General features: G+C 56.1%; 105 protein-coding genes, 1 tRNA gene and 1 pseudogene (2 of these 107 cut by a window edge). 44 read left to right on the forward strand and 63 right to left on the reverse strand.

Annotated features, from left to right (window positions below):
- The 6 genes from cdiA to ACEPLT_RS00285 all read left to right on the forward strand — a co-directional run.
- Positions 1-5,526, forward strand: partial view of a contact-dependent inhibition toxin CdiA gene (gene cdiA, locus ACEPLT_RS00260; protein WP_232929122.1) — the 3' portion only. The gene continues 6,903 nt to the left of window position 1, outside the view; the window shows 5,526 of its 12,429 coding nt (coding positions 6,904-12,429); the start codon falls outside the window, past its left edge; the stop codon is at positions 5,524-5,526.
- Entirely contained in the window at positions 5,519-5,896 is a 378-nt protein-coding gene (locus tag ACEPLT_RS00265) for a DUF6911 family protein (protein WP_021242388.1), read from the forward strand. The genes cdiA and ACEPLT_RS00265 overlap by 8 nt, the downstream gene beginning before the upstream one ends.
- 198 nt (positions 5,897-6,094) lie before the next feature.
- The gene (locus ACEPLT_RS00270; RefSeq protein ID WP_074168312.1) at positions 6,095-6,778 is read left to right on the forward strand and encodes a hypothetical protein; all 684 of its coding nucleotides are present in this window, start codon (positions 6,095-6,097) and stop codon (positions 6,776-6,778) included.
- The gene (locus ACEPLT_RS00275; protein ID WP_032654403.1) at positions 6,775-7,008 is read left to right on the forward strand and encodes a hypothetical protein; all 234 of its coding nucleotides are present in this window, start codon (positions 6,775-6,777) and stop codon (positions 7,006-7,008) included. The genes ACEPLT_RS00270 and ACEPLT_RS00275 overlap by 4 nt, the downstream gene beginning before the upstream one ends.
- 345 nt (positions 7,009-7,353) lie before the next feature.
- Entirely contained in the window at positions 7,354-7,722 is a 369-nt protein-coding gene (locus ACEPLT_RS00280; RefSeq protein WP_032654406.1) for a CDI toxin immunity protein, read from the forward strand.
- Between the two features lie 74 nt (positions 7,723-7,796).
- A complete protein-coding gene (locus tag ACEPLT_RS00285) occupies positions 7,797-8,252 on the forward strand; it encodes a hypothetical protein (protein WP_021242392.1) in 456 nt (151 codons plus the stop codon).
- 38 nt (positions 8,253-8,290) lie between these two features.
- Here the strand turns inward: ACEPLT_RS00285 and ACEPLT_RS00290 are convergent, their stop codons facing one another.
- The 4 genes from ACEPLT_RS00290 to ACEPLT_RS00305 all read right to left on the reverse strand — a co-directional run bounded on the left by ACEPLT_RS00290 (position 8,291) and on the right by ACEPLT_RS00305 (position 11,822).
- Entirely contained in the window at positions 8,291-9,379 is a 1,089-nt protein-coding gene (locus ACEPLT_RS00290) for an AAA family ATPase (RefSeq protein ID WP_032654408.1), read from the reverse strand.
- Positions 9,380-9,524: 145 nt separating this feature from the next.
- Complete coding sequence (locus ACEPLT_RS00295) at positions 9,525-10,484, reverse strand: YbgA family protein (RefSeq protein ID WP_008500118.1); 960 nt, start codon at positions 10,482-10,484, stop codon at positions 9,525-9,527.
- A 102-nt stretch (positions 10,485-10,586) separates the two neighbouring features.
- Entirely contained in the window at positions 10,587-10,997 is a 411-nt protein-coding gene (gene uraH, locus ACEPLT_RS00300) for a hydroxyisourate hydrolase (RefSeq protein WP_008500117.1), read from the reverse strand.
- 99 nt (positions 10,998-11,096) lie between these two features.
- Positions 11,097-11,822 (reverse strand): MerR family transcriptional regulator, encoded by a 726-nt coding sequence (locus tag ACEPLT_RS00305; protein ID WP_163341000.1) that lies wholly within the window; start codon positions 11,820-11,822, stop codon positions 11,097-11,099.
- Between the two features lie 117 nt (positions 11,823-11,939).
- Between ACEPLT_RS00305 and ACEPLT_RS00310 the strand changes: the two genes are divergently transcribed.
- The 3 genes from ACEPLT_RS00310 to ACEPLT_RS00320 all read left to right on the forward strand — a co-directional run bounded on the left by ACEPLT_RS00310 (position 11,940) and on the right by ACEPLT_RS00320 (position 14,110).
- Positions 11,940-12,464, forward strand: coding sequence for a lipocalin family protein (locus ACEPLT_RS00310; RefSeq protein ID WP_008500115.1), 525 nt, complete (start codon positions 11,940-11,942; stop codon positions 12,462-12,464).
- Between the two features lie 78 nt (positions 12,465-12,542).
- Positions 12,543-13,589, forward strand: a complete 1,047-nt coding sequence (locus ACEPLT_RS00315) for a class I SAM-dependent methyltransferase (RefSeq protein ID WP_232929124.1) — start codon at positions 12,543-12,545, stop codon at positions 13,587-13,589.
- 65 nt (positions 13,590-13,654) lie between these two features.
- A complete protein-coding gene (locus ACEPLT_RS00320) occupies positions 13,655-14,110 on the forward strand; it encodes an acetyltransferase (RefSeq protein WP_232929126.1) in 456 nt (151 codons plus the stop codon).
- Here the strand turns inward: ACEPLT_RS00320 and ACEPLT_RS00325 are convergent.
- Positions 14,100-14,267 (reverse strand): annotated as a pseudogene (locus tag ACEPLT_RS00325) (hydroxyacid dehydrogenase); the annotation flags it as partial. The gene ACEPLT_RS00320 and the pseudogene ACEPLT_RS00325 overlap by 11 nt on opposite strands.
- A gap of 278 nt (positions 14,268-14,545) precedes the next feature.
- A tRNA-Sec gene (locus ACEPLT_RS00330) sits at positions 14,546-14,640 on the reverse strand.
- A 289-nt stretch (positions 14,641-14,929) separates the two neighbouring features.
- Here ACEPLT_RS00330 and ACEPLT_RS00335 point away from each other — a divergent pair.
- Together ACEPLT_RS00335 and yicI are read left to right on the forward strand one after the other, a co-directional pair.
- Positions 14,930-16,321: a glycoside-pentoside-hexuronide family transporter gene (locus tag ACEPLT_RS00335; protein ID WP_032675714.1), complete on the forward strand. Its 1,392-nt coding sequence runs from the start codon at positions 14,930-14,932 to the stop codon at positions 16,319-16,321.
- A 12-nt stretch (positions 16,322-16,333) separates the two neighbouring features.
- Entirely contained in the window at positions 16,334-18,652 is a 2,319-nt protein-coding gene (gene yicI, locus ACEPLT_RS00340) for an alpha-xylosidase (protein WP_232929128.1), read from the forward strand.
- Between the two features lie 118 nt (positions 18,653-18,770).
- Here the strand turns inward: yicI and ACEPLT_RS00345 are convergent, their stop codons facing one another.
- Entirely contained in the window at positions 18,771-20,465 is a 1,695-nt protein-coding gene (locus ACEPLT_RS00345; protein WP_032675717.1) for an AsmA family protein, read from the reverse strand.
- 119 nt (positions 20,466-20,584) lie between these two features.
- Positions 20,585-21,976: a xanthine/proton symporter XanP gene (gene xanP / locus ACEPLT_RS00350; RefSeq protein ID WP_023326426.1), complete on the reverse strand. Its 1,392-nt coding sequence runs from the start codon at positions 21,974-21,976 to the stop codon at positions 20,585-20,587.
- Between the two features lie 225 nt (positions 21,977-22,201).
- Here xanP and gltS point away from each other — a divergent pair, with 225 nt between their 5' ends.
- Positions 22,202-23,404, forward strand: coding sequence for a sodium/glutamate symporter (gene gltS / locus ACEPLT_RS00355; RefSeq protein WP_032675719.1), 1,203 nt, complete (start codon positions 22,202-22,204; stop codon positions 23,402-23,404).
- Positions 23,405-23,406: 2 nt separating this feature from the next.
- On the opposite strand, the gene recG is transcribed toward gltS, so the two are convergent.
- From recG to gmk, 5 genes are read right to left on the reverse strand one after another with little or no spacing between them, the layout of a single operon-like run.
- Positions 23,407-25,488: an ATP-dependent DNA helicase RecG gene (recG, locus tag ACEPLT_RS00360; protein WP_021242409.1), complete on the reverse strand. Its 2,082-nt coding sequence runs from the start codon at positions 25,486-25,488 to the stop codon at positions 23,407-23,409.
- Positions 25,489-25,491: 3 nt separating this feature from the next.
- Positions 25,492-26,181, reverse strand: coding sequence for a tRNA (guanosine(18)-2'-O)-methyltransferase TrmH (gene trmH, locus ACEPLT_RS00365; protein WP_021242410.1), 690 nt, complete (start codon positions 26,179-26,181; stop codon positions 25,492-25,494).
- 4 nt (positions 26,182-26,185) lie between these two features.
- Entirely contained in the window at positions 26,186-28,300 is a 2,115-nt protein-coding gene (gene spoT / locus ACEPLT_RS00370; protein WP_008502673.1) for a bifunctional GTP diphosphokinase/guanosine-3',5'-bis pyrophosphate 3'-pyrophosphohydrolase, read from the reverse strand.
- Positions 28,301-28,319: 19 nt separating this feature from the next.
- On the reverse strand, positions 28,320-28,595 hold the full coding sequence (gene rpoZ, locus ACEPLT_RS00375; RefSeq protein WP_000135058.1) for a DNA-directed RNA polymerase subunit omega: 276 nt from the start codon (positions 28,593-28,595) through the stop codon (positions 28,320-28,322).
- 54 nt (positions 28,596-28,649) lie between these two features.
- Positions 28,650-29,273 carry a guanylate kinase gene (gene gmk / locus ACEPLT_RS00380; protein ID WP_010426438.1) on the reverse strand — a complete coding sequence of 208 codons (624 nt, stop codon included), beginning with the start codon at positions 29,271-29,273 and terminating at the stop codon, positions 28,650-28,652.
- 251 nt (positions 29,274-29,524) lie between these two features.
- Between gmk and ligB the strand changes: the two genes are divergently transcribed.
- Complete coding sequence (gene ligB, locus ACEPLT_RS00385) at positions 29,525-31,195, forward strand: NAD-dependent DNA ligase LigB (protein ID WP_032675721.1); 1,671 nt, start codon at positions 29,525-29,527, stop codon at positions 31,193-31,195.
- Here ligB and ACEPLT_RS00390 read toward each other — a convergent pair.
- From ACEPLT_RS00390 to ACEPLT_RS00400, 3 genes are all read right to left on the reverse strand, one after another.
- Positions 31,192-32,844, reverse strand: coding sequence for a phosphoethanolamine transferase (locus ACEPLT_RS00390; protein WP_008502676.1), 1,653 nt, complete (start codon positions 32,842-32,844; stop codon positions 31,192-31,194). The genes ligB and ACEPLT_RS00390 overlap by 4 nt on opposite strands.
- Positions 32,845-32,957: 113 nt before the next feature.
- Positions 32,958-33,575 carry a trimeric intracellular cation channel family protein gene (locus ACEPLT_RS00395; protein ID WP_008502677.1) on the reverse strand — a complete coding sequence of 206 codons (618 nt, stop codon included), beginning with the start codon at positions 33,573-33,575 and terminating at the stop codon, positions 32,958-32,960.
- Positions 33,576-33,781: 206 nt separating this feature from the next.
- Positions 33,782-34,645 (reverse strand): YicC/YloC family endoribonuclease, encoded by an 864-nt coding sequence (locus tag ACEPLT_RS00400; RefSeq protein ID WP_008502687.1) that lies wholly within the window; start codon positions 34,643-34,645, stop codon positions 33,782-33,784.
- Positions 34,646-34,770: 125 nt separating this feature from the next.
- Here ACEPLT_RS00400 and rph point away from each other — a divergent pair, with 125 nt between their 5' ends.
- Together rph and pyrE are read left to right on the forward strand one after the other, a co-directional pair.
- Positions 34,771-35,487 carry a ribonuclease PH gene (gene rph / locus ACEPLT_RS00405; protein WP_006812424.1) on the forward strand — a complete coding sequence of 239 codons (717 nt, stop codon included), beginning with the start codon at positions 34,771-34,773 and terminating at the stop codon, positions 35,485-35,487.
- A 67-nt stretch (positions 35,488-35,554) separates the two neighbouring features.
- Positions 35,555-36,196, forward strand: coding sequence for an orotate phosphoribosyltransferase (gene pyrE / locus ACEPLT_RS00410; protein ID WP_025910619.1), 642 nt, complete (start codon positions 35,555-35,557; stop codon positions 36,194-36,196).
- 82 nt (positions 36,197-36,278) lie between these two features.
- Here pyrE and slmA read toward each other — a convergent pair whose 3' ends face one another.
- The 3 genes from slmA to coaBC all read right to left on the reverse strand — a co-directional run bounded on the left by slmA (position 36,279) and on the right by coaBC (position 38,643).
- Complete coding sequence (gene slmA / locus ACEPLT_RS00415; protein ID WP_008502690.1) at positions 36,279-36,875, reverse strand: nucleoid occlusion factor SlmA; 597 nt, start codon at positions 36,873-36,875, stop codon at positions 36,279-36,281.
- Between the two features lie 120 nt (positions 36,876-36,995).
- The gene (gene dut, locus ACEPLT_RS00420) at positions 36,996-37,454 is read right to left on the reverse strand and encodes a dUTP diphosphatase (RefSeq protein WP_008502691.1); all 459 of its coding nucleotides are present in this window, start codon (positions 37,452-37,454) and stop codon (positions 36,996-36,998) included.
- Positions 37,432-38,643, reverse strand: coding sequence for a bifunctional phosphopantothenoylcysteine decarboxylase/phosphopantothenate--cysteine ligase CoaBC (gene coaBC, locus ACEPLT_RS00425; RefSeq protein ID WP_031275237.1), 1,212 nt, complete (start codon positions 38,641-38,643; stop codon positions 37,432-37,434). The genes dut and coaBC overlap by 23 nt, the downstream gene beginning before the upstream one ends.
- Positions 38,644-38,815: 172 nt before the next feature.
- On the opposite strand from coaBC, the gene radC reads away from it, so the two are divergent.
- The 4 genes from radC to mutM all read left to right on the forward strand — a co-directional run bounded on the left by radC (position 38,816) and on the right by mutM (position 41,011).
- A complete protein-coding gene (gene radC / locus ACEPLT_RS00430) occupies positions 38,816-39,484 on the forward strand; it encodes a RadC family protein (protein ID WP_008502693.1) in 669 nt (222 codons plus the stop codon).
- 218 nt (positions 39,485-39,702) lie between these two features.
- Entirely contained in the window at positions 39,703-39,939 is a 237-nt protein-coding gene (gene rpmB, locus ACEPLT_RS00435; RefSeq protein ID WP_002436699.1) for a 50S ribosomal protein L28, read from the forward strand.
- A gap of 22 nt (positions 39,940-39,961) precedes the next feature.
- Complete coding sequence (gene rpmG, locus ACEPLT_RS00440) at positions 39,962-40,129, forward strand: 50S ribosomal protein L33 (RefSeq protein WP_003024094.1); 168 nt, start codon at positions 39,962-39,964, stop codon at positions 40,127-40,129.
- Between the two features lie 72 nt (positions 40,130-40,201).
- The gene (gene mutM / locus ACEPLT_RS00445; protein WP_008502694.1) at positions 40,202-41,011 is read left to right on the forward strand and encodes a bifunctional DNA-formamidopyrimidine glycosylase/DNA-(apurinic or apyrimidinic site) lyase; all 810 of its coding nucleotides are present in this window, start codon (positions 40,202-40,204) and stop codon (positions 41,009-41,011) included.
- 2 nt (positions 41,012-41,013) lie between these two features.
- On the opposite strand, the gene coaD is transcribed toward mutM, so the two are convergent.
- The 7 genes from coaD to ACEPLT_RS00480 all read right to left on the reverse strand — a co-directional run bounded on the left by coaD (position 41,014) and on the right by ACEPLT_RS00480 (position 48,830).
- A complete protein-coding gene (gene coaD, locus ACEPLT_RS00450; protein WP_008502695.1) occupies positions 41,014-41,493 on the reverse strand; it encodes a pantetheine-phosphate adenylyltransferase in 480 nt (159 codons plus the stop codon).
- 3 nt (positions 41,494-41,496) lie between these two features.
- Positions 41,497-42,267 carry a glycosyltransferase family 2 protein gene (locus tag ACEPLT_RS00455; RefSeq protein WP_232929132.1) on the reverse strand — a complete coding sequence of 257 codons (771 nt, stop codon included), beginning with the start codon at positions 42,265-42,267 and terminating at the stop codon, positions 41,497-41,499.
- Positions 42,267-43,541: a lipid IV(A) 3-deoxy-D-manno-octulosonic acid transferase gene (waaA, locus tag ACEPLT_RS00460; RefSeq protein WP_126288179.1), complete on the reverse strand. Its 1,275-nt coding sequence runs from the start codon at positions 43,539-43,541 to the stop codon at positions 42,267-42,269. Before waaA ends, ACEPLT_RS00455 begins: the two co-directional genes overlap by 1 nt.
- Before the next feature lie 156 nt (positions 43,542-43,697).
- Positions 43,698-45,332, reverse strand: coding sequence for a sulfatase-like hydrolase/transferase (locus ACEPLT_RS00465; RefSeq protein ID WP_008502698.1), 1,635 nt, complete (start codon positions 45,330-45,332; stop codon positions 43,698-43,700).
- Between the two features lie 18 nt (positions 45,333-45,350).
- Positions 45,351-46,322 carry a glycosyltransferase gene (locus ACEPLT_RS00470; protein ID WP_063618643.1) on the reverse strand — a complete coding sequence of 324 codons (972 nt, stop codon included), beginning with the start codon at positions 46,320-46,322 and terminating at the stop codon, positions 45,351-45,353.
- An 8-nt stretch (positions 46,323-46,330) separates the two neighbouring features.
- On the reverse strand, positions 46,331-47,314 hold the full coding sequence (locus ACEPLT_RS00475) for a glycosyltransferase (protein ID WP_047748122.1): 984 nt from the start codon (positions 47,312-47,314) through the stop codon (positions 46,331-46,333).
- 145 nt (positions 47,315-47,459) lie between these two features.
- Positions 47,460-48,830, reverse strand: a complete 1,371-nt coding sequence (locus tag ACEPLT_RS00480) for an O-antigen ligase family protein (protein WP_032654461.1) — start codon at positions 48,828-48,830, stop codon at positions 47,460-47,462.
- A gap of 230 nt (positions 48,831-49,060) precedes the next feature.
- Here ACEPLT_RS00480 and ACEPLT_RS00485 point away from each other — a divergent pair, with 230 nt between their 5' ends.
- Positions 49,061-50,164: a glycosyltransferase family 4 protein gene (locus ACEPLT_RS00485; RefSeq protein ID WP_232929134.1), complete on the forward strand. Its 1,104-nt coding sequence runs from the start codon at positions 49,061-49,063 to the stop codon at positions 50,162-50,164.
- Here the strand turns inward: ACEPLT_RS00485 and ACEPLT_RS00490 are convergent.
- The 5 genes from ACEPLT_RS00490 to rfaD are packed head-to-tail and all read right to left on the reverse strand — an operon-like array spanning position 50,143 to position 55,322.
- Positions 50,143-51,252, reverse strand: coding sequence for a glycosyltransferase family 4 protein (locus ACEPLT_RS00490; protein ID WP_023294804.1), 1,110 nt, complete (start codon positions 51,250-51,252; stop codon positions 50,143-50,145). The two genes, ACEPLT_RS00485 and ACEPLT_RS00490, sit on opposite strands and share 22 nt — an antisense overlap.
- The gene (rfaQ, locus tag ACEPLT_RS00495; RefSeq protein ID WP_232929136.1) at positions 51,249-52,358 is read right to left on the reverse strand and encodes a putative lipopolysaccharide heptosyltransferase III; all 1,110 of its coding nucleotides are present in this window, start codon (positions 52,356-52,358) and stop codon (positions 51,249-51,251) included. The genes ACEPLT_RS00490 and rfaQ overlap by 4 nt, the downstream gene beginning before the upstream one ends.
- The gene (rfaC, locus tag ACEPLT_RS00500; protein ID WP_232929138.1) at positions 52,351-53,337 is read right to left on the reverse strand and encodes a lipopolysaccharide heptosyltransferase RfaC; all 987 of its coding nucleotides are present in this window, start codon (positions 53,335-53,337) and stop codon (positions 52,351-52,353) included. Before rfaC ends, rfaQ begins: the two co-directional genes overlap by 8 nt.
- A gap of 3 nt (positions 53,338-53,340) precedes the next feature.
- Positions 53,341-54,387 (reverse strand): ADP-heptose--LPS heptosyltransferase RfaF, encoded by a 1,047-nt coding sequence (gene rfaF / locus ACEPLT_RS00505; protein ID WP_063436038.1) that lies wholly within the window; start codon positions 54,385-54,387, stop codon positions 53,341-53,343.
- A 2-nt stretch (positions 54,388-54,389) separates the two neighbouring features.
- A complete protein-coding gene (rfaD, locus tag ACEPLT_RS00510) occupies positions 54,390-55,322 on the reverse strand; it encodes an ADP-glyceromanno-heptose 6-epimerase (RefSeq protein ID WP_008502707.1) in 933 nt (310 codons plus the stop codon).
- A 215-nt stretch (positions 55,323-55,537) separates the two neighbouring features.
- Here rfaD and kbl point away from each other — a divergent pair, with 215 nt between their 5' ends.
- From kbl to ACEPLT_RS00525, 3 genes are all read left to right on the forward strand, one after another.
- Complete coding sequence (kbl, locus tag ACEPLT_RS00515; RefSeq protein ID WP_023294809.1) at positions 55,538-56,734, forward strand: glycine C-acetyltransferase; 1,197 nt, start codon at positions 55,538-55,540, stop codon at positions 56,732-56,734.
- Between the two features lie 9 nt (positions 56,735-56,743).
- Positions 56,744-57,769, forward strand: coding sequence for an L-threonine 3-dehydrogenase (gene tdh / locus ACEPLT_RS00520; protein WP_126288173.1), 1,026 nt, complete (start codon positions 56,744-56,746; stop codon positions 57,767-57,769).
- Between the two features lie 141 nt (positions 57,770-57,910).
- Entirely contained in the window at positions 57,911-58,711 is an 801-nt protein-coding gene (locus tag ACEPLT_RS00525) for a glycosyltransferase family 2 protein (RefSeq protein ID WP_008502710.1), read from the forward strand.
- Positions 58,712-58,714: 3 nt separating this feature from the next.
- Here ACEPLT_RS00525 and ACEPLT_RS00530 read toward each other — a convergent pair whose 3' ends face one another.
- Genes ACEPLT_RS00530 through gpmM form a run of 3 tightly spaced genes read right to left on the reverse strand, consistent with a single transcriptional unit; the run spans position 58,715 to position 62,488 of the window.
- Positions 58,715-59,647, reverse strand: a complete 933-nt coding sequence (locus ACEPLT_RS00530; RefSeq protein WP_045907903.1) for a divergent polysaccharide deacetylase family protein — start codon at positions 59,645-59,647, stop codon at positions 58,715-58,717.
- Between the two features lie 3 nt (positions 59,648-59,650).
- Entirely contained in the window at positions 59,651-60,910 is a 1,260-nt protein-coding gene (gene envC, locus ACEPLT_RS00535; protein ID WP_025910576.1) for a murein hydrolase activator EnvC, read from the reverse strand.
- A 33-nt stretch (positions 60,911-60,943) separates the two neighbouring features.
- Positions 60,944-62,488: a 2,3-bisphosphoglycerate-independent phosphoglycerate mutase gene (gene gpmM / locus ACEPLT_RS00540; protein ID WP_023294812.1), complete on the reverse strand. Its 1,545-nt coding sequence runs from the start codon at positions 62,486-62,488 to the stop codon at positions 60,944-60,946.
- A 247-nt stretch (positions 62,489-62,735) separates the two neighbouring features.
- Between gpmM and ACEPLT_RS00545 the strand changes: the two genes are divergently transcribed.
- From ACEPLT_RS00545 to cysE, 5 genes are all read left to right on the forward strand, one after another.
- Entirely contained in the window at positions 62,736-63,167 is a 432-nt protein-coding gene (locus tag ACEPLT_RS00545; protein ID WP_008502714.1) for a rhodanese-like domain-containing protein, read from the forward strand.
- 11 nt (positions 63,168-63,178) lie between these two features.
- Positions 63,179-63,430, forward strand: coding sequence for a glutaredoxin 3 (gene grxC, locus ACEPLT_RS00550; RefSeq protein WP_008502715.1), 252 nt, complete (start codon positions 63,179-63,181; stop codon positions 63,428-63,430).
- A 32-nt stretch (positions 63,431-63,462) separates the two neighbouring features.
- Positions 63,463-63,930: a protein-export chaperone SecB gene (secB, locus tag ACEPLT_RS00555; RefSeq protein WP_008502716.1), complete on the forward strand. Its 468-nt coding sequence runs from the start codon at positions 63,463-63,465 to the stop codon at positions 63,928-63,930.
- Entirely contained in the window at positions 63,930-64,949 is a 1,020-nt protein-coding gene (gene gpsA, locus ACEPLT_RS00560; RefSeq protein ID WP_232929140.1) for an NAD(P)H-dependent glycerol-3-phosphate dehydrogenase, read from the forward strand. Before secB ends, gpsA begins: the two co-directional genes overlap by 1 nt.
- Positions 64,950-65,023: 74 nt before the next feature.
- A complete protein-coding gene (gene cysE / locus ACEPLT_RS00565; RefSeq protein WP_008502718.1) occupies positions 65,024-65,845 on the forward strand; it encodes a serine O-acetyltransferase in 822 nt (273 codons plus the stop codon).
- Here cysE and trmL read toward each other — a convergent pair.
- The 9 genes from trmL to ACEPLT_RS00610 form a co-directional block, all read right to left on the reverse strand.
- Positions 65,842-66,315: a tRNA (uridine(34)/cytosine(34)/5-carboxymethylaminomethyluridine(34)-2'-O)-methyltransferase TrmL gene (gene trmL, locus ACEPLT_RS00570; protein WP_021242431.1), complete on the reverse strand. Its 474-nt coding sequence runs from the start codon at positions 66,313-66,315 to the stop codon at positions 65,842-65,844. The genes cysE and trmL overlap by 4 nt on opposite strands.
- Before the next feature lie 45 nt (positions 66,316-66,360).
- A complete protein-coding gene (locus ACEPLT_RS00575; RefSeq protein ID WP_032675733.1) occupies positions 66,361-67,701 on the reverse strand; it encodes an MFS transporter in 1,341 nt (446 codons plus the stop codon).
- Between the two features lie 181 nt (positions 67,702-67,882).
- Positions 67,883-69,070 carry a quinone-dependent L-lactate dehydrogenase gene (gene lldD / locus ACEPLT_RS00580; RefSeq protein WP_008502721.1) on the reverse strand — a complete coding sequence of 396 codons (1,188 nt, stop codon included), beginning with the start codon at positions 69,068-69,070 and terminating at the stop codon, positions 67,883-67,885.
- Positions 69,067-69,840 (reverse strand): transcriptional regulator LldR, encoded by a 774-nt coding sequence (lldR, locus tag ACEPLT_RS00585; protein ID WP_023294814.1) that lies wholly within the window; start codon positions 69,838-69,840, stop codon positions 69,067-69,069. Before lldR ends, lldD begins: the two co-directional genes overlap by 4 nt.
- Entirely contained in the window at positions 69,837-71,492 is a 1,656-nt protein-coding gene (lldP, locus tag ACEPLT_RS00590; RefSeq protein ID WP_023294815.1) for an L-lactate permease, read from the reverse strand. Before lldP ends, lldR begins: the two co-directional genes overlap by 4 nt.
- A 271-nt stretch (positions 71,493-71,763) precedes the next feature.
- Complete coding sequence (locus ACEPLT_RS00595; RefSeq protein WP_008502724.1) at positions 71,764-72,126, reverse strand: YibL family ribosome-associated protein; 363 nt, start codon at positions 72,124-72,126, stop codon at positions 71,764-71,766.
- Positions 72,127-72,184: 58 nt separating this feature from the next.
- Positions 72,185-72,775, reverse strand: a complete 591-nt coding sequence (gene mtlR / locus ACEPLT_RS00600; protein WP_008502725.1) for a mannitol operon repressor MtlR — start codon at positions 72,773-72,775, stop codon at positions 72,185-72,187.
- On the reverse strand, positions 72,772-73,920 hold the full coding sequence (gene mtlD, locus ACEPLT_RS00605) for a mannitol-1-phosphate 5-dehydrogenase (RefSeq protein ID WP_032675735.1): 1,149 nt from the start codon (positions 73,918-73,920) through the stop codon (positions 72,772-72,774). The genes mtlR and mtlD overlap by 4 nt, the downstream gene beginning before the upstream one ends.
- Before the next feature lie 100 nt (positions 73,921-74,020).
- Positions 74,021-75,928: a PTS mannitol transporter subunit IICBA gene (locus tag ACEPLT_RS00610; protein WP_232929142.1), complete on the reverse strand. Its 1,908-nt coding sequence runs from the start codon at positions 75,926-75,928 to the stop codon at positions 74,021-74,023.
- Between the two features lie 658 nt (positions 75,929-76,586).
- Here ACEPLT_RS00610 and ACEPLT_RS00615 point away from each other — a divergent pair.
- The 6 genes from ACEPLT_RS00615 (at position 76,587) to aldB (ending at position 83,739) form a co-directional block, all read left to right on the forward strand.
- On the forward strand, positions 76,587-76,943 hold the full coding sequence (locus ACEPLT_RS00615) for a DUF3302 domain-containing protein (RefSeq protein ID WP_008502729.1): 357 nt from the start codon (positions 76,587-76,589) through the stop codon (positions 76,941-76,943).
- Positions 76,944-76,945: 2 nt separating this feature from the next.
- A complete protein-coding gene (locus ACEPLT_RS00620) occupies positions 76,946-78,082 on the forward strand; it encodes an HlyD family secretion protein (RefSeq protein ID WP_023345215.1) in 1,137 nt (378 codons plus the stop codon).
- Between the two features lie 90 nt (positions 78,083-78,172).
- Positions 78,173-78,781: a glutathione S-transferase gene (locus tag ACEPLT_RS00625; RefSeq protein WP_008502731.1), complete on the forward strand. Its 609-nt coding sequence runs from the start codon at positions 78,173-78,175 to the stop codon at positions 78,779-78,781.
- A 103-nt stretch (positions 78,782-78,884) separates the two neighbouring features.
- Positions 78,885-80,270: an L-seryl-tRNA(Sec) selenium transferase gene (selA, locus tag ACEPLT_RS00630; protein ID WP_232929144.1), complete on the forward strand. Its 1,386-nt coding sequence runs from the start codon at positions 78,885-78,887 to the stop codon at positions 80,268-80,270.
- Positions 80,267-82,114 carry a selenocysteine-specific translation elongation factor gene (gene selB / locus ACEPLT_RS00635; protein WP_032675739.1) on the forward strand — a complete coding sequence of 616 codons (1,848 nt, stop codon included), beginning with the start codon at positions 80,267-80,269 and terminating at the stop codon, positions 82,112-82,114. Before selA ends, selB begins: the two co-directional genes overlap by 4 nt.
- An 86-nt stretch (positions 82,115-82,200) precedes the next feature.
- A complete protein-coding gene (gene aldB, locus ACEPLT_RS00640; protein ID WP_032675740.1) occupies positions 82,201-83,739 on the forward strand; it encodes an aldehyde dehydrogenase AldB in 1,539 nt (512 codons plus the stop codon).
- Here the strand turns inward: aldB and ACEPLT_RS00645 are convergent.
- Positions 83,736-84,701 (reverse strand): LysR family transcriptional regulator, encoded by a 966-nt coding sequence (locus tag ACEPLT_RS00645; RefSeq protein WP_063435980.1) that lies wholly within the window; start codon positions 84,699-84,701, stop codon positions 83,736-83,738. The genes aldB and ACEPLT_RS00645 overlap by 4 nt on opposite strands.
- 117 nt (positions 84,702-84,818) lie before the next feature.
- Between ACEPLT_RS00645 and ACEPLT_RS00650 the strand changes: the two genes are divergently transcribed.
- The 3 genes from ACEPLT_RS00650 (at position 84,819) to ACEPLT_RS00660 (ending at position 86,376) form a co-directional block, all read left to right on the forward strand.
- The gene (locus ACEPLT_RS00650; RefSeq protein ID WP_021242443.1) at positions 84,819-85,559 is read left to right on the forward strand and encodes a MipA/OmpV family protein; all 741 of its coding nucleotides are present in this window, start codon (positions 84,819-84,821) and stop codon (positions 85,557-85,559) included.
- A 209-nt stretch (positions 85,560-85,768) separates the two neighbouring features.
- Positions 85,769-85,954, forward strand: a complete 186-nt coding sequence (locus ACEPLT_RS00655) for a type II toxin-antitoxin system HicA family toxin (protein WP_071993467.1) — start codon at positions 85,769-85,771, stop codon at positions 85,952-85,954.
- Positions 85,955-85,968: 14 nt separating this feature from the next.
- Positions 85,969-86,376 carry a type II toxin-antitoxin system HicB family antitoxin gene (locus ACEPLT_RS00660; protein ID WP_032675741.1) on the forward strand — a complete coding sequence of 136 codons (408 nt, stop codon included), beginning with the start codon at positions 85,969-85,971 and terminating at the stop codon, positions 86,374-86,376.
- Between the two features lie 3 nt (positions 86,377-86,379).
- Here ACEPLT_RS00660 and ACEPLT_RS00665 read toward each other — a convergent pair whose 3' ends face one another.
- The 9 genes from ACEPLT_RS00665 to yiaK all read right to left on the reverse strand — a co-directional run bounded on the left by ACEPLT_RS00665 (position 86,380) and on the right by yiaK (position 95,397).
- Entirely contained in the window at positions 86,380-87,456 is a 1,077-nt protein-coding gene (locus ACEPLT_RS00665) for a type I restriction endonuclease (RefSeq protein WP_032654523.1), read from the reverse strand.
- A gap of 345 nt (positions 87,457-87,801) precedes the next feature.
- Complete coding sequence (araD, locus tag ACEPLT_RS00670) at positions 87,802-88,497, reverse strand: L-ribulose-5-phosphate 4-epimerase (protein ID WP_032675742.1); 696 nt, start codon at positions 88,495-88,497, stop codon at positions 87,802-87,804.
- The gene (locus ACEPLT_RS00675) at positions 88,491-89,351 is read right to left on the reverse strand and encodes an L-ribulose-5-phosphate 3-epimerase (protein WP_032675743.1); all 861 of its coding nucleotides are present in this window, start codon (positions 89,349-89,351) and stop codon (positions 88,491-88,493) included. The genes araD and ACEPLT_RS00675 overlap by 7 nt, the downstream gene beginning before the upstream one ends.
- Before the next feature lie 2 nt (positions 89,352-89,353).
- Positions 89,354-90,007: a 3-keto-L-gulonate-6-phosphate decarboxylase UlaD gene (gene ulaD, locus ACEPLT_RS00680; RefSeq protein WP_032654530.1), complete on the reverse strand. Its 654-nt coding sequence runs from the start codon at positions 90,005-90,007 to the stop codon at positions 89,354-89,356.
- Entirely contained in the window at positions 90,004-91,509 is a 1,506-nt protein-coding gene (locus tag ACEPLT_RS00685) for an FGGY-family carbohydrate kinase (RefSeq protein WP_032676066.1), read from the reverse strand. Before ACEPLT_RS00685 ends, ulaD begins: the two co-directional genes overlap by 4 nt.
- 95 nt (positions 91,510-91,604) lie before the next feature.
- Positions 91,605-92,924 carry an MFS transporter gene (locus tag ACEPLT_RS00690; RefSeq protein WP_023294826.1) on the reverse strand — a complete coding sequence of 440 codons (1,320 nt, stop codon included), beginning with the start codon at positions 92,922-92,924 and terminating at the stop codon, positions 91,605-91,607.
- A gap of 43 nt (positions 92,925-92,967) precedes the next feature.
- Entirely contained in the window at positions 92,968-93,894 is a 927-nt protein-coding gene (locus ACEPLT_RS00695; protein WP_032675744.1) for a DUF4862 family protein, read from the reverse strand.
- Between the two features lie 26 nt (positions 93,895-93,920).
- Entirely contained in the window at positions 93,921-94,388 is a 468-nt protein-coding gene (locus ACEPLT_RS00700) for a YhcH/YjgK/YiaL family protein (protein ID WP_023294828.1), read from the reverse strand.
- Between the two features lie 10 nt (positions 94,389-94,398).
- Positions 94,399-95,397: a 3-dehydro-L-gulonate 2-dehydrogenase gene (yiaK, locus tag ACEPLT_RS00705; RefSeq protein WP_021242451.1), complete on the reverse strand. Its 999-nt coding sequence runs from the start codon at positions 95,395-95,397 to the stop codon at positions 94,399-94,401.
- 224 nt (positions 95,398-95,621) lie between these two features.
- On the opposite strand from yiaK, the gene yiaJ reads away from it, so the two are divergent.
- Together yiaJ and ACEPLT_RS00715 are read left to right on the forward strand one after the other, a co-directional pair.
- Positions 95,622-96,440 carry an IclR family transcriptional regulator YiaJ gene (yiaJ, locus tag ACEPLT_RS00710; protein ID WP_021242452.1) on the forward strand — a complete coding sequence of 273 codons (819 nt, stop codon included), beginning with the start codon at positions 95,622-95,624 and terminating at the stop codon, positions 96,438-96,440.
- Positions 96,441-96,443: 3 nt separating this feature from the next.
- Entirely contained in the window at positions 96,444-96,899 is a 456-nt protein-coding gene (locus ACEPLT_RS00715; RefSeq protein ID WP_232929145.1) for a 4Fe-4S dicluster domain-containing protein, read from the forward strand.
- Here ACEPLT_RS00715 and ACEPLT_RS00720 read toward each other — a convergent pair.
- The 5 genes from ACEPLT_RS00720 to ACEPLT_RS00740 all read right to left on the reverse strand — a co-directional run bounded on the left by ACEPLT_RS00720 (position 96,883) and on the right by ACEPLT_RS00740 (position 103,666).
- A complete protein-coding gene (locus ACEPLT_RS00720) occupies positions 96,883-98,601 on the reverse strand; it encodes a ShlB/FhaC/HecB family hemolysin secretion/activation protein (protein ID WP_070533366.1) in 1,719 nt (572 codons plus the stop codon). The two genes, ACEPLT_RS00715 and ACEPLT_RS00720, sit on opposite strands and share 17 nt — an antisense overlap.
- Positions 98,602-98,691: 90 nt before the next feature.
- Positions 98,692-99,528 carry a collagen-like triple helix repeat-containing protein gene (locus ACEPLT_RS00725; RefSeq protein WP_232929147.1) on the reverse strand — a complete coding sequence of 279 codons (837 nt, stop codon included), beginning with the start codon at positions 99,526-99,528 and terminating at the stop codon, positions 98,692-98,694.
- Between the two features lie 29 nt (positions 99,529-99,557).
- Positions 99,558-99,878 (reverse strand): hypothetical protein, encoded by a 321-nt coding sequence (locus ACEPLT_RS00730; protein WP_050009966.1) that lies wholly within the window; start codon positions 99,876-99,878, stop codon positions 99,558-99,560.
- Positions 99,879-100,195: 317 nt separating this feature from the next.
- The gene (gene avtA / locus ACEPLT_RS00735) at positions 100,196-101,452 is read right to left on the reverse strand and encodes a valine--pyruvate transaminase (protein ID WP_023294831.1); all 1,257 of its coding nucleotides are present in this window, start codon (positions 101,450-101,452) and stop codon (positions 100,196-100,198) included.
- Between the two features lie 183 nt (positions 101,453-101,635).
- A complete protein-coding gene (locus ACEPLT_RS00740; protein ID WP_232929149.1) occupies positions 101,636-103,666 on the reverse strand; it encodes an alpha-amylase in 2,031 nt (676 codons plus the stop codon).
- A gap of 314 nt (positions 103,667-103,980) precedes the next feature.
- Here ACEPLT_RS00740 and ACEPLT_RS00745 point away from each other — a divergent pair, with 314 nt between their 5' ends.
- Positions 103,981-104,805, forward strand: a complete 825-nt coding sequence (locus ACEPLT_RS00745; protein WP_021242459.1) for a protein bax — start codon at positions 103,981-103,983, stop codon at positions 104,803-104,805.
- 38 nt (positions 104,806-104,843) lie between these two features.
- Here the strand turns inward: ACEPLT_RS00745 and xylR are convergent, their stop codons facing one another.
- The 4 genes from xylR to xylF all read right to left on the reverse strand — a co-directional run bounded on the left by xylR (position 104,844) and on the right by xylF (position 109,821).
- Positions 104,844-106,022, reverse strand: a complete 1,179-nt coding sequence (gene xylR, locus ACEPLT_RS00750) for a D-xylose utilization transcriptional activator XylR (RefSeq protein WP_021242460.1) — start codon at positions 106,020-106,022, stop codon at positions 104,844-104,846.
- A 33-nt stretch (positions 106,023-106,055) separates the two neighbouring features.
- Positions 106,056-107,237: a xylose ABC transporter permease XylH gene (xylH, locus tag ACEPLT_RS00755; RefSeq protein WP_232929151.1), complete on the reverse strand. Its 1,182-nt coding sequence runs from the start codon at positions 107,235-107,237 to the stop codon at positions 106,056-106,058.
- The gene (locus tag ACEPLT_RS00760; protein ID WP_232929153.1) at positions 107,215-108,756 is read right to left on the reverse strand and encodes a xylose ABC transporter ATP-binding protein; all 1,542 of its coding nucleotides are present in this window, start codon (positions 108,754-108,756) and stop codon (positions 107,215-107,217) included. The genes xylH and ACEPLT_RS00760 overlap by 23 nt, the downstream gene beginning before the upstream one ends.
- A 72-nt stretch (positions 108,757-108,828) precedes the next feature.
- On the reverse strand, positions 108,829-109,821 hold the full coding sequence (gene xylF / locus ACEPLT_RS00765; protein WP_008502746.1) for a D-xylose ABC transporter substrate-binding protein: 993 nt from the start codon (positions 109,819-109,821) through the stop codon (positions 108,829-108,831).
- A gap of 371 nt (positions 109,822-110,192) precedes the next feature.
- On the opposite strand from xylF, the gene xylA reads away from it, so the two are divergent.
- The 4 genes from xylA to ACEPLT_RS00785 all read left to right on the forward strand — a co-directional run bounded on the left by xylA (position 110,193) and on the right by ACEPLT_RS00785 (position 114,594).
- Entirely contained in the window at positions 110,193-111,515 is a 1,323-nt protein-coding gene (gene xylA / locus ACEPLT_RS00770; RefSeq protein ID WP_086374966.1) for a xylose isomerase, read from the forward strand.
- Between the two features lie 61 nt (positions 111,516-111,576).
- Positions 111,577-113,031 (forward strand): xylulokinase, encoded by a 1,455-nt coding sequence (gene xylB, locus ACEPLT_RS00775; RefSeq protein ID WP_232929155.1) that lies wholly within the window; start codon positions 111,577-111,579, stop codon positions 113,029-113,031.
- A 103-nt stretch (positions 113,032-113,134) separates the two neighbouring features.
- Entirely contained in the window at positions 113,135-113,674 is a 540-nt protein-coding gene (locus ACEPLT_RS00780) for an isochorismatase family protein (protein WP_023326455.1), read from the forward strand.
- Positions 113,674-114,594 carry a GlxA family transcriptional regulator gene (locus tag ACEPLT_RS00785; protein ID WP_032654548.1) on the forward strand — a complete coding sequence of 307 codons (921 nt, stop codon included), beginning with the start codon at positions 113,674-113,676 and terminating at the stop codon, positions 114,592-114,594. Before ACEPLT_RS00780 ends, ACEPLT_RS00785 begins: the two co-directional genes overlap by 1 nt.
- On the opposite strand, the gene ACEPLT_RS00790 is transcribed toward ACEPLT_RS00785, so the two are convergent.
- Positions 114,587-115,343, reverse strand: the 3' portion of a protein-coding gene (locus ACEPLT_RS00790) for an acyltransferase (RefSeq protein WP_008502751.1). 239 nt of this gene lie beyond the right edge of the window; only the last 757 of its 996 coding nucleotides appear in the window; its start codon lies beyond the right edge, outside the window; it ends in the stop codon at positions 114,587-114,589. The two genes, ACEPLT_RS00785 and ACEPLT_RS00790, sit on opposite strands and share 8 nt — an antisense overlap.

The raw sequence follows: 115,343 nt of genomic DNA on the forward strand, positions 1-115,343 counted from the left end.
GGGAAAACAGGCAAGGTATCCAGCCTAAAAGGAAGTCCCGCCTCCGGCAACGATAACAACCGTCGTGTGACTTATACGCTGGATGGCGCACCTCAGTATGAAACCCATACCACCGATCAAGCCCTCCGTGCGGTGATTCAGGCCGGCGGTCAGGTCACGGCGAATTTTACCAGTAATATCAGCAACACGGCGACGACCTCGAATGGCGGTGGAATAAGCCATTCAATTCCTGCGCCGTCGCTGAACACCCTCAGCAACCAAACTGTCGGCAGCGGCGTGCAAAAACAGGGGCTGAACGCTACCGGCACCGTGGCGGTGAACTCGCCGCAGTGGAACGATCAGCTCCAGGGTGCGCTGCAGCAGCTTAACGGCGGCGGCGCGCTGGAAAACGGCGGCGCGTCCGGCACGCCTCTCAGCAACATTGGCACCAGGCAGAAAGGCAACGCGAACCTCGGCCAGCTGGGCGCACTGGCGAACGCCGGGGTCACCACCGCCGATCTCCGAACCGCTCAGGGCGGCGCCGTCGGGCATTATCAGGGCCAGCGCGTCGATACCAGCGCTTACCCGCTTCCCTCGGGCAACAACGGCTATTTCGTCTTCTCCGATAACCCGAAAAGCCCGTACCTGATCAGCATCAACCCGAAACTGAACGGTCTCGGACAGCTTGATCCCGCCCTGTTTGCCGACCTGAACGCAATGCTCGGGGTCAAACCGTCGTCCACGGCGCCGCAGGAGACGCGGCTGGCGTTTACCGACGAGAAGCAGTTCCTCGGCTCGTCTTACATGCTCGGCCGTCTCAACCTGAACCCGGATTACGATTACCGCTTCCTCGGTGATGCGGCGTTCGATACCCGCTATGTCTCCAACGTGGTGCTCAACCAGACCGGTAACCGCTACCTGAACGGCATCGGTTCCGATCTGGATCAAATGCGCTATCTGATGGATAACGCGGCGGCGGCGCAGCAGTCGCTGGGCCTGCAGTTTGGCGTCTCGTTGACCGCCGATCAGATTGCCGCGCTCGACCACAGCCTGCTGTGGTGGGAGAAAGCCACCGTCAACGGTGAAGCCGTGATGGTGCCGAAACTCTACCTGTCGCCGAAGGACGTCACCGTCAATAACGGCAGCGTAATCGCGGGCAACAACGTCACCCTGAAGGGCGGCGACATCACCAACAGCGGCAGCTCGCTGCTGGCGAAAAACAGCCTGACGCTCGACAGCCAGAACAGCATCAGCAACCTCAACAACGGCCTGATGAAAGCGGGCGGCGACCTGAACCTGAGCGCCATCGGCGATATCAATAACATCAGCTCCACCATCAGCGGCAAAACGGTCGCGCTGGAGAGCCTGGACGGCAGCATCAACAACCTGACCCAGGTTGAGCAGATTGATATCAACGCCGGCGGGAAGTACGGCAAGATCGGCCTGAAAGACACCCTGCTGGGCAACACGGCGTCTATTACCGCACAGGATGGCCTGTCGCTTGAGGCGGGGAAAAACATCACCGTCACCGGGGCGAACCTGGCCTCCGGCGGCGATATGCTGCTGAACGCGTGGGGCGATATTGCCGTCAACGCGAATCAGATCAACGACGCATTCAGCTCCAGCCGGGCGAAAACCAGCCGTTCGTCCGTCACGTATCAGGGCAGTAACGTCACCGCGGGCGGCAACCTGCTGGTGAACGCCGGGCACAACCTTGACGTGACCGCCAGCGACCTGAAGGCGGGCGGCAGCGCGGGGCTGAGCGCGGGCAACGATCTCAATCTGAACGCGGCACAGACCAGCGAAAGCAGCCGTAAAGGGAAAAGCGAGTCCCACAGCACCGGGCTCGACCGCACCACGATTTCCGCAGGCGATAACCTGGTGCTGAAGGCCGGGCAGGATATCAACGCTCAGGCCGCCGCGCTGGCGGCGGAGAAAAGCGTCGGGCTGCAGGCGGGTCGCGACGTGAATCTGGCTGCTGCAGAGACCACACAGGGCGATAGCTATAAGTCAGGCAAGAAAACCGTCATCAACGAATCGGTACGCCAGCAGGGAACCGAGATCGCCAGCGGGGCGAATACCCAGATCCTCGCCGGGCGCGATGTCACCACCGAAGCCGCGCAGGTAACGGCGAAGGGCGATATCGGCGTGGCGGCGGGCCGCGACGTCAATCTCAATACCGCAACCGAAAGCGATTATCACTACAAAGAGCAGACCAAAACCAAAAAAGGGTTCCTGAGCAAGAAAACCACCCACACCATCGAGGAGAACAGCGCGACGCGTGAATCCGGCTCATTGTTGAGCGGCGATAACGTGCAGGTGGTGGCGGGCAATAACCTGCTGGTGAACGGTTCCGCCGTGGCGGGCGATGGCGACGTGAAGCTTAAGGCGGGCAACAACGTCGATATCGTGGCGGCCACGAACAGCGATACCTCCTGGCGCTTTAAGGAGGAGAAAAAATCCGGCCTGATGGGCTCGGGCGGGATTGGTTTCACCATCGGCAGCAGCAAAAGCACGCACGATCTCCGTGAGAAAGGCACCACCCAGAGTCAGAGCTTCAGTACGGTGGGCTCGACGGGGGGTAACGTCGCGATTTCTGCAGGAAACCAGGCCCACATCGGCGGCGCGGATCTTATCGCCGGGAAAGATTTAAGCCTCAGCGGCGACAGCGTCATCATCGAGCCGGGGCACGACAAGCGCACCCGGGATGAAACCTTCGAGCAGAAGAAAAGCGGACTCACCGTGGCGCTCTCCGGCACCGTCGGTAGCGCTATTAACAATGCCGTGAGCGCGGCGCAGGAGACCAAAGAGCAAAGTGATGGCCGTCTGAAAGCCCTTCAGGCCACCAAAACGGTGCTGTCCGGCGTGCAGGCCGGGCAGGCAGCGGATATGGCGGCAACCACCGGTGACCCGAACGCAATGGGTGTGAGCCTCTCGCTGACGACCCAGAAGTCGAAATCACAGCAGCATGCTGAGAGTGATGCGGTGGCAGGCAGCACGCTGAACGCAGGCAACAATCTTGCCATCACCGCGAACGGTAAAAACAAAGGCGCGAACAGCGGCGACATCGTGATTGCGGGCAGCCAGCTGAAAGCCGGGGGCGACACCACGCTGGATGCACAGAACGACATTCTGCTGTCCGGCGCGGCGAATACCCAAAAAACCAGCGGCAAGAACAGCAGCAGCGGTGGAGGCATTGGCGTGAGCATCGGTGCCGGCGGCAACGGTGCGGGTATCAGCGTGTTTGCCAACGTCAACGCCGCGCATGGCAAGGATAAAGGCAACGGTACCGACTGGACCGAAACCACCATCGACAGCGGCAAAAACGTCATCCTAAAAAGCGGGCACGACACCGTGCTTGATGGCGCTCAGGTTAACGGCAATAAAATCGTGGCAGATGTTGGTCACGACCTGCTGATGCGCAGCCAGCAGAACAACAGCGACTACGACAGCAAGCAGACCAGCGTTGCTGCGGGGGGCAGCTTCACCTTCGGCACCATGTCCGGTTCAGGCTATATCAACGCCAGCCAGGACAAGATGAAGAGCCGCTTTGATTCCGTGGCCGAACAAACCGGGCTGTATGCCGGGGACGGCGGCTTCGATATCACCGTGGGGCATCACACCCAGCTTGTTGGCGCGGTTATCGCCTCTACCGCCACACCGGACAAAAACAGCCTCGATACCGGGACGCTGGGCTTCAGCGATATCCACAACGAAGCGGACTTTAAAACCTCGCACTCCGGTATCAGCCTGAGCGGCGGCGGCAGCTTCGGGGATAAATTCCAGGGCAACCTGCCGGGCGGCATGATCTCCGCTGCGGGTAATAAAGGCCATAAGGAGGGCACCACGCAGGCCGCTGTGGCGGAGGGCTCCCTCACCATCCGCGACAAGGCAAACCAGAAGCAGGACGTGGCCGATCTGAGCCGCGACACCGAGCATGCCAACGACAGCATCAGCCCGATCTTCGACAAGGAGAAAGAGCAGAACCGTCTGAACGCAGTTGGGATGATCAGCGATATTGGCAGTCAGGTGGCGGATATTGCCAGGACGCAGGGTGATCTTAACGGGCTGAAGGCGGCCCAGAAAGAAACCGGCGCAACACTCCCCGCAAATGCGACAGAAAAAGAGCGCCAGAACTATCTTGCGAAACTGCGTGATACCCAGGCATACAAAAACGTGATGGTGACCTACGGAACCGGCAGCGCCATGCAGCGCGGCATCCAGGCGGCCACAGCAGCACTGCAGGGACTGGCGGGCGGCAATATCGGAGGGGCGCTGGCGGGCGCGTCAGCACCGGAGCTGGCGAACATCATCGGCCATCATGCAGGCATTGATGACGATACGGCGGCAAAAGCGATTGCCCATGCCATCCTCGGCGGCGTAACCGCAGCCCTTCAGGGCAACAGTGCCGCAGCGGGCGCTGTGGGAGCCGCATCCGGCGAACTGATTGCGACAGCTATCGCCAGACAGTTCTATCCGGACACAGACCCGTCGAAGCTGACGGAAGAGCAGAAGCAGACCGTGAGTACGCTGGCATCTGTTTCAGCGGGCATAGCTGGCGGGATTGCCGGGGGAAATACGGCTGGTGCGGCGACTGGGGCCAGTGCAGGGAAGAATGCGGTGGAGAATAACTATCTTAGCGTGTCTGAAAAGACAGAGCTTGAGATAGCAAAACAGACGCTTAAAAACAGTAAAGATCCGGCAGAGCGCGAAAAGGCGCAGCAGAAATATGATGCGTTGATTGAAAAAGATATTTCCAGCGATAAAGACGTTATTGATGCCTGCGGTAATGGTAATGCGGGTAGCTCAGCGTGTGCAGGTGCAAGACTAAAAGTCATTGCGACAAAAGAGGGATATGAAGATGGCCCTTATAACTCGAAATATAGCCAACAGTACGCTGATGCGTATGGGCAGATAGTCAATCTCCTTGATATCACTAGTGTTGATGCACAGAATCAGCAGCAGGTGAAAGATGCCATGATTAACTATTTCATGGTCACCAAAGGGGTTGATCGTCAGACCGCAGAAAGCTACACCGAAACGAAGCAGGGTCTGGAGATCATTGCGGCTTCGGTAACACCAATTTTGGGTTCTGCTGCGGCAAAACAATTAAGTAAAGTTGTTGATGCCAATCTAAAAGTCGTAGCCAGGGGAAATGTGGATGGAGTGAAGTTTTCTGACACCAACCAAGGTATAAGACCTTCACAGTTAGCTGATTTCAATAAACCGACGCTTATCAATGATGTTGTGCAGGCCAAGATAGACAAGCGGCCGGATAAAAACCTTCCCAATGGGAATATGGGAACAGCTCATGCAGAGGTAGGTGTAATTCAGCAAGCTTATGAAAAAGGAATGACTAACGGCAAAGATATGCTTATGTCGGTAAGTGGGGAGAAAGTTTGCTCATACTGTCTTAGCGATATAAAAATTATGGCTGAAAGATCAGGGCTTAAGTCGTTAACATTATTTGAAGAAACTACTGGTAGGACCTTATATTGGCAGTCAGGAACAAAGGGCTTCCGCGTAAAAGGAGCTAATGATGAATAGGTTGCTTGTTTCATGGTCGATATCACAAAAAGGTGGTACGAAGAAGCCTGATTGCTGGGAAGATATTGTTAACTTATTAGCCAAAGTTCGTTTATTTAGTGGTTGTGTAACCGTCGACAGATTAGACTGCGAAGGTTATTTAATCTCAGAAGTACAAGTAAGAATGGAAAAAGGTTTCTATCTGGTTACGTTTTTGAACGAAGATGATGAGGTTATGTCAATTACTGATTTAACACAACCAGATGAAAAAGTGTTAATTTTCGGAGATTACTGGCCAGCAAGTCAGCTTACAAAAAATTATGATCTTGTTGTCAGGATCTTTAGGGAGTTCTTCGATACTGGCAATGTATCAAAGGAACTTCTTAATTGAAATATAAATCCAAGATTTCGGCGTCCGCAGTGATGCTGTAGTTTGCTTATATGATGGTGGCGCGATAGACCTTGTGTCACGGCAGGGCGGTAGCGTCTGTGGCCCCAAAAACGCTTAACAGCGCAAAAATCCTGGGCATAAAATACAACAGGGATAAGAAGCTGTAACTAACTGAAAGAAAAGGGAAAAGTGGTTGCGGTGGCTGAGTTCGCACCGGAAAGAGTTGTTGTTGAGAATAACAACCTTGCCAGCGTTCTGGCAGCTGCAAATGCTGTAAAATCGGGAACGACAGAAAAATGGCAGGCAGAGCAGCAGGCCGCGATTAAAGAAGCCGGCAGCGGAGGCACACCGGTATCCTGCCAGATGGCGATGGCGGCTATGGGAACAGTGTTGTACGGAGGCATTCTTCCTGAAGCAATAGTGATTTCTGGTGTAATCAGCGCCGGAGCTGTGTGTGGTGTTGATTATGTGATGAATGGTTCCGTTGATCCTAAAAACGTTATTGCTGCCTACTGGAGCGGTGCTTTAACCCGTTATACTGGATTTGAATCAACAGTTCTTATCAATGCTGGTAGCAGCGCCATCGTAAGCTACCTGGATGGAAAAAATCCATTCCTTTACGGAACTATCGGTGGTTTGGGTGGAGCAATTGGTTATGGAGTAGGTAATAAATTAATAGAACCGATATTGGGTGAGGTTGTTAACCCCATGTGGAAATCTTTACAGTGGGAGGATATTGGATATGGTATATCTCAGCCTTATCGATTGAGTCCAGTGCCTGGGATTGTTGGAGCTGCAGGCGGCGGCGTTGCAGGTGAAGTATTTAATGTGGTGGTAGACCCATCTACTCCTGCTAATAACAAGAATGGAGCAGCAAAATGAACGAAAAAAGATGGCTAATATCTTTTATTTTGATTTTGTTGACGCTGATCTTAACAATGGATATTATTGCTTTGCTAACTTATTTTTTTGCAAAGGCCTATCTCTATTTCATTCGTAATATCCCTGTTGAGATAAGTCTTTTTGAGTTAGTGAGGATTATTAAGGGCGCATCGTTGGGTGGGGTTATTGTTGGTGTAGGTTGCTGGTATATTTCTTTTAAAAAATATTAGTTGTTGCTGAGAGTAAGTTTTTAAGCTGAAATGAGAAAAAACTTTCGATAAAGAAATGGCAGTCTGTCTTGAATCTGGCGAGGGATAGTCGCGGTATCCAGTGCTTATAATCGGCTAAAATTACATATTAATGTTAGCGCGAATCTTCTGAAGAACTCTGTCCGAGAAATATAATTGGAATATTTTCGGTGGGCTCAGCGCGGCGAGTCGATTATGATCCTGTAAAAGGTATCCATATGAATAATAGAGATTATACAAAGGGGCAGGAAATGGTGTTAAGCAAGTAATACTATTTGAGGTAATGGAAAAACCATTAAGGCTTAAATAAATGAACAGGTAGATCTCATGAGTTTATTCGAAGAGTGTAAACAGGCTCTTAGTGCTGATTTCACTATCATTGATAAAGAAGAAGAGCGAGTAACTACTATTCTGGAAGGGTATCCCTTTGTTAGCGGAAACATATCTTGGTCTGAAATAAGCTTTAGAGACTTTGAAACAAGTGATGAGTTACTCTGTCAATCCTGGCTAAAAAATGAAAATGTTTATGTCATTGCAGATGATGCAAATATACCTATATTCAGAACAAATTTGAGATTAGTGCTTGAAAATATTTATGATGTCGCGGCATTGTCACCAAAAATATTCATTTTTAATGAAGGCATGATTCTACAACCATTATTTCCATCCGATGCACTACGGCTCGGGGCGAGATAGCGGCGTGGTACCTAAACCTAACGGCTCTAACAGTCCCGACCTCATATCCAGGCCCTTCAAAAAGGACTAATTAAATGATTTATCTGCTATTAGGAGTTGCGCTTTTCGCATTTTTCATCGGAACTGTCGTGTTTGTCCGTTTTAGTAAAATGACGGGAAGAAGCGTTCAGTCACCTCTTACCACGATGTTTTTCTTTGATGCGCTTTTTTTTGGTCTGGGTAGTAAGCGAGACATGAACATCGCAGCATCTTCATTTATCGTCTTTCTAGTCAGTATCTGGGGATTAACCTATTTAAAATTAAGCCCCCATTTTTGGGGAAGTCGCGAAAGTTATATTGGTTTTGCGATCGCCGGAATTTTATTTCTGATTATGCATTGCCGCTATTGTGCAAAAAATGTCGTTATCAAAAATGATGGCCTGGCCCCCATGAGAGAGTTGATTAATATCCGGCGCTCCGGCCTTACCAGCCCCTTTATATGGTTAAGCAGGGCCGGGTATCTGGGGTTCTTTATTGGCATGCTTCACTGAAGCGAGATGCGAAAAAACAGCCTCCGTGCCCATTGAGACTACCCCAGCCTCTCCACCCGCGTCTCCCCCTCCGTCATCGACAGCTGATACAGCGAAAACGATCGCTGCTTCTCAATCAACGTCGCCAGCTCCGGCGAGTGGCTGGTGAGCCAGATCTGCGAGTAGCGGCTGGCCTCGGCGATTAAGCTCGCCAGGGCGGGCAGCATCTGCGGGTGCAGGCTGTTTTCCGGTTCGTTCAACGCGATAAACGCCGGTGGGCGCGGGCTGAGCAGCGCTACCGCAAGGCACAGAAAGCGCAGGGTGCCGTCGGAGAACTCCGCCGGTTCCAGCGGTCTGTTCAGCCCCTCGCGCTGCATCATCATGCGAAAACGTCCGCCGGTGTTGTCGCTGTAAAACACGCAGCCGGGGAAGGCCTGGTCAAGGATGCGCATCAGCAGCAGCTCGTCACCAATCTCGACGATGGTCTGAAACGCGGCCGCCAGGTTGGCGCCGTCGCTGGCCAGCACCGGGGAGCGAAAACCGACCTGCGGGGCGCGCATCGCCGAGCCGATTGATACAGAAAACTCATGATAAAAGCGCCAGTTACGCAGGGACTCGCGCATCTGCGACACTTCCGGGTAAAGGTGCGGTTCGCCGAGCTGGCCGAATACCGATTCGTTCTCGTACAGCGTGCCGCTGTGGGTCACTTTCTCGTGATGCACGTTATTCAGAAACACCGCCTGATTCCTGCGCTTCATCAGCTGTGACGAAGGTCGACGGTGCTGGCCGCTCAGCCAGAGAGACTCTTCTTTGATCACCGGGTCGAGCTGAAACTGCGAGGGATAGGGCAGCTTCTCCACAAACCCGACCTGCAGCTCGTATTCGTAGCTCTCTGTTTCTACCGCCAGATTCATCCGCCGCAGCTGGTCGCTACGGGTTTTACCTGCCCAGAACACCTTCAGAATGCCGCCCTCGTTCGCCAGCGCCTGGGAAAACTGCCCCTGCGCGGCGCTGTGCATCAGGTGTATCGCCTTGTAGATATTCGATTTCCCGGTGCCGTTCGGCCCAAAGACGATGTTGAGCTGCTCCAGCTCCAGCGACATCTCGCGGATGGATCGGTAGTTTTGGATGTGCAGGGTGTGGATCACAGGCAGGCCCCTTTCGCAGAATAAGCCTGTATATAATCACAGTCTTTGAGATGAAATGCAAAAAAGAGACGACAGTGAGGATGTCGTCTAAACGGGGTACTGCTTTGGGCCTCTACGGGTCAATGGGGCCTTCGCATTTTTTTCATCACTTGACTGCCAGACGCAGACCCAAATCATCAGGATAGGGATCAAAGTAGTTTTGCGTCATCAGATACCGGTCGGGGTATTCGGCCAGGTAGTGCTTCAGCAGCGTGATCGGGGCGAGGATAGGCAACTGTCCGTTGCGATAATGCAGGATCACGTCGCGCAGTTCGCCGCGCTGGCGGGTGTTCAGCTGGTTACGAAAATACCCCTGAATATGCATCAGCACGTTGGTGTGATTCTTCCGCGAAGCGGGTTTTTTCAGGATGGTCATCAGCTTTTCCCGGTACGCCACAAAGAAGGCGTCCAGGTCTTCCCACTCGTGCAGCGAGGCAACGAACGGGCCGATTTCACGGTAACCCGCCTGATGGTGCGCCAGCAGCTGGAGTTTGTAACGGCTGTGGAAGTCCAGCAGCGCGCGGCGCGTGAGGCCATTTTTACGCAGCGTGTTCAGTTCGTGCAGGGCAAAAACACGTTCGACAAAGTTTTCACGCAGCACCGGATCGTGCAAGCGTCCATCCTCTTCCACGGGCAGCCACGGCCAGGTTTCAAGGAGGGCGGCGGTGAACAGCCCGACCCCCTCCTTGCGGCCCCGGTTGCCGTTTTCATCATACAGCCGCACGCGTTCCATGCCGCAGCTTGGGGATTTAGCGCAGACGATAAACCCGGCGAGATCGCCGATTTTCGGCAAAAAATCTGCCGTAAAGTCCGCCATTTTCTGCGTAACGTCTTCGTGAGGCGCGTGGCTAAAGCGCATCTGCGTTTCACCGCTGGTGGTCATAATCAAACGCAGCGCAGGGCGAGGCGTCGGCAGGCCGATGGCCATTTCCGGACAGACGGGCCTGAAGTTCACCCACTGGGCCAGCTCATCCATGACGAAGCTCATACGCTTGTGTCCGCCGTCAAAGCGAACGGCGGATCCGGTCAAACATCCGCTAATACCGAGCACAGGTTTCGTTGTCATGGTGTGGTCCTCCCGTTCATATAATTAAAACTTACACAACATGACTAATTTGTCCAAGTATTCGCGGAACTATTTTTTTAATTCCTTTAAAATCAATACGTCTTAGCTGCCCTTGTAAGTCGAGTAACCGTACTGGCTCAGCAGAAGCGGGATGTGCAGCTTCTCGTTGGTGCGGGTCACGGTAAACAGCACCGGGATCTCCGGGAAGAAGGAGTCCAGCTTTTTGCCGTGGAAGTACTCTGCGGTTTTGAAGGTCACTTTATACACGCCAGGCTGCATGTCCTGATCCTGCGGATAAAGCGATTTGATGCGTCCGTCATGGTCGGTTTTACCGCTGGCAATCGGGGTCCATTTGTCCTGCTGCTGCTTCTCCAGCGTAACGCTCACGTCTGATGGCGGCATCCCGGTTTGCTGGTCGAGAATGTGGACGCTCAGCGTACCGGCAGGGGCGCTAAAGGCGGCGGGGGCAAAGGCCATTGAGGCCAGGATCAGCAGAGGGGCAGTTTTTTTCATGGTGTTTTCCTGTGGAGTTATTCGTCACAGGAAAACGTTAGCATTTGCGGCGCGGGAAAATATTCAACTTTTCGTGAAGATTCCCGCAGAAGAAAATGATCAGAGGATAATCACTACAAGCGATACCTGCTGCTGCCACTGCTCCACCTGCTTTTTCCGCCCGGCGGTGAGTTTACCGCTGGTGACCAGCAGCCATTTTCGCTCCGGGAAAATGTCCGGAGCCAGGGCGTCTGGCGGAACTGGCAGAATGTCAATGCGGTGGCCCTGCCCGGTGCGCGTTAGGGCTTCGAGCCAGATCTCACACGGGTCGTTCAGGTGCCAGCCGCTAAGCAGAATGTTATCGCCAGGCGCTTTTTTATCGCCTTCGAGGCAAAACGAGGTATAGGCGATGATGATGCCGTCGAGGATCGCGCGCAGGGTCATGGCGGCGGCCACGTTAGCCGAGACCTGGCGGCGCAGCGGGCGCAGCACGTTCGCGACCAGCTCCGGCCTTGGGTATTCGCGCCCGGCGTCGTAAATCATCTGGCGCAGGGACTCGACTTTGCCGTCCTGCAGGCGTTGCAGCATGTTCTGCTGCAGGGTTTGCCAGTTGTTGGTTCGGCCCGGCGTCGGGCGTTCCAGCAGCGGTTTGACCTGGCCGATCGGGACGCCTTTTTTTACCCAGTCGAGGATTTTGAGCGCCTGCTGGACGTCCTCATCGCTGTACTGGCGATGGCCGCCTTCCGTGCGCTGTGGCTTGAGTAAACCGTAGCGACGCTGCCACGCCCGCAGGGTGGTGGCGGTGATGCCGCTGAGTCTGGCGAATTCGCCGATGGAGTAAGCCATGTCCGTGTCCAGAGTGGAGGAATACTCTCAATATACTACGAATTTTCCCGAACGGGATGAAGCGCCGAAACGGTGCACTACACTTAACATCCAACCGTGCAAATGAAAGGAATTCTCATGAAGCTATGGCCTGTTGTGACCGGTGTTGCGATTGCTTTGACGCTGGTCGCCTGTAAATCCCCCACGCCGCCGAAAGGCGTGCAGCCTATTACCAACTTCGAAGCCAGCCGCTATCTCGGCAAATGGTACGAAGTCGCCCGTCTGGAAAACCGCTTCGAACGCGGCCTGGAGCAGGTGACGGCGACCTACGGCAAGCGCAGCGACGGCGGTATTAGCGTGCTCAACCGGGGCTACGATCCGGTGAAGAACAAGTGGAATGAGAGCGAAGGCAAAGCGTACTTTACCGGCGAGCCGACCACGGCCGCGCTGAAGGTCTCCTTCTTCGGCCCGTTCTACGGCGGGTATAACGTGATCAGGCTGGACGATAAGTACCAGTACGCGCTGGTAAGCGGCCCGAACCGCGACTATCTGTGGATCCTGTCGCGTACGCCGACCATCCCGGATGCGGTGAAGCAGGATTACCTGAACACCGCGCGCAGCCTGGGCTTCCGGGTTGACCAGCTGGTGTGGGTGAAACAATAAAAATCGTGCTTTCTTCCTGGGGCATTACTGGCACGCCTGGATAGACTTCCGTTAAAAGCCTAACGGAGGGAAGACGACATGAACTGGCAGCCTTTTCGCGGCGATGCACCGGAAAATATGACGATTTTCAGCGCGTCATTTCCCGACGTCAGCGACCAGTGGCCGATGAAAGACGATGCTGCCCGTGAGATCGCCTCCCTTGACCGCGCCTTGAAAGCGGAGCCGGCGCTTCGGCCGCCGCGGGTGGAATACGACGAAGGGGGGCTGGCCGTGCTTGTTCCGCAGAACCGCTATTCCGAACAGGCCTTCCGCAACCGTCCGGCGCTCACCGCGTGGCGCACCCGGCTGGTCCCCTCCGCGCTGGCGCTGTTTGTGGTGCAAAACCCGCTGGAGGACCGCCTGCCCGACGGCACAAAAATGGACAGCGACAGCCGCCAGTGGTTTATCCACGCTAACGATGCGATTGGCGTGCGCTCCCGCGCCCGGGTGCTGGCCGCGCTGGTGGATCAGTACATTCATAATGAAAGCGAGAACAACTGGGTCAGCCTGGCGAGCGGCGCCGCCATTCCGGTGCTGGAGGCGCTGCGCGAAGCAAAGCTCGACGGTCAGCAGGTGTATCTCATCCTGGTGGACAAAGACCCGGTTGCGCTGAGCTGGGCGGAAACCATGGCGGCGCAGGAAGGCATTGTGGTGGGCGAACAGCTGACGCTGCTCAGGCGCAACCTGCTCCATACGCTGGTGCGTAACGAGGACCTGCTGCTGGAGCTGGGCGAGCACCAGGCCGAACTGGTCGACGCGCTGGGGATTTTCGAATACTTCAACGATACTGACGCGGTGATTTTTCTCCAGCGCGCGCTGCGGCTGGTCAAGCCCGGCGGCGCGGTGATTGTGTCGAACATGCTCACCAGCAGCCCGCAGATTGACTTTGTGCTGCGGGGCATCGGCTGGGAGGATATTCACCCGAGGTCGTTACAGCAGCTGCAGGACATCCACCTCGCGGCGGGCGTGCCGGTGGAAAACGTCACCGTGGTGGTGCCGAAGGACGGGGTGTATGCGGTGATGGAGATTAGGGTAGGGGATGAAAAACCGCACGGTCAGTTCCCTCTCCCTGTGGGAGAGGGCTAGGGTGAGGGGGAACAGGCCGCATAGAGTGATTTGCATTAGTAGGATTTTCCAATCATGATCCCCCCATGAAAATTGAAACCGCACTCCCCACACACTTCGAGCGTCTGGTCGCGATCTGGGAATCCTCCGTCCGCGCCACCCATCACTTTTTACAGGAAAGCGATATTGCGGCGCTGCGCCCGCTATTGCTCAACGCCTATCTGCCAAATCTCAAGGTTGTGATTGCTCGCGATGACGCAGGCGTTATTCACGGCTTTTTAGGCGTGGATGAAAACCGCATTGAAATGCTGTTTGTTGACGATGCGAGCCGGGGGAAGGGCGTCGGGAAATTGCTGTTGAAATACGCCATCGCAGCGTTCGGCGCGAACGAAGTGGACGTGAACGAGCAGAACCCGCAGGGCGTCGCGTTTTATCGCCATATGGGGTTTGAGCAGGTCGGACGCTCGGAACTGGACGGGCAGGGGAATCCGTTTCCGTTGTTGCATATGAAGCTGAGCAGGAATACCGGGATTAGCGCTTAGCCTGCTTATCCCATTTTAATAAGCCGATGATATCTTTCTCACCTTCGGCTTCTTTCAGCAGGCGCTGCTTTTTTTCAAACTCAATGTATTCTGAGCACGCCTTTTCATCAGCCGCTTTCTTGCTGATTTTGCCTGCTCCTTTTAAAACGCCCCGATCTGTTTGTTATTTTATTTTGTCAGCCAAAAGGTGTGGGGTCAAATGTGTTTACAATACTTCCTCTAACTACAGAGATGAAAAATGGAATAATATCATTCACATATTGTATTATAGGTAGCAGTATTGTTTATTTATTGCTAGTGCTTAAGACGTTTATATTTAATATATACGCAATTATAATGAACTCGATAAGATGGGAATATCATATTAAGGCTCAAGATATAGCGAAGAAACGTAAAGTAGCAGCTGAGCAACATGGGGATGAATAAAACAACTTTTGGCGGAAGATCACAGGAGTCGAACCTGCCCGGGAACGCTGGCGTCCCCAACTGGATTTGAAGTCCAGCCACCTCACCGGAGATGACGATCTTCCGCGCCTGCATTGCTACATGGAGGCGGGGCGCATTATAGCTACTTTCAGGCATTTACCACATACCCCACACCACTTTTTTCACCTCTCTTTTGACCTGTACCCCCCTGTTTCAGTTAATTCTTAAGAAAATCCTCAGGTTAGCCTTTCGTGCTCTCCAGTATTTACCGCGATCACAAAAAACAAGAAACGTAATCTGCTAATCAGAAAACGCAATACCCGCTCCTGAAACAATGGTTTAAAACTCTGTAACCGGTCTCAGCGCCCCCTACAGCGTGAAGGATAAAAAAAGATGAGCGAAGTATTGTCAGTAAAAGAGAAGATTGGCTACGGCATGGGTGACGCCGCCAGCCACATCATTTTTGATAACGTCATGTTGTACATGATGTTTTTCTACACCGATATTTTCGGCATTCCCGCCGGGTTTGTCGGCACCATGTTCCTGCTGGCGCGCGCGCTGGATGCGATCTCCGACCCGTGTATGGGGCTGATCGCCGACCGCACCCGCAGCCGCTGGGGCAAGTTCCGTCCGTGGATTTTGTTTGGTGCCATCCCGTTCGGCATCGTCTGCGTGCTGGCCTACACCACGCCGGACCTCAGCCTCAACGGCAAAATGGTTTATGCCGCCGTGACCTACACGCTGCTGACCCTGCTCTATACCGTGGTCAACATTCCTTACTGCGCGCTGGGCGGCGTGATCACCAGTGACCCGACGCAGCGTATCTCCCTTCAGTCCTGGCGCTTTGTGCTGGCGACGGCGGGCGGCATGCTCTCTACGGTGCTGATGATGCCGCTGGTGAAGCTGATTGGCGGCGACGATAAGGCGTTCGGCTTCCAGGGCGGGATTGCCGTGCTGTCGGTGGTCGCATTCCTGATGCTGGCGTTCTGCTTCTTCACCACCAAAGAGCGCATCCAGGTGCCGCCGAGCACCACCTCCATGCGGGAAGACCTGCGCGACATCTGGCACAACGACCAGTGGCGCATCGTCGGCGTGCTGACCATCCTCAACATCCTCGCCGTCTGCGTGCGCGGCGGCGCGATGATGTACTACTGCACCTGGATCATGGGCTCGCCGGAAGTGTTCGTCGCGTTCCTGACCACCTACTGCGTCGGCAACTTGATTGGCTCCGCGCTGGCAAAACCGCTCACCGACTGGAAGTGCAAGGTCAGCATCTTTTGGTGGACTAACGCCGCGCTGGCGGTGGTCAGCGTGGCGATGTTCTTCGTGCCGATGCACGCCACCGTGGTGATGTTCGCCTTTATCTTCGTCATTGGCGTGCTGCACCAGCTGGTGACGCCGATCCAGTGGGTCATGATGTCCGATACCGTCGACTACGGTGAATGGACCAACGGCAAGCGCCTGACCGGCATCAGCTTTGCAGGCACGCTGTTCGTGCTGAAGCTCGGTCTGGCGCTGGGCGGGGCGATGATCGGCTGGATGCTGGCTGGCGGCGGCTACGACGCGGCGGCCAAAACTCAGAACAGCGCGACCATCAGCATCATTATCGGCCTGTTTACCCTGGCCCCGGCGGTCTGCTATGTGCTGAGCGCCATCATCGCCAAACGCTACTACACGCTGAAAACCCCCTTCCTGACCAAAATCCTGGGCGAGCTGGCGCGGGGCGCACGCCGCAATCAGCAGGAGTTTGAAAACCTGTCGGTCAGCAAAGAATTGCAGAACTAAGAGGACGAAAGCATGAAAATCAGTGATGGAAACTGGCTTATTCAACCGGGCCTGAACGTGACCTATCCGGTTCAGGTGTTCGACGTGGAGCAGCAGGGGAATGACCTGGTGGTGTTTGTTGCGCCGCGTGACGTGCGTGAACGCACCTGGCAGCTCGACACGTTGATGTTCACGGTGCGCCTGTTTGCCCCGCAGGAAGGGATTGTCGGGGTGCGCATTGAGCACTTCCAGGGCGCGCTGAATAACGGCCCGCACTATCCGCTGAACGTTCTGAAAGACGTGAAGGTAGAGATTGAAAACAACGCCGATTTTGCCGAGTTGAAAAGCGGCAGCGTCAGCGTGCGCGTCACCAAAGGCGAGTTCTGGGCGCTGGATTTCCTGCGCAACGGCCAGCGCATTACCGGCAGCCAGCTGAAAAACAACGGCTACGTGCAGGACAGCAATACCCACCGCAATTACGTTTTTGAGCGACTGGATCTGGGCGTGGGGGAAACGGTCTACGGTCTGGGCGAGCGCTTTACCGCCCTGGTGCGCAACGGCCAGACGGTCGAGACCTGGAACCGCGACGGCGGCACCAGCACCGAGCAGTCCTATAAAAATATCCCGTTCTACCTGACCAACCGCGGCTACGGCGTGCTGGTGAATCACCCGGAAAATGTCTCGTTCGAAGTGGGATCTGAGAAAGTCTCTAAGGTGCAGTTCAGCGTTGAAGGCGAATATCTCGAGTACTTCGTGATCGACGGCCCGACGCCGAAAGAAGTGCTGAACCGCTATACCCGCTTCACCGGGCGTCCGGCGCTGCCGCCTGCCTGGTCGTTCGGCCTGTGGCTCACCACCTCGTTCACCACCAACTACGACGAAGCGACGGTCAACAGCTTTATCGACGGCATGGCCGAACGGGACCTGCCGCTGCACGTGTTCCACTTTGACTGCTTCTGGATGAAGGCCTTCCAGTGGTGCGATTTCGAGTGGGATCCGGTGACCTTCCCGGACCCTGAAGGCATGATCCGCCGCCTGAAGGAGAAAGGGCTGAAGGTCTGCGTGTGGATCAACCCGTACATCGGCCAGAAATCCCCGATCTTCCGGGAGCTGAAAGCGAGGGGCTACTTGCTCAAGCGCCCGGACGGCTCCCTGTGGCAGTGGGACAAATGGCAGCCGGGGCTGGCGATTTACGACTTCACCAACCCGGATGCGTGCCGGTGGTATGCCGACAAGCTGAAAGGGCTGGTGGACATCGGCGTCGACTGCTTTAAGACCGATTTCGGCGAGCGCATCCCGACCGACGTCCAGTGGTTCGACGGTTCCGATCCGCAGAAGATGCACAACCATTACGCCTACATCTACAACGAGCTGGTGTGGAACGTGCTGAAAGAGACGGTGGGTGAAGAAGAGGCGGTGCTGTTTGCCCGCTCGGCATCCGTCGGGGCGCAACAGTTCCCGGTTCACTGGGGCGGCGACTGCTACGCCAACTATGAGTCGATGGCCGAAAGCCTGCGCGGTGGGCTGTCGATTGGCCTGTCCGGCTTCGGGTTCTGGAGCCACGATATCGGCGGGTTCGAAAACACCGCCCCGGCGCACGTCTACAAGCGCTGGTGCGCGTTCGGGCTGTTCTCCAGCCACAGCCGCCTGCACGGCAGCAAATCCTACCGCGTGCCGTGGGCGTACGATGATGAGTCCTGCGACGTGGTGCGCCACTTCACCCAGCTGAAGTGTCAGCTGATGCCGTACCTGTACCGTCAGGCGGCGCTGGCCCGCGAGTTCGGCACGCCGATGCTGCGGGCGATGATGCTGGAATTTCCGGACGATCCGGCGTGTGATTATCTCGACCGTCAGTACATGCTGGGGGATTCGTTAATGGTGGCACCGGTATTCTCCGAGGCGGGTGACGTGCAGTTCTACCTGCCGGAAGGGCGCTGGACGCACCTGTGGCACAACGACGAAATTCAGGGCAGCCGCTGGCATAAGCAGCAGCACGATTTCATGAGCCTGCCGGTCTACGTGCGCGACAACACGCTGCTGGCGCTGGGTAACAATAACCAGAAGCCGAACTACGCGTGGCACGAGGGGGCGGCCTTCCAGCTGTTTAACCTGGACGATGGCGCAACGGCGGTAAGCGAAGTGCCTGCGGCGGACGGTTCTGTGGTGTTTACGCTTAAGGCGTCACGTCAGGGCGACGTCGTGACCTTTAGCGGCGCGGGAGACGCGCAAAACTGGTCGGTATGCTTGCGCAACGTGCAGAAAGTGAGTGGCGTGAAGGGCGGCTCGCACGCGGGTAGCGAGTGGGGCGTGGTGGTGAAAGCCGAGGGGGATGAGGTGGTGGTTCAGCTCTGAGGTGGAAAATGCCCGGTGGCGCTGCGCTTACCGGGCCTACGGTAATTATGCGGTCACCCACAGGGAGAGGGAACCAAAACCTCGTAGGCCGGGTAAGGCGAAGCCGCCACCCGGCTTTTTACTGTGCCGGCGCCATCGCCGACACCACGCCGCCCGTCATCGTCTGCTCTACCTGCTGCTTATCCATATTCACCGCGCTCAGCTTCCCATTCACCGTTGGCTTCAGCGGCGCACTGGCCTGCACGCTGCCGCTGGCGGTGAGCTGAATATTGCCGTCACCTGCAATCGGCAGCGCAGGCCAGCCCCACTGCTGCAGCACGCTGAGCGGAACGCCGCGCCCGTTGAGGCTCACCGTGGTCTGCCGCTGCGGCAGTTGGGAAACGGTCGCCGTGGCTTCCAGAATACCTTTCTCGGTAAATGCGCTCAGGTCGGTAATGTTCACCGTCGCGGCGTTAGCATTCAGCGCCAGCGACGGACGGCGCACGTCCACGCGGTTAAAGGTCGCCGCCGCGCCGTTCAGGGTTGCGCTGCCGCCCCAGACGCCCCACTGGCGATCTTTCACCAGCTGCAGGCTTGCGCCATAACCGTCCAGAGAGGTGATCTGCCACGGGAAGGTGGGATCGATGTCGATCACCAGGTTGCGGCTCAGGCCAAATTTTTGCAGCGTGACGCTGTTCAGCCATTCCGGCAGAGGCGCCATCCACAGCGTTTTCCAGTTCTGCGGCAGGGTATACTCCAGCCCGGCAATGGCGACATCGTCCAGCACCAGCGCTTTACCGTCGCGCAGCCAGTTACCGGACGTGCGCACCATGCCGCCTTCCCAGCGGGAGGTGAACTGGCGCAGCGCCATGCCCTGCGGGGAAAACTCCGCATTCAGGATCGGATCAAAAAGATGCAGCGAGCCGTAGATAAACTCGCTGGCGTTCATCGACAGGCGGCCTTCCTGGCTCTGCCAGTCACCTTTGCTCAGCGTCAGGTTGCGCAGGCTTAAATCGAGGTCGGTCACCGCCCAGTCCGGGCCCTGAAGCCGGGCGTCGGTCACGTCCAGACGACCAATCTGCAGAGAGGGGATAGTGGCCAGCGGTGCGAAGAACGCCGTCAGCGTTTTATCGCTCTGCAGGCGGATCTCGTTCAGGCGCATCGTGTCGATAATCCAGCTCCCGTCGGCGTTGCGCAGGGCCGAGCCGGTGAGCGAGCCCCGGGCCATATCGGCACCAATCGTGTTCAGCACCACTTCCTTGCCGTTAAGCTGGCCCTCGATCAGCACGTTGGTGGCCGGTACGCCGTTGAGGGTCAGCGAGCCTGCGCTCATCTGGATCTGCGCGTGATTACCCAGCACGTTGCCCGCTTCTGGCTGCCATGGGCTGACGCCGCCCGTCACCTTCTGCGCGCTCAGATCCCATTCGGTATTCGGGCTGTTAAAGGCCATATTGTTCAGCTGCAGGCGATCCGCCTGGAAGGGCAGCGGCGCGGTCTGCGGGGAGAGATTCAGCGTGCCGTCGAACAGGGTGATGGTGTCCACGTGCAGCGGATCGGTTATCTGGCGGCTGCTGAGGCCGATATCCACTTTTTTGGCCACCAGCGTGGCGGGTTTACCGTCCCTGCCGAAGGTGACGTTTTCCAGAATGATGTGGGATGGTGACGAAAAGCGGTGGTTCATCTTGTCGAAGCTGAGCTCGTAGTCGGTATTCACCGTTACCCAGCTGCTGACCTGAGTCGCGCCCCAGCGGGTCTGGAGCAGAATATAGAGCGCCAGTATCACAATGAGCAGGGCTACCAGAAGATAGACGAGTAGCTTTCCAATAAATTTCATGGTCTTCCATCCCGCAAAACGCACATAAGGGAGTTATGCACGATTTATGCGCAATCCTCAAGGCGGGAATGGTGTAAATAGATGTCACGGCAGACATTGACTGCCTGCCGTGAAGGGGATCAGTTCTTTTCAGGCGGGAAAACGAGGTTCAGCACGATAGCGGTGATACCGCCCGCAGCAATGCCGGAAGAGAGCAGGTTTTTCACCCAGTCCGGGGCAAACTGCAGGATCAGCGGCTGCTGAGAAACGCCCAGACCGACGGCCAGCGACAGCGCAATAATCATGATTGCGCGGCGGTTCAGCGGCTCGCGGGAGACGATACGCACGCCGGAGGCCGCGATCGTCCCGAACATCACCAGCGTTGCGCCGCCCAGCACCGGCTCAGGGATGTGCTGCACAAAGCCGCTCACCGCCGGGAACAGGCCGAGGACGATCAGCATCAGCGCCACCACGAAGCCGACATAGCGGCTGGCCACGCCGGTCAGCTGGATCACGCCGTTGTTCTGACCGAAGCAGGAGTTCGGGAAGGTATTGAAGACCGCAGAGACAAACGAATTCAGACCGTTCGCCAGCACGCCGCCTTTCAGGCGCTTCATGTACAGCGGGCCGGAAACGGGCTGCTCGGAGACGTCGGAGGTGGCGGTGATATCTCCAATGGTCTCCAGAGAGGTGATCATAAAGACCAGCATCAGCGGCAGGAGCAGGCCCCAGTCAATGCCCAGACCGTAATACAGCGGCGTAGGGACAGCGATCAGCGCGCTGTTGGCTGGCGCGGTGTTCTCCGGCAGCATGCCCAGCGCCCACGCCAGCAGGTAGCCTGCCGCCATGGCGATCACCAGCGAGGCGACGCGCAGGTAGGGGTTACGCTGGCGGTTAAGCAGAATAATGATGGCCAGCACGACGCCCGCCAGCAGCAGGTTTTTTGGCGCGCCGAAGGTGTGGTCGCTCATGGCGGCATAGCCGCCGCCGATGGAGGTGAGGCCCACCTGAATCAGCGACAGGCCGATAATCATCACGACGACGCCGGAAACCAGCGGGGTGATGACGCGGCGAGCCAGGTGCAGAACGCGGGAGATCACCATCTCCGTACAGCTGGCCAGCATCAGGGTGCCGAACAGCGCCGCCATCATGGTTGGAACATCCGCGCCGCCGGTTTTCAGGGCCGTACCGCCCATGATCAGCGGCGCCACAAAGTTAAAGCTGGTGCCCTGAATAGACAGTAAACCCGACCCCACCGGACCCCACGCTTTAATCTGGATAATCGAGGCCACGCCGGAGGCGAAGAGAGACATGCTGATAATGTGCTGCGTGTCCTGCGCCGGTAAACCGAGTGCCTGACAGATCAGCAGCGCCGGGGTGATCACCGCAACAAACATCGCCAGAAGATGCTGGCAGGCGGCGAAAAGCGTCTGCGGCAGCGGCGGGCGGTCTTCAAGGCGGTAAATCAGTTCGCTATTTTGCTTCTGCGCAATCGGTTGCGCATCAGGCGACTCTATGGTGTTAACGGACATCGGCGGCAATCCCACGGTGGAAAAGCGGGCATTTTATCTGACCATTTGGTAAAAGCAAACGATTGCCAGCAAAAAAAGACAAGAAAATCTGCCGCTGTGAGCAGGTTTTCTACATCCGATGAGGAAAAAAAATTACACTTTTTGCGCCGGAAGCTCATGAAGAGCGCAAACCGGCCCAGGATAACGCCGCGTGTGTATGGAACACGCGCAAAAAAGGAGCCTTCTATGATTCATCTCGATACGTTGTCGACCCTTGTTGCCGCAACGCTGGTGTTACTGCTTGGCCGTAAGCTGGTACATAGCGTTTCCCTTCTGAAAAAATACACCATTCCTGAACCTGTCGCTGGCGGCCTGCTGGTGGCGCTGGCCCTGCTGGTGCTCAAAAAAAGCATGGGCTGGGAGATCGATTTTGACATGTCCCTGAAAGACCCGCTGATGCTGGCCTTCTTTGCCACCATCGGCCTGAACGCCAACCTGGCAAGCCTGCGGGCGGGCGGTAAGGTGCTCGGCGTATTTTTGATTGTGGTGGTGGGGCTGCTGCTGATGCAAAACGCCATTGGCATCGGCATGGCGACCTTGCTGGGGCTGGATCCGCTGATGGGGCTGCTGGCGGGGTCGATTACGCTGTCAGGCGGTCACGGTACCGGGGCGGCGTGGAGTAAATTGTTCGTCGAGCGCTACGGTTTTGAAAATGCAACGGAAGTGGCGATGGCCTGTGCCACCTTTGGCCTGGTGCTGGGTGGCCTGATTGGCGGCCCGGTGGCGCGCTATCTGGTGAAGCACTCCACCACGCCGGACGGCAGGCCGGACGACGAGCTGGTACCGACCGCCTTTGAAAAGCCTGAAGTTGGGCGCAGTATTACCTCGCTGGTGCTGATTGAAACCATCGCGATGATCGCCATCTGCCTGACCGTGGGCAAAGTGGTTGCGCAATGGCTGGCGGGCTCAGCGTTTGAGCTGCCAACGTTTGTCTGCGTGCTGTTTATCGGGGTGATCCTGAGCAACGGTCTGGCGCTGATGGGCTTCTACCGCGTGTTTGAACGGGCGGTGTCGGTGCTCGGCAACGTCTGCCTGTCGCTGTTCCTGGCGATGGCGCTAATGAGCCTCAAGCTGTGGGAGCTGGCCTCGCTGGCGCTGCCGATGGTGGCGATTCTGGCGGTGCAAACCCTGTTTATGGCGCTGTACGCCATGTTTGTCACCTGGCGGATGATGGGCAAAAACTATGATGCGGCGGTGCTGGCGGCGGGTCACTGCGGGTTTGGTCTGGGGGCCACCCCAACGGCTATCGCCAACATGCAGGCGATCACCGAACGCTTCGGGCCATCGCACATGGCGTTTCTGGTGGTGCCGATGGTCGGGGCGTTCTTTATTGATATCGTCAACGCGCTGGTGATTAAGCTGTACCTGATGCTGCCGATGTTCGCCTGAAATCAGGCGTTGGAATAGCGTTCGGTTTCCGGCATCCAGCGCTCAATTAACGCTGCCGCCTGCTCGGGGTAGCGTTCATGAATGTGGCGGGCGAGGCGCTGAACCTCGGGGATCATGGCCTGATCGCGCAGCAAATCCGCGACTTTGAATTCCGCATTCCCCGTCTGACGCGTGCCCAGCAGTTCACCGGGGCCGCGGATCTCCAGGTCTTTTTGCGCAATCACAAAACCGTCGTTGCTGTCGCGCAGCACCTGCAACCGCATCTGGGCGGTTTTCGAGAGCGGCGCTTTGTAGAGCAGGACGCAGTGGGACGCTACCGCGCCACGGCCGACGCGCCCGCGAAGCTGGTGGAGCTGGGCAAGGCCCAGGCGCTCCGGGTTTTCGATAATCATCAGGCTGGAGTTCGGGACGTCCACGCCCACTTCAATCACCGTCGTGGCGACCAGCAAATGCAGCTCGCCCTGTTTAAACGACTGCATCACCGCCTGCTTTTCGGCAGGCTTCATGCGTCCGTGAACCAAGCCCACGTTCAGCTCCGGCAGCGCCAGCTTAAGCTCTTCCCACGTGGCTTCGGCAGCCTGCGCTTCCAGCAGTTCCGACTCTTCAATCAGCGTACAGACCCAGTAGGCCTGACGCCCTTCGTGGGTGCAGGCGTTGCGCACGCGATCGATGATATCGCTGCGACGCGTGTCAGGAATGGCAACCGTCGTCACCGGCGTTCGGCCGGGAGGGAGTTCGTCGATGGTGGAGGTATCCAGATCGGCGTAAGCCGTCATCGCCAGGGTGCGCGGGATCGGCGTGGCGGTCATGATCAGCTGATGCGGATGGAAGCCCTGCTGCAGTCCCTTTTCCCACAGCGCCAGACGCTGATGCACGCCGAAGCGGTGCTGTTCATCGATAATCACCAGCGCAAGGCCGTTGAACTGCACCTGCTCCTGGAAGATAGCGTGCGTGCCGACAATCATCTGCACCTGCCCGCTGGCGATGGCTTCCTGCTGCGCAAGGCGCGCTTTGCCCTTTTGTTTTCCTGCCAGCCAGCCTACTTCAATCCCCAGCGGCGCGAACCAGGCGCGGAAGTTGTTGGCGTGTTGTTCCGCCAGCAGCTCGGTCGGCGCCATTAACGCGACCTGTTTACCGTGGGCAATGGCGCGCAGGGCTGCAAGGGCGGCAACCAGCGTTTTACCGGAGCCTACATCGCCCTGTACCAGGCGCATCATCGGCACGTCGAGCGCCATATCGCGTTCAATCTCGGCGGTGACGCGCGCCTGCGCACCGGTGGGTTTAAACGGCAGAGAGGCCAGCAGCTTATCTTTGAGCGCATCATTCTGGCTTAACGGCTGAGCGTGGAAACGCTGCGCGCCAGCGCGAAGCGCCAGCATGCTCAGGTTATGGGCCAGCAATTCCTCAAGGATAAGACGCCGTTGGGCGGGGTGTTTCCCGCTTTCTAAGTCGCTAAGCTGCAGCGTGGGTGGCGGACGGTGCAGGGTTCGCAGCGCTTCGGGCAGGCTCATCATGCCCTGCGCCAGCTCGGGTGGCAGCAGCTCGGTAATGGCGCAGGTGTCCAGCAGCTCCAGCGCCTGATCGGTAAGCTTACGCAGCGTCGCCTGCTTGATGCCTTCGGTCGTCGGGTAAACCGGGGTAAGTGTCTCCTGCAGTTCCGGCGTGCTGAGATCGCCCTGCACGCGGTACTCGGGGTGGATCATCTCTGCGCCGTACTTCCCGCGTTTGGCTTCGCCATAGGCCAGCACCCTGCGGCCTGTCGCCAGGCTGTTTTTCATCGCCGCGCTGAAGTTGAAGAAACGCATGGTGAGAATGCCGGTGCCGTCGCTGATCTGGCAGGTCATCATCCGGCGTCCGCCGAAGGTGATGTTGCAGTTCAGGACTTCGCCTTCAACGGTGGCGTAAATGGCGGGAAGGAGATCGCCAATCTTATAAAGCTGGGTGCGGTCTTCATAACGCAGGGGGAGGTGAAGCAGGAGATCCTGCACGGTGTGCAGGCCAATTTTGGCCAACTTACTGCTTTGCGCCGCGCCCACGCCCGTCAGGCTGTTGAGCGGGATAGCATCCAGCAGGCGGCCTTTCATCGCTTACCCGGCGTACTGCATGGTGGCCCACCACTCGGCATCGGCTTCAATTTCGCCCTGCGCGTTGACGTGGGGGTAAGGCAATTTTTTCTGCTTCGCAACGCGAGCCAGCACCGGATAACCACCTTCAAACAGCAGGCGCTGCTGTTCATCTTCCGGCAGCATGCTGTTGCTACGCTCGTACATGCCGGCGTTCTGACGCTGGCGCTGCGCTTCATACAGAATGAGCGCGGACGCCACGGAGACATTGAGAGACTGGACCATGCCGATCATTGGAATGATGATGTCCCGATCTGCCAGATCCAGCGCTTCCTGTGAGATCCCGGTTTTCTCCTGACCCATCAAAATGCAGGTCGGGCGAGTGTAGTCGATCTCGCGAAAATCCACGGCTTTAGCGGACAGGTTAGTGGCAAGGATTTGCATCCCGCGCCCTTTCAGGTGCGAAACGGCATCGCCAATTGTCTGGTGAGATTTGACGGAAACCCAGCTGTTACTGCCTGCCGCCGCCGAGACCATGGTGCGCATCCGGTGACCCGGCCAGACGGCGTGCACTTCATGCACACCGACGGCATCGGCGGTACGGACGATAGCAGAGACGTTATGCGGTTTATGGACCTGCTCCATGCAGACCGTCAGGTCAGGCTGACGCCTGGCGAGCATTTCGCATATCCGCGCGTAACGTTGTGAATTCATACCACTAGTTTCGGTTACGGGTGACTTTAATCACGTCCGGCATGACGCGGATCTTGCGCATGATATTCGCCAGATGCACGCGGTCGCGGGCGGTCAGACGAATAAAGGCGCTGTACACGCGGCCATCTTTTTCTTCCGTATTCAGGCTTTGAATATTGGAAGAGGCCGTGTTGATCGCTGCCGTCAGGTTCGCCAGGGCACCCTGATGGTTGAACATATCCACCTTAATCTCGGTGATAAATTCCTGCGCCGTCTCTTTATCCCACTCGACCGCCATAAACTTCTCGGCTTCTTTCTGGTAGCCGCGAATGTTACGACAGGATTCGTGGTGGATAACCAGCCCTTTACCTGGGCTGACGTGCGCAATAATCGGGTCGCCTGGAATTGGACGGCAACATTTTGCGAAGGTGATCAGCACCCCGTCCGCGCCTTTGATTGGCAGATGAGCATGGCCGGATGCGCCTGGCGCAGAAGGTATTGCTTCGCCCTGCTGCAGGTTTTTCGCCACCACGACGCTCATGGCGTTGCCCAGACCAATTTCCGCCAGCAGATCGTCAAGAGACGTGAGCTTCATACGGTCGAGCTCGCGCTGGATATGCTCCGGTGGGATCTCAGCCAGTTTACGGCTGCCGCCCAACGCGTGGTTGAGCAGACGACGCCCCAGGCTGACGGAATCATCACGCTTGAGGTTTTTCAGCAGCTGGCGGATTTTAGCGCGCGCTTTGGAGCTCACGACAAAGTTCAGCCAGGCCGCGTTCGGACGTGCGCCCGGCGCGGTAATAATTTCCACCGTCTGGCCGCTGGCGAGCGGCTGAGACAGCGGGTAAGGTTGTCTGTCGACGCGCGCGCCCACGCAGGCATGGCCGATATCGGTATGCACGGCGTAAGCGAAGTCGACCGGCGTTGCGCCCGCAGGCAGTTCGACAATGCGACCTTCGGGGGTGAAAACGTAAATCTCATCCGGGAAGAGATCGGATTTCACGCTCTCGATAAATTCAAACGAGCTGCCCGCACTCTGCTGAAGTTCCAGCAGGCTCTGCATCCAGCGCTGGGCGCGGATTTGTGCGGTCGTGCTGCTTTCGCCACCGTGCTCTTTATAGGCCCAGTGCGCGGCAACACCCATCTCTGCCATCTGGTCCATGTCTTCGGTGCGAATTTGCACCTCAACAGGCACGCCGTGCGGCCCGATCATCGAGGTGTGCAAAGATTGATAGCCGTTCGCTTTTGGAATGGCGATGTAATCTTTCATGCGCCCCGGACGCGGCTTGTAGAGGCTGTGCATCTGCCCCAGCACCCGATAGCAGGTGTCCGAGTCGTGGACAATCACGCGGAAGGCGTAGATATCCATGATCGAGTGAAAACGCTGCTCTTTGAGCACCATTTTGCAGTAGATGGAGTACAGGTGTTTCTCGCGACCGCTGACGCGGCACGGAATTCCCGCTTCCTGCAAGCGCCCTTCGATTTCAGAGAGGATCTTTTGAATCATCTCCTTACGGTTGCCGCGTGCGGCTTTCACCACCTCTTTAATCACGCGATAGCGGTTCGGGTACAACGCTTCAAAACCCAGCTCTTCCAGCTCGGTTTTAATGTGGTGAATACCTAAACGGTGCGCCAGCGGACTGTAGATTTCGAGGGTTTCACGGGCAATGCGGCGACGTTTATCCGGGCGAAGCGAGCCCAGCGTGCGCATGTTGTGGGTGCGGTCAGCGAGTTTGATGAGAATGACGCGGATATCCTGCACCATCGCCATAATCATCTTGCGGAAGTTTTCGGCTTGCGCCTCTTTCTTGTCGCGGAAATTCAGCTTATCAAGCTTAGAGACCCCTTCCACCAGTTCGGCAACGCTTTTGCCAAACAGCTGTTCCATGTCCTGGTAAGTGGCAGGGGTATCTTCAATCACGTCGTGCAGCAGCGCGGCCATCAGCGTTTCGTAGTCGAGTTTCATCTCGGCCAGAATACAGGCCACCGCTACCGGGTGCGTGATGTAGGGTTCACCGCTTGAACGTGTCTGGCCCTCGTGAGCGTCACGTGCAACGAGATACGCCTGCTGAAGACGCTTAATCTGGTCTTCAGGCAGGTAGATTTGAATCAGTTGATTCAGGCTTTCAAACAGATACAAGGGCGACCCGCAGGTTTAATTAACGACGACCTTCAGCAATAGCGGTTACGGCCTGCAGTTCTGCGGCTTCCTGCTCTTGCTGCTCCTGGCGCTCACGCACGTCGAGGATCTGGTTGTTGATCAGACCTTCTTCGATTTCGCGAAGTGCAATAACGGTGGTTTTATCGTTTTCTTCCGGTACCAGCGGATCTTTACCGCCTACCTGCATCTGACGAGCGCGACGCGCGGCGACCAGCACCAGGTCAAAACGGTTACCAATTTTCTCTACAGCGTCCTGAACAGTTACGCGTGCCATACTTAAAATGCTCCACAGGTGAAGAAATGACTGGGCATGATACTGAAAGTGGGTTCAGTCTGCCAACAGTTTGGTGATTAATGCGTCATGTCGCTGCTTCTGGCGGCTCATACGCAGACGTTCTGCACGAAGAATGGTTTTGAGATCGCTCAGTGCGGCATCAAAATCATCATTCACAATAAGGTAATCATATTCCGCGTAATGGCTCATTTCTGCAACAGCCTGTTCCATACGCTTTGCGATGACTTCTTCGCTGTCCTGACCGCGGCCACGCAGGCGGCGATCCAGCTCATCTTTCGATGGCGGTAAAATAAAGATACTGCGCGAGTCAGGCATTTTCTTGCGAATTTGCTGTGCACCCTGCCAGTCGATATCCAGGAACACATTCACGCCCGTGGCCAGAACCTGCTCAATGGTTTCACGCGAGGTACCGTAGTAATTACCGAATACTTCCGCGTGTTCAAGAAACGCGTCTCTGCCGATCATCGCTCTGAACTCGTCGTGATCCACAAAGAAATAGTGTTCACCGTGCACTTCACCCGGACGCGGCGCTCGCGTGGTGTGAGAAACAGAAACCTGTGTGTCGTACAACGGTTGGGTTTTTAACAGTGCCTGAATAAGGCTGGATTTACCCGCGCCACTAGGGGCAGAAACAATATACAGCGTGCCTTGAGCCATGAGAGTCTTTTGTATGTGTTAACGAAGAAGTCCTACATACGGGCTTATTATACACGTCACCGCCGTGTGACGTAGCCTTTGTCACACTTTTTCCCCTGGATTATTGAATTTTGCGTGCCGTTTTCAGGTTTTATCTGGGGTTTTCAGCAACCCAAAGTAATACCGGATAGCGTCTCGCATTGTGAGTCGTTGCCGTTAGCGTTGTTTCAGGCATCGGGATATACCTCCTGCAACACAAAGGAGGAGTAGCAATGTGGCGATGGATAAGCGGGTTAATGCTCTTGTGGAGTGGCTATGGCGCGGCGGTGTGCCCGGTGTGGTCGCAGGCAAAAGCTGAGAAAGAGATGGCGTCGTTAAGCGCGCAAATCAAACGCTGGGATGACGCTTACTGGAAGCAGGGCGTGAGCGAGGTCAACGACGAAGTTTACGACCAGCTTAACGGGCGCTTAATGCAGTGGCAGCACTGTTTTGGCAGTGAGCCTTCAGAGGAGAAACTCCCTGCGCTGGTGGGAAGCGTAAAACATCCTGTTGCCCATACGGGCGTACATAAAGTGGCCAGCAAAGAGGAGTTGAGACAGTGGATGCGTGCGCGGCAGCATCTGTGGATGCAGCCCAAAGTTGACGGTGTGGCGGTAACGCTGGTCTATCGTGACGGAATGTTAACCCAGGCCATCAGTCGTGGTGATGGCCTGAAAGGGGAAGACTGGACCGGGAAGGTGCGTTTGATCCCGACTATTCCGCAAAAGCTCACCGGCAAGCTCGCGAACAGCGTCTTACAGGGCGAGCTTTTCTGGTTAAGCGACAATCACATTCAGCGGCAGATGGGCGGGATGAACGCTCGCGCAAAGGTGGCGGGGGCGATGATGCGGCAAAAGGATAACTCAGTTTTGAGCAAGATCGGCGTGTTCATCTGGGCCTGGCCGGATGGGCCGAAAGATATGCAGACATCTTTAGCTGAGCTGTCTCAGGCCGGTTTTACGCTGTCGGCACGGTATACGCTACCCGCCGAATCTGTTGATGCCGTCGAGAAACAGCGCGCCGCCTGGCACGTAACCGGATTACCCTTTGCCACGGATGGCATTGTGGTGCGTTCGGAGGATGCGCCCGCAGGGGAAGGCTGGTTACCGGGCGAAGGCAACTGGCTGGTTGCGTGGAAATATGCGCCTGCAGCCCAGGTGACCGAGGTGAGTGATATTCATTTTTCCGTGGGGCGAACGGGCAAAATGTCCGTTGTAGCCGCACTGGAACCTGTGCAACTGGACGATAAACAGGTACGGCGGGTGAGTTTGGGCTCGGTGGAGCGCTGGCAGAGGCTGGATATTGCCTCAGGGGATCAGATCCAGGTCAGCCTGGCCGGGCAGGGTATTCCCCGGTTTGATAAGGTGGTCTGGCGCGGGACGGACAGACATAAACCCGAGCCTCCAGCCTCGCGTTATCATGCGCTGAGCTGTTTCTATGCTTCTCCGGAATGTATGGAACAGTTCTTTGCCCGACTGACCTGGCTCAGCTCAAAGCAGGTACTTGATATTGAAGGATTAGGCGAGTCAGGCTGGCGCACCCTCTGGCAGGCACATCATTTTGAACACCTCTTTTCGTGGCTGTTATTAACGCAGGCGCAAATGCAGGCTACGCCTGGGTTTTCCTCCGCGCGCGGGCTGGCGCTCTGGCATCGATTTAATCTGGTGCGCGAGAAGCCATTTATTCGCTGGCTCATGGCATTGGGTGTTCCGCTGACACAGGCTTCGCTGAAGGCGATGGGGAACGTAACGTGGCAGACGTTGAGCGAACGTAACGCAAAGGACTGGCAAAGCCTGCCGGGAACGGGAGAGAGGAAGGCGCGACAAATTGTTGCCTTCATCCACGACCCTGGCGTTGCCGGGCTGGCATCCTGGTTAGGCAAGCAGGGCCTGCCTGGATTTTAGAGCGAGCTTGCTTTAGCTTTGCGCCAGGGGGTATGTCTGTCTGGTGAACTGAAGGTTTCGCGGAGCTGATCGTAGTCATAGATGTGGCGGCCGCCATCAATTACCGGGATAAGTGTGGGAGCCTGATAGCACGCCGCAAGCACCGAGCTGCATTGATCAACACCCGTTGTGATTCCAAGCCACGTCAACATCAACTCATAATTGCTTGCTGTGGGCCACGCTTCATGCACCCACCCCACCGATCTTTTTTGAGCATTCAGGGCTTGCTGGCTATACCAGATAAACTGGGGGACCTGGTAAGCCTCTTTGCTTGGGTTGCGTGAGCCATGCATATAGATGGAGTTCAGCTGCGGGTTTTTTTCCAGCCCATGGTCTGAAAAATAGAGCAGAGAGGATGCGCTGCCCTGCAGACGTTTAGCTACTTCGCCAATGAAGTAGTCGGTAAACAGAATCGCATTATTGTAGCAATCTTCATACTTGTTGCCGGTATGCAGAATATTTGCGGATGGCGGATACCGATCGCAGGCCATCTCATGACTGCCGTTGATATGCAGGAAAATTAACTTCCTGCCGGGGGCTTTAAGCGCCTCATCCAGGGCAGGTAAAAGCTCGGTGTCATAACGGGTGTCAATCCACTGGGCTTTATGGCTAATAGAAGCAATCGCCACAATATAGTTATTGCTCTTGCCTGTATTACCCTGGGCGCTAATCCATTCGGTGTGATAGCCCGTTTTTTTAGCGACGCTAACGATATTGTCAGCAAGCTTATCGGTGGTGAAGTGGTCTGGATCAGCTTTACTTAATATCATCGGCACGGAAAGCACGGTGGCTGACGCAGGGGCAATAGCATTGCTAAAAATGAGGGAGTCCTTCGCCAGCAAGGATTCCACTGGCGTGGTATCCTGGTGAAAACCGTAGAGCTTCATATTGCTGCGACGTGCGGATTCACCCACGATAACAACATAGTTTTCGATGCCCGTTTCATGATACTGCAACGCAGGATAATTGACGCTGTGCTGGCTAATTTTCTCCGCCAGCGCGTTATCGCGATGGGCAATAATGAACTCTGCGCCGGTGTAAAATGGCGTATTGGTTAAAATCCGGGAGCTTAGCGGATAATAAACTTCAAGGTCGTGGCGTTTTTTTAGCCAATTTGCCGTCGAATACCAGCCAAAATAAACGGCAAGCAGAACGAAGCCGATAGTTTTGACGCGGGAAGAAACATGCTCGCTAGCTGCTTTGATTGCGAACCAGGTGACAATAAAGTAAGCAAACGCGGCTGGTAAACAGTGCAGGTATAAACCTGACATGCTTTTCGCTTCGGCTACGTGAGTGCCGAGAATACTCATCGCGAATACCGTGTTAAATTCGCTCTGGTAGACGCTCCAGGTACTGTAAGCAATCGCAAAATTTAACGTGAGCAGGGCGGTTAAAAAAAATGCGAGGATCTTGCCGGGAAGCGAGCGAAAGATTGCTGCGGCGCAAACCAGTAAAAGCGCATTACAAATCGCAATGCGCACTGCGAATCGTGCAGGTTGCGTTAAAAATACTGGCCATAACTGAATCAGCACGGAAACGAGCAGCAAAATTAAAAAATGGCTGCTGAGTTTTTTATTAATAATCAGGGCTGACGTTTTGGCAAAGGACATTGTTTTAACGCAAGTTTATGGGGACAAAGATGCGACAGTTTATCGCGTTTGGCCCGGTTATATGAGATAACAAAAAGTGCTTTTTACTACTTTGTTGTGGTTTTGTTGAGAATTCAATGGGTGTCCTGCGTGTAATGAAAAACAGGCAATCCCAGCTTTAAGCGCAGTGCCAGCAAGCGAGCCGTAAAGCCAAATAATAACGTGGCAATGACCACAACATCATGGCTCGAAACATAATGTTGTAAAGCAATATACAGAACGGCAGACGCAAAGGATATTCCGGCGTAAAGCTCTTTCTGGAAAACCAGTGGAATGCGCTTGCAGAACATATCGCGCAGCACACCGCCGAATACGCCCGTGACCACGGCGGCAATGGTAGCGATAACAGGTCCTTCCCCCATATCGAGCGCGATTTGTGCTCCGATAATCGAGAAAACCACCAGACCTAAAGCGTCAAGGACTAAAAACAGGCGGCGAAGATGGGGCATGACGGGCGCCACTATGGTGGTTAACACGGCAGCTGTCGCCACGATAATGACGTACTCGGGGTGTTTGACCCAGCCAAGCGGATAATGTCCCAGCAGAATATCGCGTACCGAGCCGCCGCCCAGCGCGGTCGCTGTAGCAATAATGATCACGCCGAAGGTGTCCATACGGCGACGTCCGGCAGCAAGTGCGCCGGTCATGGCTTCTGCGGTGATGCCAATGAGATAAAGGATGTGAAGCAGCATATTTCCTCCGGTGTGAACGCGGGGGAGGTTAGCGATTTGTGCGCAAGATCACGATTGAGTTTTTCTAAGGCGACTGCGTTTGCCCTATAAATTTTTATCAATTTATGTTGAATAAGCTTGATGAAAGGCGGTGACGCGCAAAATCAGGTGCCGGAATGGATTAGAAATAATAATGGGTGGTGCCGTCGACACCACCCGATAAGGCATTACTCAATATTCTGGATCTGCTCGCGCATTTGCTCAATCAGCACTTTCAACTCAATCGCTGAATTCGTCACTTCTGCATTGATCGACTTAGACGCAAGAGTGTTCGACTCGCGGTTGAACTCCTGCATCATAAAGTCCAGACGGCGGCCTACCGCTTCTTTTTTCTTAAGAATGTTGTAGGTCTCTTTAACGTGCGCTTCCAGACGGTCCAGCTCTTCAGCGACATCAATACGTTGCGCCATCAGCACCAGCTCTTGTTCCAGACGGGTGTTTTCCAGCTGAACTTCTGCCTCTTCCAGTTTGGCGACCAGGCGCTCGCGCTGCCACTGCAGCACTTCCGGCATATGGGTGCGAACCTTAGCCACTTCCGCACTCACGCCTTCAAGGCGCTGCTCAATCATCGCTTTCAGCGCCTGACCTTCGGTTTCGCGGGCAACGATAAAGTCATCCAGCGTGCCGTCGAGGGCGGCCAGAATTTCAGCGGCAATCGCGTCCAGATCCTGCTCGCCGGCGGCCATGACGCCAGGCCAGCGCAGAATATCAACCGGGTTGATTTCGCCTTCATCGCTCTGCATTTTGACCCAGTTCGCCGCATTCACGAGCTGTTTCGCCAGTTTTTCGTTGAGGATCAGCTCGCCCTGTGCGCTGGCATCAGGCTCAAAGCGCAGGTTACATTCCACTTTACCGCGCGTCAGACGCGTACGGATACGCTCGCGAACAACAGGCTCAAGGCTGCGGAACTGCTCCGGCATACGGAAATACGTTTCCAGGTAACGCTGGTTTACCGAGCGCATTTCCCATGTAGCGCTACCCCAGCTACCCTTGATTTCACGCCGGGCGTAGGCGGTCATACTGCGGATCATAGACATTCCCGTTTTTAAAGGAGAGATGGGGGGATTATAGCTTTCGGGGGCTTCTCAGGATAGGAATAAGCGTCCTTTATCCGTATAATGCGCAGCCACATTCGTTTCAAGCCGGAGAATCCATCATGCGTCCATCAGGTCGTAGCGCCAATCAGGTGCGTCCCGTCACCCTGACCCGTAACTATACAAAACACGCTGAAGGCTCCGTGCTGGTTGAGTTTGGTGACACCAAAGTGCTGTGTACCGCATCCATCGAAGAAGGCGTTCCGCGCTTCCTGAAAGGTCAGGGCCAGGGCTGGATCACCGCCGAGTACGGCATGCTGCCGCGCGCGACCCATACCCGTAACGCCCGTGAAGCGGCGAAGGGTAAGCAGGGCGGTCGTACCATGGAAATTCAGCGTCTGATCGCGCGTGCGCTGCGCGCCGCCGTTGATCTGAAAACCCTCGGCGAATTCACGATTACCCTGGACTGCGACGTGATTCAGGCCGATGGTGGCACGCGTACGGCCTCTATTACCGGCGCCTGTGTAGCGCTGGCAGATGCTCTGAACAAGCTGGTTGCTGCCGGTAAGCTGAAAACCAATCCAATGAAAGGCATGGTTGCGGCGGTCTCCGTAGGCATCGTTAACGGTGAAGCGCTTTGCGATCTGGAATACGTTGAAGATTCCGCTGCAGAGACAGACATGAACGTGGTGATGACCGAAGACGGTCGCATCATTGAGGTGCAGGGCACGGCAGAAGGCGAGCCGTTCACCCACGAAGAGCTTCTCTCCCTGCTGGCGTTGGCCCGAGGGGGAATCGAATCCATTGTCACGACGCAGAAAGCGGCGTTAGAAAATTGATTTTAAAGGCGACCAATGAGTCGCCTTTTTTTTGCCTGTAAGACAGAAAAACCAAAGGAGCTAATCCATGAAATCGTATCAGCGCCAGTTTATTGAGTTTGCGCTTAACAAGCAGGTACTTAAGTTTGGCGAATTTACGCTGAAATCCGGGCGTAAAAGTCCTTATTTCTTCAACGCCGGGCTGTTTAATACCGGGCGCGATCTGGCACTGTTAGGCCGTTTCTATGCCGAAGCGCTGGTGGATTCCGGGATTGATTTTGACCTGCTGTTTGGCCCGGCCTATAAGGGCATTCCGATTGCGACCACTACCGCGGTGGCGCTGGCGGAACATCATGATCGCGACGTGCCGTACTGCTTTAACCGCAAAGAAGCCAAAACCCACGGTGAAGGCGGGAATCTGGTCGGCAGCGCGCTGCAGGGCCGCGTCATGCTGGTGGACGATGTGATCACCGCGGGCACGGCGATCCGCGAATCAATGGAGATTATCCAGGCCAACGGTGCAACGCTGGCTGGCGTGTTGATTTCGCTGGATCGTCAGGAGCGTGGTCGCGGAGAAATTTCCGCCATTCAGGAAGTGGAGCGGGATTACAACTGCACTGTGACGTCAATAATCACCCTGAAAGATCTGATTGCGTATCTGGAAGAGAAGCCTGAGATGGCGGACCATCTGGCAGCGGTAAAAGCGTATCGCGAAGAATTCGGGGTTTAAGTGCATTGCCCGGTGGCGTTGTGCTTACCGGGCCTACCCGTTCGTAGGCCGGATAAGGCGAAGCCGCCATCCGGCGATGGCGTTACTGTAATTGTGCTGCGACTAACGGCCAGCGGGCGTCAAAATCGTCCGTTGGGCGGTATTTGAACTCGCTGCGCACGAAGCGGGAAAGCATCCCTTCACAAAACGCCAGAATCTGGCTCGCCAGCAGCGTTTCATCAATGCTGTATCCTTCACCCTCACGCATTTTCTTCTCGCGCAGAACCTGGCGCAGCTGCGCTTCAATGCGTTCGAAAAGCTGGTTAATGCGGCCCTGGAGTCTGTCCTGCTCAAACATCAGCGCGTGGCCGGTCAGGATACGGGTTAAGCCCGGATTGCGTTCACCGAAGCCCAGGATTAACAGCACTATCAGACGCAGACGCGCGGTAGTGTCTTTTTCGTCTTTCAGAATCAGGTTGATGCGCGTGATCAGGCTGTCTTCAATAAACTCGATCAGACTGTCGAACATCCGGGTCTTGCTCGGAAAATGACGGTACAGCGCCGCCTCAGACACGCCTACGGAGGCGGCCAGTTTAGCGGTGGTGATGCGTTGACTGCCATCGCTGGATTCAAGCATCAGAGCCAGAGATTGAAGTATTTCTTCGCGACGATTCCTTTTCGCGGTTTGTTTTTCTGCCATGTTACAAAATACCCCTGAAAATAAGCACTTGCCAGGCTGGCATCCACACAGCGACCGCAAACGGACGTTTGCGGTTTGTTATTGCATTATGACGCTGTGAGATACGTGTTTGTCGGGCCGTTACTTGCGCCCGGAATGGCCGAAGCCGCCTTCGCCACGGTCGGTGGCGTCAAAGTCTGCCACCAGGTTAAATTCTGCCTGTACCACCGGTACAAAGACCATCTGTGCGATACGCTCACCCGGTTCAATGGTGAAGCTGTCCTGACCACGGTTCCAGACGGAGACCATCAGTTGACCCTGATAGTCGGAGTCGATCAGGCCCACCAGGTTACCCAGCACAACGCCGTGCTTATGGCCCAGGCCAGAACGCGGCAGGATAACCGCTGCCAGCGACGGGTCAGCAATGTGAATCGCCAGGCCAGTCGGAACCAGGGTCGTGGCACCCGGAGCCAGTTCTACGGCGTCATCGAGACAGGCGCGCAGGTCAAGACCGGCAGAGCCGGAGGTGGCATAGGTTGGCAGCGGGAATTGCTCGCCAACACGCGGGTCCAGAATCTTAACGTCGATTTTTTTCATCATAACGGGTAACGATCTCGTCGAGTAAATGTTGGCCCAGGAGTTCCTTGCGCTCAAGCGGTAAGACTTTATCTCCATCCTGCCAGAAAAGATGCAGTGCGTTGCTGTCGCTGTTAAATCCTTGTGTGGCCAGCGATACGTCGTTCGCGCAAATCAAATCGAGGTTTTTGCGGGTACGTTTTTGCCGGGCATATTCTTCCACATTATTCGTTTCTGCGGCAAACCCAACGACGTATGGACGGTGGCTTTTTAGTGCGGCGACACCGGCAACAATGTCCGGGTTTTTCACCATTTTTAGTGTTAATTCATCGCCTTGCTTTTTAATTTTAGCCTCGGCGATCGTCTCAGCACGATAGTCTGCAACGGCCGCACAGCCGATAAAAATCTGCTGGCTTTGCGCATGTGCCTGCACGGCGGCTTCCATCTCCAGCGCGGTGGTAACGTCAATTCGCTTCACACACGCAGGGGTAGGCAGAGAGACCGGGCCGCTCACCAGCGTGACGTTCGCACCACGCTTCGCGGCGGCGGCGGCAATCGCAAAGCCCATTTTGCCGGAACTGTGGTTGGTGATGTAGCGCACCGGATCCAGCGGCTCGCGCGTGGGGCCCGCGGTTATCATGATGTTGAGATGTTGCAGATCGTTGACAGGCGAAAAGTGGGCCGCGGCCATATCAACAATCGTCAGCGGATCAAGCATGCGGCCCGGGCCAACATCGCCGCAGGCCTGGCTACCGCTGTCCGGACCCCAGATAAGCAGGCCGCGTGAGGCCAGGGTCTCAAGATTGTGCTGCGTAGCCGCGTTACGGTACATCTGCTGGTTCATGGCAGGCACGATGGCAACAGGCGCAGGTGTGGCCAGACAAATGGTGGAGACCAGGTCGTTTGCCATACCGGCCGCTACCCGGGCGATTAAATCAGCCGTGGCGGGCGCGAGGATAACCAGGTCTGCCCATTTCCCAAGCTCAATATGGCCCATCGCGGCTTCGGCGGCCGGATCGAGCAGGCTGTCAGATACCGGGTATCCTGAAACGGCCTGCAGGCTCAGAGGAGTGATAAAGGCTTTACCGCCTTCGGTTATCGCGACCCGTACATCTGCCCCGCGCTCGCGCAGACGACGCACCAGCTCCGGCGCTTTGTAGGCAGCAATACCGCCGCTCACGCCAAGAACGATTTTTTTACCGGCCAGGCTCATCATGATTCTTTCCTGTTGGGGTTCACCAGAGAGCGGGCATTTTATCACAATCCCCAAAACGGGGTGATTTTGTCCTTCGACCACTTTGCGAGGCGCTACGCAAGAACGCAACGTGGTCGTCGAGTGCCTGACTGGCCTGTGGCAGCATGCGGTTAAAAAAGGGAGAAAGAGCATGGAAGAAGAGGATGAGCCGCTGCTGCCGCGCGAAAAACTGCTGCGCTATGACGTCACCCTGTTAAAAGATGATGAACTGCTGGCGCTCTTTTTACGTACCGGAACGCCCGGTAAAACGGTATTTACGCTGGCAAAAGAGCTGATCGTACATTTCGGTTCTCTGCACGGTTTGCTGACCGCCGAACTGGCGCAGTTTAAGCACGTAGAAGGGATCGGTGTGGCGAAATATGCCCAGTTGCGGGCCATTGCTGAACTTGCCCGCCGTTTTTACAATGTCCGCATGGAGAAGGACGATCCGATCCTGACGCCAGCGATGACGCGTGAATATCTGCAAAGCCAGTTAACCGATATCGAGCGCGAGATCTTTATGGTGATCTTTGTCGATAACAGAAACCGGGTACTGAAACATAGCTGCCTCTTTGCCGGCACGTTAAGCCACGTTGAGGTGCATCCGCGAGAAATTGTGCGGGAAGCGATAAAAGTGAATGCAGCGGGCGTGATCCTCGCGCATAATCACCCCTCAGGCTGTGCAGAACCGAGCAGAGCGGACAAAGAAATCACCGAGCGCATTATCAAATGCTGTCAATTCATGGACATTCGTGTGCTGGACCATCTGATAATTGGCCGCGGAGAGTACATTTCTTTTGCAGAACATGGCTGGATTTAGGCTATTTCTCGCGATCCATCGGGATCTTTGTCTGTTCGGGACTTGAGCACACCGCCGAGTCAGCGTATACTACGCCACCTTTGAGAATCTCGGGTTTGGCATTTGGGCCTGGCAATCGAGAGTTCACTTAGAACTATGCGATGACCGGGCTGTAAAGCCTGACGAGGCGCCGATACCCCATACGAAGCTCGAGCTAATTTGATTTTTGGAGAATAGACATGTCCCGAGTCTGCCAAGTTACTGGCAAGCGTCCGGTGACCGGTAACAACCGTTCCCACGCACTGAACGCGACTAAACGCCGTTTCCTGCCGAACCTGCACTCTCACCGTTTCTGGGTTGAGAGCGAGAAGCGTTTTGTCACCCTGCGCGTATCTGCTAAAGGTATGCGTGTAATCGATAAGAAAGGCATCGATACAGTTCTGTCTGAACTGCGTGCCCGTGGCGAAAAGTACTAAGTACTTAAAGAGGAAATAAATCATGGCTAAAGGTATTCGCGAGAAAATCAAGCTGGTTTCTTCTGCTGGTACAGGTCACTTCTACACCACCACGAAGAACAAACGTACTAAGCCGGAAAAACTGGAACTGAAAAAATTCGATCCAGTTGTACGCCAGCACGTACTGTACAAAGAAGCTAAAATCAAATAATTTTAGTCTCCTTGTATCGAAAAACCCCGCAACTGCGGGGTTTTTTGCATTCTGTATCTCAACGGAGGAACCATGCCTGAATTACCTGAGGTAGAAACCAGCCGTCGCGGCATTGAGCCCCATCTGGTCGGCGCGACGATTCTTCACGCGGTTGTCCGTAACGGGCGTCTGCGCTGGCCGGTGTCCGATGAGATCCATGCCCTGAGCGATAAACCCGTCCTTAGCGTGCAGCGCCGCGCGAAATACCTGCTGCTGGAGCTGCCCGACGGCTGGATCATTATCCACCTGGGGATGTCCGGGAGCCTGCGCGTTCTTACCGAAGAACTGCCTGCGGAAAAGCACGACCACGTCGATCTGGTGATGAGCAACGGCAAAGTGCTGCGTTACACCGATCCACGGCGCTTTGGCGCGTGGCTGTGGACGAAGGAGCTGGAAGGGCATAACGTGCTGGCGCATCTGGGCCCGGAGCCGCTCTCAGACGCGTTTAACGCGGAATACCTCAAGGCGAAGTGCGCGAAGAAGAAAAGCCCGATTAAGCCCTGGCTGATGGATAACAAGCTGGTGGTCGGCGTGGGGAATATCTACGCCAGCGAATCGCTGTTTGCGGCCGGGATCCACCCCGATCGGCTGGCCTCGTCGCTGTCGGCGCAGGAGTGCGAGCTGCTGGTTCGGGTGATTAAAGCCGTATTGCTGCGCTCAATTGAGCAGGGGGGGACAACGCTGAAGGACTTCCTGCAAAGTGACGGCAAGCCGGGCTATTTTGCCCAGGAGCTGCAGGTGTATGGCCGTAAGGGCGAACCGTGCAGAGTCTGCGGCACGCCCATTATTGCCACGAAGCACGCCCAGCGCGCCACGTTCTACTGCCGTCAGTGCCAGAAATAGGGCTACTTGAGCTTTTCCATCAACGCCTGGTGGACGTTAACCGGCAGGAAATGGGTAACGTCCCCGTGATGTCGCGCCACCTCTTTCACCAGCGTGGACGAGATAAACGACCACTCTTTGGAGGGCATCAGGAATACGCTCTCCAGTTCCGGCATCAGGTGGCGGTTCATGTGCGCCAGCTGCATCTCATATTCGAAGTCTGCCACCGCGCGTAAACCGCGGATCAGAATGTTCGCCTGCTGGGCGCGGGCGAAGTTAGCCATCAGGTCGCTGAATCCGACCACCTCAACATTCGGCAGGTGCGAAATGGCATCGGTGGCGAGCTGCACGCGCTCGTGGAGGTCAAACATCGGCTTTTTGCTGGGGCTGGCGGCAATGGCCAGGATCACCTTGTCAAACATGCACGCCGCACGGGTGATGATATCAAGATGACCGTTGGTGATCGGATCGAAGGTACCCGGATAAATCGCTTTTGTGCTCATGGCTCACGTTTTCTCTGAGTAGCCGCGGCAGAGCGCCCACAGCTCGGTGTATTTGTTGAAAGTATACTGGGCATTGACTACCGCAAGTAACCAGCCCTGCTTACCGTCCAGCACGCCACCACGCAGCAGGAGCGTTTTCAGGAACGCGCCCAGCGTGTGGGTAAAGATACCGGTCAGTGAGGCCTTCTTGCCGCGCTGGTGACGCTCCTGCGCCCAAGCCGTGGCATAGTTGAGCTGTTTACGCTGGAAGCTCGCGAAATCGCGGCAGGTCAGGTGCAGCAAATCGCCCGTCAGGGAGATGATCTGGGCGTTGTCGCAGGCCAGGGATTCATGCACCAGATTGTCGTTGTACTGATACCGCTCGCGCTCGTAGAGGCGCGTCACGCGGTCAGGATACCAGCCGCTGTGGCGCATAAAACGGCCAAGGAAGTAGTTGCGGCGGGCAATGCTGTATACAGCACCAGGTTGAGGTGAGGAAAGCACCGCCTGAATGGCCTGCTGAAGCTCCGGCGTGATGCGCTCGTCAGTATCGAGCATCAGGACATAATCTCCGGTGGCAAACCCCTGCGCGCGCTGGCGCTGGAGGCCATAGCCTTGCCAGTCAGTATCGATAAAGACTTTTGCGCCCGCTGCCCGGGCAACGTCCACCGTGTTGTCCTTACTTCCGGAATCAAGAACGACTATCTCGTCAGCCCAGGCAACCGACGCCAGGCAGTCCGGAAGCAGGTCGGCGGCGTTTTTGGCGATCATCACGACCGACAGACGCGTTGACATCAGTGGCTCCGCTGGGGCAGGTAAGGTTGCAGAAGCTGCAGCAGACGGGTCAGGGCACCCTGGTTCTGGTGCAGCACTTCGACTGCATGTCGCCCGTACCACAGGCGATAATCTTCGTCAGTCAGAAGGGTTGAGACCTCTTTGACTACCGAATCCGCATCGGTCACGGTAATTAAACCATCGGCCTGCTGTAATTTCGCGCAGATATCTTTGAAGTTAAACGTATGTGGCCCCATCAGCACCGGAATGGCGTGGGCGGCCGGCTCGAGCGGGTTATGGCCGCCGCGCTCCACCAGGCTGCCGCCGACAAACGCGAGGTCAGCAATGCCGTAGAGCAGCATCAGTTCGCCCATCGTATCGCCAATCACCACCTGGGTGCTGCCAGACGGGATCTCCCCGCTGCTGCGCAGCGTGAAGCTGAAACCGGCTTTCTGAACCATTTCACGGGCATCTTTAAAACGTTCCGGATGGCGGGGCACGAGGATTAGCAGTAAATCAGGGAAGCTTTCCAGCAGCTTGCGGTGCGCCTGCAGGATGATCTCTTCTTCACCGTCATGGGTACTGGTCGCAATCCAGACCTGACGACGCGGGGCCCACTGGCGGCGAAGCGTGATCGCGCGGGCGGCGAGTTCAGGGGTAACCGAAATATCAAATTTCAGGCTACCCGTCACTGCAAGCTGGTTGCGCTTCAAGCCCAGAGAGATAAAGCGTGCCGCATCTTCTTCATTCTGCGCGGCAATCAGGGTGATTTTGCTCAGCAGGTGGCGCATAAATTTACCCAGCTTGCCGTAACCTTTCGCCGAGCGCTCTGACAGGCGCGCGTTGGCAATCACCAGCGGAATTTTACGGGCATGCAGGGCGGAAATCATGTTCGGCCACAGTTCGGTTTCCATCACAATCACCAGCTTCGGGCGAACGGTATTCAGGAAACGATTCATGGCGCAGGGGAGATCGTAAGGGAGATAGACGTGATGAACGTCTTTGCCGAAAGCGGATAACGCGCGCTCCGAGCCGGTTGGCGTCATCGTCGTGACGGTAATCGGCAGCGACGGGTAGCGGTGACGCAGGGCGCGAACCAGCGGGATCGCCGCCAGCGTTTCACCGACAGAAACGGAATGCAGCAAAATACCGTCCGGTGCGACTTTATTGCGGCAGAAGCCATAGCGTTCAGCCCAGCGTTTACGATACGCAGGCGCTTTACGGCTACGAAGCAACAGTCTCAGCCACACCAGTGGCTGAATAATGTAGAGCAGGGCGGTATACAACAATTCCAAGCGATTATCCGTTTTTTTAGTTTCGGCGGGCAAATTCTAAGCATTTGAGCCGTCTAAAGCTATCTCTTTGGTGTTTTAAGATACCCATTTGCCTGCGTTACGCTCATTCGCCTGAAAAAAAACGGGCAATTTCTTGCCCGTTTCATGTCTAACCGTTTAGCGCTCCGCTTCGGGGAGGGCATTCAGATGGTAGGTTACGCGCTCCGAAAGCCCGCGAATATCACCGCCAGTGATAAAGAAGCTGTCATCTTTTTGATTCGGATTGCTGACGTCGTAGCCCAGCATCTTGTTGATGAGTGTTGCCACCTGGTAATGGTTGAGAGGTACCTGCGGGCTGATCTCCTTCATGGCGTAAGCCGGATCGTTGCTGAAGTAGAGGAACGGTACCTGAGCAATTGGCATTTCAACAACCGAGTGGCCAAACAGACCGTTATCGCCCACGCGTTCACCGTGATCGGAGGTGATAAACACCAGCACCGGCAGTTTGGATTTTGCCAGCGCGGTGCGAATCGCGGACGCGAGTTCTTTGTCATACAGGCGGACCGCATCGTCATACTCATTTTTCTTCTGCGCCACATCATCACTCAGACGCGGCGTAGAGAATTTCGCGAAGCCCTGCGGAATATTACGCTCGTACGGGATATGTGGCGCGCGGCTGTTGAGCACCATCAGGAACGGTTTGTTCCAGTCCAGGGTTGCTTTCTCAACGGATGGCGTCAGAACAACGTCTGCGCCGACATCTGGTGCCGGGCGAATCTGGGTATCTTCCCACAGATCGATATCATGGATGCCAATCCAGTTGCTCAGCCCTTCCAGCCCCTGGGCGGAGATAAAGGCGGTCTGATAACCCTGTTTCTTCGCGTTGGCGAAGATATTGGTGGATTTCGATTTATAGGCCCCGTAGTTATCCGGCTCGCGCAGATTATTCACCAGCATCGGGATGGCCACGCGGGTGGACACGGCGTTGGAGACAATCAGGCGGCCCGTACCTTGATACTGCTGGAGCAGCGCTTTCAGCTCGGGTGTGGTATCGCGTTCGTAGCCCAGAGCGCTGACGTGGTGCGGATTAAGGCTTTCACCTATCGCCAGAATAATCGAATATTTACCCGCGCGCGTATCCTTAACAGGTTTGACCTGGTAGGGATCGTAGTGGGTCAGATTCTGGTTTTCGCCTGACATCGCTTCCGGGATCAGGCGTATGGCGCTGAAGCTCATCGCAGACAGGCCGTTACGCAGCAGGGAGTGGCGCAGGTCCGGGTTGAACTTGTACATCTGCCCGTCGATCGCTTTGTAGAACTGACCGACAAACATCACGACAATCGCAAGCAGGCAAGGAAGCGCAATCCATTTGTGCCAAAGTGGCGCCAGACGACGCGCAAAGACCAGCGCAAACACGACCGCCACAATCATGATGGCGAAGTAGATGCCCAGTGAACCCAGGCTGTCGGTGATCCCACTGGCAATGTCTTTCGTTTCCACGAACGCCAGCCAGACTTCGCTCGGGCCATAGAACTGACCGTAGAACTGGTAGTACACCGCTTCCGAAATCTGAACGATAAACGTGACGGCCAGCAGCAGGCGAGTCAGGAAGAAACGCGCGCTGGCTGCGGCAAGCAGGGAGATGATCAGATACAGCGAGATATCACCGGATTTCGGCTGGTAGACGTGATCTTTCAGCAGAATGATGATTTCTGAAAGCGAGAACAGCAGCAGGAATGCCAGCGTCAACCCCAGGGTGCGCAACAGATTGCTGCGCGGGGTGAACGAAGAGTGTGTCGTTGTTTTGAACATGGAAGGACTCTATTCCGATCAGAACTTTTTAGTCAGCGGGCGAATGGCTTTACCAAAACCAAAGCGCAGTGCGCGAACTACCGTAGGACGATTGTGCAATCCTTTTCGCCAAATATCCTCAAACAGGGCATACCAGCGTGCAGCGACCGCTTCGCGGGAATAGACCTGTAGGCGTTTTTCACCCTGTTCGCGCATCTGACGATACAGTTCAGGGGAGTTTTTCAGACGCATAATGGCATTGAAGGCTTCATCAGGGGTTTTGGCAATCAGGTAGTCCAGCTCGCTTTCGCGGATCGCGCGATAAGACGGCTCGTCATCGCAGACCATCACCGTTTTCCCCAGCCAGTTGTTAATGAGCTTACTGGCAGGCTTACGCGCCAGTTTATGATCGTGCGATTTGCGGAAGCTGATGCACACGTCCACGTCCTGGTAGTTTGTCCAGTTATCGAACGAGATGCGGAGCTCAATACCTTGTTCGGCAAGACGTTGCTTAAAATTCCCTTCGCGGTATTCGTCCGGGAAACTGTCTACACGGCCGAAGAATGCGACGGTTTTGATTGTCTCGTCGGTGCGTTCGCGTGGTTTTACGCCCGGCTGTGGCCAGTAGGGGACGAAAATACGATTGCTATGGTTGTCTACTTCCGGATTCTGGTCGACGACAACATCGGCGCCAATCACGGGAGGGCGGTCCGCACGCGCGACCACGGTGAAGCCACGCCACGGCTTCACGCGGGAACCAAAGTCGTCGTTATGCATCAGGTTAATGGCATCTGGCCTGCATTCAGAGCCAAACGAACACTCGATTGCGTCACCATAATAGTGCTTTAGCGCCAGGGTAGTCTGGAACGTCCAGCCACCGCGGCCGCCACAATAAAATCGCTCCGGAATATCGTCAGGATTGACCTGGTTATCCAGGAGAGTCTGGAAATCTGCGTAGTTTTTAGCGATGAAATCCGCGCGGGAAACCGCGTGTAATTTAAGTTTGGTCATAATTTCCGTTAGCCAAGAATTTTTTTAAGACGGAAGTAGCGACGTCCCAGACGCCACCGTTGGCGGAAGCCGCGCGCATTTTGCCAAATCAGAGTCCAGATACCGCGATCGAAAAGCTCACGGGTGATCTCGCGTTTTTTGGCCATATCTTCAATGTTATTAATGCTATGCAGGATCCCCAGACCCTCTTTGGCGATTTGCCAGCGGCAGGCGGGCACGCGTTTCACCTGTTCCGGATAGCGTTTGTTGATGGCGTCCAGCATCTCCAGAATCTTCATATAATGGCGCGAAGAGCGCATGCGCGTGTCGTCCGTGCCTGGCGTATGGGAAACGGAAGCGGAGTGGATCAGGTAGTCGTAATAGGTCTCATCAATATACTGCACGCGTCTGGCGGTGAGCAGCACTTCCGTAGTCCAGGGGATGTCCTGATGGCGCAGACCCTGTTCAAAGCTGAAGCCCTGCTCTTTGATAAAGGCGTGGCGATAGATGTTCAGCCACGTCACGTGCAGGAACTTGCGCGATTCGAGCGCCATCTGCAGCCAGGTCGGGCCGTCCAGCACGTCGGTTGACGCAAGTTTATCTGAAGGGAAAATCTTTTTCGACGGGCGTCCGTCGTCATAAATGTAGGTACCGTTGCAGGTCGCGACGTCCAACTGCCCGGCGAGTGCAATTTCCAGCAGGCGCGGATACATGCCCGGATAGATGACATCATCAATATCCGGGAACGCGATGTAATCGCCCGTTGCTGCGGCCAGACCGGTATTACGGGCCGCAGAGACACCCCCATTAGGCTGGTCGATGACGTTAAAATGACTGAATTCACTGGCGTAGCGGGCGATGATCTCTGCAGAGCCGTCAGTAGAGCCGTCATTAACAATAACAAGTTCCAGGCTGTGCAGATTCTGTTTCTTTATGCTGTCAAAAAAAGCGCTCAGAAAATTCTCGCCATTATAGACGGCGACAACGAGGCTTAATTGAGGCGTTCCAGACATGCTTACTCCGTAATTTAACGCGGTGAGATGCGGCTAACGAGCGATACAGCAATGTGCAATGGCTTTTCGACAGCCGGCAGGCAAAAGAGTTCTGATAGGTAACGTTGCGCCGATGCGTATTGTCAACGGCGCTATGTATACGCAATCAGGAGGTTGTTTCTGTTCGTTTAGCGGGCCGTAACGCGCACATTCCCACAAGCAACCCGGTTAACAGCATATATTGTTCCAGGTAGTGATCTTTCAGATTGTGGTCAACCATGGTTCGGGAGAAGAAACCAACCGTAAACAGCAGCAGGAACATGCCCGCCATCATATTGCCATGGCGGAACTCGCGCCAGCCGATGTACCAGCAGCCTGCCAGCAGAATCAGCCAGCCTGCAATGCCCGCGATGCCGTTCTGGATACCAAACTCAATCAGGCCGTAGTGGCTGTGCGGAATGTTAATGCGATTGTCCTGCGTGTCGCGACGCAGCACATAGCGGAAGGCCTCTTTGCGAGGCCCCATTCCCGCAGGATGTTCGCCCACCAGTTTCCAGCCCTGATGGAAGAAGCTGGCACGACAGCCGTTGGAGTGATCCATTGGACGACCGAGATCGTTAGTCGGTACAGTTCCGTCTGTTCTGTTATAGCAAAAACTGGTGAAAGGCGCGTTCCAGCCTGTTACCGCATCATCTTCCAGACTTTGCCAGCGCGGATCGGTTTTCCAGGAGGCATAGCCCAGAAGCGCAGAAGCGATAATAATGCCCAGAAGGATGCCACCGGTGAGCAGCACCCGGCTGCGACGCATACTGTGCAGGCTGAGCAGTAGGAAGGTGGAGAACAGGCTGCCGACCAGGCCGATCGTTCCCCAGCGGGTATCGACTAACGCCGTGCAGACAAGGTTACACAACAGCATAAAGGCGAGGAACGGTGTCTTCAGGCGTAAGAAACGCTGATGAAGCAGGCCGCGCGTAAGCAGTTCGGCGAGCAGGAAACCGGTGATCATATTGACCTGGAAGCTCATGCGCGTGCGGTTATAAACAATCCGCGTTTCGCCCCAGTGGATCACGCCGTCTCGCCAGTAAAGCCAGACGGTATCAAGGAGGTGGATACAGACGACGCCCCAGAAAAAAAGGACGACGAGAGTAAAGAACCGGGCTGCCGATAAAGAGGGGAAGCGCTCCTGAATCACCGGTAATAACACCAGGCCCGCACAGAAAAGCAATACCGGACGTAACCACTGTCCATCCCAGGTCGACACCATTTCTTTAATATCTGGCGCGACAAAAAAGCCGTTAATCAGGATAAAGAAGGTTAATGCCCACAGCACAATAAGCACGAACTTAATTTTGTTTAAGTCCAGCGCTTTCCTCGCCACTGAAGAGCTAAAGAAAAGACCGAGCGCCACCACAATATTAGGATAAATCAGTCCATTACGATGAAAAGGTAGCTGATCGTTTGGGATTGGCCAGATAAAACATAAAGCCAGTACAGACAGTACTAAAAGACCTGTCAGGATGTTACGAGTATTTGTCATAATTTTGGTACTGGTAAAGGATCTCGGCGTTAATACCGGTTAGTTAACAATGCCATATGCAGATTCCACTGATTTTGAGTGGAATAAAAGCCTGAGAAAATTACCACAGAAGCCATTACTACAGAAGGACAATGTTTGTAAGCAAGATTAATCCGCCTGTGCATTATCGTAATACCCACGTATATAATCGGCGGCCTGGACAGCGGTTTCAGCTAAACGACAGGAAATATATGCATATTGTTCACACTGAAGCAGACGGCGGCAAAGGCGGGCAGCCTCTGCGCATTATCAACGAATCGCTTGGGATGATTCAGCGTGGCCATCAGGTGACTCTCCTTTGTCCGGAAACTGCGCCGCTCCACGCGCTGGCACGCAATGCCGGTCTGACGGTGGTCACGATGCCGTTGAAGCGTAAGAACCTTAAAAACCTGCAGGTGCTGCGTCGCTGGCTGAAGGATAACCGTCACTCGATTGACGTCATCAACAGCCATAACTCTGCCGATACCTGGCTGGTGGCGCTGGCGAATCTGACGCTGTCCAACCCTGTACCACTGGTGAGAACCCGTCATGCGTCCGGCGTACCGCGCAACAACTGGACGACCCGCTGGCTCTTCCGCACGGCCTGCGCGCATATCGTGACCACCGGCGAGGCGCTGCGCCATCAGGTGGCAAATATTGGCGTGCCGATGTCTCAGAGTACGTCGGTGCCAAGCGGTGTCGATACGCAGCGTTTCCATCCGGGAGATAAGCACCAGGCGCGGGTTCATTGTGGTTTGTCGCAGGACGATTTCTGGCTGGGCGTGGTATCGCATTTGCGCCCGAACAAAGGCCATAGCGTACTGCTGCGCGCCCTGGCGAAAATCGACAATCCACACATCAAGCTGGCGATTGTCGGCGAAGGTCCGCACAAAGCGACGCTGGAACAGGAAATCACCGCCCTGGGGTTACAGCACCGCGTAGTCATGGCGGGACATCAATCCGATCCGGAACGCTGGTTCCCGGCCTTTGATATTGCGCTCAGCCCTTCGCACGATATGGAAGGTGTTCCGCAGGGCGTGCTGCAATCGTTAGCCACCCGTATTGCCACCATTGCGACGGATGCGGGTGGAACGGGAGATGCGGTGATTAACGGGCAGACGGGAGTGCTGGTCGCGCAGCGCGACGAAAACGCGCTGCACGATGCCATAATGAAACTCTATGACGACTCAGCCCTTCGTGAGACGCTCGCGCAACAGGGATATGACTACCTGAGCACGCACTTTACCCGCGAATGTATGCTGGACGCGATGGAGAAAGTCTTCTCCGATGCCGCTCAGCGCAGCAAATCGCGATAAAGCGCCTGTAGCTCTTTCGCCATTCTGTCCAGGGTGAAGGGCTCGGCGGTTGCACGCGCAGCGGCGGAGTAATCGACACCCTGTTCACGGCCTTTCAGCCACAGCGAGATGGCCTGCTGGTAGCCTTCGCTGTCCAGCGCATCGCGCACCCAGCCGTTTTGACCCTCGGTTATCCACTCCGCCGCGCCGCAGCCGTGGCTGGTAAGCAGCGGCAAACCACAGGCCAGCGCTTCCACGCAGACGTTCGGGAAGGGATCGTAGAGCGTCGGCAGGATAAGGGCATCCGCCGTGCCATAGACTTCACGCACGTTGGCAACGGGGCCCAGGAACTTCACTCGTGAGGAAATCCCCAGCGCCTGCGCCAGCTTTTCGAACTTCCGCGCATGTTTATCGCGGCCGGCAATCAGCAGCCAGACGTCAGGATGCGCCACAATGGCGCGCAGCGCGGTGGCGACGCCTTTGCGGCTGAAGCCTGACCCAACATACGCCAGCACCGGTGCGTCAGGAGGAATACCCAGGGCATCACGCTGCGAAAGGGCGCGGACCTCAGGGCTAAACTGAACGGTGTCCACGCCGTTGTAGATCACCGTCAGCTTGTCGTCCGGCAGCCCGAAGCGCCGCACGATATCATCGCGCACCATCTTCGAATTACAGATCACCTTGCGCAGCTGCGGATGGGTAAACATCTGCGCCTCGGCCTGCAGAATGTAGCGGTGATAGCGGCTCAGAGATTGCGCCCAGCGCGCCAGCGGCGACAGAATGCGGCCATATTGCTCAAGCCAGGTGGCGTGAACACCGTCGCCCGCCCGGAAGATGGTGGCTCCCGGTATGCGTTCGTGGCTTTGCACAATATCAAACTGCGCAAAATGCGCGGCGGCTTCGAGAGCAAAACCGGATTCACGCGCGATGCGATTGCGAAACGGCGGATTGACCGTCAGCGTTTTCCAGCCTGCGGCATCCTCCCACTGGCGAGCAATCAGCGTGACATCAAGCGAGGTATCCTGCGCCAGCACGTTTAGCGCACGTGAGACAAAACGCTCTGCGCCACCGTTGGGGTTGTAGGTCTGTCGGACAATCGCCAGCTTCATGCAGGTGTTTCCGTTTCCAAGAGCATCGTATCGATGGCGCTCAGCACCTGCTGCGGGGTGATGGCGGTGATGCAGTCTGAGACACCGCTGTCTCCGCATCCCGCTTTGCCGCACGGCTGGCAGGTAAACCCGGCCACGATTACACGATAATTTACCCCCCACGGCGCCCATTTGATGGCGCCGGTAGGGCCAAAGATGGCGACGGTTGGCGTACCGACGGCGCTCGCAAGATGCATTGGCATGGAATCCACGCCGAAGTACACCCGGGCGTGCTTCATGAGCGCGCCCAGCTCTTTCAGGTTCAGCTGACCGCTTAAATCAAAGACCGGCTGGGTGAGGGCTGCGCGCAGCTCATCCATATAGGCCTTCTCTTCTTTTGACGGCGCGGCGGAGAGGACGATCGGCAGGCCGCGCGCCGCCAGGTTATCAATGGTCGCTGCCAGCTTTTTGATATCCCAGGCCTTAAACATCCAGCGCGAGGTCGGGTGAACCAGAATGTAGGATTTACTTGTGAGCCCAAACCCGGCCAGCTTATCGGCCACAGAGGCTTCTGCCGCGTCACCGGGCACAAAAAGCGTATGTTTGTCTTCATCGGACTGCGGATGAATGCCGATCCGGCGCAGGGCATCCAGATTAACCTCCACCATATGACGGCTGTTGTCCTGAATCGCCGGATAGAGCGTGGTGAACGATTTCACCCAGCGGCGACGCGCCAGGCCCCCGCGCTTATCCGGCTTAAAGCCGACGGAGACGCGCGGTTTCAGACGACGCGCCAGACGCGCGCCGTGCCAGTGTTCGGTCAGGTTAATCAGCACGTCATACTGACGGCCTTTCAGGGTGTTCAGCAGGGCGCGGTAGAGGCGGAATTGTTCAAACCAGCCCTTCTTGCGCCAGTTGCGCCCAATAGTGTGCACCTGGTCGATATGCGGATGGCTGGTCAGCATCGCCTGGGTATCGTCATAAACCAGCGCATCGACTTCCACGTTCGGCCAGTTCTTTTTCAGCACGGTAAAAACCGGCGAGGTAAGCAAAACGTCACCGTGGTGACGAAGCTTAATAATCAGCACGCGCTTTGGCGGGCGCTCCGCTGAGAAAAAATCAGACATAGGCTCTCTCTGCTGCCAGCAAAGGCTCTAATTGCGCAAATACCGCAGCGGCGCTGAGATCGCTCAGCTGCGATGAGTGTTCCGGGCGGCAGATATATTGATTTTTTCCATAGCCGCCGATCAGGCCCGGGTCCGTTGGGCCGTAAAGCGTAATATTAGGTCGATCCAGCGCCGCCGTCAGGTGGCTGAGTCCCGTATCCACGGAGACCACAGCCGTAGCGCCTGCCAGCGCTTGAGCGACGCCATCCAGCTTCATGCGCGGCAGAACGTCCACATAATCAAACCCTGCCGCCAGGCGTTTGGCCCGCGCTTCTTCATGGGGAGCGCCCCACGGGAGTTTGATACGCAGCCCCGCGTTTGCCAGCAGGCCGATCAGTTCGCGCCAGTGCGCTTCCGGCCAGTGCTTGTCGTCGCGGGTCGTTGCATGAAGGAAAATCAGGTAGGGTGCGTCTGTTTGTTGCGAACCGTGCAAAAAATGCTGCGAAATGGCGTAATCGCCCTGCGTTTCCGGCTTTGCATAGCCAAGACTCTTTGCAAATAACTCGCGGGTACGTTCCACCGCGTGCTGCTGCTTCGCGATGTGGTGGCGGTGGTTATAGAACAGGCTCGCCAGCGGTTCGCGGGCGGTTTGCCAGTCCATGCCGTGCTTTACGCCGCGCGCCAGTCGCGTCACCAGCGCGGCGCTTTTGACCAGCCCCTGCGCGTCAATGATGGCGTCGTAATGCTGTGCCCGCACCGCCTCGCGGAAGGCTTTGCGTTCGGCTTTAATCGGCGCGGAGAACCACGCTTTCCGCCAGCGGCGAATCGCCACCGGGATCACGCGGTCGACCGCTTCATGCCAGGTGGGGATCTGCGCGAAGCCCTCTTCCACCACCCAGTCAAAACGAATGCCCGGTACGGCCTGCATGGCGTCCGTCAGTGACGGCAGCGTGTGCAGAACATCGCCCATCGACGAGGTTTTAACGATCAGTACCCGCATTCGTTATCCTTCTTCGCTCAACAGCAGTTCGTTAAGCTCTTCAAGAACGCGCTGCGGGGTAATGTCGATCAGGCTCTGATGATAACCTTCAGCGGCATCGCCTTTGCGCACCTTGTGGTAGCCGGTGATCAGGCGAATAACGCGCGCTTTATGGGAAAGCGGAGGCGTAAAGTCCGGGCTGCTTGGCCCATACAGCGCCACCAGCGGACGGTTGAGCGCAGCGGCGACGTGCATCAGGCCTGAATCGTTGGTAACCACAGCGTGGCAGGCAGCAATCAGGATAACCGCCTGCTCAAGCTGCGTTTCTCCCGCCAGGTTGCGGCACCAGGCCTGCTGTTCATTACTGAGCGTCGCGAGAATTTCGTTGCCCGCCTCATGGTCTTTTGCCGAACCGAACAGGACAATCTGGTAGCCTTCGTCGATCAGCTGTTTCGCCAGCTCTGCATAGTGGTAGTGCGGCCAGCGTTTTGCCGGGCCGAACTCGGCGCCAGGGCAGAAGCCAATCATCGGACGTTCAGCCGAAAGGCCAAACGCGCTGCAGGTCTGGGATTTTTCACCGTCGTTAACCTGAAGCTGGGGCCAGAGCAGCGGCTGCGGCAGGTCTTTCGCGCTGCGCATCACGCCTTTGTCATAGGCCAGCGCCACGTAGCGCTCCACCATTAATGGCCAGGCCGCTTTATCCAGCACGCGCGCATCGTTCAGCAGGCCGTAGCGCATTTCGCCGCGCCAGCCGGTGCGATGCGGAATGCCCGCAAAGAAGGGCACCAGGGCAGATTTAAAGGAGTTGGGCAGAACATACGCGCGGTCATACCGCTTCTCGCTCAGACTATGGCCGAGCTTGCGGCGTTCGCCAATTTCCAGCGCCCCGTGGCCGAGCGGCATCGGGATAGCTTCATTCACTTCCGGCATACGCGATAACAGCGGACGGCACCACGCGGGTGCCATCACGTCGATTATCGCCTGGGGATAGCGCGCCTTGAGCGTGCGATAGAGACTTTGCGACATCATCATGTCGCCCACCCATGACGGGCCGATCACCAGAATCTTCATACTTACGCGTCGCGGTTCAGCCAGGCCATATACTCCGTTACGCCTTCGGCAACGGTTTTGAACGGCTTGTCATAACCCGCTGCGCGCAGGTTAGTCAGGTCAGCCTGGGTGAACGCCTGATAGCGGCCTTTCAGCTTGTCCGGGAACGGAATGTACTCGATGCTGCCTTTTTTGTGGTACGCCAGCGTGGCGTCAGCCACCGCCTGGAAGGACTCTGCGCGGCCGGTACCCAGGTTGAAGATGCCGGACACGCCGTTTTCCCAGAACCACAGGTTTACGGCCGCCACGTCGCCCACGTAAACGAAGTCACGCTTAAAGCCGTCGCTGCCTTCGAAGAGTTTTGGGCTTTCACCGTTATTCAGCTGGGTGTTCAGGTGGAACGCCACGCTCGCCATGCTGCCTTTGTGGCCTTCGCGCGGTCCGTAGACGTTGAAGTAGCGGAAGCCGACGATCTGCGAGTTCGCTTCTGGCAGTACCTGACGCACGTACTCGTCGAACAGGAATTTGGAGTAGCCGTAGACGTTCAGCGGCTGCTCATATTCGCGGGACTCGATGAAGTCCGAGGTGCGCCCGCCGTAAGTGGCGGCAGAAGAGGCATACAGGAACGGAATTTCACGCTCCAGGCAGTAGTGCAGGATCTCTTTGGAGTACTGATAGTTGTTGTCCATCATGTACTTGCCGTCCCACTCGGTAGTGGAGGAACACGCACCTTCGTGGAAGATGGCTTCGATCTCGCCGAACTCTTCGCCCGCCATAATCTGGATAAGGAAGTCTTCTTTATCCATGTAGTCAGCGATGTTCAGATCCACCAGGTTAACGAACTTGGTGCCGTCTTTCAGGTTGTCAACCACCAGGATGTCGGTGATGCCTTTGTCATTGAGAGCCTTAACAATATTGCTGCCGATAAAGCCCGCGCCGCCGGTAACGATGATCATAACTGTAACCTTTGAAGTGTGGAGCCCGGGGACAATCCCGGACGCTAATGTTTCTATCATATCATTAGTATGGCTGCCCTTCAGCCATTCACCGACATAGCGCAAGGGTACACGTGATTTATGCTGCAAAAACGACAAGAGATGACGTGTCATCTCGTCATGAACTATAGGTTTGGGTAATATGTCCCGAAATTTGCCGAGTCTGGAGAATTGCAATGCGTGGTGATTTTTACAAACAGTTAAACAGCGACCTTGAGACCGCACGTGCGGAAGGGTTGTTCAAGGAAGAGCGTATTATCACGTCTGCACAGCAGGCGGACATCACCGTTGCCGACGGCAGCCATGTGATCAACTTTTGTGCGAACAACTACTTAGGTCTTGCGAATCACCCTGAGCTGATTGCCGCGGCAAAAAACGGCATGGATACCCACGGTTTTGGTATGGCCTCCGTACGCTTTATCTGCGGTACCCAGGACAGCCACAAGCAGCTTGAGCAAAAGCTGGCGAACTTCCTCGGAATGGAAGACGCGATTCTCTACTCCTCCTGCTTCGACGCCAACGGCGGCCTGTTCGAGACCCTGCTCGGCGCAGAAGATGCGATTATCTCCGACGCCCTGAACCACGCCTCCATCATCGACGGCGTACGCTTGTGTAAAGCGAAGCGTTTTCGCTACGCCAACAACGACATGGTTGAGCTGGAAGCGCGTCTGAAAGAGGCCCGTGAAGCGGGCGCTCGCCATGTGCTGATCGCCACCGACGGCGTATTCTCCATGGACGGCGTGATCGCCAACCTGAAGGGCGTGTGTGACCTGGCGGATAAATACGACGCGCTGGTGATGGTCGATGACTCTCACGCGGTCGGTTTTGTCGGCGAAAATGGTCGCGGCTCCCACGAATACTGCGACGTAATGGGCCGCGTGGACATCATCACCGGCACGCTGGGCAAAGCGCTCGGCGGCGCATCCGGCGGCTATACCGCTGCGCGTAAAGAGGTGGTGGAGTGGCTGCGCCAGCGCTCGCGTCCGTATCTGTTCTCCAACTCCCTGGCACCGGCGATTGTTGCCGCCTCCATCAAAGTGCTGGAAATGGTGGAGTCCGGCGCTGAACTGCGCGACCGCCTGTGGTCCAACGCGCGTCTGTTCCGTGAAAAAATGAGCGCAGCAGGGTTCACCCTGGCCGGTGCTGACCACGCGATCATTCCGGTGATGCTGGGTGATGCGGTCGTGGCGCAGAACTTTGCCCGCGAGCTGCAGAAAGAAGGGATTTACGTCACCGGGTTCTTCTTCCCGGTGGTGCCAAAAGGTCAGGCGCGTATCCGCACCCAGATGTCTGCGGCGCATACGCCTGAACAAATTGAACGTGCGGTGGAAGCCTTTACCCGCATCGGTAAACAGCTGGGCGTCATTGCCTGAGGACGTGTGATGAAAGCGTTATCCAAACTGAAAGCGGAAGAAGGGATTTGGATGACCGACGTGCCGGAACCGGAAGTCGGTCATAACGATCTGCTGATCAAAATTCGTAAAACGGCTATCTGCGGTACTGACGTTCACATCTACAACTGGGACCAGTGGTCGCAGAAAACCATTCCTGTCCCGATGGTTGTCGGTCACGAATATGTCGGTGAAGTGGTGGGTATCGGCCAGGAAGTGAAAGGCTTCAAAATCGGCGACCGCGTCTCCGGTGAAGGTCACATTACCTGCGGCCACTGCCGTAACTGCCGCGGTGGGCGTACGCACCTGTGCCGCAATACCATCGGCGTGGGCGTGAACCGTCCGGGCTGCTTTGCGGAATATCTGGTGATCCCGGCCTTTAACGCCTTCAAAATCCCGGACAATATTTCTGACGATCTGGCCTCCATTTTCGATCCGTTCGGTAACGCCGTGCACACGGCGCTCTCCTTCGATCTGGTCGGTGAAGACGTGCTGGTCTCCGGCGCGGGCCCCATCGGCATTATGGCGGCAGCCGTGGCGAAGCATGTAGGTGCGCGCAACGTCGTGATCACCGACGTGAACGAATACCGCCTGTCGCTGGCGCGCAAAATGGGCGTCACCCGCGCGGTGGATGTCTCGAAAGAGAGCCTGACCGACGTGATGGAAGAGCTGGGCATGACCGAGGGCTTTGACGTGGGTCTGGAGATGTCCGGTGCGCCACCGGCGTTCCGCACCATGCTCGACACCATGAACCACGGTGGCCGTGTCGCGATGCTGGGTATCCCGCCGTCGGATATGTCCATCGACTGGAACAAAGTGATCTTCAAGGGGCTGTTCATCAAGGGCATCTATGGTCGTGAGATGTTTGAGACCTGGTACAAGATGGCGGCGTTGATCCAGTCCGGTCTGGATCTGTCCCCGATTATTACTCACCGTTTCTCCATCGATGAGTTCCAGCAGGGCTTTGACGCGATGCGTTCCGGCCAGTCAGGGAAAGTGATTCTGAGCTGGGATTAACTGCGAAAGCGCCTTCGGGCGCTTTTTTTACGGCCTCTTCACGTTTCTTACATCCGCAATCAGATTATTTCGATTTTTCCTTCGCTTTTTTACCCGCACACTTATAAAGTTTGTTGACGATCCGTTTACTTTACAGAGCCTATGTTCAAGCTTACCGTTTGTTTATTGACCTGTAATTCTGCGCGTTTGCTGCGCGAGGTGATCCCTCCGCTGCTGACGGTGGCAGATGAAATTGTCGTTCTGGATTCCGGCAGTACGGATGCCACCCTTTCTATTTGCCGCGAGTACGGCCTCTCCCTTCATCATCACCCCTATGCTATGCATGGCGTGCAGATGAACCATGCGATCGATCTGGCGAGCAATGACTGGGTGCTATGTATGGATAGCGACGAGATCCTGGACGCGGAAACGGTCGACTTTATTCTGACCCTGAAAGCCGGGGATGAACCTTCCGCCGATCGCGCCTGGCGTATCGCCCGCTACTGGCACGTGCTGGGCGAGGAGGTGCGTACAATCTATCCTGTTTCCTCGCCTGATTTCCCGGTGCGGCTGTTTAATCGTACCCAGGCTCGCTTCAACCAACGACCCGTAGATGACAAAGTTGAAGGTAAGATTGTCGCCGTGAAAATGCCGGGGCGGGTGCGTCACGACACGTTTTATAACCTGCATGAAGTGTTCAACAAGCTCAACAGCTACACCACCCGGCTGGTGAAGTACCAGCCGGCTCGGCCTTCGATCGGACGCGGCATCATCAGCGCCATCGGGGCGTTCTTCAAATGGTATCTGTTCAGCGGAGCCTGGCGTCAGGGCAAGGTTGGGGTCGTGACGGGTCTGTATGCCACAGCCTACAGCTTTTTGAAATATTTCAAATCCTGGTATCAGCATCAGGAGAAAAAAGAGCCCGTTGCGAATGAGCAGACGGACTCTCAGATTGCGAAATAAGCGTCAGGCTTTCTTACCCCATCCCTGCCACTGCTGCTGGACGTATTTCACCAGCGTACTGTTACTGATGCTGTCTCCGATGACAGAGAAGAAGCGGGTCGCGTAGACCGGTTCAAGCGGCTGCTTCGGTACGCAGCGCTTCACGCCGCGGAACGGATTACGCGGCGCCGTCGGGACGGGCTGCGCAGAATTCGGCGTAGAGGTATCCACCTGCGGCTCGTTCAGCAGATCGCTCGGGCGCACCAGCGTGATATCGGAAGGCAGGGTAGGCAGCATTTGCTGCAGGACGCGGACGGTCGACGGGTGCGGGTGACCGATGGCAATGGCCGAACCATTGCGGCGGGCCAGCTGTACCGCGCGATTGAACTGCATACGAATATCGGCTTCGTTCTGGGTGTCATCCAGGAACACCTTGCGCTTAATCACCTTTACGCCCGTTCCCTGAGCGGCGCGCATCGCCTGGCTGTTGCCGATGGTCATGCTGTCGAGGAAGTAGAGATTGTAACGCTCCAGCGCCTGCATCACTTTTAGCATCCCGTACAGGCTGGAGGTCATCGCGCTGCCCATATGGTTATTCAGCCCTACGGCATACGGCACCTTGTTGTAGGCGTCGCGGATGATGCGCTCGATCTCCTCGCTGCTCATATCCGGGCGCAGAGTATCTTTTTCCAGCGGCTGCTTGCTGAGCGGGGCCATGGGCAGGTGGATGAGAACCTGATGCCCGCTGCTGTGGGCTTTGGTCGCCATCTCACGCGCGTGGGGGGCATTCGGCAGGACGGCAACGGAGATGGCCGACGGCATCGCCAGCACCTGGTTTTCATAATGTGGGCGATAACCGAAGTCATCAATCACGATAGCGAGCTTACCGGCGTATACCGGTGCAGCCAGCGCCAGCGCGCTGACGACGGAGAAAACGATTCGACGAAATTGAAGCAAAACTTATCTTCCCAACCACGGCTGTGGATTGACCGCCTGACCCTGACGACGAATTTCGAAATAGAGTGACGGGCGGCCCTGACCGCCACTGCTGCCCACAAGGGCGATGGGTTGGCCAGCGCGCACCTGCGTGCCGACGCTGACCAGCGCGCTCTGGTTGTAGCCGTAAAGACTCATGTCGCCTTTACCGTGCTCGACCACTACCACAAGCCCGTAACCCTGCAGCCAGTCGGCCAGAATCACGCGGCCATCGGCGATGGCTTTCACTTCGCTACCTTCAGACGCACCGATAACGATCCCTTTCCAACGTAGCTCACCCTGCAGCTGTTCGCCATAGCGATGCAGAATTGAACCGCGAACGGGCCAGAAAGCCTGACCGCGAGGAGAGCCGAGGCCGCCGGTACGCGACATCAGGGAACGTTCGCTTTCGCTTGGCTTGTAGGTCGTGCCTTTGCGGGACGCTTCCTGCTGCTTGTCGCGAACGGCCTGCGCCTCGCGAGCCTCTTTTTCGGCGCGCGCTTTCGCCGCGGCTTCCGCACGGGCGATGCTGTTACGCAGTTTGGATTCGTTGGCGCGCATTTCGCTCAGCTGGCTCTGCCCTTCCTGAATGGAGGACTCGAGACCGGCCAGGGTTTTCTTACGCTCGTTGCGTGCCTGCTCAAGCTTTGCCTGCTGGGCCTGCTGATCGTAGAGCAGCGTCTGCTGCTGGCTCTGCTTCTCTTCCAGCTCGGCTTTTTGCGTGGAAACCTCTTCGCGCGTCTGCTTCAGCTGCGCGATCGTCTCCTGACGCGCCTGGTTCAGATAGCCAAAGTAGGCCTGCAGGCGCTGGCCGCGCTGGCTCTCTTCGCCGCTGAGGATCAGCTGGAGCCCGGTATGTTCACCCTGGCGGAATGCGGCATCAAGCTGTGCGGCAAGGTTGCGCTCCTGCGCATCGCGCTGGCGCTCCAGTTTGGCAATCGACGCGTTCATCTCGTCGATCTGCTTATTCAACTGGGCAAGGGTGTTTTGCGTTTCACGGAGTTTACGTGTGGCAGCGGAGATGGCCTCTTCCTGCTGCTTAAGCTGGGCGAGCAGGGCGGCGCGCTGTTGCTGCTGTTGGCGTACCGCACGCTCTTTGGCGGCGATATCGGCCTGAATGGATTTCAGCTGGTCGCGGTCATCCGCGTGGGCGGATGCGGCGCACAGCAATACGCCAGCGCTGAGTGCGCTGGCGTAAAACAGAGGTCTGACTGATAACCTAAGCGGCTTCACGACCCATGTGATTGAAAAAATCGCCTTTCCCCTCATGGGGAGCGATTATTCCACGATGAACAGCGGCTTACCAGTCATCTCTTCAGGGATCGGCATCCCCATCAGCGACAACATGGTTGGCGCGATGTCAGAAAGCTTGCCGCCTTCTACGGCTTTCACTGATTTATCACCCACATAAATCAGCGGAACCGGCAGGTTGGTGTGGGCGGTGTGCGCCTGTCCGGTCGCCGGGTCGCGCATCTGTTCAGCGTTACCGTGATCCGCGGTGATCAGCAGCTGGCCGCCAACGGATTCAACCGCTTTCGCCACCTGCTCAACGCAGTGGTCCAGCGCTTCAACCGCTTTCACTGCCGCTTCCATCACCCCGGTATGACCGACCATGTCGCCGTTCGGGTAGTTACAGATGATAGTGTCGTATTTGCCGCTCTCGATGGCCGCAACCAATTTTTCAGTCAATTCTGCAGAGCTCATTTCTGGCTGCAGATCGTAGGTGGCGACTTTCGGGGAGTTGATCAGAATACGTTCTTCGCCTTTGAACGGCTCTTCAACGCCACCGTTAAAGAAGAAGGTCACGTGCGCGTATTTTTCCGTTTCGGAGATACGCAGCTGCGTTTTGTCGTTCTTCGCCATCCACTCACCGAAGGTGTTTGCCAGCGAGGCGGGTGGGTACGCGCACGGCGCTTTGATGTCTGCCGCGTATTCGGTCAGCTGGATGAAGTCGATGTTTACCACTTTCTTACGGGCAAAACCGTCGAAGTCGCTGTTGACGAACGCACGGGTGATTTCGCGCGCGCGGTCAGCGCGGAAGTTCATGAAGATCAGCGCGTCGCCGTCTTCCATGGCGGCATCGGCCTGGCCTTCAGCGCGAATCACGGACGCTTTCACGAATTCGTCGTTTTCATCGCGTGCATAAGCCGCTTCCAGCGCTTCAACGGCGGTCGCAAACTGGAATTCCCCTTTTGCCAGGGTCAGCAGGTCATAGGCCTGTTCAACGCGATCCCAGCGGTTGTCGCGGTCCATGGCGTAGTAACGACCAATGATGGAGGCCACGCGGCCTTTACCCAGCGCGGCGAATTTGTCTTCGAAGGCTTTCAGGGAGCCTTCCGCACTGCGTGGTGGCGTGTCGCGACCGTCCAGGAAGGCGTGCAGATAGATTTTTTCCGCACCGCGCTCAGCGGCCAGTTCAACCATCGCCATGATGTGATCTTCGTGGCTGTGAACGCCGCCAGCAGAGAGCAGACCCATGATGTGAACGGCCTTGCCAGCAGCAACGGCTTTATCAACCGCGCCACACAACGTTGGGTTGGAGAAGAAGGTGCGTTCTTTGATTTCAACGTCCAGACGCGTCAGGTCCTGATACACGATACGCCCGGCGCCCAGGTTAACGTGACCGACTTCGGAGTTGCCCATCTGGCGGTCCGGCAGGCCCACTTCCAGGCCAGACGCGTCAATCAGCGTATGCGGACGTTTTGCCCACAGGGCATCCATGACCGGGGTTTTGGCGTTGAAAATAGCGTTATCCTGGCTGTCTTCACGGTAGCCATAGCCATCCAGAATCACCAGTACCATAGGTTTTTTAGAAACCGACATTGCGACAACCTCATGCTCAAGAGTCAAAATTTGCGTAATTTTACTACAGCTGAATCGATCAAATAGCCGCAGAAGATCAAAGAAAGCGCAGGGGCAAGGGACTCACCAGACCATTTTGAGGCATTTTTTTAGGTGGCATGCCGCAGAAAATGGATTAGGTTAGGGTCGCTGGCTGTATTTGCCAGAACGCACAGGTATACTCCTGTCCTGGTTTTTTTAATCACTAAGTCGGGAGTAGTTACCCTCCATGCAAGAAATTATGCAATTCGTTAGCCGCCATCCGGTTCTGAGCATCGCGTGGATTGGCCTGCTGGCTGCTGTGCTGTTCACCACATTTAAGAGCCTGACGTCTAAGATTAAGGTTATCACCCGTGGTGAAGCGACGCGTCTGATTAACAAAGAAGATGCTGTCGTGGTCGATCTGCGTCAGCGTGACGATTTCCGCAAAGGGCACATTGCAGGTGCGATTAACCTGCTGCCTGCTGAAATCAAAGCGAACAACGTGGGCGAGCTTGAGAAGCATAAAGCCCAGCCGATTATCGTTGTTGACGGTACCGGCATGCAGGCGCAGGAATCCGCCAGCCTGCTACATAAAGCAGGCTTCGAAAACGTATCTGTGCTGAAAGAAGGCATTTCCGGCTGGAGCGGGGAAAATCTTCCTTTGGTACGCGGTAAATAAGGAGTTCAGTCATGGCCCATATTGAGATCTACACCAAAGCGACGTGCCCGTTCTGCCACCGTGCGAAAGCGCTGCTGAACAGCAAAGGCGTCACGTTCCAGGAACTGCCGATTGACGGTGACGCGATTAAACGCGAAGAGATGATCCAACGTAGTGGTCGTACGACGGTTCCACAGATTTTTATTGATGCGCAGCACATTGGCGGCTGTGATGACTTGTATGCGCTCGATGCCCGTGGTGGACTCGATCCGCTGCTGAGCTAAGAGACTTTAGGACAATTAAAAAGGGTATTTCCATGTCAGAACAAAGCAATAATGAAATGATTTTCCAGATCCAGCGCATCTACACCAAAGATGTCTCTTTTGAAGCGCCAAATGCGCCGCACGTTTTCCAGAAAGACTGGCAGCCAGAGGTTAAACTTGATCTGGATACCGCATCAACCCAACTGGCTGATGACGTGTATGAAGTCGTACTGCGTGTGACCGTGACCGCTTCTCTGGGCGAAGAGACTGCTTTCCTGTGTGAAGTACAGCAGGGCGGTATCTTCTCCATCGGCGGTATCGAAGGCAACCAGATGGCGCATTGCCTGGGTGCGTACTGCCCGAACATTCTGTTCCCGTATGCACGTGAATGCATCACCAGCCTGGTTTCTCGCGGTACATTCCCGCAACTGAACCTTGCGCCAGTTAACTTTGATGCGCTGTTCATGAACTATCTGCAGCAGCAAGCTGGCGAAGGTGCTGAACAACATCAGGATGCCTGATGAGCACTGTTAATGCGTCAATGACTGTGATCGGTGCCGGCTCATACGGCACCGCTCTTGCCATCACGCTGGCAAGAAATGGTCACGATGTGGTCCTGTGGGGCCACGACCCAAAACATATCGCGACGCTACAGCGCGACCGCTGTAACGTGGCGTTTCTCCCGGACGTTCCGTTCCCTGACACCCTGCACCTTGAAAGCGACCTTGCGACCGCGCTTGCGGCCAGCCGCAACATTCTGATTGTGGTCCCGAGCCATGTCTTTGGCGACGTGCTGCGTCAGATTAAGCCGCTGATGCGCCCGGATGCGCGCATTGTCTGGGCGACGAAAGGACTGGAAGCCGAAACCGGACGCCTGTTGCAGGACGTTGCCCGCGAAGCGCTGGGTGATGCGATCCCGCTGGCGGTCATCTCCGGCCCGACCTTTGCCAAAGAGCTGGCCGCTGGCCTGCCGACGGCGATTTCACTGGCCTCCACCGATCGGGCCTTCTCCGACGATCTCCAGCAGTTGCTGCACTGCGGCAAGAGCTTCCGCGTTTACAGCAACCCCGATTTTATCGGCGTGCAGCTGGGCGGCGCGGTGAAGAACGTGATTGCGATTGGCGCCGGGATGTCCGACGGCATTGGTTTTGGTGCCAACGCCCGTACGGCGCTGATCACCCGCGGTCTGACCGAGATGTCCCGCCTGGGCGAAGCGCTGGGTGCCGATCCGGCCACCTTTATGGGGATGGCTGGCCTGGGCGATCTGGTGCTGACCTGTACCGACAACCAGTCTCGTAACCGCCGCTTTGGCATGATGCTCGGACAGGGCAGCGATGTGAAAGACGCGCAGGAGAAGATTGGCCAGGTGGTGGAAGGCTACCGCAATACCAAAGAAGTCCGCGAGTTGGCGCACCGTTTCGGTGTCGAAATGCCAATAACCGAGGAAATTTATCAGGTATTGTATTGCGGAAAAAATGCGCGCGAGGCAGCATTGACCTTATTAGGTCGTGCGCGCAAGGACGAGCGCAGCAGTAACTAGTCGGAACCGTTGTCACCTGAATGACCCAGCCAGCGCAGAACTGGCTGGTCATTAACTATCGTCTGGAGTAAGCAATGCCGTGTGAAGAACTGGATATCGTCTGGAATAACATTAAAGCCGAAGCCCGGGCGCTGGCCGACTGTGAGCCTATGCTGGCCAGTTTCTACCACGCAACGCTACTCAAGCACGAAAACCTCGGCAGCGCGCTGAGCTATATGCTCGCCAACAAGCTGGCGTCCTCGATCATGCCCGCGATTGCGATTCGTGAGGTGGTGGAAGAGGCTTACGCCGCTGACCCGGAAATGATCGCCTCTGCCGCCTGCGATATCCAGGCGGTGCGCACGCGTGACCCGGCGGTCGATAAATATTCTACGCCGCTGCTGTACCTGAAAGGCTTCCACGCCCTGCAGGCTTACCGCATCGGCCACTGGCTATGGAATGAAGGCCGCCGCGCGCTGGCGATCTTCCTGCAAAACCAGGTTTCCGTGACGTTTCAGGTTGATATTCACCCGGCGGCGAAGATTGGCCGCGGGATCATGCTCGACCACGCCACCGGGATCGTTGTCGGGGAAACGGCGGTGATTGAAGACGACGTCTCGATTCTGCAGTCGGTTACCCTGGGCGGTACCGGGAAAACCAGCGGCGATCGCCATCCGAAAATTCGTGAAGGGGTGATGATTGGCGCGGGTGCCAAAATCCTCGGCAATATCGAAGTCGGACGCGGCGCGAAGATCGGCGCAGGCTCCGTGGTGCTCCAGCCGGTGCCGCCGCACACCACCGCCGCTGGCGTACCGGCGCGCATCGTCGGTAAGCCAGACAGCGATAAGCCGTCCATGGATATGGATCAGCACTTCAACGGCATTCACCATACCTTCGAGTATGGTGACGGTATTTAACTTCTGAGAATGGCGCCCGGATATCCCAGCTGGCGCCATGCTTCATACACCACCACCGACACCGCGTTCGACAGGTTCATGCTGCGGCTGTCCGGCATCATCGGAATACGGATTTTCTGCTCAGCGGGCAGGGCATCCAGGATCGTGGCCGGCAGGCCGCGGGTTTCCGGGCCAAACATCAGATAGTCACCTGCCTGATAGCTTACGGCGCTGTGCGCGGGCGTGCCTTTGGTGGTCAGGGCGAACATGCGCTGCGGCTGCTCTGCTTCCAGAAACGCGGCGTAATCGTGATGGCGAATAACGGCGGTAAATTCATGATAATCCAGCCCTGCGCGACGCAGGCGTTTGTCGTCCCACGTAAAGCCCATCGGCTCAATAATGTGCAGACGAAAACCGGTGTTGGCACACAGGCGGATAATATTGCCGGTATTCGGCGGAATTTCTGGTTCGAATAAAACGATGTTAAGCATGCTGCCCCCTTAATTGCGGGGGCAGAATAGCAGAAAAGAGAGGAACTACGCGACGCCGGGTTCCTGCGAGCGGCTGTACAGCATTTTGTAGACGGTTGCCGCAGCGGCCACCAGAGCGGGCACGCTGAGGATCATTAAAATACTGTCTGCCTGCCACTGCATGGAAAGAAGCTGGGCGCTGGTCATGGTTCCCGCCACGCCGCCAAAGCGGCCGATGCCCTGCATCCAGGCGATGCCCGTCGCGCGGCACTCGGTAGGGTAAAAGGTGGCGGCCAGGGTCTGCATGCCCGACTGCGCACCGTTCATCGCGATCCCCATCAGGAAGATCAGCCCGCCAAACAGGGCGATATGGTTATGCTCAATGCCCAGTAACAGAATAAGGCCCATCGTCAGGACGAAACCACACGCAACCACCCTGTGCGCTTCCCAGCGGTCCATCATCCAGCCCGCGAGCAGGATCCCCGCGGTACCGCCGAAGGTGAACAGCGAAGTCAGCCAGGCGGATTCCGCCAGGGCATAGCCCATCCCTTGCATCAGCGTCGGCATCCAGCTCAGCAGGACGTAATAAATCACCAGTCCCATAAAGTAGGTGATCCACAGCATCAGGGTGCCGGGTAGCCAGGGCATGGAAAACAGCTGCGACACGCTCCCTTTTTTAGACGCGACCTTCTCCTCCGCCAGGAAAAAGCCCGTGATGCCCTCCAGCGTGCTGCGCGAGAACCGGCTGGCGATACGGCGGATCTGCATGACATCTTTCCCGCGCTGCACCAGAAACTTCACCGACTCCGGTAAAAGCAGCGCCAGCAGCAGCGTTAAAATCAGCGGCGCAATTGCCCCGGTCAGCAGCACGCTTCGCCAGCCGTGGTGGGGAATCAGCCAGGACGAGATCGCGCCGCCGCCCGCCGCACCCAGAGGGAAGCCGCAGTACATGGTATTTATCGCCATGGCGCGACAGCGCTGGGGGGCAAACTCGGAGATCAGCGTAATGGCATTCGGCATGGCGGCGCCGAGCCCCAGGCCCGTCAGAAAGCGCCACAGCGTCAGGGTGTTGAGGCTTTGCGCCCAGGCCGTGCCCAGGCTTGCCAGGCCGAAGAACAGGCAGGAGAAGACCAGCACGCGCTTGCGCCCCATCCGGTCCGATACCGGACCGGCAATCAGCGCGCCCAGCGACAGCCCCAGCAGCGCCGCGCTCAGCACCGGCCCCAGATCCTGCTTATGGATCCCCCATTCTGCCGACAGCGTGGGCGCGATGTAGCCCATCGCCGCCGTATCAAAGCCATCGATCGCCAGAACCAGAAAGCCCAGCACAATGAGCAGCCAGTGAAACCCTGAAAAGCGGCTGTCGTCGATCACCTGCTGAATATCCACCTTACCTGAATAGGTCATACGCTCCCCTCTGATGTGATGTTGTTTTTGTGTTCTTGTCTTTGCTTGTCTATACAATTGCGGGCGACAGGTGGATGTCAAATTTTCTTATCCAATATGTTATCTGGATGTTATTTTTGGCATAAAAAAGCGCCCGAGGGGGAGATCGGACGCGTGAGAAGAGGTGTTAACGAGGGATAATTCAGGCCGCGTTTCCCTGAGCAAGCGGAGCCAGCGCGGCCGGTAATTTGCTTAACTCCTGAACCAGAGAATCCCTGCTGATTTCGCTAATCGTTTTTGCACCGGTCAGCGTCATCGCCACCTTCATCTCTTTTTCGATCAGGTTAAGCAGATTCGCCACGCCCGCCTGGCCCGCCGTCGCCAGGGCGTACAGATACGCGCGGCCCAGCAGCACGCTGTCGGCACCCAGCGCAATCATGCGCACCACGTCCAGCCCGTTGCGGATCCCGCTGTCGGCCAGGATGGCAATATCGCCTTTCACCGCATCGGCAATGGCCGGCAGGGCGCGGGCGGAGGAGAGCACCCCGTCGAGCTGGCGGCCGCCGTGGTTAGAAACCACAATCCCGTCTGCGCCAAAGCGGACCGCATCGCGGGCATCTTCCGGGTCGAGGATCCCCTTGATCACCATCGGGCCGTCCCAGAATTCGCGGATCCACTCCAGGTCTTTCCAGGAGATGGACGGATCGAAGTTGTTCGCCAGCCAGCCGATGTAATCCTCCAGCCCGGTGGGTTTACCCAGATACGCCGAGATATTCCCCAGATCGTGTGGACGACCGTTCAGGCCGACGTCCCACGCCCACTGTGGATGCGTTACCGCCTGCCAGTAGCGGCGGAGCGCCGCATTTGGGCCGCTCATGCCGGAGTGCGCATCGCGGTAGCGCGCGCCGGGGGTCGGCATATCAACGGTAAAGACCAGCGTGGAGCAGCCCGCCGCTTTGGCGCGCTCCAGCGCGTTACGCATAAAGCCGCGATCGCGCAGGACGTACAGCTGGAACCACATTGGCCGCTTGATGGTCGGGGCGACCTCTTCAATCGGGCAGACCGAGACGGTAGAGAGGGTAAACGGAATGCCTTTGGCATCTGCCGCGGCGGCGGCCTGCACTTCACCACGGCGGGCGTACATGCCGCATAAGCCGACAGGTGCGAGCGCGACCGGCATGGAGAGCGTTTCGTTGAACAGTTTCGTCTCAAGGCTGAGGTCAGACATGTTCTTCAGCACGCGCTGGCGCAGCGCCACCTCCGACAGGTCTTCCACGTTGCGGCGCAGGGTGTATTCGGCATACGCCCCTCCGTCAATGTAGTGGAACAGGAACGGGGGCAAAATGCGCTGCGCCGCGGCGCGATAGTCACTGGCTGCTGAAATAATCATGCTTTGTTCTCCCTGGAAATATCACTGTCGCCAGGCAGACGGGTAATACGCGCCTGTCGGGCCTGGTCTTCATCGAATCGTTTTATCGTGGTATGCACGAAACCGAGATGCGCCATCATCGCTTTGCGTGCGGCCTCGGCATCACCGGCCAGAATGGCGTTGAGCACCGCCTCGTGCTGTTCGGTCAGCTGGGCAAACACCGGCGGAACCAGATACATCCGCTGGCGGCTCTGCTTCACGGAGGATTGCAGCAGGTCGAAGAACCCGCGCATGGTCTGGAGCAGCACGACGTTGTGCGACGCCTCGGCAATCGCCAGGTGAAAACGCACGTCCGCCTGGGAGGCGATGTCCGGGTCGCTGCTTTGCGTGGCCTCAAAGCAGGCGATGAGTTTCTCTTTGTCGGCGTCGGTTGCCCGCATGGCCGCGTGCCAGGCGGTACTGGTTTCGATGGCGTGACGCGCTTCAAGGATGTCGAAGCTGTAGTCCGGGTCGTTCTCCATCAGCGTTTTCAGCGGCTGAACGATGTTTTGCTCGGACCAGTCGTCATGCTGCCAGCGTACAAAGGTGCCGCCGCCGCGACGGCTTACCAGCACCCCTTCGCTGACCAGCGTTGCCAGCGCCTCGCGCAGTGAATTGCGCGACACGCCAAGCTGGGCGGCGAGCTGGCGTTCGGCGGGCAACTTCATGCCCGCTTCCAGCTGTTGTTCTTCAATCAGCGCCCTCACGCGAGAGGCAATCTCGTCGGACAGGCGTCTGGGCATCACTATCATGGGATCATCCAGGTTAAGACATAGGCCTGCAGGGTGGTGATGACTCCGACCATACAGGTGAATATCAGGCTATGTTTCACGGTAAAGCGGAACAGATCCGACTCTTTACCGACCAGTCCCACCGCCGCACAGGCAATGGCAATGGACTGCGGGGAGATCATTTTCCCGGTCACGCCGCCCGTCGTGTTCGCGGCCACCAGCAGGACGTCCGACACGCCAATCTGCTGGGCCGCCGTTGCCTGCAGTGCGGCAAACAGGGCGTTAGACGAGGTATCGGAACCGGTCAGGAACACCCCCAGCCAGCCGAGGAACGGCGAGAAGAAGGTGAAGGCGTGGCTGGTATGGGCCAGCGCCAGTGCCAGCGTCGACGACAGACCGGAGTAGTTCGAGATAAACGCGAACGCCAGCACCATGCCGATGGAGTAAATCGGCAGCATCAGCTCTTTTACGGTCGCCGCAAAGGTCTGTACCGCCGCCGCAGGCTTCATGCGCAGCCACACCACGGAAAGAATAGCGGCAAACAGGATGGCGGTCCCGGTGGCGGAGAACCAGTCGAATTTATAGACCGCGGCATACGGCGTGGCGGCGTGCACCACCGGCGGCATACGGGCGACCATCTTGTCGAGGAACGGCACCGAAACGTTAATGACCATGTCGTACAACGCGCCGCCCGGGGCGAACAGGGCTTTAAACGGCGGGATGCTCCACAGCGTAACCGTGGCGGTCAGGAACAGGAACGGCGACCAGGCGCGGATCACCTGGCCTGCGGTGTAGCCGGTGCGGGCCAGCGTTTGATCGACCTGTGAGGCGCCCATGTCGGCGAAGCGGAAAATACGAACCGGCTGCCAGCGTTTCAGGAACAGCGTCAGGCAGACCAGCGACACCAGCGAAGAGATGATGTCCGGCAGCTCCGGGCCAAGGAAGTTCGAGCTGAGGTACTGGGCAATCGCGAACGAACCGCCCGCCACCATCACCGCAGGCCAGGTCTCCTTCACGCCGCGCCAGCCGTCCATAATCGCCATGATCCAGAAGAGGACGATAATGGTCAGGAACGGCAGCTGGCGGCCAACCATCTGGCCAATCTCAAAGCTGTCCAGACCGGTCACCTGGCCCGCGACCAGAATCGGAATACCCATCGCGCCAAACGCCACCGGCGCGGTGTTCACAATCAGGCACAGGCCCGCGGCATACAGCGGGTTAAAGCCCAGCCCCACCAGCAGCGCGGCGGTGATCGCCACCGGTGCGCCAAAGCCTGCCGCGCCTTCCAGAAACGCCCCGAAGGAGAAGCCGACAATCAGCATCTGCAGGCGCTGGTCCGGCGTGATGGAGAGAATCGACGAGCGGATGATGTCGAACTGCCCGGTTTTCACCGAAATTTTATAGACGAAGACCGCCGCGATGATGATCCACGCAATCGGCCACAGGCCGTAGAAGAAACCGTAGACGACGGAGGCCAACGCGCGATCGACCGGCATCTTGTAGAAGAACAGCGCCACCATCAGGGCGATGGCGACGGTGTACGTCGCGGCAAGGTAGCCCTTCAGCTTGAGCTTAATCAGCGCAAAGAAGAAGAACAGGATCGGCAGCGATGCGATCAGGCTCGATAGCCAGATATTTCCGGCCGGGTCGTAGTTTTGTTGCCAGAGGCTCATGCAGGTCTCCTGGGGACCAGACAGCCTGCGCTGCGGGTGAGTCTCCGCTCATCTCTGCGTCACAGTCTGTGTAAAAGTGGTCCTGCCAATGTTGTGTTGTAGGGTTAATGACAATGAATGGTTAACCAGATGTTATGAGCTAGCAATGGTTTTGTGAGCGGAAATAATGGAATTGTGAACCGGGGGAGGATTGATTGCGCTATTGGTTGGACCAATTCACGCGAAGGGGAAAAGAGTAGGCCGGGTAAGCGCAGCGCCACCCGGCATGAAATCAAAACGCGGTCTTACAAAAGCCCGTCATCTCTTTCAGGCCCATTTCGCGGCCAAGCTCGGTCATCGGGTGAACCACTACCAGACCACGAACGCTTTTCTTCAGCTTGCCCATGTCGGCCTGCTCTTTTTTGGTGATCGCACGGCGGTGCGGCATGTTCATCAGCTTCTGCGCTTCTTTGCTCAGCTTCTGGCCTTTGACTTCGCGCAGGCGCTCAATCTCCGCTTCCAGCTTCGCGGTCTCTTTTTCAAGCTCGGCGTACTTCTCGGCGGAATCGACCAGCGACAGGCCCGCCATCTGGTGGCGGATCAGATCCAGGCGGTCGCTCAGGCGTTTAATTTCGTTCTTTTCGACTTCTTTCATGACAAATAACTCTGAAAACGGGGAATTTACAGGGAAGGATACACCAATGTGAGCAGGCTTACTTCTGAAACGCTTTTTTTAAGCTGATTCGGGAAATCAGCTCAGTCAGGGAAAGGACCATCGTAGAACGGACAACCTGTTGATAACGCAGCTTTTGCATCGCGTAGAGCTCCGGGTCGCTGTTATCAAACTGCGGTGCCGGAGGGAGCGCGGTGACGCAGTGCAGCTCGCCGAACGGCCCCAGGATCTCATCGTCGGTAAAGGTGTATTCGTTACCGTCATGGTTGAGCTCTTCGCGCAGCGCCATTAGCAGCTCCGCATCTTCATACTCTTGTCGGTTCAGCACGCCAAGACCATAAATCAGCTTCAGACGCACGGATAAATCGCCCAGCGGTCCGTCTCCGTCCAGTAACGGTTCTACAGCATATTTTACCGCGTAGTCGTCTTTGCGAAACACCTGAAGCACCAGGATATTCACCGCCTCGGTTAACAGCTCGACGGCGGCAATCAGGAAGCTTCGTACGGTTTTGCCAGCATTCAGACGCTCAAGCACACGATTTTCAAAGGCCTGGGTTTGTTCCATTATTGCCTGCATATCTGACAATCTGTAATCAGGGCGCAGGATTACCTGCGCCGCATTCTGCATCATTTGGTTGCGTTGTATGCGTTAACCGCCTCCACAACCACGTCGCTGTTGGCGTCCAGACCGGAAATCTGCGCCAGCGCAGCCTGCGCGCCTTTGTTATCAATCAGCTGAGCCAGTTCCTGCGCCTGTGGATCCTGCTCGCTGCGGTAGTGCATCGCGGCGGCAATTCCTTTCACCAGGTTGGCGTGCGGCAGACCGTATTCCAGTGTGCCCAGCAGCGGCTTAATCAGGCGGTCGCCCGCGCTCAGCTTACGCAGCGGCTGACGGCCCACGCGCTCAACGTCATCTTTCAGATACGGGTTTTCAAAGCGACCGAGGATTTTCTGGATGTATGCTGCGTGTTTCTCAGCATCAAAACCGTAGCGTTTGATCAGCACCGCGCCGCTCTCTTCCATTGCCCCTTTTACCACCGCGCGGATCTTCTCATCGAGGATCGCATCACGAATGGTCTGATGACCGGCCAATTTTCCGAGGTACGCGGTTATAGCATGCCCGGTGTTCAGCGTGAAGAGTTTGCGTTCGACAAATGCCATCAGGTTATCGGTTAATTCCATTCCCGGAATGGTCGGCAGCGCGCCTTTAAACTGGGTTTTATCGACGATCCACTCGCTGAAGGTTTCAACGGTCACTTCCAGCGGATCGTTGGCCGCAGATTCTGACGGCGGGACGATACGGTCAACGGCGGAATCCACAAAACCGACGTGCGCTTCCACCCAGGCTTTGTCTTCATCTGCCACAGCGTTGAGAACGTGGCCTTTCAGCTGCGTGGTGCCGCGCACCATGTTTTCACAGGCGATGATGTTCAGCGGGGTGTCGATACCCTGCGCTTTACGTTTTGCCAGGCCTTTCGCGACCGCAGGGGCGATGCGCTCAAGCACAACCGGGCCCACGGCGGTGGTGACCAGATCGACGCTGGCGATAAGGTCAATAACGTCGTCGCCGATGCTGCTGACCGCGTTGACGCCAGATACTGTCTCAACCTGCTCGTTTTCGCCCACCACATGGACCTGATAGCTATGACGGGCATTCAGGGCATCCAGGACGACCTGATTCACATCGGCGAATGTCAGGGTAATGCCCGCGTCTGCCAGCAGTTTACCGATAAAACCACGACCGATATTACCTGCGCCAAAATGTAATGCTTTCATAGTGTTAACCTTCATCAATGTTTTTACCCGAGAGGGCTGGGGTGAGGAACGTTTTCCCCTCACCCTAGCCCTCTCCCCGGGGGGAGAGGGAGGAGTACCGTTATTTGTTAAGCAGAGCCAGAACTTCTTCAACGCTGGTGGTGTTCGCCAGACGCTCAATAACCGTTTCATCATCCAGCGCGTTGGTCAGGCTGGTAATCACCTGAATGTGCTCGTTGTTGCGAGCGGCGATACCAATGACCAGACGGGCGATGTCATCTTCTTCTTCACCGAAGCGCACGCCCTGCGGGTACTGACAGAATACGACGCCGGTTTTCAGGACGCGATCTTTCGCTTCAACCGTACCGTGCGGCACCGCGATGGATTCGCCCAGATAGGTTGGCGTCAGTTTTTCGCGTTCCAGCATCGCGTCGACATATTCAGGCTGAACGTAGCCGCCTTTCACCAGCTGCTCACCGGCAAATCGAATCGCGTCTTCTTTGGTGGCCGCGGTACGACCGAGGAAGATGTTTTCCGCACCCAGCTTAAACAGGTGGGCATTGCTCTCGTCAAAGCTGTCCTGCAGGCTGGAGCGCACTTTCACTTCGTTGTCTTCGTGACGCTGCGCGGCAACCAGACGTTCGGTCAGGCTGGTGTACAGGCCGCTGTCGAGGAAGTTGGTCAGCGAAATGTGCTGTGCCTGCGGCACCTGGCGCATGGCGCGTTCGGTCAGATCGCGGTGCGTGATCACCAGGTCAACATCCGGCGGCAGGCTGTTAATGGCGCTGTTGGTCACGGAGATGTTGGTCAGGCCTGCATCCTGCACTTTCTTACGCAGCACGCCTGCACCCATTGCGCTGGAGCCCATACCGGCATCACAGGCAACGATGATTTTACGCACGTGGCTCAGGTCGTTAGAAACATCACCTGCTGCCAGTGGCCTTGCGCCTTTGGATTCGGCTTTCATGTCGTGCATACGACGGGTTGCGGCTTCGATGTCATCATCTTCTTTCACCTTGCTGGTTTTCAGCAGGATAGAAGAGACCACGAAAGAGACGGCCATTGCCGCAAAGATAGCTGCGAGGTTCGCGAAATAAGCGCCTTTTGGCGTCATCGCCAGTACCGCCAGGATAGAACCCGGAGAGGCCGGAGAAACCAGACCACCGCCCAGGACGCTCAGCGTGAACACGCCGGTCATACCGCCGAGGATAACGGCCAGGATCAGACGTGGGTTCATCAGCACGTATGGGAAGTAAATTTCGTGGATACCACCCAGGAAGTGGATGATCGCCGCACCGCCAGCAGACTGTTTTGCGCTGCCACGGCCAAAGAAGATGTACGCCAGCAGTACGCCCATACCCGGACCCGGGTTGGCTTCAATCAGGAAGAAGATGGACTTGCCGAGATCGTGTGACTGCTGAATGCCCAGCGGCGAGAAGATACCGTGGTTGATGGCGTTGTTAAGGAACAGGATTTTCGCCGGTTCAACGAAGATCGACGCCAGCGGCAGCATCTCATGCGCCACCATGAAGTTTACGCCTGCCGCCAGAACTTTAGACAGCACTTCAACCGCAGGGCCAATGCCGAGGAACGCCAGAATGGCGAGGATCATCCCGATGATGCCCGCAGAGAAGTTGTTCACCAGCATTTCGAAGCCGGATTTGATCTTACCATCAACCCAGACGTCGAATTTCTTAATCGCCCAACCGCCCAGAGGACCGGCAATCATCGCACCGAGGAACATCGGCATATCCGCACCGACGATAACACCCATGGTTGTGATGGCACCCACGACGCCACCACGGTCACCGCCCACCAGACGACCCCCGGTGAAACCGATGAGCAGCGGCAGGAGATAGGTAATCATTGGGCCAACAAGTTTCGCCAGCGTTTCGTTAGGCAACCACCCTGTCGGAATGAACAATGCAGTGATGATACCCCACGCGATAAACGCGCCGATATTTGGCATCACCATGTTGCTGAGGAAACGACCAAAGCTTTGAACTTTGATCTTGAAATCGGATGACATAAAACACCCCTTCTTCTGTTTACGCTTAGGCTTATGGCCCGAGGTTTATTGTTAATGAGGCGGCAGAGGTAGCCGGGCCCTGTTCTGATGCTGTGAAATCTGGCACTGAATCGTTCAACTGTCCAGACAGGGAAAATTTATGTGATGCGTGTCACGTAAAGGCAGGGGGTAGGGATGTCAATGAAGTGATCTCAATCACAAAATAAGTGGGCAAAAAAAATACGATGGCGATAAAAAAAGCAAAATCCACCCCTTTGTGTGATTACCGTCACGTTTTGTTATGGCGTGTTTGTTTCTGGATTGTGACTGATTTCACAAAATATTTTTATGCAGATTTCTCCGGCTGTGATCGGCGGCAAACTCTGCTTCGCGTTTCAGCGCCAGGATGATATGGCACGACACGATAAGCTAAAAAACCACTTTTGATGTGTGGTATGGCGAAAAGTTAAAAGGTGGATTACGCTCATATTGTAAGGTTAAGTCTATTATTATTCAGGATATATTTTGACACGCTTATAAACTTGCATGGAGATATTATAAAAACTCATACTCCCCGGCTCGGAAATAGTAAGCACATCCCCGTGTTTATAAAAAAATTAATTAGGTTGCGTACCGTTTTATTAATTTAATGAGTTGACGTTGTTTAAGTGAGGAGAATATGTTTCTCAACTATTTTGCGCTGGGCGTATTGATTTTTGTATTTCTGGTTCTCTTTTACGGAATCATCGCCATCCATGATATTCCTTATAATATGGCCAAAAAGCGTAACCATCCGCATGCCGATGCCATTCATACGGCAGGCTGGATTAGCCTGTTTACACTCCATGCCATCTGGCCATTCCTGTGGATTTGGGCCACGCTGTACCGCGAAGATCGCGGCTGGGGCATGCAAAACCACATCACAAAGCCTGATGAAGTTCCGGGCATGGATGCGCTGGCCAAACGCGTGGCGGAACTCGAACAAAAGCTGGCTGCAGTACAGCCCACTGCTGATAAGAACACGCTGGAGCGCTAATCATGGATCTGTTGATTATTTTGACCTACGTGGCATTTGCCTGGGCCATTTTTAAAATATTTCGAATTCCGGTCAACCAGTGGACGCTTGCCACCGCAACATTAGGCGGCGTATTTATTGTTGCCGGTCTTATTCTGTTAATGAACTATAACCATCCGTATACCTTTACGGCGCAAAAAGCGGTTATTTCTATTCCAATCACACCGCAGGTGACCGGTGTGGTCAGTGAAGTCACGGATAAAAATAACCAGCTTATTAAAAAAGGCGAAGTGTTATTTAAACTGGATCCTGGCCGCTACCAGGCGCGCGTCGACAGACTCCAGGCCGACCTGGTAACCGCGACGCACAATATCGATAACCTGAAAGCGCAGCTGTCGGAAGCGGTTGCCAATACCACACGCGTCTCCGCTGAGCGCGATCGCCTCTATAAAGATTATCAGCGCTACCTGAAAGGCAGCCAGGCGAAGGTGAATCCTTTCTCTGAAAGCGATATCGACAACGCGCGGCAAAACTATCTGGCACAGGATGCCATGGTGAAAGGCTCCGTGGCTGAGCAGGTGCAGATTCAAAGCCAGTTAGACAGCATGGTGAACGGCGAGCAGTCACAGATTGCTTCGTTACGTGCCCAGCTTGCCGAAGCCAAATATAACCTGGACCAGACCGTAGTGCGTGCGCCGAGCGATGGTTACATCACCCAGGTGCTGATCCGTCCGGGGACCTATGCCGCCGCGCTGCCTCTGCGTCCGGTAATGGTCTTCATTCCTGAACAGAAGCGTCAGATTGTGGCCCAGTTCCGCCAGAACTCGCTGCTGCGTCTGAAACCGGGCGATGAAGCGGAAGTGGTGTTTAACGCCCTGCCGGGCCAGGTATTCTCCGGGAAGCTCACCGCAATTCTGCCGGTGGTGCCGGGGGGAACCTATCAGGCGCAGGGTGCGCTCCAGTCTCTGACGGTGGTGCCGGGCACGGATGGCGTTCAGGCCATCATCGAGCTGAGCCCTGACGCTGAAGTCGATGCTCTGCCGGACGGTATCTATGCCCAGGTGGCGGTCTATTCGGACCACTTCGCCCACGTCTCGGTCATGCGTAAAGTACTGCTGCGTATGACCAGCTGGATGCACTACCTCTACCTCGATCACTAATCCTTCCAGGGCAGGAATGCGACATGCAGACCTGCCCTTTTTTCATCGCTTGATCCATACTGACTTTTTTCCGGCATTAAGGATCAGGCAATGAAACTCATCGGCAGCTACACCAGTCCCTTCGTGCGAAAAATCTCGATTCTCCTGCTGGAGAAGGGGATTGAATTTGAATTCGTGAATGAACAGCCTTACAACGCGGAAAACGGCGTTGCGCAGTACAACCCGCTGGGAAAAGTCCCGGCGCTGGTCACGGACGAGGGTGAGTACTGGTTTGATTCCCCAATTATTGCCGAGTACATTGAGCTGCTGGGCGTTGCCCCGGCTATGCTGCCTGCTGACCCAAAAGCGGCGCTGGCGGTGAAGCAGGTCGAAGCCCTGGCCGACGGTATTATGGATGCGGCGTTAACCTCCGTACGGGAACAGGCAAGGCCCGCTGCCCAGCAGTCGGAAACGGAACTGTTACGCCAGCGGGAAAAAATCAGCCGCAGCCTGGACAGGTGTGAACAGCTTATCCGGGAGGGAAAGATCGACACCGACAGCCTGAACCTGGGGACCATCGCCATCGCCTGCGCGATTGGTTATCTCAACTTCCGCCACGTCTCCCCGGGCTGGTGCGTCGACCGTCCGCTGCTGGTGAAGCTTGCAGACACGCTGTTTAGCCGCGAGAGCTTTGCCCGTACCGAACCACCAAAGGCTTGACGCGGGTTATAACACTTCGCCGTCGGAGGCGGTACAATCCCCCCATATGTTAACTCCCTCTCCCGTCGGGAGGGGGGAAGATATTTACTCGCCAGGCGCCTTCATGACTACTCATCATTCGCTGTACAGCCAGATCCCCGCTACCGACCGTCTTCTTCGCGAACCCCGCATTCATGCCGTTGCTGAGCGTTTCGGCCATACCGCGACGGTGGAAATGTTACGCCTGCTTCAGGACGAAGCCCGATGCGCGATTCAGGCAGAAAACGCCTTGCCCGCCTGGTGTAGCGCGTGGGAGCAGGAAGTTGAACAGCGGCTGGATGAGAAGGCGCAAAGCGCATTACGCTCGGTGATAAACCTGACCGGAACCGTGCTGCATACCAACCTGGGGCGCGCGCAGCAGGCGGAAGAGGCCGTTGCCGCGGTCGTGCAGGCCATGCAAGCGCCCGTAACGCTGGAGTACGATCTGGACGGCGCCGGACGCGGGCACCGCGACCGCGCGCTGGCGGAGCTGCTGTGCCAGCTGACCGGCGCGGAAGATGCCTGCATTGTGAATAACAACGCCGCAGCGGTGCTGCTGATGCTGGCGGCCACCGCCAGCGGCAAAGAGGTGGTGGTGTCCCGCGGCGAGCTGGTGGAGATTGGCGGGGCGTTTCGTATTCCTGACGTGATGCGCCAGGCGGGCTGTACGCTGCATGAGGTGGGTACCACTAACCGTACCCATGCGAAAGACTATCGCGCGGCGGTGAATGAAAATACCGCCCTGCTGATGAAGGTTCACACCAGCAATTACCATATTGAAGGCTTCACCAAAACGGTTGAAGAGGCGGAGCTGGCGGCGATTGGGCGCGAATTGAATATACCGGTGATTGCCGATCTCGGCAGCGGCTCGCTGGTGGATCTGAGCCTGTACGGGCTGCCAAAAGAGCCGATGCCGCAAGAGATGATTGCGGCGGGCGTTAGCCTGGTCAGCTTTTCCGGCGACAAACTGCTGGGCGGGCCGCAGGCCGGGATTATCGTCGGCAAGCGCGAGCTGATTGCGCAGCTGCAGCAGCATCCGCTCAAGCGCGCCCTGCGCGCCGATAAAATGACGCTTGCCGCGCTGGAGGCGACGCTGCGGCTCTATCTCCATCCGGAAAAACTGGCTGAGCGCCTGCCCACGCTGCGCCTGTTAAGCCGCGATGCCGCCTCGATTCGCGCCCAGGCCGAATTACTGCTGCCGCGCGTCGCTCCTCACTACCCCGATTTTGACGTTCGCATTGAGTCCTGCCAGTCGCAGATTGGCAGCGGTTCGCTGCCGGTGGACAGGCTGCCGAGTGAGGCGCTGACGTTCACGCCGCGTGACGGGCGCGGTAGCCATCTTGACGCCCTGTCGTCACGCTGGCGTGGCCTGCCGACGCCGGTTATCGGGCGGATTTACGACGGCCGAATGTGGCTGGATCTGCGCTGCCTTGAAGATGAAGAGCGATTTCTGGAGATGTTGTTGAAATGATTATTGCCACCGCCGGTCACGTTGACCACGGAAAAACCACGTTACTGCAGGCGATTACCGGCGTAAACGCCGACCGCCTGCCGGAAGAGAAAAAGCGCGGCATGACCATCGATCTGGGCTATGCCTACTGGCCCCAGCCTGATGGCCGCGTGCTGGGCTTTATTGATGTGCCGGGGCATGAAAAGTTTCTGTCTAACATGCTGGCGGGCGTGGGCGGCATCGATCATGCCCTGCTGGTGGTGGCCTGCGATGACGGCGTGATGGCGCAAACCCGCGAGCACCTGGCGATCCTGCAGTTGACCGGCAACCCGCAGCTGACCGTGGCGCTGACCAAAGCCGATCGCGTGGATGACGCGCGCGTCAGCGAGGTGCGCGAAACGGTCCAGGCGACACTGCGGGAGTATGGCTTTGCCGACGCATCGCTTTTTGTCACCGTGGCGACAGAAGGGCGTGGTATCGACGAACTTCGCCACCATTTACAGCACCTTTCATCACGCGCTCACGCCAGCCATCACCGCTTTCGTCTGGCGATCGACCGGGCCTTTACCGTAAAAGGTGCGGGGCTGGTCGTAACCGGCACCGCGCTGAGCGGTGAAGTCAGCGTGGGAGATACCCTCTGGCTGACGGGCGTGAATAAACCGATGCGCGTGCGCGGACTGCATGCACAAAACCAGCCCGCTGACCGTGCCCACGCCGGACAACGTATCGCGCTGAACATTGCCGGGGATGCGGAAAAAGAGCAGCTGAACCGCGGAGACTGGCTGCTGGCCGATGCTCCGCCGGAACCGTCTGAACGCGTGATTGTCTCCCTGCAGACACACATACCGTTGACCCAATGGCAGCCGCTGCATATTCACCACGCGGCCAGCCATATCACCGGGCGCGTTTCGCTGCTGGAAAACGACCTTGCCGAGCTGGTATTCGATTCGCCGCTCTGGCTGGCAGACAACGATCGTCTGGTACTGCGTGACATTTCTGCAAGGGAAACGCTGGCGGGGGCGCGCGTGGTGGCGCTTAACCCACCTCGACGCGGCAAGCGTAAGCCGGAATATCTGCAGTGGCTGGCCGCGCTGGCGCAGGCCAAAGAGGATAACGCCGCGCTGCGGGTGCACCTCGATCGCGGGGCGGTGAGTCTGCGTGATTTTGCATGGGCACGCCAGCTGAGCGGGGAAGGCTTACGCCAGCTGACCCAGGAGCCGGGCTTTATACAGGCCGGAGACAGCCTGCTCAATGCCCCGGTTGCTGCGCAATGGCAGCGTAAGATACTGAACACGCTTGCGACTTACCACGAACAGCATCAGGACGAGCCAGGCCCGGGCCGTGAGCGTCTGCGACGCATGGCGCTGCCGATGGAAGACGATGCGCTGGTGCTGCTGCTGATCGAAAACATGCGCGAAAGCGGGGTGATTAAAAGCCACCACGGCTGGCTGCACCTGCCGGATCACAAGGCCGGGTTCACCGCAGATCAGGAGGCGATATGGCAAAAAGTAGCCCCGCTGTTTGGCGATGAGCCGTGGTGGGTTCGGGATCTGGCTCGCGAAACGAATACCGAAGAGCAGGTGATGCGCCAGGTGTTGCGCCATGCGGCGCAGCAGGGGCTAATCGTCGCGATCGTGAAAGATCGTTACTACCGTAACGATCGCATTGTGGCGTTTGCCAACCTGATCCGCGAGCTGGATCAGGCGCGCGGCTCGACCTGCGCAGCGGATTTCCGCGATCGGCTGAACGTGGGCCGTAAGCTGGCGATCCAGATCCTGGAGTATTTCAACCGCATCGGCTTTACCCGCCGCCGCGGTAACGATCATCTGTTGCGCGATTCGTTATTATTTCCTGAAACTCCGTGACCTCCGTCGTAAACACCGTTACCGGTTGGCGAGAAAATCGCCACCCGGAACTACCCTTGTTGTACACCAACAGCAAGGAGACGGACATGACAAGCAATCCTCCCTCATCGCGTATCCAGCCCGGCGAGTATGGTTTTCCCCTCAAGCTGAAGCCCCGTTATGACAACTTTATTGGCGGCGACTGGGTCGCGCCCGTCGACGGCGAATACTATTCCAACCTGACCCCGGTTACCGGCCAGCCGCTGTGCGAGATTGCCAGCTCCGGTAAGCGTGATATCGACCTGGCGCTGGATGCGGCGCACAAAGCGAAAGAGAAATGGGCTCACACCTCCGTGCAGGACCGGGCGGCGATCCTGTTCAAAATCGCCGACCGGATGGAGCAAAATCTGGAGCTGCTGGCGACGGCGGAAACCTGGGATAACGGCAAGCCGATCCGGGAAACGATGGCGGCTGACGTGCCGCTGGCTATCGACCACTTCCGCTATTTTGCCTCCTGTATTCGCGCGCAGGAGGGCGGGATCAGCGAAGTTGACAGCGACACCGTGGCGTATCACTTCCACGAACCGCTGGGCGTAGTCGGGCAAATTATTCCGTGGAACTTCCCGCTGCTGATGGCGAGCTGGAAAATGGCGCCCGCGCTCGCGGCCGGAAACTGTATTGTGCTCAAACCGGCGCGTCTGACCCCGCTCTCGGTCCTGCTGCTGATGGAAATTGTTGGCGATCTGCTGCCGCCGGGCGTGATTAACGTGGTCAACGGCGCGGGCGGTGAGATAGGGGAATATCTGGCCACCTCAAAACGGATTGCCAAAGTGGCGTTTACCGGGTCGACGGAGGTGGGCCAGCAGATCATGCAGTACGCCACGCAAAACATCATTCCGGTGACCCTCGAGCTGGGCGGGAAATCCCCGAACATCTTCTTCGAGGACGTGATGGAGGAAGAGGATGCCTTCTTCGATAAAGCCCTGGAAGGGTTTGCGCTGTTTGCGTTTAACCAGGGCGAAGTCTGTACCTGCCCAAGCCGCGCGCTGGTGCAGGAATCCATCTACGAGCGCTTTATGGAGCGGGCCATTCGCCGCGTCGAGTCTATCCGCAGCGGTAACCCGCTCGATAATGTCACCCAGATGGGGGCGCAGGTCTCGCATGGACAGCTGGAAACGATCCTCAACTACATCGACATCGGCAAGAAGGAGGGGGCGGATATTCTCACCGGCGGACGCCGTAAGGTGCTCGGAGGGGATCTGCAGGACGGGTATTACCTTGAGCCGACGATCCTGTTCGGGCAGAACACCATGCGCGTTTTCCAGGAGGAAATCTTCGGACCGGTGCTGGCCGTGACCACCTTTAAAACGATGGAGGAGGCGCTGGCGATTGCCAACGACACGCCGTATGGCCTGGGGGCAGGCGTCTGGAGCCGCAACGGTAATCTGGCCTATAAAATGGGCCGCGGCATTCAGGCCGGGCGCGTCTGGACCAACTGCTATCACGCCTATCCGGCGCACGCGGCATTTGGCGGTTATAAGCAGTCGGGCATCGGGCGTGAAACCCACAAGATGATGCTGGAGCATTATCAGCAGACCAAATGTCTGCTGGTCAGCTATTCCGATAAGCCACTGGGGCTGTTCTAGTCGCCCAGCTCAGGCCGTCCGTGGGCGGCCTGAGCGATTTGCTGGCGCAGGCAGTTCAGTACGCCATCCAGAACGTATTGCACGCGCCAGGGCTGGTATTCGCGTTTGCGGAAGATGGCGGTCAGATCGAGCCACCACTCTTCCTGATGCGGGAAGCAGGGGACGAGCATGCCTTTCGTTAATTCTTTTTTCAGGCTCTCTTTTGGCGCAAAAACAATCCCAAGATTATTTCTTGCCAGCTCCAGGGCCGTCTGCGTATTGTCGCAAATATAATTACCGGTCACCCGGTAGTCATGCACGTCATCGCTGCCGTGCACGCGGAAACGCCAGATGTTGGCTTCATCGACCAGCATGGAGTCAATGAGAATACAGGAGTGATTAATTAAATCTTCAGGTCCGGTTAAGGGATGTTTATTTAAATATTCTACAGTTGCGAAGGCCGTAACGGAATATTGTGTCAACACGCTGGCCACCAGGCTTTCGTCTTTCGGCTGAGCATAGGTAATTAAAATGTCGCAGTCATCCGGAAAGGTAACGCCTTCTGAAAATTCATTCCGGTCCAGATTGTAGGTTTTCAGGGAGATGCGGATGTCGCCGATGTCTTCTATCTGATGGATCACGTGTCGCGCGAGGTAGGTCACGATACCTGTTGGGGCATAGATCGTCACTTTTCCGCGCTTTTCATGCTTATAATCAGCAATGAAATTAACAAGCTGGCTGTTCTTATCCAGCGTAGCATTCACGTAGGGGAGTAACGCTTCACCAAACTGGGTCAGGGCCAGCTGCCGCGTGGTGCGCTCAAAAACCTTGAGCCCAACCCGCGTTTCAAAATCAGACAGATATTTACTGACGTTGGCCTGCGCCATACCCAGCAGGGCGGCGGCATCACCAATGCTGTGGGTGGCTGCAATGACGGAGATAATTTTTAATTCGCGTGGTTTTAGCTGTAATGTACTCATCATGCACACCCATCTATATGATTTTATATATAATATTATATAAACCGCAGCGTTGCATTGGCAATTTTGTAACCATTATTATGCGCCTCGCTTGTTTGGCATATATATGGATTACATGGAATGACTATTAAATACAATTTACTCATCGCTGCCACGTTATTTGCATCAACGTCTGCCATGGCCGGTGAATTTTCACTTGGTGCGGGGGCTGTATTTAATGAGTCTCCTTACAAAGGCTATAACGAAAATACGACCGCAGTACCGTTGATTAGCTACGAAGGCGATCGTTTCTACGTTCGCCAGACCACGGGCGGATGGATCCTGTGGAAAGATGCAAAAAATGAATTGAGCCTGACCGCAACGTGGATGCCGCTGCATTTCGACCCTGACGATAACGACGACCATCAGATGAAGCAGCTTGATGAGCGTAAAGCATCCGCCTTCCTCGGTGGGGCGTACTACCGCCACGAAAGCTGGGGGTCGCTGAAAGTGGCGGTCTCTGGTGATGCCACGGATGAAAGCGGCGGCGTGATCGGCGAAGTATCGTACTTCCGTCCGATCAAAATGGAGCGCCTGACCCTGACGCCTTCCGTAGGTGTGTTCTACAGCGACGAAAGCTATAACGACTACTACTACGGCGTATCCGGTAGCGAGTCTCGCCGCTCCGGACTGGATCAATACACCGCCGGCGACAGCTGGACGCCATACGTTGGCCTGGCGGCTAAATATCAGTTAACCCAGAAGCTGTATCTCAACGCCAGCGCGGTCTACACCGTGTTGCCTGACGACGTGAAGAATAGCCCGATGATCGACCGCGACGACAGCTTCGCGTTGATGACCGGCCTGACCTGGCGTTTCTGATGCGGTAAAGCCGGGTGGCGGCGTTGCCTTACCCGGCCTACGATCGTGCCTGCATTTTGATCTGCAATATAACGTATTCCTTTTTCATTTCTCGATGCTTCTTCCTGTTCCGCCAAAACACGGCTGCACTGATGTTCCTTATGCGCTAATGTGATTCGACCCGATAGCAATAGTGTGTATCATGTGTATAATCATGGAAGGATTGGGATGTGAAAAGTGCGGATGTCATTACTGTTCTGATCAGCCATGGCTGGAAATGTGTCAGAACGAAAGGAAGCCATCATCAGTTTCGCCATCCCGAACAGAAAGGGCTGGTTACTGTCCCACATCCCAAGAAGGATATTAAACCGGGCACTCTCGCCCAGATCTGGCGACAGGCGGGTATTAAACACTGATATCAGGAGTAGTTATGTTTTATCCGGCTTACATTCATTCTGACTCCGACGGTAGCGCCAGCGGCTTTTTCCCTGACGTTCCAGGCTGTTTTTTTGCAGGTGATTCCCTGGACGACGCTTTTCAGGATGCGCGTGATGCGCTCACAGCACACTTCGAAGCGCTATTTGAAATGGATAATGCACTGCCTCTTCCGGGTAATGTGGAAGCGCATCTGGAAAGTCGTCCTGAGGATTTCACTGGCGGGCAATGGCTGTTGGTAGATATTAATATGAAACAGTTCGACGGTAGGGCCGAGCGTATCAACATCACGATGCCTCGACGTTTGCTGGTAAAAATTGATTCCTTTGTCAGCGAGCATCCTCAGTTCGGTAATCGAAGCGCATTTCTGGCTGAGGCAGCACGTCGCGTGCTGCCTGGGTAAAGATTAACTATAGAGAGCTGCGGTTGCTTTCAGAATATCGGCAAAGGAATAAATATCATCTACTGTCGCTATGGGGTGGCGCGTTTCGTTTTTTTCTATATCGAAAAGACCGATGTATTTTTGTGAGCGATTAAAATGCAATCGGCAAAGGGGTTTGCGGTTGTTATCGTCTACAAGGATTCCACAATAACTCTTTGTGTCTCTATGGGTAATGCGAGGAGCCTCAAGTACAGTCCGAGTAATTGCTTTTACAATATGAAAACCTTCTAACTCTTCTAAAGTTGTAACAATATCATTTTCATCTTTATGATCATCTTCTTCGAGAGGCTGTGTTTCGATTGGAGGTTCGATGGGGGTTGGAGCAATACCAGTAATAGCTGATTTAAGCCTCTCATTAACTTGATCATTTATGTACTGGCTTGCGGCCTTTTTCGTAAGATTTAGAAAAGATTCTCTTACTTTTTGGGTTAGCATCCCGTCATAAACTCTGGATGCAAAGAATTTAACGAAGTCGTCCTCAGGATTGTTAAGTTGTGAATGTAGTATTCTTTTAATCTGACTGACGTATTTCAATTCTCCAGCAGCATTAATAATTGACTCAAGATCAAATGATGATTTTGTCAATTTTTTTAATTCAGGGACAACATTTTCATCAATATCAAGTAGGTCGACTTCCAAAAATGGTTTCTCATCCATCTTATTAGGTGCATCAAGATCGGTATAAAATCTATATATTTGCCCGTTTGTTAAGATTGATATCCGTGCGTTTGTAACGTGAAAGTATCTAAAAAGCTGCGATGCATGGTTTATATTTAACGGCTCACCAATTTTTTTACATTCAATAAGTATCTGTACATCATTGTTTTTCATTATTGCATAGTCAATTTTCTCGCCCTTTTTAGTGCCTATATCACATACAAATTCGGGTGTGACTTCAGAGGGATCAAAAACATCGTAACCTAAAACATTATGAATAAAAGGCATCACAAACGCAGTTTTTGTTGCTTCTTCGGTATTGATTACTTCAATTTGTTGTCTGATTTTAGTAGATAATGCATTTAATCTTTCTGTAAATTCCATTGGATACCCTTATTTTTCTACTGTGTGTCTTGATGGAATAGCATTAAAATGCATGTCATTCAATGCTAGCCAGAATTAATTAGCAGCAAAAAAATATTTCCGAGGTTTAGATCACAGACTCGTTAAACTGAAAACAGATAAATAAGGCCGATGCTGTCGAGATTATTAAGTATATTATATATATCGTTATGTTTTATTTTTCTTGTTTATGCTTTATTTCCACCAGGTCCACATTGCCTCTTCTCCACGATTTGCCCAACTCCGGTAGGCCTTTTCAAACAAACGTGGCTAACACCCGCCGTCTGGAAACGGCGGTACTGTAAAAAGCATATCAACTCCGGCCGATCACTGCCCGTAGTAGGCATTCGCCCCGTGCTTGCGCAGATAATGCTTGTCGAGCAGCTCCTGCTGCATAACCGGTAGCTGCGGTGCGAGCTGGCGTGAGAACAGGCCCATATAGGCGCACTCTTCCAGCACCACGGCATTGTGAACCGCATCGGCCGCGTCTTTACCCCAGGCGAACGGGCCGTGGGAGTGGACCAGCACCGCCGGGATCTGCATCGGGCTGAGATCGCGCTCCTCGAAAGTTTTGATGATCACTTCACCCGTCTGGTATTCGTATTCCCCGGCAATTTCTGCCGAGGTCATCAGGCGCGTGCAGGGAATGGTTCCGTAGAAATAGTCCGCGTGCGTGGTACCCCAGGCCGGTAAATCCAGCCCCGCCTGGGACCAGATAGTGGCGTGGCGCGAATGGGTATGCACGATGCCGCCAATCTCCGGGTAACGACGATACAGCGCAAGATGGGTAGGCGTGTCTGAAGAGGGTTTTTTATTACCCTCGACGGCCTGACCCGTGGCGATATCCACCACCACCATATCCTCCGCCGTCATCACGTCGTATTCCACACCGGACGGTTTAATGATCATCATGCCGCTTTCGCGGTCAACCGCGCTGACGTTGCCCCAGGTAAAGGTCACCAGCTGGTGGGCGGGCAACGCCAGGTTTGCTGCCAGTACCTCGGCTTTAAGTTCGTCTAGCATGTCATGCCTCCTTCCTGCATACGGGCTTCAATCCAGCGGCGCGCCTGGATAATCTCCAGCACCGGCTCTTTTGCTTTTTCGGTCCACATTTCAATCAGAAATGCGCCGCGATAGTTCAGTTGATGCAGCGTGTTAAACACGCCAACGAAATCGACGCAGCCCTCGCCAAACGGCACGTCGCGGAACTGTCCGGGGCTTTGTGCGGTGACGGGTTGGGTATCTTTCAGGTGAATAGCCGCAATGCGGTCAATGCCCAGCGTCAGCTCGGCGGCGACGTCGTTACCCCATGCGCTCAGGTTGCCGACGTCCGGATAAACGCTGAACCACGGTGAGGCGAGCATGTCGTCCCACTTTTTCCATTTGCTGATGGAGTTCATAAACGCGGTGTCCATGATTTCCACCGCCAGCATCACCTGTGCGGCGGCGGCCTGCTCCACTGCCCACGCCAGCCCGTCGGCAAAGCGCTGCTGCGTCCCCTCGTCATGCGCTTCGTAATAGACGTCATACCCGGCAAGCTGGATGGTGCGAATGCCTAAGTCACGCGCCAGCCTGATGGCTTTGCTCATGATCTCACGGGCGCGTTCGCGTACGGTTTCATCGCGGCTGCCAAACGGGAAGCGACGGTGTGCAGACAAGCACATAGAGGGGATCGCCACGCCGGTTTCCAGCATCGCTTCCACCAGAGAGGCGCGCTGCGTGGTGCTCCAGTCGAGGCGTGATAATCGCTCGTCGGTTTCATCGACAGACATCTCGACAAAATCGAACCCGCAGCTTTTCGCCAGTACCAGCCGCTCGGGCCAGGAGAGATCTTTTGGCAGCGCTTTTTCGTAAATACCTAACGGATGCTGACGCATGGTTACGCTCCCCAGATGTCGCGAATGTGCGAATGGAATGCCTGTGCCACCTGCGGCGGATTGGCGGCGCCTGCCAGCGCGCGTCCGGCAATAAAGGCTTTGACGTTGATTTGCTTAAACAGCGGCAGGTCGGCGGGGGTGATACCGCCGGTAATAGAAAGCTGCAAACCGATATCGGAGAGCGCTTTCATTTTTGCGAGATCCTCCTCACCCCACTGCTGGCCGCTCGCCTGTGCGTCACGTCCGCGGTGATAAATGGCCTGCTTCACGCCGATGCGATGCCATGCGCGAGCATCGTCCAGCGTCCAGTGACCAAAGAGCTCCATCTGGATTTCTCCCCCGCGGCGCAGGGCCACCTCGTGGCCGCGTTCAACGGTGGCCAGCGGGGCGGCGCAGATGATGGTCATCCAGTTTGCACCCGCGCCAAATGCCTGCTCTGCCAGGGTTTCTCCGGCATCGGCCACTTTCCAGTCCGCAACGATGATTTTATCCGGGCACTGCTCGCGCAGGGCGCGCACGGCGTTTAGCCCTTCGGTCAGGCATAAAATGGTGCCCGCTTCGACGATATCAACGTGATCGGCAAGCAACGCGACATCACGCTGCGCGGCCTGAAGAGAGGTATGGTCGAGCGCCAGCTGCAGTAATGGTCGGCTCATAGGTTGTTCTCCTTAACTCGGGCGTGATAGCCCTGTAGTGCTGAAATCAGTAGCTGATAGCGCTGATACTTGCGCTGATAGGCCTCATGGGCGCGCATGTCAGGCTCAATGACACGAATGTCGTGTCGGAGGGCGCATTGCGCCGCATGGAAATCGGGATACACGCCGGTGCCGACCAGGGCGGCCAGCGCCGCGCCGGAACAGCCGGTCTCTTCCAATTGCGGCAGTTCAATCGCCAGTCCGCTGACGTCCGCGAGCATTTGCATCCATACGTCCGAATGGGTTGGGCCACCCGTCACGCGCAGGGCATGCACGTGGGTAAAGCGCTCGAGCATGCGGTTGAGGTGGGTCATGTGGCAGAACACCACGCCCTCATAAACCGCCTGCAGCAGGTGCGCGCGTGTGTGTAGCGCCTGCATTCCGTAGAAACCGCTGGTCATCTCCAGCCCGGCGTTGCTGCCATAGAGGAACGGCAGGAAATACACATCGCTTTCGGCTTTCGGCAGGCTGGCGACGGCGTGGTTGATCTCGCTGAACGACATGTCGCCCCACTGCGCGGTGAGCCACTCAAGGTTGCCGGACGAGGTCGGGCTGGCTTCGTGAACGATGTACTGCTGCGGATGCACGTAGCGGCCATAAACGTAGGGGAAGGGTTCGTTGCTGCGAAGCGCACTGGCGATCCCGCTGGTGACGGCCCAGGTGCCCATCACGGCGTTCAGCGTGTGCTCGTCCTGCAGTCCGGCGCAGAGCGCGGTGGAAACCACATCAAACAGTCCCCCCACGACGGGCGTGCCCGCCGCGAGACCGGTCAGGGCGGCTGCCTGAGCGGTGATTTCCCCGCAGATTTCTGCTGAACCGACAATCGGCGGTAGGGCGCCGTCAATCTCGCTGATCCCGAGCCAGCGCGTAAGCTGCGGGTCATACTGCCCGGTATTCATGTTGTAGAGATTGGACTCGGAGATGTTGCTCTCTTCACCGCCCTTCACGCCGGTCAGGCACCAGCGCAGATAGTCGTGCGCCATCATCACGCAGCCAATTTGCTGATACCGCTGCGGCTCGTTCTCTTTGACCCAGCGCAGAAGCGAGGCCGGATGCCCGGTCCACAGCGTCTGGCGCGTATGCGGGTAGAGTTTTTCGGGAATGCCGTCCTGCTGCCAGCGCTGCACAATCTCCAGTGCCCGGCGATCGGAGGAGAGGATGGCGTTGCCCAACGGTTGGTCTTGTTTATCGAGCAGAAACAGCCCCTTACCCTGCGCAGAAATGCCGACCCCATTGATCTGGTTGCCGTTTACGCCTGCATTCTTGAGCAACGCGGCGATGGTGGCGTGGCAGTGCTGCCAGAGCTGATGCATATCCCGCTCGGCGTAGCCCGCTCGCGGGCTGAGCGTGGCAACGGAGCGGCGTTCGATACAAACTTCTTTGCCCTGGCGGGTGTATAAACCGGCTTTTAGATAAGTACCGCCACAATCGATACCCAGCCAGAAGGGCTCTTTTTCACTCATCTTCATCTCGCTTAATTGCCGGGTGGCGCTTCGCTTACCCGGCCTACTGTTCGGTTTTCTCCCTCTCCCCGTGGGAGAGGGCTGTGGTGAGGGCATCAGGCCGCACGCTTATGGGGATTTACCGTGGGATTGGGCTCTGCCCCGGCATCGCATTTCGCCGGCAACAGCAGGGCCAGCAGCGACGCCAGCGCGAGTGAAACGGCCAGGCAGTAGACGCCTGCATCTTTGCTGTACAGGGTGATCAGCACGCCAACGGCATACGGGCCGCAGAAGCCACCGAGGTTACCCAGGGCGTTGATCACGCCGCGCGCGCCACCTGCCATTTCGGCGCTAAACAGTCTTGCCGGTATCGTCCAGAACACCCCCGCGGCGGATTGCAGGAAGAAACCACAGCCCACCAGTGCGGCATAGGCCAGCCAGATGTTTGCTTTCAGGGCAACGGAGAGGAACATGCAGAGCGCGAAGCCAATCAACGGCAGGGAGACAAACAGCTTGCGCTTGCCGGTGCGGTCAGAAAGCGAGGAGAACAGGAACATGCCCGCAATGGCGCCGATGTAGGGCAGGATGGCGAGCATCCCCACCTGACCAATGCTGGTGTGCGTCAGCTCCTTCAGAATGGTCGGCAACCAGAGGGTGTAACCGTAAATCCCGGTCTGATAGAAGAAATTCAGGGCGATCAGCTGCCACATGGTTTTGTCAGACAGCACCGCGCTGAGCGAGGCATTTTTCACCTCTTTTCCGGCGATGGCCTGCTGTTCAGCCGCCAGCGTTTGTACCAGATAGTTTTTCTCGGCCGCTGAGATCCAGCGGGCTTCCTGTGGACGGTCGTACACGGTGAACGCCCACAGCACCAGCACAACGACGGACATCAGACCTTCAATGATGAACAGCCAGCGCCAGTCAAGTGCGGTAATAATCCATCCCGACAGCGGGGCGGTGATTATCCCGGCGATGGGTACGAACATGATCACAATTGCGTTGGCGCGACCGCGTTCGGCATCCGGGAACCAGTTGCTGATCATGGTGAGCACAACGGGTAGCATCCCGCCTTCCGCCACGCCGAGTAAGAAGCGCAGCACCAGCAGCTGGTACTGATTCGTCACGAGACCCGTGAGCACCGAGATCACCGCCCAGGCGACCAGTGACCAGCCGATAAATTTCTTGCCGCTACCGTGCACCGCAATCTTGCCGCCGGGTACCTGCAGGAACAGATAGCCGATAAAAAATATGCCGCCCGCGAGGCCTGCCATGGTGGCGGTAATACCTAATTCTTCGTCCATACCTCCCGGCATTGCAAACGCGATATTCACGCGGTCCATATATGAAATAATACAGGCGATAAGAATAGGAGGAATGATTCTTAGCCAGCGCTGGCGCGGAATGTCCGTATGTAGAGCATGAGTAGAAATATTCATAGTTAATCTCTCAGTAGGTAACCGGAATAAACTTTTCTTATTGTTATTGCGTTGCTTTATTCATTGCGCTGATACCGTCGCGCAAAATGGCGATGCGATGGCTGACATCAGCATTAGCATTTATTTCCAGTAATTTAATACCGGAGAATTTCAACGTTGCGGCGCTCGCCGCAGTAAAGAGTGCTTTTGCACGTTCAGTTGACATCAAACTGTCGGCGCAGAATGAGGAAAAGGGCGCGTGCAGATCCTGCCATTCACCGTACTCCCCGCCGTGGGTGGTGCCTGAAAACATCAGCGCACCCAGTTTCCCGGCATTAAGCGCGGCCTGAACGTGGTCAAGCGGAAGGGTGGTGTTACGGCCTTCGATGGCCGACCGCGCCCAGTTGATGCAGACGCTGATATCCGTGTCTTTCACCACCTCCAGCACCTGCTCTAAGGGCAGGAAGCCTTTACGGGGTGCGACGCCGGTCATGGCATCGCAGTGTTCCAGCACCAGGTCGCAGCCCCAGTCCCAGCTTGTTATTTCACGGACGGAGCGGGAAAACGCGTCGGTGGCTTGTTCGACCGAGGCATTGCCCGCCTGCGGGGCCGCCTGCATCTCAAGAGCAATCACTTTCCCCGGGAAGCGGGTATTCACGGCGTTAATTTTTTTGTGCAAATGTCGGTAAAAGTCCACGCACGCTTTACGCTGCGCGTCGTCAGCCGAGGCCAGGCCAAACACGCTGTTGATGCCGCGGCGCCGCATGGTTTCCATAACTGCCGTGACCACGATTTGCCAGTCCCCCGGGGTATGGCGGAACAGCCATTCGTCACCAAGGGGGTGAAGATTTTCAAGGCAAGGCTGTTCCAGCCCGCGAATATTCGGCGTGTCGGAAAGTTCCCGCCAGAAGGTTTGTTCTTCTTGTTCCCCTTTCTGGTGAAACGAGGGTGCGCAGGGGTACGCACCAATAATAAAACCGGTGTTGGTCATTTCGCGTTCCTGTATTTATCAGAAAATTAATCTAATTCGCTGATTGCCACTTTCACCACAATCTTACGAATTGTGGTTTCCTTGTTTTTAATACAGGCAGGACGGTGCACATCCTGCGGAAAAAATATGGCATAGCTGCCGGGTATCATTTCGATAAACGACTCATTTTCACTGTTGTGATAAAAAATAATATCGCGTTGTTCCAGCAATGATTCGCTTATTTCGTTATTACCGGTATCAATCGCGATACCGATTTTCTCTTCACCCCAGGCCAGGAATTGGATATCCAGATAGCGGCGATGCACTTCCGGGCGATTCTCGTGCAGATCCTTTGTTGTCAGGTCGAGAACCTGGGCAAAAATGTTGCGACCTTCAATTTCTACTACGCCTGGCTCCAGGGTGGTGAAATCCGTCGTGCGCAGAAAATGAAGGGCTTTTTCAATCGCCCGCGGCAGGCGACACGGATTTGGCTGGGAAATATGTCCGAATATCATGGCCCACTCCTTACAGAGACTGGATTTTCGCCCACACGCTGTCGTCAACCGTGATGCCGTTGCGGCGGTTCTCTTCAAGCAAACGGGTAAATTCATGCCCTGGCAGACGGATGGCGACATTTTCATCCGCGCGTTCGGCGGTGGTGATGAAGTCCATAATGCGCTGCAGTTTGGCATCGCGGGTTGGGCCATCGATCAGGCGATCCACCTCAATGGCGATGAAGATCTGCGATACGCCGTACTCGTCGCTGTTGTCCTGGGTCACTTCCGCGACGGAAGATCCGTTTGAGAGCAGGGTGGCGATCATATCGAGCACGATGGATAAGCCGGACCCTTTCCAGTAGCCCATGGGCAGAATACGGCGGTTTTTCTCGATCACGCCCGGCTCTCTGGTGAGGTGACCTTCGTCGTCAAAGCCGCCATCTACCGGCAACGCGCGCCCGGCCAGGCGGTTCACCTCCAGCATGCCGTAGGAGAACATCGACATCGACATGTCGACCATGGTGATCGGGTTCGACGGAATGGCAACGATCAGCGGGTTTGTGCCGATGCAGCACTCTTTTGATCCCCACGCGGGCATCACGGCAATCGAGTTGGTCCAGCAAATGCCGATATAGCCCTTCTCCGCCGCCTGCCAGCCGTAGCTGCCGCCGCGCATCCAGTGGTTCGCGTTACGCAGTGCCACCAGACCAATGCCGTGATCGGACGCCAGCTCGGTGGCGCGATCCATCATCTTCTTCGCCGTCAGGTTGCCAATGGAGCGCTGCGCATCCCACTGTTCGATGGCGCCTAATGTCATCACCCGTTTGGGCTGGGCGTCAGGAATGATATCCCCTGCATCAAGCTGCTGAATAAAACGCGGGAAACGGTTTACACCATGCGAATAGACGCCGGATTCCGTAGTGCGGGCAAACATCTCGGCGCAGGCGTCTGCGGTTTCCGCTTTCACGCCGCGGTCGAGCAGAACCCGATTGAACGCCGCTTTCAACTCTTCGAAGGTCACTTTCATCCCTGTTCTCCTGTTCTTTTAAGGGCAAGTGTGAGTGCTTTTTTATCGCTAAATTCCACTATGCGAAATCTGATTTCAAATATAGCGATCAAATTTTGTCAGATCAACGACATTCATGTTTTTCAAAATCGATTAAAATCAACTGGTTGTGTTTTTTCTGTTGAGATCGTGAACTGACCCACACTTTGCGCTACCATCAGGGCGCGCTAAACAGGAGCCATGTAATGAGCATGAAAGAGAGCGAAATGACGCAAGAAAAAGAGAGGCCAGCAGGCAGCCAGAGCTTGTTTCGCGGCCTGATGCTGATTGAGATCCTCAGCAACTATCCGAACGGGTGTCCGCTTGCACATTTATCGGAACTGGCGGGGCTGAATAAGAGCACCGTGCACCGCTTGCTGCAGGGGCTACAGTCGTGCGGGTACGTGACCCCGGCACCCGCCGCGGGCAGCTATCGCCTGACCACCAAATTTATCGCCGTCGGGCAAAAGGCGCTGTCGTCGCTGAATATCATTCACGTGGCCGCTCCGCACCTCGAAGCGCTGAACATTGCGACCGGCGAGACGGTGAACTTCTCCAGCCGGGAAGACGACCACGCCATCCTGATTTATAAGCTCGAACCGACAACCGGTATGCTGCGCACGCGCGCCTATATTGGCCAGCATATGCCGCTCTACTGCTCTGCGATGGGCAAGATTTACATGGCGTTTGGCCATCAGGATTACGTGGCAAGCTACTGGGAAAGCCATCAGGAACAGATCCAACCTTTGACGCGCAACACCATCACTGAACTGAGCGCCATGTATGATGAACTGGCGGAAATTCGCGATCGCAGCATGGCGATGGACAAAGAAGAGAACGAGCTGGGCGTCTCCTGTATTGCCGTGCCGGTGTTTGATATTCACGGCCGCGTTCCGTATGCGATCTCTATCTCGCTATCGACGTCGCGCATGAAGCAGGTGGGCGAGAAGAACCTGCTCAAGCCGCTGCGCGAAACGGCAGAGGCTATCTCAAAAGAGCTGGGTTTTAACGTACGCGAGGCGTAACAGATGAAACGATTTATCATGGCGGATGCGGAAAAATGCATCGGGTGCCGCACCTGTGAAGTGGCCTGTGCGGTCGCGCATCAGGATGACTTCACCGCAGAGGCTTTTACCTCTCGCCTGCGGGTGGTGAAGGGGGACGCCTACACTACGGCGGTGGGTTGCCATCAGTGCGAGGACGCCCCCTGTGCCAATGTCTGCCCAACCCATGCCATCAGCCTTACGGCAGGCGCCTGGCTTGTTGAGCAGACGCGCTGTATTGGCTGTAAAAGCTGCATGGTCGCCTGTCCGTTTGGGGCGATGCAGGTACGGCTGGTGGGAAGCAGGGCACAAGCGCTGAAATGTGATTTATGTGTGCAGCGCGAAGGCGGACCGGCCTGCGTGGAGGCCTGTCCAACCCACGCGCTGCGCTGCGTTGATCCTGCCAGTATTCGGGCTGAAAGGCTTACTGCATTTTATTGAAATTCCACGTAAACGTCAGACTGTAGCGCCAGTCTCTGTTGCGACTGTCTGTCGGAACATCCCCGACGGGTCTTGCCGCCTCAACCGTGATGCTATAGTGGCGGGTATCGCCTACCATCACGCCAGCCGCCACTGACCCGAGCCGCTGATGAGGCAAGCCGGAGGTGTTAAACCAGGTTTGCGCGGTATCGGCCAGCATGTAGGGCTGGATAGTGGCAAGCCATGTGCTCTCTTTTCGCATCTGGATATAGCGCAGTTCTACCTGCCCGCCATAGCCGTAATCACCGCTTGCTTCGCTGTCCTGGTATCCACGGCCAAACCGCTGGGCACCGAAGCTAACGCGTTCGGGTTCTGGCAACGTGTTATTTGACCAGTCCCCCTCCCAGGACGTTGATAGCCGCCACTTATCGGCAAACAGCCAGGCTGCGTCCAGATAGCTTTTCGTGAGCGTAAAATTAATATCGGGCCTGGGGGCCGAGACGATATCGGCTCCCATCGCATCAATACCCTGACGCACGTTGAGTCGGCCGCTGATGCTGGCGGTTGTGAACTGATGTGCACCGTTGATGCCCACTTCCAGCGCGGGATAACGCGCGTGCTGGTTGACGGAGTCCAGGCTATAGGTTTTGCCCAGCAGTCTGGCCTGCAGGGCATAATCATCCTGGCGGTCGGTGTAATCAAAACCGCTGGTCAGATTAATTTGCGATTTTTGCGTCAGCAGCAGGGGATAGCCAAACGTCACGCCGCCGTTGTATTGCGTTGTTTTTTGCTTCGAATCGACGCTGATATTATTCGGCAAAGAGAGCAGGGGCGAAAAATCTCGCGGATCTTCACGGTAATAGCTGCCTTTGAGCTGCATGGTCAGCCCTTCGTCGTTTAAAAACTGCTGCCAGTTGAGCCCGACATAGTTTTTTCGCGTGTTGCTATCTAACGGCACAAGCGTGGCCACGCCAAGCTGATCGCCATAGCTTGTCATGTTGCTGAGCGTGCCGTTCAGCATCATTAAATCTTGCCCTTTACGGGTATCGATGGTGGAAGCGATATTCCAGCTCCGCTCCTGATTACCGGTGATTTGCATCGCCGCTGCGCCATAGATATTGGTTGGCAGCTGCGCGTTAGCCGTAACCGGAACGTTCGGGGTGCGCGTCATCAGCTGGCTGTAGCGATCGAACGTATCCTGAGACAGCGGTTTTTCCGCCATGATTTTTTCGGACAAACGTTTAAGACGTTCGGCGATGTGCGGGTTATTACTGGTGATGTCGCTATGAGCGACATAGCCTTCAACCAGAACAATTTTAATATTGCCCTGCTGGAAATTATTATCGGGCAGCCAGGCATAAGAGAGTGGAAAACCGTCGGCCTTATAGCGTTCCGTAATATCATTTACCAGCCCCGTAAGCGTTTTTAGCGGCACGGTTTTTCCAGCGTAAGGCCTGAAGGGCTGAAGTAATTCCTTCAAGGGATAACGCGTGCCGCCAATAAACTGAATGTGATGAATGGTAATAGGCGTTTCAGGCGTCAGCGTTGACTTCGGTTTTTCTATTTTGACGTTCGGCTGCGGCGCGGCCTCAGTCTGTTCGGGGGCAACGTTACGAGAAACTTGCGCCGGGTTATCGGGGTTAATAATAGAGGGCAGAGTATCGGCGCGGGCCATGCTCAGCACAACCAGCCCCGTCAGCGAAAAAAGGAAGTGGTGTTTCATCGCGCTATCCCTGTTCGTCATCCCCGGTTGGGGTAAATGTCGCTGAATAAAGCGCCCCTGAACCAGGGGCGCAGACAGGCAGTAAAAGGATTACTGTTTTGGCGTCAGTAGGCTCGAGGTTAACGTGTTGAGCCCGTTAATCGGGTTTGTCGTAGATGTGTTTTGGGTTGTGCCTGCATTGGCCGTTACACCCGCAGTCAGCGTATTGAGGGTGGTATTGACCGTTGTGCTCAGGCTATTGTTTGTGGCTGTCACATTGGCATCGGCCGTCAGAGATCCTGTGCCGCTGCCTCCGGTGGTTGATGTGGGTTTCACTAGCGTACCGCTATCCGTGACCGTCTGGCCGACATTTTGAACGACCTGACCGACACCGCTAAGCCCGCTATTGCTGCTGCTAATGTTGGTCCCCACGCCGCTGACGGTGCCACCCACCTGGGTCAGCAGACCGTTAACCGGTGTGCCGAGACCCGTTGTGGTGCCTACGGTTTGCGTCACGCCCTGTACTCCGCCCAGCGTCTTGTTAGCCAGGGTCGTGGTATCGGTTGTTACCTGAGTGACAGCAGGGCTGCTTACCGTGTTGGTGAGACCCGTGCCGGTGTTACTGACCAGTTGCCCGGTGCTGTTGACCACGCTGCCCGTCAGGCCGGTTACGCCGCTGACCGGGGTTCCGGAAGTGGAACTCGCCAGTCCCGTGCCTACCGATGAAACGGTATTGCCGAGGGAGGTGACCGACGTGGTCACGCCTTTAACCGTGGTACCCACACCGTTCGGGTTGTTTGGATCGCCAACGCCAGTCGTGACGCCTGTCCCCACGGTGGACACGGCACTGCCAACACCGCTGACGGTGGTTGAGACGGTTGACGTGACGGGATTATTTGTCGGAAGCTGGCTTCCGAGGCTATCCACAGTGGATCCGACGCTGGTCACGGTTTTACCGGCATCACCCAGTATCGTATTTACGCCTGCGGTAGTGGTTCCTCCACTGCCTCCTGAGCCTGAGCCTGAGCCTGAGCCTGAACCTGATCCCGACCCTGAACCAGAACCCGTTCCGCCGCCAGCGCCTGTCCCGGTACCTGAACCCGTTCCGGTGCCCGATCCGTTGCTGCCCGAACCGCCATTGCTCGCGGTTGTGCCACTTCCATCATCTGAGCCGCTGCTGCTTCCCGTCGCAGGGTTATTTTTGGCCGTTGAGTGAGATCCGCCACCGCTTCCACTACAGGCAGAAAGAGAGAACGCGAGCAGTACCGCAACAGCAATAGCGCTGATGCGACTAACATTATTAGGTAGCATATGAATACTCCACGCAAAAGAACGCCGAGCGGCGTATTAGTGAGTATATGCAGTATTTTTAAATATGCATGAAAGCGACTCAGGAAGGTATTTTGCTGCGTTGAAGAGGGTTATTTAAAATAACAATAAGTTAGCATATTTAATTTTTGCTTAATTATTGAGAGGATGGTTAGCGAGCCTAAATTAAAGGAATATTCCTAAGAAAACTCAATGGGAATGATAAATGAAGCGCTACAGGATATATCCTTTATATAAGATTCAGATCACGGAAAAATAAGGCTCTTCATTTGAAGAGCCTTATTTTTTAACAATTGCCTTCTTGCCAGGCTTTTTCGATCTCTTCGGCGAGAATTTTAACACCCGCTTCGATTTTTTCCGGGTCGGGGACGTAGTTCATGCGCATGCACTGATGGGTATGCGGCCATGGCTTATCCAGACCCGGGAAGAAATAATCGCCCGGCACCATCAGTACGCCGCGCTTTTTCAGGCGCTGGTAAAGCAGTTCGGTGGAGATAGGTAAATCCTTAAACCACAGCCACAGGAAAATCGCCCCTTCCGGTTTGTGGATAAGGCAGCGTTCTTCCGGCAAATAGCGACGAAGTGTCGCGATCGTCTCCTGAACGCGCTGGTAGTAGAACGGCTTGATCACGTCATTCGACAGACGCAGCAGGTCCTTGCGTTTGATCATTTCGCACATCATCGCCGGGCCAATGCCGCCCGGTGAAAGGCTGATAATGCCGTTCATATTGGTGATGGCGGTGATGATTTTCTCATTGGCAATGATGATGCCGCAGCGGCTGCCCGGCAGACCCAGCTTAGAGAGGCTCATGCACAGGACAATGTTCGGGTTCCACAGCGGACGTGCTTCGCTGAAGATGATGCCCGGGAACGGCACGCCGTAGGCATTATCGATCACCAGCGGAATACCGTGCTGATTGGCCAGCGCATCCAGCTTCATCAGTTCGTCATCGGTGATCACGTTGCCCGTTGGATTAGTCGGGCGCGATACGCAGATCATGCCCGTCTCTTCGCCAATATGCAGGTGTTCAAAATCGACGTGATATTTGAACTGGCCTTCCGGCAGCAGCTCGATGTTCGGGCGCGCAGAGACGAACAGATCCTCTTCCAGGCCGGAATCGGCATAGCCGATATACTCCGGCGCCAGCGGAAACAGCACTTTTTTGGTGGTGCCGTCCGCGCGACGTCCAGCGAACAGGTTAAACAAGTAGAAAAATGCGCTCTGGCTGCCGTTTGTCAGTGCAATATTCTGTGGTTCGATATCCCAGCCCAGCTCGTCACGCAGCATTTCGGCGAGGAGTGCCAGCAGCTCGGTTTTCCCCTGCGGGCCGTCGTAATTGCAAAGCGCATCGGTTGCTTTGCCGCTTTCCAGCATCTGAGCGAGCAGGGTCTGGAAATAGGTATTCATCTCCGGGATTTGAGCCGGGTTTCCGCCGCCGAGCATGATTGCGCCCGGTGTGCGCAGCCCGTCGTTGAGGTCCTCCATCAGGCGAGTAATGCCTGAATGGCGGGTAAATTTGTCGCCGAAAAGTGAAAACGTCATAGCAGGTGATCTGTCGAGCTTATTTTGAAAGTGGGTAACCATAACGCTAGCACCGTGTTGGTGCAAATCGGGTGGTGTGGTCGGATTTGTGGTTTTATAGGGCGGGAGTGGATTTGTGTAGTGAATAGTTCTGGAGCTTCTCCCCTCTCCCCATGGGGAGAGGGTTAGGGTGAGGGGTATGATCTACTGATTCCCCGCCCAGACGACCATCACCTTATCGCCATCATGTTCACGTACGAATCCATACCCCTCTTTCAGCGACAGCGTGGTTTGCTTGCCTTCACCAATCGCCGGGTGGCGGGCGCGGAACTGACCCAGCGTTTGCCAGTGGGCGACGGTTAAGGCCTGCTTGCCCGTGACGTCCTGCCAGTTCATATCCGAGCGGGTGCCCTGCAGCGGGTCGGAGCCTGTCGGCCCGAACGGACGCTCGGACTCATCCCCGTAATAGATTTGCACGCTGCCCGGTGCCAGCAGGAGCAGCTCCGCCGCGCGCTGGCCCCCTTCGCGGAACAGACGCGTATCGTGTGATGAGAGGTAGCTCAGCACATTAAAGCTTTGCAGCTTCTCCGCCATCTGCTGCCAGGTGAGATCCATATCGGCCAGGCAATTTACCGCTTTCGCCGCCTGTTCCTGATAATCAAAGTTGATCATCGCGTCGAAGCCGTGGCGGTAATAATCGCTCTGCATCACTCCGTGACCCCAGGATTCGCCGGTCATCCAGAACGGTGCGTTGTCGAGCTTTTTGTCCGGGTGAGCGCCTTTCCAGGCGGCCAGCGCCTGGCTTGCCTGGTCTTTCAGCTGCTGCCAGGCCGCAAGCTCAACGTGCTTCGCGGTATCCACGCGGAAACCGTCGATGCCGTAGTCGCGTACCCACTGGCTTAGCCAGTGGGTCAGGTAATCGCGCGGGGTATAGCCCGGAATAGCTTTCGCGTGGGTATCGGGTTTGTGTTGGTAGAAATTGGGTAGCCCGGAAGGGGCGGTGGATTCCGTTTTCAGGTCGGGCAGAAACGCCAGCGACATCGTTAAATCGTCGAAGCCGGGGTTGTCGTAATCACCGATGTCGGTGCGGATCCATTTCTTGCCCCACCATTTTTCCCATGCGGCTTTGTCGCTGAAGTTGATGTAGTCGTTGAAGCTATGCCAGGTCTGGCCTGCGCCAGGCTTCCAGTCCGTCCAGTGGTCTCCCAGCGTCTTTTTCAGCTCATCACCCTGCAGGTACAGGGCGCCAAACTGATACGCCTGCATGTCCGCAAGCGTCGCGTAGCCCGTGTGGTTCATGACGATATCAAACAGGATGCGAATGCCGCGCTTATGCGCTTCATCAACAAGCTGACGCAGGTCATCCCCGGTGCCCATGTTGGCGTCGAGCGTTGTCCAGTCCTGGGTGTAGTAGCCGTGGTAGGCATAATGCGGGAAATCACCTTTGGTGCCGCCGCCTACCCAGCCGTGGATCTGCTCAAGCGGGGAGCTTATCCAGAGCGCATTCACCCCCAGCTGCTGCAGGTAATCGAGTTTGCTGGCCAGTCCCTTGAGATCCCCGCCGTGGAACGTACCAATCTCCTGCATGCCGTCTTTGTGGCGGCCGTAGCTGTTGTCGTTGCTCGGGTCACCATTCACATAGCGGTCAGTCAGTACAAAATAGACGGTGGCGTTTTGCCAGCTAAACGGCGCAGGCTTGTCGGTTTCGGCGCGCTCAAGCAGCAGCAGGCCGTTACTGTTGGCGGCTGGCTGCAGGGTGATTTTTCCACCTTGTACGGTCACCGTCTGTTTACTGTAGAAATCGCGCACGACGGAGCCTTCCGGGAAGGTATGGCTGACGTCCAGCGTCAGCGGCTTACCGTCCCACTTCGGGCACTGGCGGATAACGTTGGCCACCGGCTGTTCTGTCGCGCTCTGAACCGCCAGCAGCAGCGTGGGCGTGCCGGAGCGTGTATCGATTCGCATCTGGTATTTACCGTCGCGGAAAAGGCGCCACTGCGGCGGTGTACCGTCACAGGGCTTGAGCGACAGCATCTCATTGAGTTTTATCGCGCCTGTGGGCTGCCAGCACGTCTTGTCAAAACTGAGCGTAAGAGGACGCGTACCCTTCGCAAGCTTTGCCTGGCTGGTGAAAATCCCGGTGCCTTCGGCGCGAAATGCGTCAAACCCCGGCGATGACCAGTCGGCATGTGCCAGTGCGGGTAACATCAGTAAGGCTATTGCGGTGCGTTTCATTCCAGGTTCCTGTCGCGGCATTTTTGACCAGTTTGCCAGCAGGCGGGCGGGAAAAACTCATCCCCTGTCGCTTTCTGCCAGGAGGATGCGTGAGGATGAGTGATCTTGCGCAAAATTAGGCAGTTATCTGCGATAACGCACACATTTTTCCAGAAATGATGTTTTTATGAGCAAGTTTCAGGTGACATAGTTTCGGAATTGGACTATTTCTATACGTGCTCTTGAAGTCTATTTTTGATATGATTTGAGATTCCGCTCTCAAATTTGTGAAAAAAATAAGGTGTTGGGATGATTACATCCGACCAGGAGACCTAATGATATCGACTCCCATTCGACGATATGGGGCTGCGATACTCATGTTACTCACCACGGCATTTTCGGGTGGGGTGCTTGCGAAGACGCACACGGATACAACGAGTAAGAAAGCCCACGTAATAAAGACGACAAGTAGTAAGGTTAGCAGTAAACAAGAGTATTCTCGCAATAGTGCAAAGAGTAGTTCACTTCCTGATTTGCGAAAATACCCTTCCGGAACACCAAGGAAAAAAGCGTTTCTCCGGACGGTAATGCCTTACATCACGAGTCAAAATGCCGCGATTACTGCGGATCGTAACTGGCTGATTTCCAAACAGTACGATAGCCGCTGGTCGCCATCCGAGCGCGCGCGTCTGAAAGATATCACGAAGCGCTATAAGCTGAGCTGGAACGGTAACACGCGTCGTGTGCCGTGGAATGCTCTCCTTGAGCGTGTGGATATCATCCCGGGCAGCATGGTTGCGACCATGGCTGCAGCCGAAAGCGGCTGGGGAACGTCTAAGCTTGCGCGTAACAACAACAACCTTTTCGGCATGAAATGCGTGAAAGGTCGTTGTACGAATGCGCCTGGCAAGGTGAAAGGCTATTCGCAGTTTGAATCCGTGAAGGATTCCGTGAACGCCTACGTGGTGAATCTGAACACGCACCCGGCCTACTCATCGTTCCGTAAATCACGCGCTCAGCTGCGTAAAGCGGACCAGGAAGTGACGGCCAGTACGATGATCCACAAGCTGAAAGGGTATTCAACGAAGGGACAGAGCTATAACAACTATCTGTTCGCCATGTACCAGGATAACCAGCGCTTAATCGCCGCTCATATGTAATCTCAAAAAACGCCTTCCACTGGAAGGCGTTTTCTTTTCTAAATCAGCACCTCGCTGTGGCGATCCCGATACTCCTTCGGCGTGGTGTCATACTCTTTGCGGAACACCGAGTAGAAATATTGCAGCGACGGGTAACCGCACATCTGCGAAATTTCGTTGATCGACAGCGACGTGGAGATGAGCAGGCTGCGTGCTTTCTCCAGCTTTTCAGCATGGATGACGGCATGAATGGTTTCGCCCACCTCTTCTTTAAAACGCTTCTCCAGATTCGAACGCGAAATGCCTACCGAATCCAGCACCTGATCGACCTTAATCCCTTTGCAGGCGTGGTTGCGAATATAGTGCATGGCCTGAATGACGGCCGGGTCGCTTAAGGAGCGATAGTCGGTCGAGCGACGTTCCACGACGCGGACAGGAGGCACGAGCAGGCGCTGAAGCGGCAGAGATTCTTTATCCAGCAGACGGTGCAGCAGCTTCGCCGCCTGATAGCCCATCTGACGCGTGCCCTGAGCCACGGAAGAGAGCGCCACGCGGGACAGATAGCGGGTCAGTTCTTCATTATCAATGCCAATCACGCACAGCTTTTCGGGCACCGGAATGTGTAAGTGTTCGCAGACCTGCAGCACGTGGCGGGCGCGGGCGTCCGTTACGGCAATAATCCCGGTTTGCGGCGGCAGCGTTTGCAGCCAGTCAGCGAGACGGTTTTGCGCGTGCTGCCAGTTTTCCGGGGCGGTTTCCAGCCCCTGATAGACCACGCCGCGATACTTCTCCTGCGCGACCAGCTGGCAAAATGCGTGCTCACGCTCAACGGCCCAGCGCTTGCCGCTGGTGGCGGGTAAACCATAAAACGCGAAGCGGTGGACGCCTTTCTCTTTTAAATGGAGAAACGCGGCTTCGACCAGGGCATGGTTATCGGTGGCAATATAGTGAACCGGCGGATAGTGTTCGGGCGAGTGGTAGGAGCCGCCGACGCCCACGATCGGCACGTCGACGTCGGTCAGCAGCTGTTCAATGACGGGGTCGTCATAGTCGGCGATGACGCCATCGCCCAGCCAGTCTTTAATGTTCTCCAGACGGGTGCGGAAATCTTCTTCAATAAAAATATCCCATTCGGATTGCGACGCCTGCAAATATTCACCCACGCCTTCTACCACCTGACGGTCATAGGCTTTGTTGGCATTGAATAGCAACGTAATGCGGTGACGCTTTTCAAACATGGCTCACTTCCCAATTAAGTCACAATACCGTTATCAGGCCCGTCGCTTGGTGGCCGAGTCCATCCAGACTGCCAGTAAAAGAATGGCCCCCTTGACGATATACTGCCAAAACGTCGGGACGTCCATCATACTCATCCCGTTATCCAACGACGCCATGATAAATGCCCCCATGACTGCGCCCGCGACGCTACCGATACCCCCTGCGAGGCTGGTACCGCCAATAACGCAGGCGGCGATAGCATCCAGCTCGGCGATATTACCGGCGGAGGGTGAACCCGCCCCCAGACGCGAGCTGAGGATCAGCCCGGCGATGGCGACCATCAGGCCGTTAATGGCGAAGACCGCGAGTTTGGTGCGTTCGACGTTAATCCCCGACAAACGGGCAGCCTCAAGGTTGCCGCCGATGGCATAAATACGGCGGCCAAACGCGGTGCGCGTCGCCATAAACATGCCGCCCAGCAGCAAAAGCGCCAGCAGCAGCACCGGCGTCGGAACGCCGCGATAGTCGTTAAGAAGCCAGATGGCGCCCAGCACAATGACCGCCGTCAGCGCCTGACGTCCCACCACCGAGGGTGATGCTGGCGACGCCAGCCCCAGCGCCTGACGGCGCATGCGTCCACGCCACTGCCACGCGACAAACGCCAGCAACCCGGCCACGCCGATGGTAAAGCCCGCGCCATCCGGGAGGTAGCTCTGACCAATCTGCGACATGGCCGCACTGGTAGGGGAGACGGTGGTGCCGTTAGTAATGCCGATTAAGATCCCACGGAAGGCCAGCATCCCCGCCAGGGTGACAATGAACGACGGCACTTTACGGTAGGCTACCCACCAGCCGTTCCAGGCCCCCAGTACCAGCCCCAATACCAGCGTGACCGCCACGGTCAGCGGCAGCGGCCAGCCGAGCCAGACGTCAAAAATCGCCGCCACGCCGCCGAGGAGCCCCATCATTGAACCGACCGACAGATCGATTTCCGCGGAGATAATCACGAACACCATGCCGACGGCCAGAATGCCGGTGATAGCGGTCTGGCGGAGCAGGTTAGAGACGTTACGCGCGCTGAGGTACGAACCATCGGTCATCCAGGTAAAAAAGAGCATGATGACGATAATCGCCGCGATCATCACGAAAACCTGCAGGTTCAGCGCTTTTAGCCCTGCGAACGCACCGGGCGTCGGAACGGCGACTTTGATATCAGACGGATTGCTTTTCGACATGACGTTCGCTCCTTAAAGCGGCTTCCATCACCTGCTCCTGCGTCAGGTTCTGGTTAATCAGGTTGGCTTTCAGTTTTCCCTCGTGCATGACCAGTACACGGTCGCTCAGGCCGAGCACTTCGGGTAACTCAGACGAAATGACAATGACGGCAATCCCTTGCTGTACAAGCTGATTAATCAGTTTGTAGATTTCATATTTGGCACCGATATCAATTCCGCGCGTCGGCTCATCAAGGATTAATATGCGTGGATTGAGAAGCAGGCAGCGCGCCAGAATCGCCTTTTGCTGGTTGCCGCCGCTCAGGCGGCCAATGGCCAGTTCCGGTGAGGAGGTTTTGACCTTCAATCGGGCGAGTGACTGAAGGATGCACTGCTGCTCGGCGGCATCATCCAGGCTGCTCAGCGCGCCGGAGAAGCGATCGAGCGCCGCCAGCGTAATGTTTTTCCCCACCGCCATAACCGGCACGATGCCGTCTTTTTTGCGGTCTTCCGGCACCATGGCAATGCCGCGGGCGATCGCCTGCTGGCAGTTGTCGATTTTCACCGGCTGGCCGTCGATATAAATCGTGCCCTCCCAGCGCCCTGGCCACACGCCAAACAGACACTGTACGGCCTCCGTGCGCCCGGCGCCGACTAACCCGGCGATACCGAGGATTTCGCCGCTGTGCAGAGAAAACGAGACGTTATTCACACGCTTGATGTGGCGGTTAACGGGGTGCCACGCGGTCAGATTTTCCACGCGCAACACTTCATCACCTTTGGTGTGAAGCTCATTCGGGTAGAGCGCCGTCAGCTCGCGTCCTACCATCATGGTGATGATGTCATCTTCACTCATGCCCGCGGCTTCACGCGTGCCGATGTGCTGCCCGTCGCGGATCACGCAGATGGTGTCCGAAATGGCTTTAACCTCGTTCAGTTTGTGCGAAATGTAGATGCAGGCGATGCCGTGATTTTGCAGATCGCGAATGATATCGAGCAGTACCGCAGTTTCCTGTTCGGTGAGCGAGGCCGTGGGCTCATCAAGGATCAGCAGCCTGACCTGCTTATTGAGCGCTTTAGCGATTTCAACCAGCTGCTGTTGCCCCAGTCCCAGGTCGCCCACGCGGGTATCCGGTGAAATGCTGAGGCTCACCTGCGCGAGCAGCTTTTCACAACGTAGCGTCATGGTGTCGTAATCCAGCACGCCGTGGCGGGAAATTTCGGCCCCAAGGAAAATGTTCTCCAGCACGGTGAGATGCTTCACCAGCGCCAGTTCCTGGTGGATGATGGCGATGCCTTTACGTTCGGTATCACGAATGTGAGTCGCCTGGATAACTTCGCCAGCAAAAACGATTTCGCCTTCGTAACTGCCATACGGGTAGATTCCGCACAACACTTTCATCAACGTTGACTTGCCTGAGCCGTTCTCGCCACACAGCGAAACGACTTCGCCGGGGTTCAACCGGAGACTGACGTTATCGACGGCTTTCACCGTGCCGAAGCGCTTGGTGATGCTTTTCATTTCAAGTAAATAAGGCATAACTGCTCCACATAAACCGAGGGAAGAACAGTACAACGTGATGCGCCCCTGCAAAGCAGGGGCCGCGCCGGATTACAGTTCGCTCTTCTTGTGGAAGCCGTCTTTAATGACGGTGGCGTCAATGTTCTCTTTATTGACTTCAATAGGGGTGAGCAGGCGAGCCGGAACGTCTTTCAGCCCGTTATTCAGCGTGGCGTCTGCTTTAGGTTGCTTGCCATTGCCCAGTTCCACGGCGATTTCCGCCGCCGTATTGGCAAGCTCGGTAATCGGTTTGTAGACCGTCATGGTTTGGGTGCCTGCGATAATGCGTTTTACGCCAGCCAGATCGGCATCCTGTCCAGAAATGGCGACTTTACCCGCCAGCCCCTGGGCGCTTAATGCCTGAATCGCACCGCCTGCGGTGGCATCGTTGGAGGCCACAACCGCGTCAATTTTGTTGTTGTTGGCCGTCAGCGCGTTTTCCATAATCTTCAGGGCGTTTTCGGGTAACCATCCGTCGGCCCACTGATCGCCAACCACTTTTATTTTCCCGTTATCGATGTACGGCTTAAGGACCTTCATTTGCCCTTCGCGGAACAGCTTGGCGTTGTTATCTACCGGCGAGCCGCCCATCAGGAAATAATTGCCCTGAGGCACTTTGTCGATCAGGCTTTGTGCCTGTAATTCGCCGACTTTTTCATTATCGAACGAAATATAATAATCAATGTCCGCATTATTAATCATGCGGTCATAAGCCAGCACTTTTATGCCTTCTTGTTTGGCTTCTTTCACTACGTTACTTAATACCTGGCCGTTATAGGGGATAATGACCAGCACATCGACGCCGCGGTTAATCATATTCTCGATCTGCGACATTTGTGTTTCTTCGTTGCCGTTAGCCGACTGGACAAACACGTTTGCGCCGAGTGATTCCGCTTTTTTCACAAAAATATCGCGATCTTTTTGCCAGCGCTCCAGACGCAGGTCGTCAATCGCCATGCCAATTTTGACCTCCTTGGCATGCCCTGCAAAGCTTGCAAGGAGGAGCGTAGTGCAGAGCGTTAGGGTCAGGTTCTTTATCTTCATAATTATTAGGCCTTTTTGTAGGGGTATGTGTTGCTGAGATAAAAGAAACATTCACTGCTGGGACGCAGCAAATTTTTAACGCGGAAAGGCAGGCTGGCAATTACAGATTTTTATCTTCTCATTATGATATTTGGTTTATTTCTGAATTTATGACCGCGATCGGATTTTAAAATACGTAACGTCTTAATTACATTTGATTCTGGAATCCGCGCCGAAAAATAGTTCGTCTGCGCATTATTTTGCGAGCCAGCGCACAGTTGTGCATTCTCTCAATAGCAGTGTGAAATAACGTAATTGAGCAACCCAAAATGTCTATTCACTATTACTCCTGTATCAACGACTCGCCGCATACCCTGATTATGGAGCTCAATATGCAAGCTTATTTCGACCAACTCGATCGTGTTCGTTACGAAGGCCCGAAAACGACCAATCCTTTAGCATTTCGTCACTACAACCCGGATGAGCTGGTGCTGGGTAAGCGCATGGAAGATCATCTGCGCTTTGCCGCCTGTTACTGGCATACCTTCTGCTGGAACGGCGCCGATATGTTCGGCGTGGGCTCCTTTGACCGCCCGTGGCAGCAGCCGGGTGAGGCCATCGAGCTGGCGAAACGCAAAGCCGATGTGGCGTTTGAGTTCTTCCACAAGCTGAACGTGCCGTACTACTGCTTCCATGACGTTGACGTGTCGCCGGAAGGCGCATCGCTGAAAGAGTATCTGAACAACTTTGCGCAGATGGTGGATGTACTGGCGGCAAAACAGCAGCAAAGCGGCGTGAAGCTGCTGTGGGGCACGGCAAACTGCTTCACTAACCCACGCTACGGCGCAGGTGCGGCAACCAACCCGGATCCGGAAGTGTTTAGCTGGGCGGCCACGCAGGTGGTGACGGCAATGAATGCCACGCATCAGCTGGGCGGCGAAAACTATGTCCTGTGGGGAGGCCGTGAAGGCTATGAAACCCTGCTCAACACCGACCTGCGTCAGGAGCGCGAGCAGATTGGCCGCTTTATGCAGATGGTTGTCGACCACAAGCACAAAATCGGCTTCCGCGGCACGCTGTTGATTGAGCCAAAACCGCAGGAGCCGACGAAGCACCAGTATGACTACGACGTGGCGACGGTGTATGGCTTCCTGAAGCAGTTCGGTCTGGAAAAAGAGATCAAAGTGAACATTGAAGCCAACCACGCCACGCTGGCGGGCCACTCTTTCCACCACGAGATCGCGTCTGCGATTGCGCTGGGCATCTTCGGCTCGGTCGATGCTAACCGCGGCGACGCGCAGCTGGGCTGGGACACAGACCAGTTCCCGAACAGCGTGGAAGAGAATGCGCTGGTGATGTACGAAATCATCAAAGCGGGTGGTTTCACTACCGGCGGCCTGAACTTTGACGCCAAAGTGCGTCGCCAGAGCACCGACAAATACGATCTGTTCTACGGCCACATTGGTGCGATGGACACCATGGCGCTGGCGCTGAAAGTGGCGGCACGTATGATTGAAGACGGTGAGCTCGATAAACGCGTGGCGAAGCGTTACAGCGGCTGGAACAGTGAGCTGGGCCAGCAAATTTTGAAAGGTCAGTTATCACTAGCGGACATCGCGAAGTACGCTGAACAACATCAGCTGGCGCCGCAGCACCAGAGTGGGCACCAGGAGTTACTGGAAAATCTGGTCAATCACTACCTGTTCGATAAATAACAGCACGTAGGCCCGGTAAGCGTTAGCGCCACCGGGCATTTCTGTTAAAGGAGTCACCGTAATGTATATCGGGATCGATCTTGGCACATCGGGTGTGAAAGCCATCCTGTTAAGCGAACAGGGCGAGGTGTTAGCAACGCAGACGGAAAAGCTGCAGGTTTCACGTCCGCATCCGCTGTGGTCGGAACAGGATCCGGAGCAGTGGTGGCAGGCAACGGATCGTGCAATCAAGGCGTTAGGTGAACAGCATTCTCTGCGTGACGTGAAAGCGCTGGGGATTGCCGGGCAAATGCACGGTGCAACCTTGCTGGACAGCGAACATCGCGTGTTGCGTCCTGCGATCCTCTGGAATGACGGCCGTTGTGCGGAAGAGTGCGCGCTTCTTGAGGCGCGCGTACCTACGTCTCGTGAGATTACCGGCAACCTGATGATGCCCGGCTTTACCGCGCCCAAGCTGCTGTGGGTGCAGCGACACGAGCCGGAGATTTTCCGGCAGGTGGCGAAAGTCCTGCTACCGAAAGACTATCTGCGCTTTCGTATGACGGGCGATTTTGCTTCCGACATGTCCGATGCCGCCGGCACGATGTGGCTCGACGTGGCGAAACGTGACTGGAGCGAGGCGATGCTGGATGCCTGCCACCTGACCCGTGAACACATGCCCGTGCTGTTCGAAGGTAGCGAGGTAACAGGCACACTGCTGCCAGACGTTGCGGAACGCTGGAATATGCCTGCCGTACCGGTGGTTGCCGGGGGCGGTGACAACGCTGCGGGTGCCGTGGGCGTCGGCATGGTTGAGGCAGGGCAGGCGATGCTGTCTCTGGGAACGTCTGGCGTCTATTTTGCCGTCAGCGACGGCTATCGCAGCAATCCCGAAAGCGCGGTGCACAGTTTCTGTCATGCGCTGCCTGGAAAATGGCATTTGATGTCGGTGATGCTGAGTGCAGCGTCGTGCCTGGACTGGGCGGCGAAGCTGACCGGGATGGCCGATGTTCCTGCGTTGATTGCCGCAGCACAGCAGGCGGATGAAAATGCCGGTACCGTCTGGTTTTTACCGTATCTGTCCGGCGAGCGTACGCCACACAACAACCCTGAAGCGAAAGGGGTGTTCTTTGGCTTAACCCATCAGCATGGTCCGGCAGAACTGGCGCGTGCGGTTCTCGAAGGCGTCGGATATGCGCTGGCTGACGGAATGGACGTGGTTCACGACTGCGGCCTGAAACCCGCAAGCGTCACCCTGATTGGCGGCGGTGCGCGAAGCCCTTACTGGCGACAAATGCTGTCGGACATCAGCGGCTTGCAGCTGGATTTCCGCACCGGTGGCGATGTTGGCCCCGCGCTCGGCGCCGCGCGTCTGGCGCAGATTGCTATGAACCCGGAAAAACCGCTTTCACAACTGCTGCCGCAGCTTACGCTTGAACAGGCGCATTTGCCTGACGCGGCGCGCCATGCGCGGTACGCGGAAAGGCGCGACGTGTTCCGCAAAATCTACCAGCAGCTGCTGCCGCTGATGACGTAAATTCGCTTGTCCGGGAGAGGCACGAGGATGTCCTTTTTTGGTCTGTGCGTGCCTTCCTTTCCTTGCCAGTATGGTGTCATACCCACTGGCGAGGAGAACCATCATGTCACGCATTGCACTCATCAACATTGATACTCAGCAGTCCTTCCATCACCGCAATTACTGGCAGGAGGATGACATTCCCGCGTTTCAGCAGGCGATGCTGGGGCTGATTGAAGGCTGCCAGGCGCGCGGTATTCCGGTCGTTGATATTTTTCATGTGGATGAAGACGGCCCATTTACGCTGGAAAGCGGCTATGTCAAACCGATGGCCTTTTTGCGTCATCAGCCGGATGTGGTTTTCCAGAAACACGTTCATAATGCCTTCACGGATACCGGGCTCGATCGCTGGCTGCGCGAGCGTGATATCAATAGTGTGATTATCTGCGGCATTCGCACGGAGCAATGCTGTGAAACCACCGCCCGGGTGGCATCCGATCTGGGTTATGCTGTGACCTTTGTGAGCGAGGCCACGCTGACGTTCCCCATGACGTACAGGGGCATTACCCTTAGCGCAGCGGACATTCGCCACCGTACCGAAACGGTACTGTCCGGGCGTTTTGCCGACATTAAAACGGTAGCGGAGACGCTGGAGTCACTGTAATGCCCATCGACGTCTGGTTCGTGATGTTGCCCGGGGTGCTGTCATTAGATATGACGGGCCCGGCAGAAACCTTTGTGCTGGCAGGCGACGCGTTTCGTCTGCATTACATTGGCCCGCAGCCGGAGGTTCCGACGTCGATAGGTCTGACGATGAGCGGCATCCAGCCGTTGCCGGAAAGCCTGTCTCCGGGCAGCTTGCTGGTCCTGCCGGGGGTGAGCGACTCCCGCTTTCAGTTCTCAACCCCGCAGGCGCAGCAGATTCAGCACTGGCTGATGCGCCGGCAGCCGCAGATCCAGCGCCAGGAAATCACCGTGATGTGCGTCTGTTCAGGAGCGTTGCTGGCGGCGAAATCGGGCCTGCTGAATAACAAACAGTGCACAACTCACCATGACGTTATCAGCCGTTTACGCACCGCGGCCCCTACGGCGACGATTAAAGAAAACCGCATCTTTGTGCAGGACGAGAACATCTGGACCAGCGCGGGGATCACGTCGGGCATCGACCTGGCGCTGCATATGATTAACCGCCTGTGCGGCCCCGAAAAGGCGCTGAATGTGGCGCGCGAGATGGTGGTCTGGTTCCGCCGTTCTGGTGACGATCCCCAGCTCTCCCCGTGGCTACGCTACCGCAATCATCTTCATCCGGCGATTCATCGGGCGCAGGATGCGCTCACCGCCGAGCCGCAAAAAGCGTGGAACTTGCCTGATATCGCCGCGCTGGCGCACGTCAGCCCGCGCCATCTCACCCGGCTTTTCCAGAAACATTTAGGGATTAGCGTCCGCGATTATCTGGAGCAGCTGCGTCTGGCGGTGGCGGAGCAGTGGCTATTGCAGGGGCGCGGCGTGGAGCAGGCTTCGCTGGCGGCAGGGTTTTCCTCCCCGCGCCAGTACCATCGCGCCCGGCAGCGCAGCGTTAGCTGACGAAGCGGCGAACGTCTATTTTTTGCAGCAGCATCGACAGCAGCAGGCTGATCGCCAGGGTCGCGGCAAAAATCCAGATGATATCCAGCACCGGCCAGGTTTTTAGTTCAACCCCTCTTGTCCGAAGCGCGTGGATCACCAGCGCGTGAAAACCGTAAATCCCGAGAGAGTGTCGTGAAATGACGCTCAGTACGGGAAGGGGACGCGCATTCAGAGTGTTTTTAACGAGCGTGAGCAGCGATACGGCACAGATAAAGACCATCGGGCCGCAGTACAGATACCAGGTATCGGCAAAATTACCGCGCCACTGCAGCTCATGCAGCGTCCCGCGTGAAATCACCGCCACGCCGGCGATAAACAGTGCCCCGCAGAGCCAGTTCAGACCGCGTTTTTGCGTGTCCATCATCCCGATGGCGCGCCCCAGCATGCCGTAAAGCACGTAATAGAAGGTATCGCCGTTGATATAGAGGTTCACCGGCAGCCACTCAAATCCGTCGATTTTCTGCGAGACCGTATTCGGGTTGGCGACAATGCCAATCACCACCATCAGGGCCAGAAGCATTTTCCCGCTAACGTTTTTCACCTGAATGAGCGGAGAGACCAGATAGATCACGATAATGGCGAAGAAGAACCACAGGTGGTAGAACACCGGCTTTTGCAGCAAATACTTGAGGGATAACCCGGCGTTAATGGAGGTGAACAGGGTGATATAGAGCAGGGCAACGGCGCTGTAAAACCCCAGGCAGGCC

This window comes from Enterobacter sp. fkY84-1, assembly GCF_052974705.1.

Bases quoted from the DNA above. Each gene is read 5' to 3' on its own strand.
- ACEPLT_RS00265 (WP_021242388.1), top strand. From the start codon at position 5,519: ATGAATAGGTTGCTTGTTTCATGGTCGATATCACAAAAAGGTGGTACG.
- ACEPLT_RS00275 (WP_032654403.1), top strand. From the start codon at position 6,775: ATGAACGAAAAAAGATGGCTAATATCTTTTATTTTGATTTTGTTGACG.
- ACEPLT_RS00280 (WP_032654406.1), top strand. From the start codon at position 7,354: ATGAGTTTATTCGAAGAGTGTAAACAGGCTCTTAGTGCTGATTTCACT.
- ACEPLT_RS00285 (WP_021242392.1), top strand. From the start codon at position 7,797: ATGATTTATCTGCTATTAGGAGTTGCGCTTTTCGCATTTTTCATCGGA.
- ACEPLT_RS00295 (WP_008500118.1), bottom strand. From the start codon at position 10,484: ATGACAACGAAACCTGTGCTCGGTATTAGCGGATGTTTGACCGGATCC.
- uraH (WP_008500117.1), bottom strand. From the start codon at position 10,997: ATGAAAAAAACTGCCCCTCTGCTGATCCTGGCCTCAATGGCCTTTGCC.
- ACEPLT_RS00305 (WP_163341000.1), bottom strand. From the start codon at position 11,822: ATGGCTTACTCCATCGGCGAATTCGCCAGACTCAGCGGCATCACCGCC.
- ACEPLT_RS00310 (WP_008500115.1), top strand. From the start codon at position 11,940: ATGAAGCTATGGCCTGTTGTGACCGGTGTTGCGATTGCTTTGACGCTG.
- ACEPLT_RS00315 (WP_232929124.1), top strand. From the start codon at position 12,543: ATGAACTGGCAGCCTTTTCGCGGCGATGCACCGGAAAATATGACGATT.
- ACEPLT_RS00320 (WP_232929126.1), top strand. From the start codon at position 13,655: ATGAAAATTGAAACCGCACTCCCCACACACTTCGAGCGTCTGGTCGCG.
- ACEPLT_RS00335 (WP_032675714.1), top strand. From the start codon at position 14,930: ATGAGCGAAGTATTGTCAGTAAAAGAGAAGATTGGCTACGGCATGGGT.
- yicI (WP_232929128.1), top strand. From the start codon at position 16,334: ATGAAAATCAGTGATGGAAACTGGCTTATTCAACCGGGCCTGAACGTG.
- ACEPLT_RS00345 (WP_032675717.1), bottom strand. From the start codon at position 20,465: ATGAAATTTATTGGAAAGCTACTCGTCTATCTTCTGGTAGCCCTGCTC.
- xanP (WP_023326426.1), bottom strand. From the start codon at position 21,976: ATGTCCGTTAACACCATAGAGTCGCCTGATGCGCAACCGATTGCGCAG.
- gltS (WP_032675719.1), top strand. From the start codon at position 22,202: ATGATTCATCTCGATACGTTGTCGACCCTTGTTGCCGCAACGCTGGTG.
- recG (WP_021242409.1), bottom strand. From the start codon at position 25,488: ATGAAAGGCCGCCTGCTGGATGCTATCCCGCTCAACAGCCTGACGGGC.
- trmH (WP_021242410.1), bottom strand. From the start codon at position 26,181: ATGAATTCACAACGTTACGCGCGGATATGCGAAATGCTCGCCAGGCGT.
- rpoZ (WP_000135058.1), bottom strand. From the start codon at position 28,595: ATGGCACGCGTAACTGTTCAGGACGCTGTAGAGAAAATTGGTAACCGT.
- gmk (WP_010426438.1), bottom strand. From the start codon at position 29,273: ATGGCTCAAGGCACGCTGTATATTGTTTCTGCCCCTAGTGGCGCGGGT.
- ligB (WP_032675721.1), top strand. From the start codon at position 29,525: ATGTGGCGATGGATAAGCGGGTTAATGCTCTTGTGGAGTGGCTATGGC.
- ACEPLT_RS00390 (WP_008502676.1), bottom strand. From the start codon at position 32,844: ATGTCCTTTGCCAAAACGTCAGCCCTGATTATTAATAAAAAACTCAGC.
- ACEPLT_RS00395 (WP_008502677.1), bottom strand. From the start codon at position 33,575: ATGCTGCTTCACATCCTTTATCTCATTGGCATCACCGCAGAAGCCATG.
- ACEPLT_RS00400 (WP_008502687.1), bottom strand. From the start codon at position 34,645: ATGATCCGCAGTATGACCGCCTACGCCCGGCGTGAAATCAAGGGTAGC.
- rph (WP_006812424.1), top strand. From the start codon at position 34,771: ATGCGTCCATCAGGTCGTAGCGCCAATCAGGTGCGTCCCGTCACCCTG.
- pyrE (WP_025910619.1), top strand. From the start codon at position 35,555: ATGAAATCGTATCAGCGCCAGTTTATTGAGTTTGCGCTTAACAAGCAG.
- slmA (WP_008502690.1), bottom strand. From the start codon at position 36,875: ATGGCAGAAAAACAAACCGCGAAAAGGAATCGTCGCGAAGAAATACTT.
- dut (WP_008502691.1), bottom strand. From the start codon at position 37,454: ATGATGAAAAAAATCGACGTTAAGATTCTGGACCCGCGTGTTGGCGAG.
- coaBC (WP_031275237.1), bottom strand. From the start codon at position 38,643: ATGAGCCTGGCCGGTAAAAAAATCGTTCTTGGCGTGAGCGGCGGTATT.
- radC (WP_008502693.1), top strand. From the start codon at position 38,816: ATGGAAGAAGAGGATGAGCCGCTGCTGCCGCGCGAAAAACTGCTGCGC.
- rpmB (WP_002436699.1), top strand. From the start codon at position 39,703: ATGTCCCGAGTCTGCCAAGTTACTGGCAAGCGTCCGGTGACCGGTAAC.
- rpmG (WP_003024094.1), top strand. From the start codon at position 39,962: ATGGCTAAAGGTATTCGCGAGAAAATCAAGCTGGTTTCTTCTGCTGGT.
- mutM (WP_008502694.1), top strand. From the start codon at position 40,202: ATGCCTGAATTACCTGAGGTAGAAACCAGCCGTCGCGGCATTGAGCCC.
- coaD (WP_008502695.1), bottom strand. From the start codon at position 41,493: ATGAGCACAAAAGCGATTTATCCGGGTACCTTCGATCCGATCACCAAC.
- ACEPLT_RS00455 (WP_232929132.1), bottom strand. From the start codon at position 42,267: ATGTCAACGCGTCTGTCGGTCGTGATGATCGCCAAAAACGCCGCCGAC.
- ACEPLT_RS00465 (WP_008502698.1), bottom strand. From the start codon at position 45,332: ATGTTCAAAACAACGACACACTCTTCGTTCACCCCGCGCAGCAATCTG.
- ACEPLT_RS00470 (WP_063618643.1), bottom strand. From the start codon at position 46,322: ATGACCAAACTTAAATTACACGCGGTTTCCCGCGCGGATTTCATCGCT.
- ACEPLT_RS00475 (WP_047748122.1), bottom strand. From the start codon at position 47,314: ATGTCTGGAACGCCTCAATTAAGCCTCGTTGTCGCCGTCTATAATGGC.
- ACEPLT_RS00480 (WP_032654461.1), bottom strand. From the start codon at position 48,830: ATGACAAATACTCGTAACATCCTGACAGGTCTTTTAGTACTGTCTGTA.
- ACEPLT_RS00485 (WP_232929134.1), top strand. From the start codon at position 49,061: ATGCATATTGTTCACACTGAAGCAGACGGCGGCAAAGGCGGGCAGCCT.
- ACEPLT_RS00490 (WP_023294804.1), bottom strand. From the start codon at position 51,252: ATGAAGCTGGCGATTGTCCGACAGACCTACAACCCCAACGGTGGCGCA.
- rfaQ (WP_232929136.1), bottom strand. From the start codon at position 52,358: ATGTCTGATTTTTTCTCAGCGGAGCGCCCGCCAAAGCGCGTGCTGATT.
- rfaC (WP_232929138.1), bottom strand. From the start codon at position 53,337: ATGCGGGTACTGATCGTTAAAACCTCGTCGATGGGCGATGTTCTGCAC.
- rfaF (WP_063436038.1), bottom strand. From the start codon at position 54,387: ATGAAGATTCTGGTGATCGGCCCGTCATGGGTGGGCGACATGATGATG.
- rfaD (WP_008502707.1), bottom strand. From the start codon at position 55,322: ATGATCATCGTTACCGGCGGCGCGGGCTTTATCGGCAGCAATATTGTT.
- kbl (WP_023294809.1), top strand. From the start codon at position 55,538: ATGCGTGGTGATTTTTACAAACAGTTAAACAGCGACCTTGAGACCGCA.
- tdh (WP_126288173.1), top strand. From the start codon at position 56,744: ATGAAAGCGTTATCCAAACTGAAAGCGGAAGAAGGGATTTGGATGACC.
- ACEPLT_RS00525 (WP_008502710.1), top strand. From the start codon at position 57,911: ATGTTCAAGCTTACCGTTTGTTTATTGACCTGTAATTCTGCGCGTTTG.
- gpmM (WP_023294812.1), bottom strand. From the start codon at position 62,488: ATGTCGGTTTCTAAAAAACCTATGGTACTGGTGATTCTGGATGGCTAT.
- ACEPLT_RS00545 (WP_008502714.1), top strand. From the start codon at position 62,736: ATGCAAGAAATTATGCAATTCGTTAGCCGCCATCCGGTTCTGAGCATC.
- grxC (WP_008502715.1), top strand. From the start codon at position 63,179: ATGGCCCATATTGAGATCTACACCAAAGCGACGTGCCCGTTCTGCCAC.
- secB (WP_008502716.1), top strand. From the start codon at position 63,463: ATGTCAGAACAAAGCAATAATGAAATGATTTTCCAGATCCAGCGCATC.
- gpsA (WP_232929140.1), top strand. From the start codon at position 63,930: ATGAGCACTGTTAATGCGTCAATGACTGTGATCGGTGCCGGCTCATAC.
- cysE (WP_008502718.1), top strand. From the start codon at position 65,024: ATGCCGTGTGAAGAACTGGATATCGTCTGGAATAACATTAAAGCCGAA.
- trmL (WP_021242431.1), bottom strand. From the start codon at position 66,315: ATGCTTAACATCGTTTTATTCGAACCAGAAATTCCGCCGAATACCGGC.
- ACEPLT_RS00575 (WP_032675733.1), bottom strand. From the start codon at position 67,701: ATGACCTATTCAGGTAAGGTGGATATTCAGCAGGTGATCGACGACAGC.
- lldD (WP_008502721.1), bottom strand. From the start codon at position 69,070: ATGATTATTTCAGCAGCCAGTGACTATCGCGCCGCGGCGCAGCGCATT.
- lldR (WP_023294814.1), bottom strand. From the start codon at position 69,840: ATGATAGTGATGCCCAGACGCCTGTCCGACGAGATTGCCTCTCGCGTG.
- lldP (WP_023294815.1), bottom strand. From the start codon at position 71,492: ATGAGCCTCTGGCAACAAAACTACGACCCGGCCGGAAATATCTGGCTA.
- ACEPLT_RS00595 (WP_008502724.1), bottom strand. From the start codon at position 72,126: ATGAAAGAAGTCGAAAAGAACGAAATTAAACGCCTGAGCGACCGCCTG.
- mtlR (WP_008502725.1), bottom strand. From the start codon at position 72,775: ATGATGCAGAATGCGGCGCAGGTAATCCTGCGCCCTGATTACAGATTG.
- mtlD (WP_032675735.1), bottom strand. From the start codon at position 73,920: ATGAAAGCATTACATTTTGGCGCAGGTAATATCGGTCGTGGTTTTATC.
- ACEPLT_RS00610 (WP_232929142.1), bottom strand. From the start codon at position 75,928: ATGTCATCCGATTTCAAGATCAAAGTTCAAAGCTTTGGTCGTTTCCTC.
- ACEPLT_RS00615 (WP_008502729.1), top strand. From the start codon at position 76,587: ATGTTTCTCAACTATTTTGCGCTGGGCGTATTGATTTTTGTATTTCTG.
- ACEPLT_RS00620 (WP_023345215.1), top strand. From the start codon at position 76,946: ATGGATCTGTTGATTATTTTGACCTACGTGGCATTTGCCTGGGCCATT.
- ACEPLT_RS00625 (WP_008502731.1), top strand. From the start codon at position 78,173: ATGAAACTCATCGGCAGCTACACCAGTCCCTTCGTGCGAAAAATCTCG.
- selA (WP_232929144.1), top strand. From the start codon at position 78,885: ATGACTACTCATCATTCGCTGTACAGCCAGATCCCCGCTACCGACCGT.
- selB (WP_032675739.1), top strand. From the start codon at position 80,267: ATGATTATTGCCACCGCCGGTCACGTTGACCACGGAAAAACCACGTTA.
- aldB (WP_032675740.1), top strand. From the start codon at position 82,201: ATGACAAGCAATCCTCCCTCATCGCGTATCCAGCCCGGCGAGTATGGT.
- ACEPLT_RS00645 (WP_063435980.1), bottom strand. From the start codon at position 84,701: ATGATGAGTACATTACAGCTAAAACCACGCGAATTAAAAATTATCTCC.
- ACEPLT_RS00650 (WP_021242443.1), top strand. From the start codon at position 84,819: ATGACTATTAAATACAATTTACTCATCGCTGCCACGTTATTTGCATCA.
- ACEPLT_RS00660 (WP_032675741.1), top strand. From the start codon at position 85,969: ATGTTTTATCCGGCTTACATTCATTCTGACTCCGACGGTAGCGCCAGC.
- ACEPLT_RS00665 (WP_032654523.1), bottom strand. From the start codon at position 87,456: ATGGAATTTACAGAAAGATTAAATGCATTATCTACTAAAATCAGACAA.
- araD (WP_032675742.1), bottom strand. From the start codon at position 88,497: ATGCTAGACGAACTTAAAGCCGAGGTACTGGCAGCAAACCTGGCGTTG.
- ACEPLT_RS00675 (WP_032675743.1), bottom strand. From the start codon at position 89,351: ATGCGTCAGCATCCGTTAGGTATTTACGAAAAAGCGCTGCCAAAAGAT.
- ulaD (WP_032654530.1), bottom strand. From the start codon at position 90,007: ATGAGCCGACCATTACTGCAGCTGGCGCTCGACCATACCTCTCTTCAG.
- ACEPLT_RS00685 (WP_032676066.1), bottom strand. From the start codon at position 91,509: ATGAGTGAAAAAGAGCCCTTCTGGCTGGGTATCGATTGTGGCGGTACT.
- ACEPLT_RS00690 (WP_023294826.1), bottom strand. From the start codon at position 92,924: ATGAATATTTCTACTCATGCTCTACATACGGACATTCCGCGCCAGCGC.
- ACEPLT_RS00695 (WP_032675744.1), bottom strand. From the start codon at position 93,894: ATGACCAACACCGGTTTTATTATTGGTGCGTACCCCTGCGCACCCTCG.
- ACEPLT_RS00700 (WP_023294828.1), bottom strand. From the start codon at position 94,388: ATGATATTCGGACATATTTCCCAGCCAAATCCGTGTCGCCTGCCGCGG.
- yiaK (WP_021242451.1), bottom strand. From the start codon at position 95,397: ATGAAAGTGACCTTCGAAGAGTTGAAAGCGGCGTTCAATCGGGTTCTG.
- yiaJ (WP_021242452.1), top strand. From the start codon at position 95,622: ATGAGCATGAAAGAGAGCGAAATGACGCAAGAAAAAGAGAGGCCAGCA.
- ACEPLT_RS00715 (WP_232929145.1), top strand. From the start codon at position 96,444: ATGAAACGATTTATCATGGCGGATGCGGAAAAATGCATCGGGTGCCGC.
- ACEPLT_RS00720 (WP_070533366.1), bottom strand. From the start codon at position 98,601: ATGAAACACCACTTCCTTTTTTCGCTGACGGGGCTGGTTGTGCTGAGC.
- ACEPLT_RS00730 (WP_050009966.1), bottom strand. From the start codon at position 99,878: ATGTTAGTCGCATCAGCGCTATTGCTGTTGCGGTACTGCTCGCGTTCT.
- avtA (WP_023294831.1), bottom strand. From the start codon at position 101,452: ATGACGTTTTCACTTTTCGGCGACAAATTTACCCGCCATTCAGGCATT.
- ACEPLT_RS00740 (WP_232929149.1), bottom strand. From the start codon at position 103,666: ATGAAACGCACCGCAATAGCCTTACTGATGTTACCCGCACTGGCACAT.
- ACEPLT_RS00745 (WP_021242459.1), top strand. From the start codon at position 103,981: ATGATATCGACTCCCATTCGACGATATGGGGCTGCGATACTCATGTTA.
- xylR (WP_021242460.1), bottom strand. From the start codon at position 106,022: ATGTTTGAAAAGCGTCACCGCATTACGTTGCTATTCAATGCCAACAAA.
- xylH (WP_232929151.1), bottom strand. From the start codon at position 107,237: ATGTCGAAAAGCAATCCGTCTGATATCAAAGTCGCCGTTCCGACGCCC.
- ACEPLT_RS00760 (WP_232929153.1), bottom strand. From the start codon at position 108,756: ATGCCTTATTTACTTGAAATGAAAAGCATCACCAAGCGCTTCGGCACG.
- xylF (WP_008502746.1), bottom strand. From the start codon at position 109,821: ATGAAGATAAAGAACCTGACCCTAACGCTCTGCACTACGCTCCTCCTT.
- xylA (WP_086374966.1), top strand. From the start codon at position 110,193: ATGCAAGCTTATTTCGACCAACTCGATCGTGTTCGTTACGAAGGCCCG.
- xylB (WP_232929155.1), top strand. From the start codon at position 111,577: ATGTATATCGGGATCGATCTTGGCACATCGGGTGTGAAAGCCATCCTG.
- ACEPLT_RS00780 (WP_023326455.1), top strand. From the start codon at position 113,135: ATGTCACGCATTGCACTCATCAACATTGATACTCAGCAGTCCTTCCAT.
- ACEPLT_RS00785 (WP_032654548.1), top strand. From the start codon at position 113,674: ATGCCCATCGACGTCTGGTTCGTGATGTTGCCCGGGGTGCTGTCATTA.